Origin of the sequence: Flammeovirga aprica JL-4 (genome assembly GCF_012844305.1) — a bacterium.
GTDB classification, from domain to species: domain Bacteria; phylum Bacteroidota; class Bacteroidia; order Cytophagales; family Flammeovirgaceae; genus Flammeovirga; species Flammeovirga aprica.
Genome location: NZ_JABANE010000010.1, coordinates 1 through 115,343, shown reverse-complemented (window position 1 = coordinate 115,343; position 115,343 = coordinate 1). Strand labels below are relative to the sequence as shown.

Below are 115,343 nucleotides of genomic sequence, written 5' to 3'. Positions count from 1 at the left end.
AGCTAATTCATACCAAGGTTCATCATCATCTGCAATGCCATTGTGATTCAAGTCTTGACATACCATTACGATACCTGGCTCACTATTGTCTTCAAAAGGATTACCATAAATAGCAATGTCATCTCCTTCACCATTCATAATAGAGTGGTCGAATTTGAAAGTAACACTACCACCGTAAGTACCCAATGAGATAAATTGATAATTGTCGCCAATAATTAGTTCTTTTGATTCTTCAATACTTACATAATTAATAAATTGACCAGGTGCAGGAGAAAAATCTAATACCTCGGTGATGTATGGAGTAGCGTCTGGATTGATGATAGGAGAGTAGATGTCTTTCCAATCAGCAACAAGCGTAAACTCTTCGGTTACAGGCTCACCAAAATTGTAGGGTTCGTTATTTTTAAACCACCCCATAAACTCAGAATCTTCCAATGTTGGATCGGTTGGTTTAGTGACTGTATCTCCCGGGATAATAAATTGAGTTTCTACAGAAGAGCCTCCAAAGGAGTCAAATTTAACTTCATGTAAAACAATTTGATCTTCTTGGGTTTCACAAGCTGTGAATCCAATAATAAGAGATAAGAATAAAAGTTTGTTTAGTTTTGTAAGTTGTTTTCTCATTGTTTGAAAAGTTTTGTAATGTAGCTATCGCCCCAAAGGAGCAATAGCTAACAGAGCAAATATCCATTAATTAAATACTGTCAGAGAATTGCAAGTTTTCATCTCTTAATACAGAGATCACTTTGCCGTCAACTTCAATTGTTCTAACATATTTATTTTGTCCTAACATTGCTTCTACCTTAGCAACGTAGTCTTCTGTTACGTCATCATAAGTACCTTCTTCAGTACCTAAAGTCTTGATAGCTATAACAGTTTCACCTACTGTTACAGTCAACCCTTCTTCAGCAGTGAATGTAACTTCTCTTACATTACCTCTTACTACTTTATTAAAGTATTCGATGCCATAACGCATTGGTGCTAACCACTTTGCACCATTGTAAGCACCTGTACCTGTTTCATCAAATTCCTCATTTCTACCATATCCAAAACCTAATTGAGGAGAAGACATATATACATCTTTCACGACATCGAAAACAAAAGTCTGTCCTTCGATGTGAGCATCATCTTTTGTGAATTTTAAAGGGAACGAGAACATACCAAAATTGGAATGATCATAGAAATCTTTTGAAGAATTACCTTCAGGGTCAGTGATAAATGCTTCTGTTCCCCATGCCCATCCAAACATAAGGTAATTGATTTGAGCTTTAACAACCATGTGCTTATTAGACTCCATTGCAATGAAATCTTCATGAGAGATCATTTGGTATACTACTTCAGTTTTACCAACTTCATAAACACGCTTGTAAGTTGCTGTAAGTGTAAAACCTTCTGATACTGTTTGGTTGAAGTCATAAACGACATCATCTTTTGTCCAAGCGATAAATTCAGAACCTTCAAGAGTAGGATCGGCTGGTTTTAGTACAGTATCACCTTGAAGAACCAATTGAGATCCAACAGGAGTGCCTTCATTTGCATCAAAATGAACTTCGAATAAGGCTAATTCTTCTTCTGTTTTATCACAGCTCGTAAAACTGACTGCGAAGATTAATAAAATAAGGTTGATGTAGTTTGTAAGTCGTTTGTTCATTACGAATAAAAATTGTTTAGCAACAACTTACGGGGAGGAGATATACACCAAAAAGTGCATACGTGAGCATTAAGCAAAAAAGCAGTAAATACCTCCAACTTTATTCCCGAAGTTGTTTCGATTAGTAAATTAAAATTGGTAGGTCTCCTGACTTTCTCCTTTGTTACTCCTTCTCATTCAGATTAAATGAATAATGGTTTTCTGTAACAAAGTTTTGTTTGAGATTTACAGTTGCGGGTACAGTCCTAGAGTTTCACTAGGTTCCCTTTTATTCTTCTCAGAACCAATTATGACACAAAATTGCAGGGTTGTTTTAAGAGTTTTTATGATGTAAGTCAGTGTTAACATATGATTGATAATAATGTAATTAGTGAACGAATGTTAAGTGATTCGGTGATTTTATTTTAAAAAATAAATGAAAGCCCAATTTAAAAATCTTCAAAAAAAGCGGTATTTGACACTATTTTGTGTCTTTTTAAGATAAAAAAATTGCTAAGAAAATGATTTTTGTTCTGATTTTATAAACATTTATTAAATTTGCAACTTGAAAATTAAGAATGCTCTTGGAAAGAGTAGATTTAATTAAACAAAACAACAAATTTCGGCAGCATTCAGTGTGTTTCCCTATCACATAAGAAAAAAGACATGGCAAAAGCAAAAATTATTTACACCAAAACAGACGAAGCACCAGCATTAGCTACCTATTCGTTTTTACCAATCGTAAAAACTTTCGCAAGTGCAGCGGGCGTTGAAATCGAAACAAAAGATATCTCTCTAACAGGACGTATCATTGCTAACTTCCCTGAGAATTTGACAGAGGATCAAAAGATCGGAGATGCTTTGGCAGAACTAGGTGCTTTGGCAAAAACGCCAGAGGCAAACATCATCAAGTTACCAAACATTTCAGCTTCAATTCCTCAGTTACAAGCAGCAATCAATGAGCTTCAAGCTTTAGGATACAATATTCCTGATTATCCGGCTGAACCTGCTAACGCGGAGGAAGAGGAAATCAAGAGCAGATATGCAAAAGTTTTGGGTAGTGCTGTAAACCCTGTATTGAGAGAAGGAAACTCTGACCGTAGAGCTCCAAAAGCAGTGAAGAATTATGCAAAGAAACACCCTCACTCAATGGGTGCTTGGACAGCAGATTCTAAATCACACGTGGCAAGTATGCCTGCTGATGATTTCTATGGCAGTGAGAAATCTGTTACTGTAGACAAAGCAACTGATGTTAGCATTCAGTTTGTAGGTGCAGATGGTTCAACTTCTGTGTTGAAAGAAAAAGTAGCTCTTTTAGAGGGTGAAATTATAGATGCTTCAGTGATGAACGTAAAAGCTTTAAAAGCATTTATCGCTGAGCAAGTGGCTGACGCAAAAGCACAAGGTGTATTGTTCTCGTTACACATGAAAGCAACAATGATGAAGGTTTCTGACCCTATCATTTTTGGTGCGGCAGTAGAAGTATTCTACAAAGATGTATTTGAGAAGTATGCTGATTTATTCAACGAGTTAGGCGTAACTGCTACTAACGGTTTAGGTGATGTTTATGCGAAAATCGCAGGTCACGAAAAGCAAGCTGAAGTAGAAGCGGCTATCGAGGCAGTTTATGAAACTGCTCCTGATTTGGCAATGGTAGATTCTGACAAAGGAATCACTAACCTTCACGTTCCTTCAGATGTGATTATTGATGCTTCTATGCCAGCAATGATCCGTACTTCTGGTCAAATGTGGAACAAAGCAGGAAAGCAGCAAGATACAAAAGCGGTTATTCCAGACCGTTCTTATGCGGGTGTTTACCAAGCTACAATTGATTTCTGTAAGCAAAACGGTGCTTTAGACCCAACAACAATGGGTTCTGTATCGAACGTAGGTTTGATGGCACAAAAAGCAGAAGAGTACGGTTCTCATGACAAGACATTCCAAATGTCAGCAGCAGGTACTGTAAAAGTAGTTGATGCAGCAGGTACTGTATTGATCGAGCAACCTGTAGGTGAAGGTGATATCTTCAGAATGTGTCAGGTGAAAGATCTTCCAATCCAAGATTGGGTGAAATTAGCAGTGAAGAGAGCAAGAGCAACAGGTACTCCTGCTGTATTCTGGTTAGACGAAAACAGAGCGCATGATGCTCAATTGATCGCAAAAGTAAACAAATACTTAGCAGATCACGATACTGACGGTTTAGAGTTATTGATCAAAGCTCCAGTAGCAGCGACTCAATTCTCATTAGAGCGTATCGTAAAAGGTGAAGATACAATTTCAGTAACAGGTAACGTTTTAAGAGATTACTTGACTGACTTGTTCCCTATCTTAGAAGTAGGTACTTCAGCGAAGATGTTATCTATCGTTCCATTAATGAACGGTGGTGGATTATTTGAAACTGGTGCAGGTGGATCAGCGCCTAAGCACGTTCAGCAGTTCATCAAAGAAGGTTATTTAAGATGGGATTCATTAGGTGAATTCTTAGCCTTAGCGGTATCATTAGAGCACTTAGGTGAGACTTTCGACAATCCTAAAGCAAAAGTATTAGGTGAAGCGTTAGACGTAGCTACAGGTCGTTTCTTAGACAATGACAAGTCGCCAGCAAGAAAAGTAGGTGGAATTGACAACAGAGGTTCTCACTTCTACTTAGCTTTATACTGGGCACAAGAATTAGCGGCTCAAGACAAAGACGCTGAATTGAAAGCACAGTTCACTGAGCTAGCGAAGGAGTTGACAGACAATGAAGAGAAAATCAATGCTGAATTGATCGGTGCTCAAGGTAGCCCTCAAAGCATTGGTGGTTACTACCATCCTTCATTCGATCAAGCTTCTAAGGCAATGCGCCCAAGCTTTACATTAAATGATGCTTTAGCACAGCTAGTATAATTTAGTTGTAGCAATACATATTTCAAACCCTGTCTTGCAAAAGGCAGGGTTTTCTTTTTTTATCGGAACTGCTGTACTTTTTCTTGGATGATGTTTGGCTGTAATAGTACTTTTTTTGGAATTGTTCTTTTGAAATAAAAGAGCTGAGAATTCGTTATTTCAGTATATACTAAATATATGTAATTGAATATTAGATTCTTTCATGAACCTTTTGTTCTGTGTTGGTATCATGGAGTTTATTTGCATTATTTTTGTATATATTAAATAGCTGTATTTATTACAATTAAATTAGAACTCCTCATTTCAATATTATATTATGGTAGCGAAAGATAGTAACGCTTCATTCTATTCAAATATGCCGCTCAAAATATTTAAAGGTTTTGCCGAGAAAATAGGTTTAGCAAACGGTGAAGATGTTGATCAGATATATGAAGATATAAAAGATAGTGCTCTGCTTATCGAATTTGGTTCAGGATACGGGAGAGTGATCAAGGCTTTAAAAGCTAAGAATTTTAAAGGGAAAGTAGTTGGGATAGAAAGAGTACATGAATTAACTGAAGTTTTAAAAGAAAACGCCGGAGAGAATATCACAATCATTGAAGACGATTTGTGTTATTTGGATTGGCACAGAGAAAAGGCTGATACCATTCTTTGGATGTGGTCTGGAATTTTAGAATTGACGCCTGAAGATCAGGAAGAAGTCATTAAAAAAGCCTACAATATGCTAGTTGATGGCGGAAGATTGATTATAGAATGCCCGTTTAATGATTCTATTTCTAAAGTGGGAATGTTATCAAATGATAAAAAAATTGTCGTAAAAGAGTCTTGGGGTGTCTTAGATGCAACTCTTGTTGAAAGCAATGATATTGAAAATTACTCCTCTAAGGCAGGTTTTTCATCGCATTCTCTTCTGAAATATGAAACGACTACAAATTTGACAAGAGCCATTTATACATTGATAAAGTAAAATTTAATAAGCATATTTGACGAAATTTATGCTGAAAAATATATGAAGAACTTACTCCTTATTAGTCTGTTCTTTTTGATCAACGTTCCGTTAGCATCAGCGCAAAGGTTTGGCTACATTGATTCACAAGTAATCATAGAGTCACTGCCTGAGTATAATGAAGCTGAGGAAAAACTAAAAAAACTAACGGACAAATGGTTAAAAGAGCTAGATGAAATGAAAAAGGAGACGGAAGACCTCGAACGTGCTTACACACATGAAGAGATCTTGCTCACTCCTGAAATGAAAGCAGAAAAGCTTGAAGCCATTGCTAGTTTAAAACATGAAATGAGAGAATTTCAAACCAGTCATTTTGGGTACGAAGGACTTTTGTACTCTAAGAGAATGGAGTTTATGAAACCTCTTCAAGACAAAATAGCAAAGGCTTGTGAGGCTGTAGCTAGACAAAAAAAGTTAAATTTTTTATTTGACAAGGCTTCAGATATAACTTTAATCTACTCAGATCCACGTTATAACTATACTGATTTCGTTTTAGACGAACTTGGGGAGGGAGATCCTGAGGATTCTCCAAGATAATTTATATTTTTGCAAGGAAAACCGTACTAATCAGTTTAGTGTTTTTATAAATAAACAGAGAAATTAATTACGCAATGAAGAAAATCTTATTCGCGCTTTGGTCGTTGATGATGCTATCTTCAGTGGCAATGGCTCAACAAAAAGTAGCCTATATCAATGAGGATAGTGTGATTACTTCTATGGCAGAGTTTAAAACGCAGCAGAAGATTATCGAATCTTACGCTAAGCAGTTTAAGACTCAGATAGAAATGAAGCAACGTACTTTGCAGGAGAAATATCAACAGCTAATGCAAGGTCAGCAAACAATGGCACCTGCTGAGATTCAAGAAAAAGAAAAAGAGTTACAGGCTCTTCAACAAGAAGTTCAGGAATTACAACAAAGAGCTTCACAAGGTATTAATAAAAAACAGGCGGAAGCAATGGAGCCTCTAATGAAAAAATTAGAATCACAAGTTGCCGCAGTAGCCAAAGAAGGTGGATATTCTGTTGTTATAGCAAAAGGTGTTATGGCTAGAATTGGTGCTTTCCTTATTGACGCCAATGGAGAAGACATTACCGGAAAGGTAATTGCTAAAATGAACGGTCAATAGTCAAATTAGTTTTTTAGAACTCACAAACGAAAAACAATGAAATTAAAAGTAATATTCGCATCTTTATTTGCAGTGATGCTAATGAGCTTCTCAAATGAAAGTGCAGCTCAAACTAAAATTTTTGCTTACGCTAACCTTGATAGTGTAGTAAGATCAATTCCTGAATTTGAAGTTAAAATGAAGGAATTGGAAAGCTACCAAAACCAGTTGTATACTTCTATGCAACAGCAAGAGCAAGAATTTCAATCAAAATATGCTGATTTCCAACAAAACCAACAGAATTGGTTACCAGAAATCATTCAACAAAAAGCTCAAGAGTTAAAGTTGTTACAAAGTAACTTACAAGAGTTCCAACAAACAGCTCAACAGAACTTTGCTAAGCGTCAGGATGAAGCAATCACTCCTCTACGTTTAAAAGCAGAGGCTGCTTTAGCTGAGGTAGCAAAAGCACAAGGATATCAATATGTATTGCCTATCGAAATGTTATTATACAACGATGGTGCTGACGATATCACAGAATCTGTAATCCAGAAAGTAAAGTAATTTACTTTTCTATATATACAAAAAGGGCTGAATGTAAATTCAGCCCTTTTTGTTTTTATCATAGTTCGCAGGTTATTAATCAAAAATCTGCTCCATTGTAATACCGAATTCGTCTTCAATCTCATCCAGCTTACTCAATTCTCTTTTACTGACAATACACAAAGATACGCCAGTCTTTCCAGCTCTTGCCGTACGACCACTTCTGTGTGTAAAGTATTCAGTCTTATCCGGTAATTGATAATGCACCACATACGCAAGGTCTGCAATGTCAATACCTCTTGCCGCCAAGTCAGTAGCCACCAAAATCTGCAATTTATTGCCTTTAAAAGCACGCATCACTTTGTCTCTCTCTTTTTGATTAAGATCTCCATGAATAGACTCAGCTTTAAACTGCTTGCCATGCAATTGTTTTGCTACTTGCTGTGCTTCCGCTTTCGTCTTAGTGAAAACTACACCTCTTGCATCACCTTGCTGACGGATAAACCAGTTCAGTGTTTCCATCTTCTGCTTTTGCTCTGCTAAGATGTACTCAAACTTGATTTTTTTATTGATTACATTGAAAGGGTTCACCTCAATACGGTGAGCGTCCTTTGCCATATGTTTCTTAACGATCTCTTTAATTCCCTCAGGGAAAGTAGCAGAGAACAACCAAGTTGCTTTTTTGTGTGTAGTCAAGCGTAAAATCTTAGAAAGATCTTCTTTGAAACCCATGCTCAGCATCTCATCAGCTTCATCCATGACTACTGTCTTTACATATGACAGGTCAATAGCGTTTCTGTCTACCAAGTCCAATAAACGGCCTGGAGTAGCTACAACAATCTGTGTAGGGCGTTTAAGGTTGTTGATCTGCTGATCTAAAGATGCACCACCGTAAACCGCTTCACAGAAGATTTTGTGATAATACTTCGTAAAACGGAAAAGTTGTTTCTGTATTTGCTGTCCTAACTCTCTAGTAGGAGATAAAATCAATGCTTGTGGTTGAGGGCTTTTAGGATTGACCAATTGAAGCAGAGGTAACCCAAAAGCGGCTGTTTTACCTGTACCTGTTTGTGCCTGTCCAATAAAATCTGTGCCCTGATTTAATAAAAATGGGATTGATTTTTCCTGAATAGACGTCGGTTCTTCAATTCCATTTTCTTTGAGTGCTTTGATAATCGCACTCGAGATTCCTAATTCCTTGAATGTCATTATGATTGTTTTTAATGCTTTCGGGTGCAAAGGTAATCCGAATAATTGGGATTCCTTTAGAAATTAGATGGATATATACATTCTTTAAGAAGAAAGGAAAGAGAAATAATATATGCATAGATCATAAATGTATAAAATCAGGTATTAAAGTAGGGGAATTTAAATACTTCAATACCTGATTTCATTTTGGTCGTTGTATTGACCGTTTCTTTTTTAAATGCCTGATTGTTAAATCCTATAAACGTTCACCCACTCTATGTAGATGATCTTAGGGTTGTCTTCAAACATTTCCGCCGGAAGTTCAATTTCAACAAACTGACCATCCTTTGCCAATCTCTTTTTCTCAGCACCTTTGTAAGTGCCAATGTACTGATTGTTGCCTACGCCTGCTGCATGGAAGTGTTCGAACAAATGCTCTTTATCTAAATTGGTGTACGCCTTGAAACCTTCCAAACGGGGAAACGGAAGTTTTACTTTTATTTCTTTCGGCCATACATTTCCTTCAGGCAGTGTAATAGTGCCCTTGCCAATATCAGAGATTTCTTCAAAGACGACTACTCTTTGTAAATCATCCCCAACTATTTCCACTTTATGGAAACCTTTGGTTGCTTCGTAGCTTAGTGTAGTGTTGATCTCTTCAGAACTATTACATCCTGAAAAAATCAGAAGAATAGCGAATAGTGTAGATAATTTTCTCATTAAGTAATACAAGATATACTGAAAGACTTTACATGTCTCCTTAATATATAAAATTTCTAAGAATATTTTGTGGATTTTGAATAATATAACAAAAAAAGAGTGATACTTATCATAAGTTCACTCTTTTTTAATCAGTCTTAATAAGAAATTTCAAAATTCTTAATAACCTAATTTTATGATGTTTAGATTGTTGGCATACTCGCTGGCAATGGCCAATTCATTTGTTCTTTTGATATAGATCATTCCGCTAGGTCCGTCACTAGAAGATTGTATAATACGAGGTTCTCTAGAAAGTGCACTATTGATTTTAATAATCACATTTTCCTTATGGTCTGCCCCCCAAGCGGTCAAATAGTAGCTCATAGAACCATTAAAAGTAATATCTTCCAAGTAAGGGAAGTCCGTAACTTTCAGCTTCAGTTCTGCTTTCTTAGTTTTAGGAGAATAAGAATACACGCCACCTTCAGTTTCCAATGAACTTAGAATTAAGATATCCTTTGATTTTTTATCATAATAAACTCCAGTAGGTGAAGGAACATCAGCAGTGATTACCTCTACCTCTTCTGATTTTATATTCACGCTAAATACTTTAGAAACTTCTTTGTCTGAAATATAAAGAAGACTTCCGTTGCAAGTGATAGCATGTAAAGCTTTAGCTCCTTTGACTTCAACATTAAAAACCTCATCGTTATTTTTAATATTAAATCCTTTTACTCTATTGGAATCCGCTACATATAAAGTACTGCCTAAAATAGTGACACCCCTTGGGTGTGCCAAATCTTTAGTAACGAATACAGCCCCCCCTCTTCGGCCTCTTTTGATGATGCCATGATTTCCTGATGAACTGATAAAGAATAATCCAGATTTTTCATCAAAAGCAATATCATGTGGCGATTGAAGTTTTGCGTCTGGATCGGCTGAAAGTGATTTCTTATTTTTTTTATTTTTCTTTGCTTCTTTGTCTTGTCCCGAAACGGTACTAAAAAGAGATAAAGTAATTAATAAACTGAATAATAATTTATACATCTTGTTAGATATTAAGTCTATTTGTGGAGTCTTTCTTTCATGCAAATATAATAGAGAATTCAATGAAGCATAAATTTTCAATTGTGATTTAAAGTTAAATCAACCACTTTCACCCCCTCTATTATCGGATTCAATCCAATAGTAAAGCACTAGATCAAGTTTTGCTTGAACGCTTCTGTAGCAAGATGAATAATATTTTTCTTGTTATTTTTCTTAATCATATTCTTCCTATGCCTGTTTACTGTTTCAACAGAAATATCCAACGCTTTAGCCATATCCTTGGTGTTTAATCCTTGAATAACAAACTGTAAAATTTCAAGTTCCCGGTTGGATAAATGAAGCTGTGGAATTTTCCCTTCATGAAGTTTGTCTTTTAGTTCATAATGGTATTCTTCCTTGTCTTTCATATTGTAGAAAGAAATTCTATTATTCTGTTCAATCAAAGAATGTGAAATATCAGTTACTACAGAGAAAAACTGTCTGATTCTTCCATCTTCGATTTTTATGGGAATATTATGTTGCAGATAGGATGTGATTCTTTCGTTTTCTCTTTTCACCCTGAATACAAAACTTGAACGGAATAAGAAGGGGTCTTTCTCATTGAATAGGGCTAGGTGTTTTTTGAAAGTAACATCAATAGCATTCATGTAGACGATTCTATCTTCTTCAAGCAACACTTTATCAAGGTCCTGAAAAAGATAATCTAATGATGTAGGTTCTTCCGGCACTTCATATTTCACACCAGTGTTTTGTAATAACGTAAAAGTAAGATCATCAATATTGATCAGAAATTGTAATGACTTCCCAGGTAAAATATAGTCATCATCCGTTCTGAACGATTCATTAATGAAGTTTTTATTTTGTAAAGTTTTAATGTAGTAATCACGGTTCTCTTTGTATGTTTGTTGAATTTGTTCGATAAAATTGACTATCATTTCATCTAATTTTTGATTTTAAAAGATTTTTTGAAGTATAGCCTTCTGAATAGCCACCATTATATTTGAGGTGTTTGTTTTGGAGATAATATTTTTTTTGTGAGTGGAGATAGTATGAATACTAATGTTCAACATAGAGGATATTGAATTATTTGAATAACCTTCAGAGACAAGTTTCAGTATTTCAATTTCTCTTTTCGACAGATTACGAATAAGAATGCCTTGCTTTAAACTTTCTAAGCTATCCACTTGATAAAAAGAAGGAAGACTATGGTCATGAGAAATAAAGCTCATATTGAATGCCTTGTTTTTATCGTATTTTTTGTGAATAATCTGATTGTAAGCTAGAACATTTTTTGCACTGCCGTCTTCATTAAAATCCAGAATTCGTACCTGTACAAGACATGGATATACATTTCCGTTTTTATGAAGTAAAGGGTAGTAATAAAAAGTGGTGTATTGGTTAATATGCTCTCGATAGTTGATCACAAAATAAGTGAGCAATTCACCTAACGTCTTGACAATAGGTCCATAATCCTCTATTGGGGTAAGAGAAAAATTAGAATTGTATAAAGCTTCATCAATAGCGTATCCAGTCTCCTCTGTAAATGAAGGAGATAAGTATTCAAATCTTAACTTATTGCAATCAAAAATATAGTGAAAAGTATTGTTGCCAATACTTAAAAACTTTTTGTGATCTTCTATGATATTTTCAAAATCTACGGGCATGCTAAAATAGTAGGGGGTACCGTAACAAAGTATAGAAAATAAGAGTGATAATAACTAACCAATTGTAAAACGTAATATTAATGATAATAGTTTAATTATACCAAAAAAGCCGGCAATATTATAAAATATATTACCGGCTTTAATGTTTCTATTATACAATGTTATGAGATTGCAGAAATGTAGAGATTTATAGCTGAAAGAAGGCCAATCACCCACATCACTTTTGAGATTCTTCCCACTTGTCCTGTACAAATAGCAATGATCAAGTACGAAAGGAAACCAAAAGTTAAACCGTTACTGATACTGTAAGTCAAAGGCATAAGTATGATCGTTAAAAAGGCAGGAGCACCTTCCACCAGATCATCAAATTTAATTTCTTTGATATTTTTAAACATATAAATACCCACCATTACCAAAGCAGGAGCAGTGGCAAATGCTGGAACAATAGTCACTACAGGTGAAAATAATAATGCAATGGCAAATAACGCAGCGGTAAATACAGACGCTAATCCTGTTCTGGCACCTTGTGAAATACCTGAAGCTGATTCGATATACGTTGTTGTTGTTGAAGTACCTAAAAGTGAGCCAATTACTGTAGCCACTGAATCCGCTTCCAGAATTCTACCAATTTTAGGAATATTTCCTTTGCTGTCGACCATTTTTGCTTCATAAGAACAAGCCACGATTGTACCTACTGAATCAAATAAATCTACAAACATAAATGAGAAAATAGGAGCAATAAACGCCAAATCCAATGCCGACATGATGTCAAGCTTAAAGGCAATTGGAGTAATTGATGGAGGTACCGAAATGATAGATTCCGGCAAAGCAACTTCACCTGCAAACATTCCTACGATAGTCATAACAACAATACCTATAAGAATACCGCCTCTAACTTTCATTGTTTCTAAAACTACAATAAATACTAAACCTAATAACGCAATAATTGTAGGTGTGCCCAAGTGGCCCAAAGATACCAAAGTAGCAGGGTTAGATACCACAAGTCCCATTCCTTTGAACCCAATAAAAGTAATGAAAAGACCAATACCTGCAGAAGTAGCTAAACGCAATGAAAGCGGAATAGCATTGACAATTTTTTCTCTAACACCAAGTACAGTCAATAAAATAAAAGTGACACCAGAAACGAATACAATACCTAATGCAGTTTCCCATGGCAAACCTCTGCCTATTACTAAGGCATAAGTAAAGAATGCATTTAGTCCCATACCAGGAGCCATAGCGAAAGGAACTCTAGCCCAAAATGCGGCTAATAAAGTACCAATAAGTGCAGCAACACATGTAACAGTGAATAAAGCACCTTTGTCCATTCCTGCATCTCCCAGAATACTTGGGTTTACAAATAAGATGTACGCCATAGTAAGGAAGGTGGTGATACCGCCAATTGCTTCCGCACGTACCGTAGTATTGTGTTTTTTTAAGTTGAAGAAGTTTTCAAGAAAACCTCCTTTTTGATGACTTGCTTCCATTGTTGGATTAAATTTTTAATTGACAATAATTACCAAGTAAGACGAACGGCTGCTTGAGGAGCTGTAACAGAAACGAAATTGTTGTAGTGCATATACACATCTACACCCACTTCGAGTTTAGTGAATTTGTCTGGCATAAAGTGCTGACCCAAGTTATATAAAACTCTTGGCTGAGCAAGGAAATCTGTTCCCCAGTAGTAATTGCTATTAGGAATGAAATCAAAGAAACCCTGCAAACGGACACCTAGCTTTCTTGATAATGGAATATCATATACACCTGTAATCTGAGCGAGGTGATCAGTGTTACCACCAAAAGTAGAAGCTTTGTAATAAGCCATTAATTTCAAGAAAGTATCATAGTTTGATGTTTTGAAAGTCATACCTACACCACCTAAAAGTGCATAGAAACTAGAGTAAGAAACGTTCAACTGTCCTTCTATTGAGAAGTCTTTAAAGATCCAGAATCCAAGATCTTTACCAGTGATTTTGTTCAATGATAACCAAGGAGACCATTCAGTATATAATCGGATAGGCCCTTTGTGTGTTTCATTTCCATCAAAGTCAGTATCAGGGATCATGTTGTCTGCCGCCATGAAGTTGATAAAGGCATAGTTACCGCCATAACTCCACTCAGAAACGTGATCAAAAGTGATCAGCCACATGTTTCCATCTTCAGTGTTATTACCAAATTGGAAATCCTTATTGCCTGATCCATAGGCTACTTGCCCAAATGTAGAATTGTAATTCTGAGCATTAGCAACATTAAATGATAGTAAAGTAAGTGCGAAAAATACGAAAGATAATAAATGTTTCATATGGAGTTTAAAATAATGAAAGAACAAAAAAAGGATAGTCTTACCGAACACTGCTGCAGGGTTAGACTATCCTTTTCATAATATATAGAGGACGAGAAATGTAATATGAGATATTTTGAAAAAAATACCGATCACCTTCTCCTTTACTTCGTGAAGCATCAATAATTCTTCCTAAAAAGCTGGCAAACATTAAGGCAATTCTGTTTACTTTTTTAGCTTGAAGGGGAAGTTGTATTGAATTGAAATGTCTAGAGTGATTTGAAAAATGAGGGTATAATGGATCATTGTCAAAATAAGCAATATCACATACTTTTCTTGACAAAAATAAATAGGAAACACAGCTTCCTATGATGCCCAAAATTTCATTTTCTTTTTTCAAAATCACACTACTAATAACACTATGTGCAATATTATTAATTTCAATTAAAAGATGAGTAAAAAAATTAAATAATAAATATGAACGAAGTAAGTAATGATAGTATTATTTGGCATTTGTGAAGAATAGATACCAAGACGATAGTTATTTTAACGCGTAAGAGGTTTTATTTAAGTTACCTTAATCCAGTTTAATTATCTTATCACCCAATTCTATGAAATTTTCATTGCTCATTGTTTTCAGTCTGTTCATTTCTGTATTAGTACCCCAAAAGCTCATTCCAGTGGAGAAAAATGGGAAATGGGGGTATTGTGATCAAAATAAACAATTGGTAATCAATTATACCTATGAATCTGTGACTCCTTTTAATGATGAAGACGTTGCCATTGTTTCCAAGGGTGGGAAATACGGAGTAATTGGTAAAGACAATCAATGGAAAGTAAAAGCCAAATATGCAAAGATTAGATTTACACTTCACCCTAATGAGATGATTGTCAGTAACACCAAAGGGAAATATGGTATTCTTACAATTGATGGTGGTAAGCTGTTAGGTTTTGAGTATGATAGTATTAAATCTTTTGATCATAATCATTCTTATTTGGTTTATGAAAAGAATCTTTGCGGACTTTACAATACAAAATTAAAGAAGTGGGATTTGCCTTTGAAATATACCGCCCTCACTTTTAATGAATACGGTATGCTGGAAGCAGTGAATGAAAACATGATTGGTCTGATTGATGAAAATGATTATTCTTCTTTTACCTCATCAGGCATTGTGATGAACAAAACAAGAGGCAATGAGCAATTAAAATCGATAAATTTTGAACAATGGGAGGACTTAACTGTTGTTATTACAAATGATGGGTATAACATTATGAATAAAGAGGGGAAGGTACAGCTAACTGAACATACAGATAAAGTCATAAAAAAGATAGACAAGGAATATTATAACTCACACGGTTTTAAACTCCCTCATAATGCAAAATATATCGCTGGAGATGTAGTATATCTAGAAACAGCTACGCATCAGGTAGAACAGCGCATATTGGATGAATATAAAATTACAGTCCGTGATGATGATGATATTCTTATCAAACATGTTCCCAGCTCTAAAAAGTATGCATTGTACAGGGATGGTCAAAAAGTATCTTATGAGTACGACTCCATAACCACATTTAACAGTGATTTCGTACAGGGAATATCGTACTCCGGTGATGAAAGAGATGTCGTATTATTGCCGGTTACGGATCAAAGTACCTCTAAAATACTACCAGCAGTAGAGGATTTTGAGTCTATTGTCAATTACATTCCCAATGCCAAAGATTCTACAAAAGAATGGGTCATTTTAATGAATGAACAAAAACAGCAAGGTATTTTTGATTTGGCTTCCCAGAAGTATGTAGTACCATTAAAGTATGAACAGCTTTTTATTCCTTTTGTTGAAAGTTATGGATTGGCATTAGTAGGCCACACTGACGATAAATTTGCTTTCTATGATACACAGCTTCAAAAGCAGGTCACTGATATGAAATACGATGCAAATATTTCTATGGAATGCATAGATGAAGGTTATTTGTTCTTAGAAAGAATAGGGCAAGGGGAAGAGTCTATGAGAGTACTGGATATGTACTCGTTGAAGGACAGAAAGCTGATGGACAAAAAGATTGATGGTTACAATATTACAAAAAGAAAGGAGAAAGGAACCGTACACTTTAGTAATAATAACAGCGGATGGGAGACCAACATTGATTATGAATTAAGTGAGTTTGCACCTGATAACTTCGCATATTATTATCTTCAAGATCAAGGAGATGGACAAATTGCAATAGGATTCTTGGATCAGAAATTCAATGTTTTGATCCCACCAAAATATGCCACCGTTTCATTTCATGGTCTTGGCAATCCTTACTTGAGGGTGACAGATTTTGAATTTAACGAAGGAATCATCGATGTGAATGGAAAAGTAATTATTCCTTTAGGTAAATACAGTTCAGTTGGAGCGATGCAAGATGGAATTGCACCGGTGGAAGATATGGACGGAAATACGTTTTTTGTCAATAATAAAGATGAAAGGTACATCGTAAAACCTTGATATTTAACAATGTAATAGTTGTTAATGCGTTACTTACTTCGTATATTAAAATAGAAGAACTCAATATACTCGTATTGTATCCAATTAAAAACAGAAATAACGATACTTTATTTTAACCCATATACTATTTAGACTGTAATGTTTCTCAATTGTACAAAAATTAGAAACATCGTTACATAATGAAACCAAAAAGAACAACTATGAATGCCGCAAATGATCAAAATGAATTCAAAAAGCTTTTTGACTCATTCCGTAAAGAGAAAAGCAAAGCGGAAGAGAAAATCTCATTTTTGGATTATCTAGAGATTGTACAGAACAATAACGATTTGGCCGATCTCGCTCACAAAAGAATGTACAAAGCCATCACAAAAGATGGAGTGTCTCACCTTGACACGGATAAGGATGTACGTCTTCGGAGAATATTTGGTGCACATACCAAATTAAAAAGCTATAAGTTTTTCGAAGAGGAGTTTTTTGGAATAGAAAAAGTATTACAAAAGATTGTACGTTACTTCCACTCTGCTTCACTAAAAGGTGAAGAAAGTAGACAGGTCCTTTTCTTGGTAGGTCCCGTAGGTGCAGGGAAATCTTCTTTGATTGAAAAATTGAAATCTGGCTTAGAAAAACTCAGTCCGTTTTATTTCTTGGAAGGTTCACCAATGAATACCAACCCTTTGTGTGCCATACCGCCGGAACTGCGTCCAGAAATGGAAAGCCGTTTAGGTGTTGAAATTGAAGGGGAACTAGATCCTGTGACACAATTTAAATTGGATAATGAACTTAAAGGTGATTTTACCAAGTTTAATGTGATCAAAAGAGATTTCAGTATCAGAAAAAGACATGGAGTAGGTATGGTACCACCCGTTGACCCTAATAACCAAGATACTTCTGTATTGATTGGATCAGAAGATATTTCAAAGCTTGACCGTTACAGTGAAGATGATCCTAGAGTATTGACATTAAATGGTGCATTTAATGTTGGTAATAGAGGTTTGGTTGAATTTATTGAGGTATTTAAAAATGAAATCGAATACCTGCATGTGATGTTGACAGCAACACAGGAAAAAAGAATTCCAGCGCCTGGTAAACACGGTATGATTTATTTTGATGGAGTCATTTTAGCCCATTCAAATGAAGCAGAATGGAACAGATTCAAAGCTGATCATACTAACGAGGCCATCCTAGATAGAATTGTAAAAATTGAAGTGCCTTATGTATTGGAGATATCTGAAGAGATAAAAATTTATCAGAAAATCATCAATAAATCAGACTTTAATGCACACATCGCTCCTCACTCGTTAGAAATTGCATCCATGTTTGCTATTCTGACAAGATTGAAACCTACCAATAAATGTGACCTTCTCACCAAACTGAAATTATATAATGGTGATGAGGTGACTGAAAATGGTCAGTCGAAAAGAATCAACGTTTTAGAGTTGAAAGAAGAGCATGAGGATGAAGGAATGAGCGGTATTTCTACACGTTTTATAATGAAAGCGTTGGATAATGCTCTTTCTGATACGGAGACAAATACCATTCATCCGATTGCTGTTTTAGATGCCCTGCAGACGAAATTGAAAGAAGAACCGCTGGCAGGTGATGTGAAGAGTCATTATATGGATATTCTGAAAGACATTCTTTATAAAGAGTATCTGAAAATGTTGGAAAGCGATATTACAAAAGCCTTTGTTCATGCTTATGACGAGCAGGCAGAATCGTTATTCCAAAACTATTTAGATCATGTAGAAGCTTATGTGCTGAAAAGAAAAGTGCAAGGGCAAAACAATGAGGAGATGGAGCCTGATTTGAAGTTCTTAGGTTCTATTGAACAACAAATAGGTATTGCCGGAACTGCCGCTGATGGGTTCAGACAAGATGTAATGAGTTATGTAACGCATATTTTAAGACGAAACGGAGCATTACATTACACAAGTTATGAGCCATTGAAAGAGGCGATCGAGAAGAAATTGATGGCTTCGGTGAAAGATATCACAAGAATTATCCTCAAAGCGAAGACAAGGGATGATGGTCAAATGAAAAAATACAATGCCATGGTAGAACAGATGATCTCTATGGGCTACAATGAAGAAAGTGTAGAAGCTGTATTGTCATTTGCATCCAATAATCTTTGGAAAGACTAAGGATTCTAAGAAAAGAGCATGTTGAGAAGCATGCTCTTTAGTATTAGGATGAAGAAATAGAAGCGTGAAAATAGTCTGTAACGATGGTCTTATTTTCAAGCTTCTCTGCTCATCATTTTTTGAAATTTAGAATTAAACTTAGTGTATTATGGCTATTTTTAAAGAATTTAGTAAGCAGAAGAGAGACAGGTCTGTGACTGACCGTCAACGCCATAAAGAGTTAGTCAAAGACAAAATCAAAAAAGGAATCTCTGATGTAATAGCAAATGAATCCATTATTGGGCAATCAAAAGACAAAAAGATAAAAGTACCGATCAGGGGACTGAAAGAATATCGTTTTGTGTATGGTTCTAATAAAGGAAAAGGCGTTGCACAAGGTACTGGAAAAGAACAGAAAGGACAGGTCATTCAAGATCAGTCAGCTCCTCAAAAAGGCAAGGGGAAAGGAGAAGCAGGTGAAGATGCCGGAGAAGATATTTACGAAACAGAAATTTCTTTGGAAGAAGCTGTGGAACTGATGTTTGAGGATTTGGAATTGCCTGATATGGATCAGAAAAAGTATTTCCAATCTGAAACGGAGGTACTCCGAAAGCTGGTAGGTTATCAGAAGAAAGGGATCAGAGCACGCTTGTCTAAAAGGAAGACGATGATGAATCGTATTAAAAGGATGAAAGCGAAAGGGCTGGACAGTGCCGCCTTGAAAAAATCTGATGAAACTTTCCCATTCCATAATGATGATTTGGTGTACAGAAGATTGCAAATTGATGTAGAAGAACATTCTAATGCTGTAATTCTATGTCTTATGGATACATCAGGTTCAATGGATCAAACTAAAAAGTACTTGGCAAGAAGCTTCTATTTTATGCTGTATACTTTTTTACAGACCCGTTATGAAAACACAGAAATCGTCTTTATAGCTCATCACACAGAGGCTAAAGAGGTAACAGAAGATGAATTTTTCCATAAAGGAGAATCAGGCGGTACCAAGATATCTTCTGCTTATATAAAAGCATTGGATATTATAGAGGACAGATATAATCCTGCACTTTGGAATATCTACGCCTTTCACTGTTCTGACGGTGACAATTTTGCCTCTGATAATAAAGTAGCTATTGAGACTGCTGAGAAACTGACGCAGGTCTGCAACTTATTTGGATACGGAGAGATAAAACCTGACATGGGTTACTCTTGGTCAAGTATGCTGGATGAGTTCAAAAAAATTGAAGAAGAAAACTTTGTTTGCTTGAGAATGAGATCAAAGGAGTCTGTTTGGCCTGCCTTGAAAAAATTCCTGAACAAAGACAGAAGTAATACAATGATGGATTAATGAACTGACCACTGATCAATCATTAATTCTTAAAAACTAAAATAATATGGATTGGTCCCTAGATGATTTAGCCCGTTGGAATGATAAAATAGAAGAGATTGCACAGGAATGTGGACTAGATTACTATCCACAGGAATTTGAAGTGTGTGATTATCACGATATGATTGGTTATCAATCGTATGTGGGTATGCCATCAAGATATCCGCACTGGAGTTTTGGTAAATCATTCGAAAAACAAAACACGCTTTATAAAATGGGTGCCCAAGGATTGGCCTATGAAATGGTTATCAATTCAGATCCTTGTCTGGCTTACCTGATGATAGACAACCCTCTGTCTATGCAGATTTTGGTGATGGCCCATGTATACGGTCACAATGACTTTTTTAAGAACAATATCAATTTCTCTCACACAAAACCTGAGTTTGTTTTAGAGAATTTCAAATTGCACGCTGATAGAATTCGCTCTTATATAGAAACGCCAAGTATTGGTTATAAAGGTGTGGAAAGAATTTTAGATGCAGCGCATGCCATAAGTTTTCATGTGGATAGAAATCAAAGAATTGTTCGTTTATCAGAACATGAACAGAAAAGCCATTATTATGGAGCGTTGAATAAGGATAAGTCTTATTGGGACGAACTCAAAAAAGAGGAGAAAGAGGAAGAGTTCATTCCGTCTTTATCGGAAGACTTAATTTTATTCTTAATTGAAAACAGCCGCTTCCTGGAAGATTGGGAAAAAGATATTCTCAGTATTGTTAGAGAGGAGACCCTTTATTTCCTTCCTCAGATGGAAACCAAAATTATGAACGAAGGCTGGGCGAGTTTTTGGCATTACACCATCTTACATAAACTCAAACTCCCGCCAGCAATGCACGTGGATTTTATCCGTTCTCATAATCAGGTCATCCGTCCACATGTAGGCGGTTTGAATCCTTATCATATCGGATTTAATATCATGGCCCATTTGGCAGGGAAAAAAGACATGTTTGAGTATGAAATCAATCCTCAGATTTTTGACGTAAGAGAAGTAGATCGAGATGTATCTTTCCTAAGACGATTCCTGACAAGAGAGTTGATGGAAGAATTAGGTCTTTTTGAATACGAGAGAAATAATGGGAAAATATCAGTGAGCAACATTTCAGATGATATGAAAGGGTGGAAAGAAGTTCGCGACACCTTGATTGCTCAGACAGGTACAGGAAGTATTCCTATTATTAAAGTGAAAGGAATCGCTCCTATTAATAATACCTTGCAATTGGTACATGAATTTGATGGAAGAGAGTTAGAGTTGGGTTATGTACATAAAACAATGCAACATATAGCCACACTTTGGTCTGATTTTCCTGTGAAATTGGAAACCAACGTAGAGGGTAATAAAGTAATATGCGTTTATCAGAAAGGAGAATTTACTGTGGAAATGGATTCAGAATAAAAAAGAACATATTCTCTTCTCTGTAAAAGGAATCAATGGTTTAAATCACCGAAAAAGCTTCATATTTAAAAAATGGAGCTTTTTTAGTATTAATAAGTGATCATTTTGTATTTTATATGGTGATTTAAGTTACTTTTGCAGACGGTATTAAGTAAAAAATGTTTTGGGAATATTTAGAAACATGGCGCGTAAAGATTCTGGAGAGAAGAAAAAACAGCGTTTAGACAAGGGAAGTATAAAAAAACTGAGAGGTATCTTTCGTTTTATGATGCCTTACAAAGGTGTTTTTACATTAGGTTTAATCAGTCTTTTCTTTTCAAGCACAATATTATTAGCACTGCCTAAATTGATTGGTGTGTTGATGGATACAGCACAAGGGAAGGTAACAATTCCATGGTTGCCCGACTTGAAGTCTGTAGGTTTAGCTTTAATGGCTGTTTTATTGTTTCAAAGTATATTCTCATTCCTTAGAGTATACTTTTTTGCAAAAGTAAACGAAAACGCTATTGCTGACATCAGAAAGGCACTTTATCAAAAGTTTATGTCGCTTCCGATGTCATTTTATGATAAAAACCGTTCGGGTGAGCTATTCAGTAGAATCACTTCGGATGTTTCGGTTTTACAGGACACATTTTCAACAACTTTAGCGGAGTTATTCAGACAAATTGCTACACTTGTATTTGGTGTTTCAATCTTATTCTATGAAAATCCTAAGTTGTCATCCATCATGATCCTTAGCTTTCCTATATTAATTATTTTCGCAATAATTTTTGGAAAGTTCATCCGTAAGCTCTCAAAAAGCACACAAGACGAGTTAGCAAACGCTAATATTGTAGTAGAAGAAACAATCCAATCTATTGGTACAGTAAAAACGTTTGCCAACGAAGACTTTGAAATCAAAAGATATTCTAGCAACCTCTCAAAGGTGGTGGATATTGCATTGAAATCAGCTACATATAAAGGTACATTTATCTCTTTCATCATTTTTGTATTGATGGGCGGTATATTAGGTGTGCTTTGGTATGGAACTTATATGGTTTCAGTAGATGAAATTTCAATTGGTAGTTTAACTACTTTTGTCCTTTATACAATGTTTATTGGAGGATCGTTGGCCGGACTTGGAGACATTTACGGTACGCTCCAAAAAGCAGTGGGTGCTACAGATAGAGTAGAAGAAATTCTAGCAGCGAATTCTGAGCACGAAATAGACAAAGAGACAATTCCAAAGTTAGAAGGGAAGATCAGTTTCAATAATGTGAAGTTCTCTTACCCAACTCGTAAAGAGGTGGAAGTATTAAAAGGCGTAAATCTTGAAATTGAGAAAGGAGAGAAAGTAGCTTTAGTTGGTAAGTCAGGAGGCGGTAAATCAACGATTGCTCATTTACTGCAACGTTTCTATGATATTGATAGCGGTGAGTTGTTGATCGATGGAAAATCATCTCAGGATTATAACCTAATTGGTTTCAGAAAGCATGTGGGTGTTGTACCACAAGAAGTATTGTTATTTGGAGGTTCAATTCAAGAGAATATTGCTTACGGTAATCCTGAAGCTTCTGAAGCAGAAATTATAGAGGCGGCACGAAAAGCGAATGCACTTGATTTTATCAGATCTTTCCCTGAGGGAATGGAGACATTAGTAGGAGAAAGAGGTGTGAAGCTTTCAGGCGGTCAGCGTCAAAGAATTGCAATTGCAAGAGCAATACTGAAAGATCCTGCTATTCTTATTCTAGATGAAGCTACATCAGCTTTAGATATTGAGTCAGAGAAATTAGTACAAGATGCTTTAGAAAAGCTGATGGAAGGAAGAACAAGTTTAATTATTGCTCACCGTCTTTCTACAATCCGTAATGCTCATAAAATAGCAGTACTAGAAGAAGGAAAAATAGCTGAGATTGGAAATCACAATGACCTGATCAGCGAGACAGATGGAGCATACGCAAAACTGATACAGATGCAGGAGTATTAAAACCTTCGCATTTCAAAATAGATAAAGCTGGAAATAAGGAAAAAAACGCCTTGTTTCCAGCTTTTTTTTCTTGTGTTAAAAAGAAGTTTACTATAAGTTTGTTTAGAGAAATTAAATGAAGCCTATAACGATAGGACGGAAATTTAATTAATGGCCAAAATAAATTAAACACTAAACAAAAAACATATGTTTCAAGACAACTATGCTCCACAAAAGGGAACCTTTACTTTCACAATGATTAAGCCCGGTGAAGAAAACCAAGACTACGTTGGAGAGATCCTTACAATGATCCATGAAGCAGGCTTCAGAATTCAGGCCATGAAAATGGTTAGACTAAGAACAAAACAAGCAGAAATGTTTTACCGCCATTTATCTGACCAACCTTTTTACCAAGATGTTGTAAAATACATGACGTCAGGACCTGTGATAGCAGCTGTTCTTGAAAAAGAAAATGCAGTGGTAGATTACCGTAAACTGATCGGTGCTACTGACCCAACTAAAGCAGAAGAAGGGACAATCCGTAAAAGATTTGCAAAATCAACAGACAGAAACGTAGTACACGGCTCTGACTCTGATGATAATGCGGCTGAAGAGGCTTCATTCTTCTTCTCATTCAGCGAAAGATACAATAAAGACGGTCATTGTTTCTTTGGTTGGGGTAAATAATCCTGAAAGAAATTTTTGACAATTTTAAAGTCAACTATGAAGGTAGTGGTTAAATTCGTTAGCCATTACCTTTTTTTATGTGTGTGATTAGTTTATTTAAATGATATTTTCAATCTTTTTTCATTTCGACGTGAAAAGTTTCAAATTTGCTTAAGTGTCTAAAATACATGTATTTGAAAAGGAACTACCTACTACAGTAAAATAAATATTTAATGTAGTAATCGTGTTGAAGTTGTTAAGTGTCAGTATTTCAATTAGTTAATAGTTCTTGGTAGTAAAAATGTAGTATAAATATCGTAAAATTGAAATCCGTTTTATTTGATTACGCATCCAAAAAATCATTAACATTGCTATATGAAATTTTAACAGCTGTTATAAGCTATCTATTACATTATTTAAAAATTCAATAAGTATGAAATAACTGAATTGACCATTTTAAAAGCAACTAAAGAAATAGCAACTATTACTACACAATCTATTATTTTTTAAAAGTACTAGGACATCAAAGTCTGTTACTTTAACTACACATCTTTCTTTTTTTCTATAACTATTAGGTACAAAAAATAAGATTGAATATAGTATAGTATTCCTATGTATTTAGTTGACTAATTACAAAACCTTTCTTCATTTCCAATGAAAGGTAGGGCAGTGTATACAAAATAGAAATTACAAGCTCTCTCTTCTATTTATATCATGTCCTTTGAAATGAGAAACTATCGCTTATCAAAGAAAACAAACATGCAGTATTACAACTCAAAAGGAAACATTAAAGTATTAATGTTTCTAATATCCTTGCTGTGCTCTCTTCAGCTATACGCACAAGACAGGGTAATAACAGGGCAAGTGCTTGATGGTGGGGATCAATCCCCAATTCCAGGAGTAAACGTAGTAGTCAAAGGAACTACAATAGGTACAGTAACAGATTTTGACGGTAATTATAAGCTGTCATCAAGTGTTCCAATAACAGAATTGATTTTCACGTATGTAGGCTACAAAGATTTAGTGAAAGCTGTAGGTGCTACAGATGTTGTGAATGTAAGCTTAGAAGCTGATTTAGAGCAACTAGAAGAAGTAGTAGTTGTGGGATATGGTGTGGAGAAAAAGAAATTGAACACAGGTGCTACGTTGAATGTAAAAGGTGAAGACCTTCAGAAGTTGAATACAGCAACGGCTATGGATGCCCTTCAAGGGATTACACCTGGTGTGAATATCACAAAATCGAACGGTTCACCTGGTGCGGGTACAAAAGTCGTTATTCGTGGTTCGGGTACTATTGGTAATTCTAGTCCACTTTATATTGTTGATGGTGTTCAGGTAGGAGATATTGATTACCTTTCTCCATCAGACATAGAAACAATTGACGTACTGAAAGATGCCGCTTCTTCTGCTATCTATGGTTCACGTGCGGCGAATGGTGTTGTATTAGTGACTACAAAAAAAGGAACAAAAGGACCTAAACCATCTATCACATTTGATATGTTTTATGGTGTGCAGCAAATTGCGAATAAGCCTGAGTTATTAAATGCACAGCAGTATATCGAAATAATGAATGAGGCGAACTCAAACAGTGGTAGACCTCCTATAAACTGGACTGGATTAGTGCCAAATTTTGGTGATTATTATACAGGTGTTAATGCAGGAACTAATTGGTTAGATGAAACTTATAATCATAATGCACCTACTCAGAACTATTCTATAAACATGTCAGGAGGTAATGAAGGCTCGGTTTATTCATTAGGAGTAAGTTATTATCAGCAAGATGGAATTATTGGTAAACAAATCAATAATTCATTTAAAAGAGTAAATGCTCGATTAAATACGGAACATGTTCTAGCAAAAAATATAGATGGTAGAGCAATAGTGAAAATTGGTCAAACATTAAACTTTACAAATAGTAGAAAACCGAATTTAGCACAAGGTAATATCTATTATAATGATTTGCATGCCATGTTGGTAACAAGTCCATTATTACCAATGTATGCAACTGATGTAAATGATCCAGCTTATCCTTATCATTATGCCATTGATTTAAGTACAGGTGAAGAAAACCCAATTGCAACAATGGTTTATAATAGAGGGAATAATAATAATTATAATAATAATATTGTAGGGTCTGCTTATTTAAATATTTCGCCAATTAAAGATTTGAATATTCAATCAAAATTTGGTGTAAATAGCTGGAATGGAGCAGGAAGGAATTGGGTTCCTGCTTATAATTTGGGTAACCAAGATCAAAGAGCTCGTGATGCAGTTGACCAGAATATGTATACTGGTTTAACATGGACATTGACAAACACAGCGAGTTATTCTAAACAGGTAAATAAGCATAGTTTCACAGCTTTACTAGGTCAAGAAATGCAAAAAACATCTCAGAACCTGTCATTAGATGGGCATAATGAGAACTCAATCTTCCAAGATGCAAAATATGCTTATTTAGATAATGTTCCTGTTGTTGATGAAACTTATACATCACTAGGTGGTAGAGATGACTTTGGGTGGGGTATGATGTCTTATTTTGGTAGAGTATCTTATAACTTCAATGAGGCACTATTATTAACAGGTGTAATTAGAGCTGATGCTTCATCAAACTTCTTGCCTGAAAATAGATGGGGCGTTTTCCCTTCATTTTCTGCTGGTTATATTCTTACTACTCATGATTTTATGGAAAAAATACCAGCGATTTCATATTTTAAGATTAGAGGTGGTTGGGGACAAAATGGTAACCAAGATATTGGTGCATTCCAATACTCTTCAACAATTACATTTGATTATGCAGAATACTTCTTTGGGGGTCCAAAAAATGTAAAGCATTTAGGAGGTTACCCTGCTCGTTTACCTAACCCAAATGTACGCTGGGAAACATCTGAACAAGCCAACATTGGTTTTGATGCGAATTTCTTTGATGATAAACTACAAGTTACTGCTGATGTATACCACAAGGCAACAAAGGATTGGTTAGTAAGAGCTGATAATTTAAAATCTTATGGAACTGAACCTCCATTTATTAATGGTGGAGAGATTGTAAACAAAGGATATGAACTATCAATTCGTTGGAATCATAAGGTAAATGAGTTTAGTTATGGAGCTACATTCTCGTTAGGTTATAATCAAAATGAAGTAGTAGCCATTGATAATTCAGAAAAAATTATCCACGGCCAATCTAATGTACTATCACATGGTACTGGTGAAATGTATAGAGTACAAGTAGGAATGCCAATCGGGTACTTCTGGGGGTTAGAGACTGCTGGTGTGATGCAAACGCAAGAAGAAGCAAGTGCGTGGGTTGGTCCTGAAGGTAAGCCTTACTTCGCTGATCAGCAAGCAGGTGATATTCGTTTTGTAGATCAAAACAATGACGGTGTTATTGATGATGAAGATCGAAAAATGATTGGTAACCCAACACCTGATTATACTTTAGGTTTACAATTGAATGCAGAATATAAAGGTTTCTATACTCAATTAATATTCACGTCTCAATTAGGCCATCAAAATATCCGCTCATGGAGATCGTTTGCAGATCAGTCGAAGCAAAATTATACAACAGATGTATATGAAAGATGGCATGGACCGGGAACTTCAACTACTAAGCCAAGATTAACTGCGATTTATCATCAAAACCAATGGGTTTCAGACTTATATGTTGAAGATGCTGATTATGTAAGATTAAGTAATGTAACTGTTGGTTATGATTTTGGTAGATTAATTAGTAACAAGAAGATATTGAGTAATTTAAAAGTCTACTACACAGGTCTTAACCTCCTAACATTTACAGGGTATTCTGGAATGGACCCAGAAGTGGGATATGGTCCAGATTCATGGACATCAGGTATAGATTTAGGTTTATATCCTGCGTCAAAAACACATATGTTAGGTTTAAGTGTTAAATTTTAATCGAAGACTAAAATGAAATTCAATTATAAAAAAGGAATTATTAGTGCTTTCCTAATTTCATCGCTTTTTAGTTGTGGTGAGAAGTTTTTGGAGCATGATAATTTAACAGAACAGGCTACGACAAGTTACTATAGAAATGCCAAAGAAATTAATGAGGCATTAACTGCAGGTTATTCTTGTCTCACTGTAAACGGCGGACGTAATAATGCTACTTTGATTTCTACAATCATGTCAGATGATTGTTTTGGAGGAGGTGGTCCAGATGATTTAGATGTTCAAGCTATGGATAACTTCCAAAATAATGCTGAAGATAAATACTTAGAAATCTGGGAGGTAACCTATAAAGGCATTTTTAGAGTCAATACAATCTTAGATCGTTTTGAGGATGCTGAGTTTGAAAGTGTGGAAATTAAGAATCAATTAAAAGGAGAAGCACATTTTCTTAGAGCATTCTTTTACTTTAGAATGGCAAAACTATTTGGAGGAGTACCATTAGTAACATCTCCAGAGCCATTAAATTTACCAAAAGCCTCGTCTGAAGAATTATATGCTCAGATTGCTTCTGATATGAAGTTAGCGATAGAATTACTTCCTGCTCAAAGTTTTAATCAAATCTCTGTAAGCACAATTGGACATGCTACTAAATGGGCTGCTGAAGGTTTGATGGCTAGAATCTTCCTATTCTATACAGGTAAATATAATAAGTCGGCTCTTCCATTGATTGATGGTGGTGAAATCACAGAGACTCAAGTAAAAACATGGATTGATGACTGTGTCAAAAACAGTGGCCATGATTTGAATGATGATTTCAGAAATAACTGGCCATACGCATACGCTAAAGATGATTACACTTGGGCTAACAATAACGGTTTAAACTGGGTGGATGACGCGTTAGGAAACAAAGAAGTTGTCTTCTCTATTAAATACTCAGTATTTGGTGCAAATGATGGAACTGATGCCCTAAGCTACTCTAATCAGATGGTACTTTATATGGCAATGAGAGGCCAAGGTGATGCTTGTTTACCATTCGGTAATGGATGGGGCTGGGGAACTGTTAACCCTGAGTTAGTAGCTGTATATGAAGATGGAGATCCTCGTAAGGATGGTTCAATTATCCATGTAGATAATCCTGAAGAAGAAATCGCAGATGATTACACTTGGGGACAATGGGATTGTTATCATGAAACAGGTTATTGGAATAAGAAGTATACACCAATTATTGTCAATACTGTTTCAGAAGATGGTTCTAGTGCCATTAAAGGAATGTACTATGATATATATGGAAACCCTGATGACTTCCAAACTTGGAATATACAAGATGAAGTAGTTTTACGTTTTTCAGATGTCTTACTGATGGCTGCTGAATTAGGAGTAGATGCAAGTGCTAATCTAAATAGAGTGAGAAGCCGTGTAGGATTAGGTACTGTAGACCCTTCTTTAGAGAATATCAAATTAGAGCGAAGACGTGAGCTTGCTTTTGAAGGTGTTCGTTATTACGATTTATTACGTTGGGGTGATGCAGGACAAGCAATTAACTCAGCAAATGGCATGACCGTCAAGAATGCAACAGTTGATACTCCTTATGAGATCAGCTTTAGACCGGAAACAAACGGGTTTTTACCGATACCAGAATCTCAGATTCGACTTTCTGCAGGTGTATTAACACAAAATGAAGGTTGGTAATTACCAATCTATATTAGAGAGTGTTTTGATCTCTTTTAAATCGCTCTCTCCTTCTTTCTTTTTATAGTTCACCTAAGCAAACAACAAATTAACAGGTGAAATGAATTTAAACTATACAAATATCATGAAACAACAAAGTGAAAACAAAAGAACGTTTTGGCAAAAGTCAAGACTTATTGGAATCCTATTGTCTGCATCTTTAGTTGCTATCTGGGCGTGCTCTGATAAAGACGAACCGTCTGCAGGAGGCACAAGTAATCCTCCTTTGGTAGATTTTGATTATACCATTGATGCTGAAAATACTTTAATGGTAACTTTTGAAAATAAAACGATCGGTGGGGCAACCTATGCTTGGGATTTTGGTGATGGAAAAGGTACAAGCTCTGAAGAAAATGCAACATATACTTATGATGCAGCTGGAGATTATACAGTTAAATTGACATCAGAAAATGCAAATGGTGTAAGTGCAAAACTTGAAAAATCACTCACAGTAGTAGCTCCAGGAACAGAAACACTAATTGCGGGGACAGGAGAAAAGAAATGGAAATTATACAGAGAGTGTTATAGTATTTTAATTGGACCGGATGATACGGACAAAGGAGGTTACTTGAAATTGATAAATGATGGTAGTAGAGAGTGTTTATATGAACAAGAGTGGATTTTTAAAGCTAATGGAGAGGTAGAATTCAAAGATAATGATGGGTTCTGGGGAGAGTATGGTCCTTTTGGTACAAGTGCTGATGAACATGAGAATTTTGACAAATGTTTTATTCCTTCTCCTGCGACTATGAAAAATGCTGATGGTGAAGACGTGAGTGCTTGGGGTAGTGGAACTTACAATTATACATATGATGAGGCAACAGGTCAATTAGAATTAACAGGTCTTGGAGTATGGATGGTAATTCCAAAAGTAGTCGGTACTGTTGAAGAAGAAGGTGGTATGATTGAATCAAATGTACCAGTAGATAGAGTAACGCCAACATCTTGTGTTATTGAAGAGCATGATGGCTATGACCTAATGCGAGTTGTATTTGATGATGGTACTTATAACGAAGCATTATATGTAAGTTATGATAACTGGGATGATGAGCCAGCATTGAACATTGCAACAGAAGAGGGTACTGCTGATTGTACAATACAAGAAGTAACGAAAACACCTGAAGAAATCTGTGCTGAAAAAGAAGCAGGTGCTAAAGATGGAGAAGCAGGTGACTTAGAAGATAAAGTTTTGACAGAGTTCTATAACACTTTTGAAACAGAGTCAACAAATGCAGATCTTGTATACTCACCTACTTCAGCAACTATTACTTATGGTGAAACAGATCCAGCAGGTGGAGCTACAGGTGTTGGTAAGTATGTAAGAGGAACAGAAGATCAATATTCTGATGCTAAATTTAATACAGCTTTTGACTTTAGTTTAGAAAACTTCTCTAAAGTATCAATTGAGGTTTACGTTCCATCTTCAAATGTATTTGAGGAAGGCGGTTTGGTAAACGGTATTGAGATTTTCTTAGCTGATGGTAGTGAAGATTCACAATTCTGGACAACAAAAGAAGCTTATATTACAGAAATGACTGAAACAGATACTTGGGTAACCGTTTCATTTGATTTGACTGATTGTGCGAAGTCAAGAAAAGACTTTGATATGGTTGGTTTAGTATTTGGAGGCGGAGGTCACACTGTAGATGGTACATTCTACATTAGAAACTTCAAATTTGAATAAGAATTTTGTTTTCTTTTAATTCAGTATAGTCTTGAGGCTACTCATTTTTGGGTAGCCTCTTGTATTATGTTATAATATTTTTAATTGGTATTTCATTTGAGCAGCAAGGTCTAGTTTTCACAGCGTTTTTTTCAATGTTGTAAGTTTTATTGATTTGAACCTAAGAAAATTAAGGTGTGAGTTATTTTGTGAAGCTTCCTTGTTTGGTAAATTGTTATGATATTGATCGAGTGTGTTTGAATAAAAAAATATTAGTATTATCAGGTGGTTACTCATTTTGGGTAGCCTTTTTTTGTAGAATGAGTATAAATATCCCTTCTTTTTTAGTTGACTTTATGAAAACGGTTTTAAAAGACGATTTTGTTTTACTTAATTTGAGAAAACAATTATTCAATCTAGTATGAAATACAAAATATTACTCTTCTTATTATCGGCATTTTCAATCTCACATGTCACTTTTGCTCAGTTTAGTGAAACCATATCATCAGACAGGCCGGGACAGACTTACAGCGCTTCAACATTAGGTAAGCATGTATTCCAAATACAGACTGGTTTTAATTATACTGAAGGGAGAAATGGAGTAGAAAATAAGAATATAAAGAGTAATACATTTTTAAGATTTGCATTGAGTGAGCGGTTTGATATTGAAGCTTTGGTGAATTACAGCAAAGATGAAATAAGAACTCAAGGAGAGACAATTGTAGTAGGAGATGGCTTCAGTGATACTGAACTAGGCTTTAAGTACAGTGTATTAAGAAATGACGGTTGGATTCCAAGTATGGCATTTCAAGGAAGAGTCTTAACACGATTGGTAGATAAAGATTATGAGAGAACTTCTGCAGGTATGCTGATGAATATAGCGACACAAAACCAAATCAATGACTGGCTAGCGTATAATATGAACTTGGGCGTTACCTTTCCAAGACGCGGTACCTCAAAGTATATATTGCCTGCTACTTTCAATTTTTCAGCATCAATAAGTCCAAAATGGGGTGCTTTTATTGAGCTTTATGGTAATTTGAATGATTTTGAGCCTAGCGTTGATGGTGGTTTATCTTATCTAATTACAGATGATTTCATGCTTGATTTGTATGGAGGTATGGCTTCTGAATCTTGGTTTGTAGAAGGTGGATTGTCTTACAGGGTCAAGTGGAGAGCGGATTAAATTTGCAAAAAGGGTAACTTCTTGCTTTATTTACATATATACGTATACATTTCAATAGACAATAATTACTACAAGCAACACGTTATATATACATAGGCCATACTTACACACTCAGAACAATGAAGATACTCTTAGTAATACTCACCGTTATCGCCTTGCCTCTAAAAACTTTGGCTCAATTAACACCTGAAGAAATTTCAAAGGATTATATACATTATGCCTATGAATTATTGGAACAGGAAGAATTTGATAAGGCACTAATTAAAACTGATGAAATTATCGCATTATTGCCGAGGACTACTTCGGAGATTCAATATATAAGGTCGTTAGCTCATCATCATTTAAACCTTAATGATATTGCTAAGACGGAGGTTATGGAAATGTATAACTATCCTATGACTGAGGAACTTAGAATGCACGCCAATGAACTCTCTATGTTGTTGGATCATGAAATGAAAACAGCATCAGCAGAAGATACTGATACTATTTATGCCATGCCCGAAACTTCAGCTTCATATCCTGGTGGAATGGGAGAGTTTTACAGTTGGTTTCATGCCACTTTTGAAGTCAATAAACCCACTCAAAAAGGGAAGGTATTTGTAGAATTTATCGTCAATAAATATGGAAAGCTTGAAGAAATAAAAATTCTTAAAGGCATTGAAAGTAATGTTGACAATAAGGTTATCTCCGTATTAAAAAGTTCCCCAAAATGGATGATCGCACAACAAAGTGGCAGGCCTGTACAACAAAAAATGGTTTTACCTTTTACAGTAGAATATTGACAATTGCAGTTGCCTCTATTGTTTTGCTAGTTTTTGCACTTCCTTGTGTCGAAAACAATCTACAGTGTGGTCATTTACCATTCCTACGCCCTGCATGTACGCATAACATGTAATACTCCCCACAAATTTAAAACCTCTTTTCTTCAAGTCTTTACTCATTCTGTCACTGATTTCCGTTTTCGTAGGAACCTCTTCCATCGTTTTCCAGTTGTTTTGAATGACTTTATGGTCTGTAAACTGCCAAATATAATCTTTAAAAGTTCCGAACTCTTCCTTCACTTTTAAGTAAGCTTTGGCATTCGTGACAATCGCTTTAATTTTCAGCTTATTTCTGATGATTCCTTTCTCTTGCATTAAGGCTTCCAAATAGTCATCACTAAATTCAACGATGGCTTCAGCTTCAAAATTCTCAAACAGTTCTTGGTAGTTTTCCCTTTTGAGTAATATAATATGCCAACTCATACCGGATTGTTGTCCTTCAAGGCATAGCATTTCAAAAAGTTTACGATCATCATACACAGGAACTCCCCATTCTGTATCATGATAGTCTTGGTCTATCTGATGCTGTGTTGACCATTCGCATCTTGTTTTATTATCTGACATGTTTATTTTGAGTTAAGAGTTAAGAGTTAAGAGTTAAGAGTTAAGAGTTGTACTTCCTGCACCTCAGGAAGCTTTAGTGGCCTAAAGAATTAAACACCTTTTTTGGTTATCGTTATTTCCTCTGTAGGAGGTATTGTACTGAAACCTCCACCGAACCACTATAAAAACCATTTTTCTTCATTCATCATTCTTAATTCTTCATTAAAAAAACAGCTGTTTTTTTATCAGTCCTAGTACTTATGTGAAATTGGAAAATAAAAAAGGTCGACTAAATCAATAGCCGACCTTAAAAATAATATTTTTTCTGTATTATTTCGCGAAGTGTACTGAACGAGTTTCACGAATTACAGTTACTTTGATCTGTCCAGGGTATTGCATTTCTGTTTCGATCTTGTTGGCAATATCAAATGATAATTGTCCTGCATCTTGATCAGGAACTTTATCTGCATCTACCATCACACGTAACTCTCTACCTGCTTGGATTGCATAGCATTTGTGAACCCCTTTGAAGCTCATTGCTAAACCTTCCAATTCTTTCAGACGTTGGATGTACGATTCCATCATTTCACGTCTAGCACCAGGTCTAGAACCACTTACAGCGTCACATGCTTGAACGATAGGAGAAATAAGCGTAGTCATTTCGATCTCGTCGTGGTGAGCACCGATTGCGTTGCAAACCTCAGGGCTTTCACCATATTTCTTCGCTAGGTTCATACCTAAGATTGCGTGAGGTAGTTCTGGCTCTTCTGGCCAAACTTTACCAATATCGTGAAGAAGACCTGCACGTTTCGCTACTTTAGAGTTAAGACCAAGCTCAGAAGCCATTGTGCTTGCCAAGTTAGAAACTTCTCTAGAGTGCTGTAACAAGTTTTGACCATACGAAGAACGGAAGCGCATTCTACCAACCAACTTGATCAATTCAGGGTGTAAACCATGAATACCTAAGTCGATTACAGTACGCTCACCGATTTCTACGATCTCGTCTTCAATATTTTTCTTTGTTTTAGAAACAACTTCTTCGATACGGGCAGGGTGAATACGACCATCAGCCACTAATCGGTGAAGTGAAACTCTTGCAATCTCTCTTCTTACAGGATCGAAACCTGAGATAATGATTGCTTCAGGAGTGTCATCAACAATGATTTCCACACCAGTACTCGCTTCTAATGCACGGATATTTCTACCTTCTCTACCGATGATTTTACCTTTCAGCTCATCACTTTCTAGGTTGAAAATAGAAACACAGTTTTCAATAGCTTGTTCCGCAGCAGTTCTTTGGATCGCCGTGATTACTGTTTTACGAGCTTCTTTAGTTGCGGTCATCTTCGCTTCTTCCATGATATTCTTGATATGCATAGAAGCTTTAGTGCGTGCCTCATCTTGTAAAGCTTCCACAAGTTGCTCTCTTGCCTCTTCCGCTTTCAAGTTAGCCACTTTTTCAAGTTGCTCCACTTGCTTTAAGCGAAGTTGCTCAGCCTCTTCTTTTGCCTTAAAAGTAAGTTGTTTTTGATGTGCCAATTCCTCAAAGCGTTGCTCCATCTCCTGATCTTTCTTTTTGAAAGATTCGATCTGTTTTGCAATAACAGCTTCCTTCTGCTTGTGCTTAGCTTCTTGTTGTTTTAAACGATTTTCGAACTGTTTTAATTTGTTCTCGTTTACGTTGAGTTGATTCTTTCTCTTTGCTGTTTCAGAGTCAAAATCTTGTTTCATTTTAAGGAATTTCTCCTTTGATTCCACAAGTTTTGATCTTTTGATGCTCTCCGCTTCCTTCTTTGCATCTTTTACAATGTCTTGTGCTTTGTCTTTCGCGGCCGTTTCCATGCCCTTCAAGACTTTCACCAATAAAAATCTACCGATTGCTACTCCGATGAGTAGACTGACAACGGCAGCTAAAATTATTTGTTCCATGTTGTACGTACAGAGGTCTGTGCGTAGTTCGGTGACTACAGTTGAATAATATATATGTTCAGGAACTACAAGATCAAAAAAGAAGAAATATTAAGGTAAAATTTCGTCTAATTGTTTATTGATATCATTCACACGATTAGCGATATTCTGTAACTCATCTTGTTCTTTCAAGGCTTCCACTACAAAATCAAATGCAGTAATAACAAGTAGATCTTTCATATCTACACCAGAGAGGCTTTGACGCTTTTCATCCACGATCTGATTAAGACGCTCTGCCGCTTTCTTAAGCAGATGTTCCTCAGATTTGCTGGCTTTTACGTTATACGATTTGCCACAAATGTTCAGTTGTATGCTCTCTTTAGTGGATCTTAATCCCATGTTTAGTACTACAAGTTTTTTTGGTTATCACCCCTTTCGGGTCGTTATTGTAATCTATGTGAATATGAATATTAAACCGAAATTTTCTTCGATCTAAGTAAAATTCCCTTTTAAAAAATAAATGTACTTTAATTATTGGAATTTTATATCCTTTTCTATCAAAAAAGTAACCTACGCTTGAGAAAGTCTTTCGATTTCCTCATTCAGCAACTCAATTTCTGCTTTGTTCTCTTCTTGTTCCTTTAAAAGCTGTTGATTTTCTAATTGAAGTTTCTCTAGAGTTTCCTTTAATGGGTTAAGGTCTCTGATTTCCATTTTCAATTTTTGAATCTCCATGATTGATGCTCTCTTTTGTTCGTTGAAAACATCAATTGTTTCATTTTTTTCTTCTATCTCTTTTCTTAATTGATCAATATCCTGATTGAGAAATTGTATCACACTTTGTTGCCCTTCGGATAGTTGCTGTGCTTCATCTCTTTCTTGTTGCAAAGTGTTTTTCTCCTCCATTAACTGACCAATCTGTTCATCTCCCTTGTTGATCAATTCCTGTAAACGGTCACTGTGTTCTTGTATATCTATAGTTGCGTCTAACTGTTTTTCAGTTTTTATACGATCTTCATTTAATTGATGAATCGTAGTCTGTGCGTTTTTATAAAGTGTTTGCAGGGTGTTGATTTTTTCAACTAATAGTTTAAGTTCGTCGCTTAAATGAGGGATGACAGTTGACATAATTGATCGGAATTTAAAAAATGAAACCACTCCCTTCTGCATGATAAAAAGGGAGTGGTTTGATAAAACTACTTACGGATTACAGCACCAAGCTGATTTTCAAAAGCTTTGATCAATGCTGTCATACATTTATCAATAGTCTTATCATTTAAAGTTTTATTTTCATCTTGAAGGATGAAGCTTACAGAGTAAGATTTCAAACCTTGTGCAAGGTGCTTACCTTCGTAAACGTCAAATACATTGACACCCTTCAATAATTTTCTTTCTGTTTTCTTTGCAATTTCCTGAATTGAAGCAAATGTAGCTTTGTTGTTCAATACTAAAGATAAATCTCTACGTACTTCAGGGAATTTAGGCAGTTCTTTGAATTTGTAATCTGCACTATACATTTTCACTAATGCAGACCAGTCGATATCCGCAAAGAATACTTCCGTTTTTACACCTGCTAATTTGGCAGCTTTAGGATTGACCATGCCCACTGTAGCAATTACTTGCTTTCTAGCAGTGTAAGTTAAGCCATAAGAGAAAGTATCATTCTTCACATATTCCTTAGAAATACCTTGAATATTTAATCTTTCAAAGATTCTTTCTACGATAGAAGAGATTGTATGGAAATCAGCATTTACAGCTTTTCTGATCCAAGATTCATCAGAAGAAGTACCTGAAACAAATAATGTAAGGTGTTCTTTTTCTGTGTAACCTTCTTCTCCTTTATGGTATGTTTTACCAAATTCAAATGCTTTGATATTCTTCTGCTGACGTCTGATATTTCTATCGATTACTTCAAGCCCAGAGAATAACATTGACTGACGCATTACATCTAAATCTGCAGATAAGATGTTTAAGATTTTTACGTCTTTTGATTCGTCGATATCCGCTAAACTTGTTGAATACTTGCTAGTAGTCAAAGAATTGGTCATGATTTCGAAACAGCCGCTTCCTGCAAGCATTTCAGTCACTTTCGTCTGAAGGATTTGCTTGTCTTTCTTAGGGAAACTCGCCAAGAAATCAGTCGATAATGACTCATCTAATGCTACACTGTTGAAACCGTAAATTCTTAAGATCTCTTCAATGATATCTGCTTCTCTTTGTACGTCTACTCTATAAGGAGGAACTGAAACTTTGATTGTTTCTTCAGTACGCTCTAAAATAGAGATTTCTAAACCTTCAAGAATTGAGATAATTCTGTCTTGTGGAATATGCTGACCGATTAAACGATCTACATTTTTGAATTTTACATCAATAATGAAGTTCTCAATAGGAGTAGGGTAGATGTCTACAATCTCAGAAGAGATTTCACCACCAGCATACTCTTTGATCAACATTGCCGCATATTTCAATGCAGTGATACACATGTTCGGGTCACAACCTCTTTCAAAACGGAATGAAGAATCTGTTTTGATACTGTGTTGCTGAGATGTCTTACGAACAAAGTCAGGGTGGAAGTAAGCACTTTCTAGGAAGATGCTTGTAGTTCCTTCAGTAACACCAGAATCTAAACCACCGAATACACCTGCGATACACATATCTTCAGAAGCATTGGCAATCATCAAGTCGTTACCTTTTAATTCTCTTTCCGCTTCGTCTAAAGTAGTGAACTTAGCACCTTCAGTAGCGAACTTTACGTTCACCTCGTTGCCCGTTACTTTTGCTAGATCAAAAGCGTGAAGTGGTTGTCCTAATTCATGTAAAACGAAGTTGGTAATATCCACTACGTTGTTGATAGGAGCTAAACCAATAGAATTTAAACGTTGCTTAATCCATTTCGGAGATTCTTTGATTGTGATTCCAGAAATAGTTAAACCAGTATATCTTGGACAAGCCTCTTCTGCTTGAACATTTACTTTTACAGAAGTAGAAGTGTTATCTACTTTGAAGTTTTCGATTAATTCTGCTTTAGTAGCCTGCTTAATTTCGCGATCCAATAAAACTTTCAAATCACGAGCAGCACCATAATGCGAAGAACCATCTACACGGTTTGGAGTAAGACCGATTTCAAAAACCTGATCGTTTTCTAAACCAAAATATTTTGCAGCAGGAGTGCCGTTGGCCATATCAGTGTCTAAAACCATGATACCGTCATGAGAAGTACCCAATCCGATTTCATCTTCAGCACAGATCATACCTAGTGAAACCTCACCACGGATCTTACCTTTTTTAATTTTAAAACTTTCTGTTGGAGAAGGATAAAGCTCAGCGCCTACAGTAGCAACTACAACTTTTTGTCCTTTAGCGACATTAGGAGCACCACATACAATCTGTACAGGTTCTTTCCCACCGATATCAACTTTTGTAACTCTTAATTTATCTGCGTTTGAATGTTGCTCACATTCTAAAACCTCGCCAATAACTAAACCTTTCAGTCCACCCTTCACTTCTTCAACTTCACCGATTCCTTCTACCTCTAAACCAGAACTGGTTAAAAGCTCATCAATTTCCTGTGGCGTTTTGTCTTCTATATCAATTAGGCCTTTTAGCCAATTTAAGGAGATTTTCATATATCGCTATTTTTGCCGGAAGCGTTAAAAACGCCACCTTTTTATTTGTTTACTTTCACTAAAAATTATGGAATTGCAAAAATACAATTTTCCACGGCAAAAATAATAGGTTATTGCAAGTTCTTGCAATAACCTATGTTTTGTTTAGAATTTATATTAAAGTTGTCCCCTTAATTTTTGGATTTCTTCATTTTTTAGCTCGATTTCTCTTTCTAATGAAGCAATTTTATCCTCTTTTTCGGTGACCGCTGTATTAAGCTCTTCAATTTTGGTTTTATAATTCTCTTCAGTTGTGCTCATTTTTTCGAAAGCTTTCTTCAAAACCTCTTCATTATTTTTGGTTTTGATATTGGCAGCTTCCATTTCTTTTTGCTTTCTGTGCATCTCTTCTTGAGTAGCTTGAAGCTCTTCTACGTTCTGACGCATTTCCTCTTCCTGTGCCCTCATCTGCTCTGCCTGTACCTGAGAGTCTTCCAATAAGGTTTTCATTCTGTCAGAGTTTCTTGTTGCTGCAATAGTAGAAGCAATTGTTTCACCCAGCTTCAATACAAACTCTCTTTGGAATTCAGGCATCTCTTTCAGCGAAGCTAGCTCGATCACACCATAAACTTCCTCATTCATCAGCATTGGAGCAATAAATAAGTTGGTAGGTCTTGCTTGTCCTAGTCCACTTGAAATATTGACGTATTGCTCAGGGATTTCCTTCAAGAACATCGGACGTTTCTCAATGAAAACTTGTCCTACTAAGCCTTCTCTAGGTTTTACATTTCTGTTGATGTACTTTTTTCTTTCATAGGCGTAGGCAGAAATAAGCATCAACTCTTTTCTGTCATCAATATTATCATCTACAATAAACAAACCGCCTTGAGTTACACCCAAGTAAGAGACAAGGTTGTTGATGATTTGATCACAGAGTTCTTCCAGGTTACTTTGAGAAGTTCTAAGAATGTCAACAAATTTAGTAAGTCCCTCAGAAACCCAAGCTCTCTCCTCTTCAATCACTTTCAACGCTTTTCGCTGTAGTCTCAAAGCATTGATCGCTTCCATTAAAGGTTCCTCTTCTTTTTCATTGAAATCGTAATCTTCCTTTTCCTCAAGGAGGGCATTACAGTATTCCAAAGCATTATCAAGGTCTGCTTTCAACTTACTGTTTTCTTCCTTTAATCTGGCATATTGATCAAGCCAAAGAACTTTAATACCAATTTGTTTATTCATCTTTAGAAAATTTCTATACCTTTTTTGCTACTTTATTATACTAAAAAATAATTCATTGCCGCTTCGAGGCGGGATACTGTTGTAGCACCTTTCAAGTATTTTTATTTCAAACTTAGGTTCAAAAAGAGATAAATACTCCTCTTTACTTCCCCCAAAAGGTGGGCCATTTTTTGTCAACTCAAAATCAAAGAGCAACCCACTCAATTTACCACCTTTTTTCAGTAAACGATGCATTTGCGTTGCATATTGTTTTCTAAGGTCGGGATTCAAAGCACAAAAAAAGGTTTGTTCCAGTATTAAATCAAAATTATCAATTTCTAGTTGAAAAAAATCATTGCAGATCAATTGTTCATCGGGGAAATCAGGGCACCTTTGTTTTACATTTTGAAGTGGAGCTTCAGAGATATCTAAAGCAAAACAATTTTTGAAGCCTTTTTTCCATAAATACTCAATCTCATAGCCATTCCCAACCCCAGGAATAAGAATTTTCAAATCCTTATCATCCAGCTGATCAATATATTCTTTTAGTGGTGTGCTGATATAGCCTATATCCCAGCCTGTTTCGTTGTTTTTATATTTATCTGTCCAGAATTTTTTATCCATAACCATGCTTTAAATAAAAAACCTTTCAACAGTAAGTTTTTAATGACTACTGTTGAAAGGTTAGGATTTTATGATTTGTCAAGCAATTATTTTGAGATAGCTTCAACAAACTCAGCGTCTGTTGGCTTCACATTGCTGTTGAAAAAGTCTTTTAATTCACCTTTTCCATTGATGAAGTACTTACAGAAGTTCCATGAAGGAGCCTCGTCATTCCATCCGTTTTCTGCTGGATCTGAAAGCCATCTGTAAAGAGGACTTTGATCGTCTCCTTTTTTAACGTTCACTTTTTCCATCATTGTAAAAGTTACGCCATAATTCAACTTGCAGAAAGAAGCAATTTCCTCACTTGTGCCTGGTTCTTGTCCTCCAAATTGATTGCATGGAAAACCAAGAATTACTAAGTCATTGCCGTGTTCTTCATGCATTTTTTGCAATGCTTCATATTGAGGAGTAAAACCACACTTTGAAGCTGTATTAACGATAAGAATCTTTTTTCCTTTCAGCGTTTGAAAGTCTAAATATTCCCCGTTTAATTTTTTCATTTTAAAATTATAGAACTGAGATTCTCTTTTTCGATCGTCGAAAGAAGCAGACTCAGGACTAGTTTTATGAACTTTGGTACATGCCAAAAAAACTACACAACAAGTAAGTAGAGCTATTGTAAAAATATGTTTCATAGGTTTGATAGATTTAGTAGTGTTCAAATAATGTTTAGTACTATGTATTGATAATAATTGTAAATGTATATATAAAATATAACTAATCCAAGGAGTTTGTTAACCATTCGGTAGCATTTTGTTCATCGTCAAAGTATTGTAATATAAAAAGATCTATTTCACTGGTCGTTTTATCTAAAATTTTCTCAAAAGACATTTGCGAAAAAATATCAGAAGAAACTATAAAAGCCATTTTTTCTAATCCTATTTTTACATTAAGAGGTACACTTTGCTCATTTATCCAATCTTGAGTCTCAGGTTTAACATTATAATAGGCTCTGATAGCATCTACCAAAATTAACTTTGGAGCCACTTCTTCTGTAACCCTGAGGTATTGTATTATTTCATTTCTGTAAAGTTCTTCGGAGATATTAATAGGAGTATTCCAAGTTGATTTTAGAATTTTGGAAGATTCATCCCATTCTATTTTTTGAAAATCACTTTTGTACTTTTCTGAGTAATTCATGGTATTTTTTAAAGATTAAATTTGAGTTATTGCATAAAAAGTGCCTTTGATGACTTCGTTCATTCTTTCGAAATCCAAACTCTCAGGAGTATCATTTTTAGTATGGTAATTGGGATTTCGAAAAAAAGAAGTGTCTGTAATCATTACAGCATTCTGATTGAAGTGCCAATAATTTCTGTGGTCAGAATTGGCTAAGCCTCTAATATTTGAGGGAGCATTAATGGAATAAATAGGTGTTTTAGATGTTTTTTTCATAGCGTGTTTCAATCCTTTTACAACAAAATGATTGGAAAGGTTTCCAACAATTGCAATAAAATTCGCTTCCTTAGGATAGAGCTTGTCTAAAAATTTAATAGGATAGCTTTGACTGCCGGTTCGATCGTCAAAATAACCAATCATTTCTAAACAAACCATTAATTTAGTTTTCACATTGTTATTGATGTTTCTTTCAGCATGCACATAGCTTCCCATACTTTTTGTGGTGAAAAATGGTCTTTCTTCATTGGCGTAAGCCACTAATTCTATACAGAAGTCTAACTGTGGCTGATGCTGTTTGAGTAAGCGTGCTATTTCTATAACGCCTGCAATACCACTTGCATTGTCATCAGCACCGTGCTGATCACCAAAAGTATCATAATGAGCGCCAACAATTATTCTTTCTTGATTTGGGTCGCCGTAAAATGCAATTATATTTTTATATTCCTCATTCGCCGCCTCAAAAGTTTGGATGGATGGTTTGTAGCCAAAATGCTGCAGTTGATTGAAAATATAATCTACAGCTTCTTTTTGTGCCTCTTTATTTTTGTAGTTTCTATAGTCACTTGTGGAACAAAGAGCTCTTACATGTTTTTCTAATTCAGATGTACTTGATTGAATATTATCTGCGGTACTATTTGAATAAGAGGAATTAGTGGGCATATACAAAAAGTAGATACCGATTATTGGTAGCGACACAACGATAAATCCTAGAATATAGATGGTTGTAAGCATTTGGTGAATAAATTTTTGAGAAGTGAGTGGTTAATCTTTCTGTTTCATAAAAGTGGAATCCGCTAGAATGCTAAAATCTAATAGTCTACTCTTTTTAATGGAATGATTGATATTAATATCATTTCTTTCAATAATGGAATAACTAGTACCTTCACTTGTTCCTTTCTCTAGCTTCTTTACATTTAAAATAGTACCTTTTTCTGATAAAGGTATATCCAATGTAGAAGATTCTTGAATTATCATCCAAAAACCTTTCTTTAATCCATAATTATTAAATTTTGAGTCTTGTGTGAGTACAATTTCTATGTGTTTTTGTGAGTCAGTATATACATTAGGTGCAGTTTTAGTGAAATTATATTTAGATAGGGAACTTTTATTGGTATCAAAAAATGATAGTGGACCACTGATCGCATATTTACTCGTGTCTATTTTACAGAAAACAATCATCTGATCAAGGTCTGTGTCAAATACAATCATGTCATTGGCTTCTAAAGCTGATGTCATTGCGAAGTATTTTTTTGTTTTTGAAGTTAAAATATAGAATGTCTTACTTTCTGTGGGGGAATTTTGTTTTACCGTAAAGGAAAAATCAAAATGATATTGTTCTGGGTAGCTGGATTTGTCTGACTTTTCTTCTAAGAATTGTGCAAAGGAAGAAATCAGCTTCATAGATTCCTGTGCGGAACAATGATAAGTAATAATGAAGGAGAAGAGTGTTACAAAAGCGGTTCTAAAAGCAAGGTGCATAAAAAATCCATTACATTAGGTTTGAAATATTCCTAATGTAATGGATATCAATTGAACTACTAAATTATTTCTTATAAAGTTGATGTATTTTTTTGAATGTGCTCATCCACCAATTTCTCTAAAATCGATAATGGGAGAGGACCGTTGCAGAGCACAACTTCATGGAATGCCCTGATATCAAATTGATCTTCCATCTCTAATTTAGCTTTATCTTTAAGGTCTAGAATTTTCATCATACCAATTTTATAGGCTGTCGCTTGACCAGGCATAACAATATGTCGGTCCACCATTTTCTCGCATTGTCCATAGGCAGCAGGAGTATTATCAACATAATAAGCAATGCCCTCTTCTCTTGTCCACTTCTTGGCGTGGATTCCTGTGTCTACAACCAAACGGCAAGATCTCCATAATTCCATGGCTAAGCGACCGAAATCAGAGTAAGGATCGCTGTAAAAACCAAGTTCCTTCGGAATAAACTCTGCATACAATCCCCATCCTTCAATATAAGCAGTGTAGTGTGCCTCCTTTCTAAATTCAGGCAAACCTTTCAGTTCTTTAGTCAAGGCAATTTGCATGTGATGCCCAGGAATACCTTCATGATAAGCCAAGGCTTCCATTTCATATTTTGGCATTTGATTCATATCATAAAGGTTAGCATTATAGTAGCCAGGGCGTGAACCATCTACTGCAGGATCATTGTAAAACGCTTTTCCCGCTGTTTTTTCTCTGAAAGCTTCCACTTTTTTGACTTCAATAGGCGCTTTAGGTTTAGTAATGAACAGTTCATCTAGCTTTTTTCTCATATTATCAATGATAGCGGTAGCATCTGCCAAGTAGGCTTTTTTACCATCCTCCGTATTAGGATAATAGAACTGAGAGTCTTTTTTCATGAAAACGAAGAACTCTTGCAGGTCGCCTTTGAAACCTACTTGTTCTTTGATTTTTTTCATTTCGCCATGAATACGTGCCACTTCTCTTAAGCCCATCTGATGAATTTGTTCTGCTGTAAAGTTTGTAGAGGTGATTTTTTTCAAACGATAAGCATAGTATTCTTCACCATCTTTCAAACGCCAAACACCAGCATCATTATTGGCTCTTTGCTCTTGTTCTTTCAATACTTTTACCAACTTATTATAAGTAGGAGCAAACTGCTGTGTCATTGCCAAATCAAACTTTTTGATCAGTTCTTTTTTGTCTTTGTCGTTCATTTCAATCCCCTCTAGCTTTGTATAGAAATCATTGGCAATGGGATGTACTTTTTCTGATTTTGAAATTGGCTTTCCTTCCAGAAGGTTATTACAATCGCTCAAAACCTTTGCAAAAAGGAATTTTGGTAGCACAAATCCTTCTTTCTCGCTTTGCAAAGCATTCTGAATTTGTTGCTCCATCATCACTGGAATTTTCTCAACTCTGCTGATATAATCCTCTGCATCTTTCTGTGATTTAATCTGATGAAAACCGATTAAAAAAGAAGCCGGATTGCTTTGAGCGCCATACATCTGATTGAAAGTATAATCATAATGACGGAAACGCTCTCCTTCTAAGTCTAGATTGAGTTCATATTTGAAAAGTTCCAAACTCAACACTCTGTCTTTAGAGTAATCCGAAGCTTTGAGCGCATTGGCTTTTCGGAGTGCATTTTTCTTGTTTTCTAGATGCTTGAAGAAGCTTTTTTCAGAATAATCATTCCATTGATCATTAAAACGTTTGTCTCCTCTATAGGTGAGCGCTTCTGGGTTTTGTTCTAAATCAGCATTGAAAACACTATCAAAGAAGATGTCGAGATTGGTGTTTTGCTGTTGAGATTTGCTGATATGTGCCTCATTTGTTTTCTGACAGCTCGAAAAAATAGAGGTAAAAAGAGCTACTGTTAGTAATAGTTTGAAATAATTACACATGTTCTGTCGAAGTAAAGTTTAAATAATTATTTACAAAATCATATAATTTTCTACTTAATCCAATTGAAAGTGAAATAATTATCATCAATGAATCCTATTTTTAAGAACAAACTCTCACAAGGAGTAGTATAGTGCTATTAGATAATAATTTTTCTTGTATTTTTGAGGCGTAATTGTCTGAAGAAAACAGAGTAAGAACTTAGTGGTTTTCTTTGGAAGTTGAAAAATTGCATATCATGATCAAAGTAGGGATATTTTTTGGAGGCATTTCACGAGAGCGTGAAATCTCATTTGCAGGCGGTAGAACTGTTTATGATAACTTAAACAAACAACTTTTCGAACCTGTTCCAATATTTGTAGATAGTTTAGGCCATTTTATTCATTTAGACTGGTCATATGTATATAAAGGTACTGTTAGAGATTTTTATCTACCGGTAAGCAGTATACCAAGCGACTTGCAAGGGTTTCAAATGTATGTGGAATCATTGGGGAAACTTTCTGAAGAGCAAGCTAGTGAAATGGCTTCTAAAGTTGGAAAGAAAGTAAATCCTAACGAGTTCTCAGATTTATTTGATTTTGCATTTCTGGCATTGCACGGTCCTTATGGAGAGGATGGCAATTTGCAGGGATTGTTGGAGTGGTATAATATTCCTTACTCAGGTGCAGGCGTATTGTCGTCGGCAATTGGAATTGATAAAATCACTCAGAAAAAACTGTTTACAGACCTGAAATTGACCACGCCTTCTTTTGATGTGATCACTGAAGAGGACTTAACTGCAGATGCTATCAATACGACATTCCAATCTTTAAAAGATAAATTAGGAATGCCACTAGTAGTGAAAGCACCAAGACAAGGTTCTTCTTTGGGGGTGAGTATTGTGAAGGAAGATGATGTGGACGCTTTCCATAAAGCGGCAAAGAAATCACTCTTTATTGAAGAAGTGGAGCAGTCTTTCTGGAAAGAATTAGAGGACGATGCCAAAGTGCGTTACATTCATGATTTTACAGATGTACGTCTTGGAATCGGTTTGCCTGTTTATGTATTGGGAGATGATGATTTGGTGATTTATGATCCAAAATCATTATTAGAATATTTAAATGAGCAATTAATTTCTAATAATAAAGCAGTAGTAGCACTTCAGTCTTTGGATGCGGAAGAAGCATTATTGATTGAAGAACATATAAAAGGTAGAGAATTTTCATGTATCGTTATTGAAGACGAAAATGGAAATCCTTTGGCCTTGCCTCCAACAGAAATTGTAAGAGGAAATGAAGGTGTTTTTGATTACAGATCGAAATACCTGCCCGGTATGAGCCGTAAGGTGACGCCGATTGATTTGCCGATTGAAAAGGTAAGAGAAATTCAGGAAGATTGTGAAAACTTGTACAAGAAATTACAGTTTGATGTTTACGCTCGTATTGACGGTTTTGTGACGGAAGATGGAACGGTCTATTTGAATGACCCGAACACTACTTCTGGAATGATGCCTTCGTCTTTCTTCTTCCATCAGGCAGCAGAAATTGGCTTAAACCCATCACAATTCTTGACATTCATTATTCGTACGTCATTAGCTTGTAGAATCCGATCAGGAAAGAACACAAGAATAGCAAAACCAATGCTGAAAGAGCTTGATCATAAGATTGAAGCATTGAGTGTGGCGGAGAAGCAGACTAAGAAAGTAGGTGTGATTATGGGTGGTTACTCATCAGAGCGTCATATTTCTGTTGAAAGTGGAAGAAATATCTACGAGAAATTAGCGTCTTCTGATAAGTATGAGGCCATCCCGATTTTCTTGACAGGATCAGCTGATCATCATGAATTGTATGAATTGCCGATTAATATTATGTTGAAGGACAATGCTGATGATATCAAATTGAAGATTGATCAGGCATTGAAAGGTGAAAAACATGATGTATTAGTGGAAGCTATTCAGAAGGCAAAACCGATTACTCAAAAGTATGCAGCGGATGCTTGTTTTGATCCAAAGCCTTTGAATTATGATCTGTTGAAAGAAAGAGTGGATGCCGTGTTTATTGCATTACATGGTAGACCGGGTGAGGATGGAGCCGTTCAGAAACACTTAAATGTGAAAGGTATTCCTTATAATGGTTCTGATGTAGATAGCTCAGAAATCACTATTGATAAATACATGACTACAGAAATTCTTCGTAAAACAGGCGTTTTTGTAGCAGAACATATGTTACTGCAGAAGGAAGATTGGTTAGCCAATGCTGTGGATGCAATTGATCAGGTGGAAAAGGACTTCAAATATCCATTGATTGCAAAGCCTGCGGATGATGGATGTAGCTCTGCTGTGATGATGATCAAATCAAGAACGCAGTTAGAGAACTTTGCCGAAGCGATTTTCAGAGAAAGTGAAGAAGTGGAGGAAGGTTTAAGAATCAAACTTGATCTTGATAAAAACGAAGAGTTCCCAAGTAAGACCTGTATTTTAATAGAAGAATTGATCAGTCCTTTGGATTCAGATCATTTCCTTGAAATCACAGGCGGTATGCTTACGCAATGGCATGAAGATGGTACACGTACTTATGAGGTATTCGAACCGTCAGAAGCTTTGGCAAGTGGTGAAATCTTGTCTTTAGAAGAAAAATTCTTGGCTGGAGAAGGGCAGAATATTACGCCGCCTCGTTTCTCACCAAATGCTGAAGAGCAAAAGTGGATTTCTGAAGCCGTGAGAAAGGATTTAGAACATGTAGCCAAAGAACTGAACGTACAGGGTTATTGTAGAATAGATGCTTTTGTGAGAATCTGGAAAGAAGAGAAAAGAGTAGAGACGATTGTGATTGAAGTCAATTCTCTTCCTGGTATGACGCCAGCAACTTGTATTTTCCACCAAGCGGCAATTAATGGCTACAAGCCTTTTGATTTTATTGATAGTATTTTAGATTACGGAATAAAGAGAACTGAAGCTAAGTAGAAGGGTGATAACTCTATTACTTTAATCATAGCTAAATTAATTATGGATCAAGACAAACTGAAAAAGTTAATTTTTGGAGATACTCCCTCTGCATTATTTATTAATGTGGTATTAATGATTGTTGCCACTGTTTTACTGGCCATCATGTTTTTTTACTTATATCTCCCTGCAGCAACAAAACACGGGCAAACTGTTACTGTACCGGATATAGATAGTTTATCTATTGATGATGCTACTAAGAGGTTGGAATCGGCAGGACTACGTTATGAAGTCTTTGATTCTGCACCTGTCAATTATAATCCAGACCTTCCTTATCTTACAGTTTTATCACAGACTCCTTTGTCTGGTGAAAAAGTAAAAGATAACAGGAAAATCTATTTGACAGTAAACCCTTCGAAGCCTGCGGCGATTAAACTGCCAGATTTGATTGATGGTTCATTGAAAAATGCTGTAGTAAGAATTAAAAACTTAGGTTTGAAAATTGGTTCTATTGACAGAAAGCCAGATCAATTTGTAAATAACGTTTTGGAGGTGAAGTACAAAGGTAAATCTATCTCTAAAGATGTTCTGAAAAGTGGATTCAAGGTGCTGAAAGGAGATACAATCGATCTTGTTGTGGGTGATGGTATGGGTAATCCTCTTACAAAAGTACCAAACCTTATTGGTATGACTGAAGGTGATGCTGAGTTTACTTTGTACGGTTTAGGTTTAGGAGTAGGTTCTGTGAAATATGTTCAATACGATACTATTCCTGGTGTAGTTGTAAGACAATCTCCACACGCAAAGCCTAATGAAGAAACTGGAAGACATCCTAAAATTAGATTAGGTAGAACGGTCAACCTTTGGGTTTCTGAGTTTTCTGGAAATAAAAAATAAGCATACGATAATTAGCTCTATAAGCAGAGCAAAGATATATTATAGAAGCAGAAAAGGCTGTCTCAATCAAAGAGGCAGCCTTTTCTGTTTTTTATATGATGAGGTGGTGTAGAAGGGTGTAGAATGCTCTGTTTTATGGTGTTTGGAAGGAAGTTTTAATGTAACATTCCTAAGGGGAACATCATTAAATTATATTCTATCAAAAATTGAATGTAAGCCGTTATGTCTTGTGTTATAATGATCACTGAACGACCACATCAAAATCCATTTTATTCTTTATCCTTCATTAAGAAACTACCTTTTAGCCTAGTGCTTAATTGTAAAATATCCATACGATTTAGGTAAAGGAAATTGCTTCATTTTCAGGTTTTAAAAAGGAGATTTATAGAATAGTTATTTCTTTTCTTAGAATAGGTATATTAACATTTAATTAATATTTGTAGCATTTTTATTGATAATTAATTTTAGGTTCATCTAAAATTAAATTTTAAACTCTTAATGTTTTGTTAATATGTACTTAATGTTAATAAATTTAAATATACTGTAAATACTAAAAACGTAATATTAACAATTAAGTACTGATTTTGAGGACTTAATTGAAACATGTATAAGAGTTTATGAGGCGGTATTTTATGTTATATGAGAAATAAAGAAACATTTTGTACACATTTGATTCTCTAATATGTCTTTTAGGTGTATTGTGTATTAACTGTATGTTAATTGTTTAATTAGCTTAAAAAACTAAAATAAAATCGGTTTAACATTGCAATCGCAAACATATACGAACTTGATTTAATGGAACAGTTATTAAAACAATCGGTTAAAGGACTTATCACTTTGTGTCTTTTAATTTTCATATCGAACACATATTTATTAGCTCAAGACATCTCTGTTGAGGATGAAGTAAAAGTAGATACTTTGTTTAATCCAGAGCAGGATGGAGAGGGGCTTATTCAGAAGTCTTTACCTAGAGAATGGACGGATAGAATTAAAGTGAGTGGTTATATTCAGGCGAGATATAACGGACTTTTTGAAACAAACCCTGATTTATCTGTACCGCAGATGGACAAAAACTGGGGTGCGGACAAAGGTATTTCCTTGAGACGAGTTCGTTTAAAGGTTAGTGGTTGGTTATTAGACAATGTGTATGTCTATATGCAAGCTGACTTTGCGGGTTCGCCAACACTGAGAGATGCTTACATGGACTTATATTTTGATCATCACAAATCTACTTGGGTGAGAGTGGGTCAGAGTAAAGTGCCTTTCGGGTTTGAAAACATGCAGTCTTCTCAATTCCGTCTTCCTTTGGACCGTTCAGATCCTATTAACTCAGCACTGCCTAACGAACGTGATTTGATGGCTGTATTATATCATACACCACAGAAAGTGAGAAAGGTATATGAATATATGAAAGAAAATAACTTAAAGCACAGTGGTAATTATGGTACTTTTGCTTTAGGTGCTTTCAACGGACAAGGTATCAATCAGCCAGATAAAAACGCCAACTTGCATATGGTAGCAAGAGCATCATGGCCATTCCAATTTGCCAACAATCAAATTATGGAGCTTTCAGTTCATGGTTATGCTGGACAATATGTTTTACCAAATGCTTCTCAAGATTTAAACACAGAAGTGGATAATGGTAATGGTGAGATGACGCTAGTAAGTGCAACAGGTCATAATTTCAAAGATGCCAGAGTGGGTGGTACTTTTGTTTGGTATCCACAGCCTATTGGTTTTCAAGCGGAATATAACTACGGTGTTGGCCCAGAGTATGACCCGGCATCAGAGTTAGTAAAAGAGAAAAACTTACATGGTGGTTATGCGATGCTTTATGGTAAGATTCACTATAAAAACCATACGTTCTTTCCTTTCTCAAGATACCTGTATTACCATGGAGGTAAGAAATTTGAAGCGGATGCTAGAGCTTACAGGGTAAATGACTTGGAGATTGGTGTAGAATGGCAACCTAACCCTGCATATGAAATTGTAGCAATGTATGTGATTGCTGATCGTTCTACAGCAGATCATGGTACTCGTGAATTTGTAGATCAAGCGGGTAACTTATTAAGAATACAAATGCAGATTAACTTCTAAGAGTTGATCATGACAATAAATAGAAAGTCACCTTTGTGTATGCAGGGGTGACTTTTTTGTTTAAGACACTGGAAGTAATGGTAGTTTTATTTGATTTGAAATACTAAAAACGCTTTCCAATAGCAAAACCAAAAGTAATGGCATCATAAGATCCGTTTTCACCTCTAAATTTTAATTCATAGCTCAACATAGGAGTAACGTCCCATCCCCCTTTTCCAACAATAGGAAATTCTCTTTCAATAGAAGCCTTAATCACAGCAAAGTTTTTGTTGTGCTCTATTTCAATACCTGGTCCAATGCCAACTACCCATAGGTGAGCAAATTCAACAAAGGCCATTAATGCTCCAATGTATACATATTCTCTCTCGAATTCTTCTCCATGACTAGTTTCTATCACATAGTTTTGCAGTTCAAGGTCATTAGAAAGTCCTAATGCAAAATGATGAGAAAACCAATATTCATATTCTAGACCTATTGTAGGAACAATTAGCGTATTATTGGTACCACTAAACCCTTTTGGGACATAGCTGTGTCCCCACATAAGTGCAACCCTATGGTGTTTTAAACGGCCATGTGCTTCTTCTCTTTTATGAACTTTGTCATTTTGAGGGGAAGTTTCCTGTGCATAAGAAAATGTGGATAGAAGGGATAATAAAAGAAAGAATAAGAAATATTTCATTAGACTGAAGTAAAATGTATTGAAGCAATTGAGAACTATAATTAATAGTGGTTTAAAAATACTGAAAACATTTACTTTTTGAGGAAGAATGAATTTTTGATTTGTATTTATTGCAAGTATTTCTCCGTTTACTTCAATTGATGGAAGCAGTAGGAGAAAACAAGAGGGAGTGTTTTAATGTGGAATGATAAATAAAGAAAAAATGCTTATGTTGTGACTCATAAATAATACTTCATGAGCCATAACACAAGCAAATTTTTTAACTATTAAAACTTAATTCAAAAGGTGTTATAATTTTTTTGAATTGTCATTAATAACCCTTTCCACATATAACCTTTTAGGGTCAATAGCCGCTTTTACAGGCTTCTTATCCAATTTTATTTGAATAGTTTGTGATTCATTTTGAAGAAAAACTTTCTCAGTATAGAAGAGTTCTTTTTCATCATTGTCTTGATAAAAACCAATCTCCACCCATTCTTTCACAGGGACATTAACTTCATTTCCAATAGAATCAGCTTTGATTTTCTTCGCCTCAACTTGCAATGAAACCTCATAACTGTTGGAGTCAATTTCACTGAGAGAAGCTTCCTTGATTCTGTAATCATAAAGCGTAATATCTTCAAACCAATCCCCGATCAGATACTGTAATGAGTCAGGCACTTTGGGTTGCAGATGTCTTAAGAAATCATTTGATGTAGGATAAGGAGGTGCTTTGTATTTGAACTCTGTAAGGAAACTTTTCAAAGCCGCGTTCACACTGTCTTCTCCAATAAAATCTTGTAAAGCATACATGATGATACTGCCTTTACCATAGTGAAGGTACATTTGATCTTCTACTTCTTTCAGCGGCAACTCCTTTTCTCTTTCAGAACCTCTTCCTTTCAGGTAACGGTCGTAATCGTATTTCAAGAAGTTTCTCATTTTTATATCATCATTATTGGATGCTTTTTTCATGACCATCAATGATGAATACTCTGCCAGGCTTTCTGTCAGCAATGTACCACCTTGAACATTCGCTCCCACTTCCTGATGTGCCCACCATTGATGTGCCATTTCGTGAGCAATGATAGCATCAACAACATTGTTTTTTTCTTCATCTTCTAAGTTGGCTATAAATCCAAAAGACTCAGAGTAAGGCATTGTGCCAGGGAAGGCCTGTGCAAAATTTTCATACCTTGGAAACTCAATAATTCGAGCTTGTTTTAAATAATAAGGGCCGAAGTTTTCTGTATAATAGTCCAGGGAGTTTTCAATAGCCATCAGCATTTTTTCTACGTTTACACTATGCTTTTGGTCGTAATACACTTCCATACTTACATCTTTCCATTGCCTTTTTGCCACTTCATATTTTCCGGAGTTGAAGGATACAAAATTCTGAGATTTGTGGTCTACTTTATAAGTATAAAAATTTCTGTTGTCCTTTGTCCACTGTTTAGTTAAACTGCCGGGAGCAATTGCAATCTGATCTGAGGAAGTTGAGATTGTAGTTTCAATTGTTACCCAATCAGACTGACCGTTGGAAAGGTAGTTTTGCTCACATTCCGGACCGCAGTGATCGTGCAGTAAAGGCATACGGTTTCTTTTTGGAAGGTTATGCTCTTTTCTTTTAAAACGATCTCTTAATTCTAAAGAAGCATTGTAACCGAAGAATGGCAAGAAAACAAGGTTATTGAAGAAAGTGCCATTTTCTAGAATCATGTTGCTTTCTCCACCGTTTTTGAATCCTTTGGTGATATAATTGGCGTGTATAACAATTTCTAAAGAATCATTTTTTTGAAGAGGTCGCTGTAATACAAACTGCTTTACACCAAGTTCCTTATCATGCAGTACTTCCACTGCATTTTGAATTTCAAACTGAATCTCCCAATCGTCATTGTAGGAATACATTAAGGTGTCAATACTTTCTTCACTCTCATTGACTACTTTTAAATTTGACACAGTATAGATATTTCTCTCTTCAGGGAAAATATTCACATTGTATTCTACATCAACAATTTTAGGGGTGTTGATCCCTTCATATCGCTTGTATTTCTGTTCATATTTTACTTGAAGCAACTCATTTTCATCCGCTGTTTTGTAGGGGTTCAGTACTTGGGTATTGTAATAAATAAAGCTGGCAATACTTACCCAAACAATAAACAATGTTCCTGTAGCACCAATAAAATTGGTATCCATTTTTCTAGGAATGATTTGAATTCTTTTCAAAAGACTATGACTAGTACCTCGGTTGGATAATAAGCCTGTTATCAATAATACGATGATACCGAATAGCGTCCAGTAAAGGTTAAACCAAATGGAGGAGATAAAAGAAGGGCCATAACCGCTGATATCCGAAAACATAATACTTGGAGCACTCGCAATATTAAGCATCCTAGAAGAAATGTCTAACGCACTCAATGTAAACTCCAAGGCAAACATCATTATTATCGATAGACCAAAACCAATGAATTTATGATTGACTAATGTATGAATCAGTATGTTTACTGCTGTCCATGTGGCAATCATAGGCATTATATTAAGTGCATATGATAGTATATAAGCGTCAATATTGATATCTGTAAATCCTGATCCTAACTGATAGAGTATTCCTAAAAGGCTAAGACTGAAATAGATAATAAAAATACTAATATTGATAGCGAAGAATTTTGCGAACAAGGAAACATAACTACTGTGCGGACTTGCATCTATCACTTCGTTGAGATGATTGTCTCTGTCTTCCCAAAGCAGATCGCCGGAGTAATACACCATGATAATCATAAGGAAAATCATAGTACTGTTTTGTATATCCTCTACCACCATATAGGTTACAGGGTAGGACTGTAATCCCATGTATTCATAGCCTTCAAACAATATAGCAATCAGTTGTACAAAGCTGAATAACAATAATATTTTGAAGGTGTTGTTGCTTATAATATTTTTTAAGTGGATTCTTGTGAAGCTATAGCATTGGGCAAAATCAGTAAACTGAGAGAAGTGGCTATAGGTGGTTGGTTTATTAAAAAAAACCTCTTCTTTTTGACTGACTTCCTCTTTCTTCTTTTTGATTCTTCCCGTTTTCTTCTCAAAAGAGAAAAATCCATAGAATACCCTTAATAGAACAAAACTTACCAATAGCCATATCATTCTATTATAAGTGATAAAACTATTGAATGCAGGTGTGAGTGTATTTTTTTCTTGAGGAGTGAAATATTTACTGTCCAGTTTAAATGCTGATAAACCCAACGGGTCCAGCATAGCGGATAGTACTTCATTTTCAAGGTCTGAACTGAAAGATAATGCTACACTGTATCCTAAAAACAATAGCATGGTTCCAGAAAAAGAAATAGCGGTGGATCTGAAAATAGAAGCTACAGAAAATATAATAACACCTGCTATAAATATATTGGGGATAATGGCTAAAAAGTAATTGGCCATAAAGCCAGCCATAGATACAGGGCCCATTTTTTCAGGATCTACCCAACCCATTGCCGGAGCAATAAATGTGGCTAGAATAAAACCTATATATATACCTATAAAAGGCAAAATAGCTAATGTGAAAGCTCCCAGAAATCTACCCATAAAGTAATCCTTTTTCTTGATGGGCGTAGTAAACAGGATGTCATCAAAATTATTATTGAAATCTCTTAATGCCGCATTATTGAAAAACGCAGTGGCAATAAATAGACCCAGTAATGAGAAGACCAACCCCATTTTCATAATGATATGAGGGCTGTTCCTTTGTATATTCCCAATGGAACCACCAACAACAATGCTGTCATTAGATACCGCTCCAAAAGCTAATAATCCTAATAAAATAGTAAAAACGTAGATCATCGGCTGTTTTAAAGCAGCGCGGACTTCTCTACCATAAAATTCTTTAAACATGTTGAAAGTCGTTTTAGTCAGCAATAATTGATGCGGAAGTTTTAGCAAAGAAAACATCTTCCAAGTCAGGCTTTACATTGACAAAACCTTCCTCAGGCTGTTCATGATGCAGTACATGAATCACCGACTTTCCTGAGTTCATTTTATTAGAAATAACCTTATGTTGTGCTTGGTAAGTTTCAACAGTATTGCGTGCTACAGTTTTCTCCCAAACAAGGCCATCCAGTTCACTCAGTACATTTTGAGGAGTACCTTTATACATTATTTCTCCTTTGTTCATGATCGCCATATCAGAGCAAAGTTCTTTTACATCATCCACTATGTGCGTAGAAAGGATCACAATGACACTTTCAGCCACATCGGCCAGCAAGTTATGAAACCTGTTTCTTTCCCCAGGATCAAGCCCTGCAGTAGGTTCATCGACAATGATCAGCTTAGGATCTCCAATCAATGCCTGTGCAATGCCAATACGCTGTTTCATACCGCCAGAGAAGCTTTTTACCGCTTTTTTTCTTTTTTCGTACAGGTTTACTTTTTGTAGAAGATAGTCTACCAGCTCCTTTCTTTCTTTAGTTTTTGAAATACCTTTCAGAACAGCAATATGATCTAATAGTTCCTCAGCAGAGATTTTAGGATAAACGCCAAATTCTTGTGGTAGATATCCCAACACTCTTCTCAAAGCTTCAGGCTCATTTAGTGCGTCAATTCCATTTAAAGTAATGCTTCCCTGATCAGGAGTTTGTAAGGTGGCAATGGTCCTCATCAAAGATGATTTACCTGCACCGTTGGGTCCTAATAACCCAAACATTCCACTTTCAATTTCAAGGCTAATGTTATTTAGGGCTTTTACGCCATTATCGTAGGTTTTTGTGAGATTTGAAATGCTTAGTCTAGCCATTCTATTGAGTTGGATTAGATTAAAAATAAGAACAATGTAGAGTACGCACCGATTATTATTCGAAAGTAAAAGATGTTTGGTATAATTTGACACTTATGAGAGATTTAATGCTCCGGTTTGAAAAGTACCAGAACAGAAGAAAACGGATAGTTTATCTTATCTTTTTTATCCTACTCTTCGTTAGATTTTTATCGCGTAACTAAGGCTATGCTCTGCAAATCTGCCTCGATTAGAATAAAAAATCTTAACCTAAAATTATCCGTTTTCTTTTGTCTAGTACTTAATTTAGATCTTTTAATTTTGGTGAAGAATAATGTTAGTATAAGGTACTCAGGGTCCAAATCTAAGGCTTTTTCTTTAATAGTTTCTTTCAGTCTATTTATTTTTATTGAGATAAATTAAAAATAACCCTCCTGAAATTCAGCGTTAAGTGTGATCAATTATTTTAAATCTAAACACTTTTTTGTGTGAAAATGCCCGTATACAGTAACCATTCAAAGTTTTTAGAAGTGGATTTCAACAGTAACAGTTAGCACTTAATGAGTAACCTCAATTTTACCTTTCCATTAAGCTCTTTTTTATCAGGATATTCAGTTGTATATTCATAGAACAAAAACCTATTAAAAAACTATATTACGCATGAGCAAAACCTTTAAATTAAATAACGGAAAAGAAATTCCTGCCATTGGACTAGGCACTTGGAAATCCGAGCCAGGAGAAGTATTTAACGCTGTGAAAAAAGCGATTGAAATAGGTTATAAACACATTGACTGTGCGGCTATCTATGGCAATGAACCTGAAGTAGGAGATGCAATAAAAGAATGTATCGACAAAGGCATTGTGAAACGTGAAGACCTTTTTATTACTTCAAAATTATGGAATGACTCTCACCTGAAAGAGGATGTGCCAAAGGCAATTGACAAAACGTTGCAGGACCTGAAACTCGACTATCTGGATTTGTATTTGATTCACTGGCCAATTGCTTACAAGCCTGGAGTGAAATTTACTCAAAAAAGAGAGGAGTTTCTAACGGCTGAGGAAGCACCTGTTCTTGAAACTTGGAAAGCAATGGAGGAATTGGTAGCCGCTGGAAAGACACATTCCATTGGGGTTTCCAATTTTAGTATCGAGCACTTGGAAAATATCCTCACTAATGCTACAATAGCTCCGGTGGTAAACCAAATTGAGATGCACCCTCTAAACCAGCAAAGAAGAATGATGGAATACGCGGATGCCTATGATATTATTCTGACGGCTTACTCTCCGCTAGGCACAAAGGATAGTTTATCATTTGAAGATGGTGCTAACCCGCCTGTTTTATTAGAAAATGAGCTGTTGAAAGAAATTGCAGAAAAACATGATGCGAGTCCTGCGCAGATTATGCTGGCATGGGCCAACAGGAGAGAAACTGTAGCAATTCCAAAGTCAGTGCATGAAGACCGACTAAGACAGAATTTAGCTTCATCAGAAATAAAATTGACGCCTTGGGATCTAAGAGAAATTGCAGATCTCAATGAAAAATACAGGTTTGTCGATGGTTCTATTTTTACTTCTGGAGGAAGTCCTTATACTTTGGAATTTCTTTGGGGTAAAGGATAGTATTTGAATGTAGAATTAAGAATGTAGAATGAAGGGGTGGTAGTGATCTAAGGCGAAAACGCTATCATCAACCTTTTCATTCTACATTTTTTATTGGACAACCTATTGTTTGAGTTGTGTGCCATTTTTAATAGTAAAGTAAAAACAAACTATTATTTATGTTCAATTCAAAAACAATACTCTTCTTCCTTCTATTTTTCACCTCTATTGGTTGTAATCGAAAATTCGTCTCAGTCATCAATTCTGGACATACCCAAGAAAACTTTCGAACTGTGATTCCATTTGAGACCAAAATGGGATTGATTATTCTTCAAGCTAAAATCAAAGACGAATCTTACCGTTTTATTTTTGATACTGGAGCACCTGCATGTATCATTTCACCTGAAATAATGAAAGAAATAGGTGCGGATATTATTACTTCTCAGAAGATTTATGATGTAAATAATCATTACCAAATAAATGAATTTACAAAAGTGAGTAGTATTGAAATAGGTAATACAATATTTTCTGATATTGGGACAATGATTCTAGATTTAAAGTCAATACCAACTGTCAAGTGCCTTGATGCAGACGGGTTGTTAGGCAGTAATTTATTTCGACATGCTACTTGGTATATTGATTATGAGAGAAAAGAAATTGTCATAGCAAATGATTTGGCAAGTCTTGAGAAACCTTTAGAAGGATTCAGTTCTGTTAAGTTTTTTGAAGGTTTTGGAGGCGTACCCGCAATATTCACTTATTTAAATGGTAAAAAAATATTAGACACCACGATTGACTTTGGTTATGGAGGTACTGTTTGTCTTAGTGAAAAAGTCATGAAGCACGTACCTGATACTAAATTTTGGAAAGGATATGGCGTTGCTGGAATTGGTCTTTATGGTGATGAAATACCCTCAGAAACATATAAAGGAGATGTAGATTTATTTTCTTTAGGGAATGGTCTAGATTTCCAACAGGAGAAAGTACATTTTGATGGTGAACGAAATAATTTAGTAGGCAGTGGAATCTTCAAATACTATCATGTTATTCTAGATTGGAACAATAAGAAAATTCAACTGAAGAGAAATAACATTTCTAGAACTGCTGAAAATGATTTTGGATATTCTTATGGTTACAACAAGGAGGACGGGAATGTATACGTCAAAAATCTTTATGAACGCTCAGAGGCTTCAGAAAAAGGAATACAGCTAAAAGACAAAATTATTTCAGTAAATGGAGAAAACTTAGAAGCCATTAGTGAGGATGAATGGTGCAATTTCCGTTCGGATAAAGATCAAAGTGCAGTTCGAGTGTTAGTCATTGAAAGGGAAGGAGAGCGTAAAGAAGTGATTTTGGGAAAAAGTATATAAGTTGATTTTCTTCTGTTCTATAACGAATGAAAAGAGACAGAATTAATGAAGAATTAAGAATGTAGAATTAAGAAAAAATGAATCACAATACGATCCATTTTTTCTTAATTCTTCATTAAAAAAACATCTATTATTTTTTTCTGAATTTTTTCTTCAATCTACCTCTGTTCACGGGCTTTGTTTTCTTAGGGCCTCTATGCACTTTTTTAGTTTGGTTGGCAGGGTTGTTAATTCCCACTTTTTCATGGAAAGCACCGCCCCCTGAAGCATCATTTGTCTTTTTAGTGACAAAGTAATTTTTGGTAGAAAGTTTAGGTTTTTCTTCTTCCGTGAAGATATCTGAAATTTTCACCTCTTCCGGCATAGGTTCCAATGGAATTGGCTTTTTCATCAATTCCTCAATCATCATCTGGTATTCTTGTTCTACCTCATTGATGAATGTTATGGCCAAACCTTTTTCATCTGCTCTACCCGTTCTACCAATTCTGTGGATATATTCTTCAGGAATTTCAGGTGTATCAAAGTTGATGATATGCGTAATGCCTTTGATATCAAGACCTCTCGCAATAATATCTGTGGCTACAAGAATTTTCAATTTCCCTTCATCAAATTCATCAACCATTCTGAAACGGTAATTCTGAGATTTATTGGAATGAATCACACCCACTTTTTCAGGGAATAGCTTTTCAATCATCTCAAAAAGACGGTCTGCTAATTTCTTATTTCTAACAAAAATCAACACCTTTTCCATTTCAGGCTCATTACCCAAAAGATATTCCAGTAGGTTAACCTTCGTAAAGAAGTTAGGTACATGATAAGCACGTTGTGTGACTTTATCAGCAGGAGTACCCGTTTTTGCAATTTCTACTTTAATAGGTTGTCTGAAGAACGTCTTAATAATTTCTTCCACTTCATCAGTGATGGTGGCCGAAAGCATTACATTCTGACGTCGTGGAGGTAATAAATCCATCAAGCGAGTAAGCTGAGGTCTGAAACCTAAATCCAGCATTTCATCCACCTCATCAATCACAAATTTTTGAATTGCTTTGAGTTTCAAAACACCTGACAACGCTAAATCGTATACTCGACCTGGAGTACCTACCAGAATATCCACACCTTCATTCACGTATTGTTTTTGCGTATTGATATTGGCCCCGCCATACACTCCCAATATTCTCAATGACTGATATTTAGAGAGTGTTTTTGCTTCCTCCACAACTTGTGCTACAAGTTCCCTAGTAGGCACAATAATCAGTACTCTCGGCTCATATTGCTTAGAGAAATTTAAATTTTGAAGAATAGGCAGAAGATAGGCAAGCGTTTTACCCGTACCTGTCTGAGCAATACCAATCATATCTTTCCCCGCTCCAATCACCGGAAAGGCTTGCTCCTGAATTGGAGTTACGTTGATAAATTCTAAATCATTAATCGCATTTAGAATAAACTTATTTAGCTTTAATTCGTCAAATGTCACTTTTTCAAAATTTATGTTTCCACAAAGGTACATTCTACAGTGAATAAAGTATGAAAATAAAGAAGATTTATAACACTCATTGACACGCATGCTCTAAAAATGTATCTTGTGTTGATAAACATTTACACATTGATAGAAGTTATCATTACTTTCGAGTTGATTCTTTTTATCTCTTACAACATGTAATTTACGTAGTACATTTTTTGAATCCGTTTTAATTTTTAAGTAAAATGAATTTAGAAATGTTTGATGAAAGCTATTGATAATCAATATCATAATTTTTATATCGGGAATCTCAAGCAAACCATTACCAATGATCAAACAAAAATTATTATTTTTAATTGGGGTGTTTTTTGCACACCCTCTTATCGCGCAACGAGTTAATTTTTTTGAAGGCCAATGGGAAGAACTGTTAGAAGAAGCAAGGCAAAAAGACTTGAAAGTATATGTTGGTGTATTTACACCCTACTGTGAACCTTGTGAGGAGATGGATCAGCACGTGTACAACGACAAAGAAGTAGCCGTTTTTTATAATGAGCATTTTGTGAGTTATAAGGTGGATATTCATTCTGAGTTTGGACGTTTTATTGCGTCAAATTATAATGTGAGGTCTTTTCCTTCACATCTGTATTTTTCAACATCTGGTAAAATTCTACATCAGGCGAAAGGGAAATTGTCACCTAATGTATTTCTTGACAAAGGAGAAGAGGCACTTTCACCAAGCTTTCAGCTTTATACTTTAAGAGGTAAAGTGGAAAAAGGGGAGGAGTTGAGTTTTGAAGAATATTTAAATTATTCCTTGGCTTCTTATGATATAGGAGTGATGGATCATGCTACAAATGACAAGCTGTTTACATTACTCCAACCTAAAAATTTGGAAGACAAGAGGGTGAAATCAGCGGTAAGCCAGATTTTATTTAATTCAGATGTGGATTCAGAAGCTTTCCGCTTTTTTGTAAGGTATAAGCCTTTGTTTGCGGATATCTATTCACCGCAGAAAATGAATAATATATACAAAGGTCTTGCAAAAAATACACTTTCATCTTCTTTAAAAGAGAAAGATGTGGTGTCTTTTGAAGAGAAGATGGATCAGTTGAAAAAAGTGATGCCCAATACGATAGCACTTCGAATAGCATTCAGTTATGAACCTCGTTTTTTTCTTTCGATTGGCAATGAAGAAAAAGCTTTTGAATCCATCCGAAAAAACTTCAGGTACATTCAATCAAAACCTAATGCGTCTGAATTGAAAAAATGCAATGATTGGGCTTGGTATTACTATCAGCACTCAGATAAAACAGAACAGCTGGAAGAAGCATTGAAATGGGTTACTTTTAGTATTTCCCAGAAAAATTCATTCAATTATCTCGACACACAAGCACACTTATATTATAAATTGGGGAGGTATCAGGATTCTGAAAATGTAGCACGATTAGTGCAAAAACATTATGAGGAAACTGGCCGAGATACCAAAGCCATATCACAACTTCTAACAAATATAAAAATTCACTGATCTTATGAACAACTCCCAGATTACACTTGAAACACTTCGATTTCCTTTTGGAAAATTTGAGGTTCCTACTTACATCCAAGAGAACCAAATTACACTTTGGATACATGAAATAAAGGTATTTCCCATTCGACTCAAAGAGCTGGTCGAAAATTTATCAACAGAAGAGTTGAGCCTCATTTACAGGCCTGGAGGATGGAATATTAAACAAGTAGTACATCATTGTGCAGATAGTCATATGAACAGTTATATCCGTTTCAAGTTGGCTTTGACAGAAGATAACCCTTCCATCAGACCTTATTTTGAAGACCGATGGGCTGAGTTGGTGGATAGTCAAGAGGAAGATTTGACAGATACTTTACAGTTGATTGCCTTTCTTCATAAAAAATGGACATATTTGTTAGAGAGACTGACCAAGGAAGAATTAGACAGAACTTTTTTCCACCCAGAATCTGAAGAACAGACGCGTTTAAAGGAAAATATTGGCATTTATGCTTGGCATTGCAACCATCATTTAGGCCATATTAAACAAGCTTTAAACTACCGTAATGTTTTTCCTGAAATAGTTGAAAACCTAGAATTAAAATGAAACTATGATAACTCTTATCAAAACAGATGCTAAACACCGAGATTTTTTACATTTGGTAAAACTGCTGAATGAAGATCTAGCCGTAAGAAATGGCGATGACAATGATTTTTATATGCAATACAATGGGTTGGAAGAAATTGACCATGTAATATTAGCATACAGTGAAGGAAAAGTAGTAGGCTGTGGTGCCATGAAAGAGTTTGAAAAAAGAGTTTTTGAAGTGAAGAGAATGTATGTTCTTCAAGATCAGAGAGGGAAAGGAATCGCTACAAAAGTGTTACAGGAATTAGAAGAGTGGGGAGTAGCCATGAACCTTAAAGCACTTGTGCTGGAAACAGGATTGATGTTGCCTGAGGCGATAGGTTTGTATGAGAAATATGGATTTGATAAAACACCTAATTACGGTCAGTATATTGGTAATGATGATAGTGTTTGTTTTAGAAAAGAATTAAAATTTCCTTCATATGAAAGTTAGAAAAGCGAATTTTACCGATTTTGAGCAGTTGGCTGAATTGTTTGATGCCTATAGAGTTTTCTATAAACAAGAAAGCGACATTGAGGGTGCAAAGCAATTTTTACAAGACAGAACGGAAAGAGGAGAAAGCAGTATTTTTGTAGTAGAAGATGAGGGGCATTTAATTGGATTTGTTCAGCTCTATCCTATTTTTTCATCAACACGTATGAAAAGACTTTGGCTTCTAAACGATCTTTTTGTTTCACCTGCTCACAGAGGAAAAGGGGCTTCAAAACTTTTGATGGGAGAGGCCAAAAACCTGGCAAAAATCTCTGATGCTGCTGGATTGATTTTAGAAACGGAGAAAACAAATGCTGTAGGAAATCAGCTTTACCCTGCAGTAGGTTTTAAATTAGATACAGAACATAATTTTTACTATTGGGACGTAGAGTAATAGCATTAAAACCGCTTTCGAAAGAAAATGTAACTTCCTTTTATCAATGGCTCAATGACCCTGAAGTGATCCGTTATTCCCTTTCTCTTTTTCAGAAATTGAATACAGAAGCGGATATTGATTTTTGGTATAAAGGTGTTTTGAGAGACACGAAAACCCTTTCATTGGGCATATATGTTGATGAAGAATTTGTAGGGTATGCTGGAATTTCAAGCCTTTCGAGCGTCAATAAATCAGGAGAGTATTATATTTTTATTGGCAATAAAGACTTTTGGAGTAAAGGAGTAGGCACGGAGGTAACAAGGCAAATTATTGAAATTGCTTTCGTAGAAAAAGAGTTAGAACGCCTTATGCTAACCGTTTCTGTACCTAATCAAGGAGGAGTAAAAGCCTATAAAAAAGCGGGCTTTAAGGAAGAAGGAAGGTTGAGAAATGCGGCGCTAAGAGATGGTGAATTTCATGATAAAATCATCATGTCGATATTGAAATCAGAATATAAATTGAGTTAAGAGTTAAGAGTTAAGAGTTAAGAGGTGTGATATCTCAAACGTCAATTTTTTATATCTGACACTTTTGGTTTAACTCAAAAGGCTTGTCATGTAAAGTAATCTGACAATCAAAACCACCTTAACTTTTAACTCTTCATTCTTAACTCATAACTCATAACTCATTAGGCTTTCAAGATGATCAGAGTAACATCGTCTCTCTGCAGAGAGTACTCTTCTAAAAGCTGTTCAAAAGCAAACTTCTGTCTGTCCAACTCTTTATCGCCGATAGAAGCAATCAATTCATACATCTGTTTTGAACCGACTTTCTTTTTCTCTTGATTGGCTTGATCTACAATACCATCCGTGTAGAGATAGATAAGATCTCCCTCTTGAATATTTGTAGTGTATAAATTAAATTCCTTTTTAGTAGAGCGGTGATTACCTCCAATTCTTGCTTTATCAGTTGGTAATACTTCCACCTCACCTTTCTCTTTTCTCCAGACTACAAGCGGTATTTTAGCTCCAGCAAACAAAATACTTTCTTTATTTTCCAGCGATCTTGCCATTAGAATAATATCCATTCCATCACTGTTATTAGAAACTTCTTGGCGTAATGAAGTGTAAATTTCTTTACGTAGAATTTCCAGCATTTCAGCAGGATTGGAATCTTGAACTTGGTTGATTGCCTTGTTTAGAATAGAGTATCCTAACATAGACATAAATGCCCCGGGAACGCCATGACCTGTACAATCTACCACGGCTCTGTATTGGTAGCCATTATGGTTAAATGCCCAGTAATAATCGCCAGATACTACATCTTTCGGCCTGAAGATCACTTCCACATCACTGCCTATGGTCAGCTCCTCTTTAGAAGGAAGGATGGCTGATTGAATGTTTTCAGCATAGCGAATACTATCCTGTATGGTTTGCATCTGATGATTGATCGTAGAATTTGCAGTTTGAAGCTCTTCATTTCTTTCTGTCAGGAATTTTCTCTGTTTAGAAATCTCCTCTGCTTGAATTAATAACTCTTCATGTTTTGCTTGTAAATCCTGTTGCTGAATCTGCAGTGTCTGATTGGATTCTGCCAGCTCATTCGTTCTACTTTTTACTTCAGCTTCGAGTATATTTTTCTGAATTTCTAATTGTTTTGTTCTGTAATTGATGATCAAAACAACCACCAAAACGAGGATAATGGCAACTAAAAGCCTGAAGATCCATGTTTGCCAGAAAGGAGGAGTGATGATGATATCTAAAGAAACAGGCTCTTCATTCCAAATACCATCATTATTACTTCCTATTACTTTGAAAGTGTATTTTCCAGGCGATAAATTAGAAAACTGAGCGACATTAGAGTTGCCATTATCCACCCATTCATCATTCAGTCCCTCCAGCTGATATTTGTATTGATTAAAACCAGAATAAGTATAATTCAAGGCCACAAACCTTATCTTGATATTGTTTTGATTATAATGCAGATTAATTCTATTGGTAAACAGAATGCTTTTTTCAAGCAGTGAATTCTCATTGCTAGGCTTTAACTCTTTGTTGTTGATCAATAAGCTTTGTATCGCCAATTTCGGCTTGTATTGATTGCTGATAATATCTTCAGGGTAAAAAGCACTGAAACCATTTACTCCTCCAAAAAGCATTAACCCGTCATTGGTTTTATAAGACGATCCATAGGCAAACTGATCATCTTGTAAACCGTCAATCACCCCAAATACTTTACTTTCATAAGTATCAACATCCATTTTAATCAAACCATTAGAAGAACTGATCCAGAAATCTCCTTGACTGTCTTCTTCTATTTTAAAGATGCTGTTAGATGGTATTTGAGGTTTGCTGATGCTTTTGATGAATTCTTTTGAAGTAGGGTTATATACAAAAACACCCTCATTTAAAGTGCCTATCCATAAATTACCATTTTTGTCCATTGAAGTAGTAGCAATTTTCTGGTCTTTACCTGGGATTTTGATATGCTCAAAATACTTCAGATTCTTATCACTGCTTATGTTCACACCTCTGAAAGTTGCAGCATAATGGTTGCCCTTTTTGTCATGTTTTACTTCTAGAACTGCATCATTTCTTAATGAAGTTTTCAGCTTGCTGTCATTGACGTAAACATGTAGTTTTCTAGTTTCTGGATTGATCAGAATGATACCTCCTTTTGTTGCTCCCCATAAGTGTCCATTCAAATCAAAAGAAAGGTGTCTTACTTCATCAGACAGCATTTTTCCATTTGTAGTATGCCTGTTAAAAGGTTTTACGAATTTATTTTTCTCTAAATCAAAAACCTGAATACCCATCGTGTAAGTGGCGATATATACTAATGGTTTAGTTGGGTGTTCAGCCATGCTTAAAATGACACTGTTTTCCAGCGGATCATTTTTTAGCAACGGATCAAAATACAGGTTGGCATCTTTATCATTTTTAAGCACATTGATTGATCCGCCATCCGTTCCAATCCAGAAATTACCATTTCTTAGTTCAAGGAAAGAAAGAATCACATTAGAGGATAACGATTTTTCATCTCCTTCAATCTTACGAAAAGTTTCAAATCTATTTTCTGCCGTTTCGTATTTTAAGAGCTCATTGAAAACAGTTCCAATCCAAAGTGTTCCGGCATTATCAACAAAGAGATCATAGATTCTATACTTTTTTTGAACACCATTTGTGTAAGAATGAATATTCTCAATGCGGTTTCCTGATATTTTGATAAGTCCTTTTTGACCGCCAGCCCATATCACGCCAGACTTAACGTCACTGTGTAAGGTCCAGATCACATCTTCTTTGATCTCTTCAGATAACTTCAGCTTTATTTTTTTCTTGTTGTAAGCATTTATAGCGTGCAGTCCTTGGAATGAGCCAACATAAATATCTTTTTTATCTATAGAAAGGGCTAACGAAAGTATATTAACGTTCTCAAAAGAGTTGACTTTCTTTACCAGTCCTTTTTTGTCAATATAGAATAACCCTTTGGAAGACCCGAACCAAACGGTATTGTATTCATCTTCTATGATAGAAGTAACCTCAGCTATTTCTATATCCGATTGTATCTTTTCGAAACCAGCACTATCTTTTTTCTTGACATACACCCCGTCTGAAGAAGCCATCCAAAGGTTTTTCTTTTTGTCTTCCAGAAAATCTGAAATTAAAATATCATTAAAATTGAGATCCTTTTGTTGATAGGTGTTGAATTTTTCTTTGACAGGATTGTATATACAAAGGCCTCCATAAGTGCCAATCCAAATATCACCATTGCTTAGTTGAATCAAAGAGGCGATGTCATTATTGGGAATAGCATGATTAGTATTTTCTCTTGTATAACTATCAAACTTTTCGCCATTAAATTTTAGAAGACCTTCTTGAGTGCCTATCCAAAGGAAATCTTTCTGATCTTGTAACATGGCTTTGACCTTAGAAATTTTGATATCCTTATAGGCAATACTTTTATCCAAAGTCACAAAATGTACTCTTTTCGGTATAGGATTTTTTGCATACAGGTGAAAAGATACAAATAATGTAAGGAGTAGTAGGTTCAGCTGTTTCATTAAAAAAAGTGTAGTAGTAGATTTGTTAATGTAAAAAAATATTCGATGAACTAAAGAATTGTTTTTTTGATAGTACTAAGCTAAATAATGAAACATAGAAAAACAATTAAATCTTCATATATTCATAATATCAAAAACTTCTTTCTTTATTAAATATTACAAAATGAAGCATATAAGTTTATTAAGAGGAATAAATGTAGGAGGGCGGAGGAAAATCTTAATGGCAGATTTGAAAGAGCTTTATGCTCAATATGGAGTGGAACAGCTACAGACATATATTCAATCAGGTAACGTTTTATTTGTAAGTCAATCTATTTTGAAGCTCAATGAGTTCAACCAAAAAATTAAAACTGATATTCAAGAGAAATACGGTTTTGAGGTACCAGTGATTACGTTTGATTTACAAACATTAAAAAATGTTGTAAAACTCAACCCCTATTTTGAGGAAAACGTATTAATAGATAGTCTACACCTTACGGTGCTCTCTGCAATTCCTGAAAAAGATAAATTAGAGCAAATTGTTTACCCTGTAAATGGAGATGAATTTTTTATTCATGAGAACTTCGTCTTTATACGCTGTCAAGGAAAATACAGTCAATCCAAGTTATCCAATCAGTATTTTGAAAAGAAATTAGGTGTAGAAGCAACCACTAGAAACTGGAAAACAGTTGAAAAGTTGATTGCTTTACATGATGATTAACATAACACAAAGCGTCAAATGAAAAAAACTATCACTTATGCTTCAATATCAGTTATCCTATTATTTTTATTGTATTACCTTTTCCTCCCAACTGTAAGGTTAGATTTTACGGGATGGATTATCGCTATTCTAGCAGTAGCGGGAGCCATTTTGTCTATTGAATCTATTGTTGAACAGAAAAAGAAATTTACAACCACAAAAACAGTTACTCTAGCTATTCTTGTCGTAGGTCTTCTCTATGTGACCATTGTTCCGGCTGTATCATCTTGGGCCTTGTTCAGAAGCAAGGATTATAGAGATATGATAGGGGACGTAAAAGCTGGAGAAAACTTTACAGATCACGTAGCACCTATTTCCACTGACGAAATCCGAATTGTGGATAACGCTATGGCTCATCGTTTAGGTGATAAAGTATTGGGATCAATTCCTTCATTGGGTAGTCAGGCGGAATTGGGAGAGTTCAGCATTCAGAAAGTCAATGGGAAATTGTATTGGGTAGCTCCTTTATTGCACTCCGGTATTTTCAAGTGGAATAACAACCGTGAAGGTACGCCGGGTTATGTGATGGTTTCGGCTACAAATGAAAGAGATGTAGAACTGGTGCAAACAGTAGGAGGCAAAGATGTGCAGATCAAATATCAGCCTGGAGCTTATTTTTCAACAGATCTTCACCGCCATATCTATTTTAATGGTTATATGACCAAAGGAATTACGGATTTCTCATTTGAAATTGATGATGATGGAAAGCCGTATTGGATTGTGACTTTATACGATAAAAAAGTAGGTTTCTCGGGACAAGATGCCTCAGGTGTTTTAACTGTTGATGTTACTTCAGGAGAAATTAAAGAATATGAGATTGATAAGGCTCCAATTTGGATTGATAGAATTCAGCCTGAAGGCTTTATTGTAAAACAGCTGGATGATTGGGGGGAGTATGTATTAGGTTATTTTAATTTCTCTAATGAAAGAAAACTGACAACTACCAAAGGTATTTCTTTAGTATATGGAGCCAACAATAGAGCGTATTGGTATACAGGTTTAACTTCTGTGGGAAGCGATGAAGGAACGGTAGGTTTTGTGTTGGTGGATACAAGAACTAAGGAAACAATCTGGTACCGTCAGATAGGGGCAACGGAGCAAGCGGCAAGACAATCTGCGATGGGTAAAGTGCAGGAGAAAGGGTATGTTGCTTCTTTCCCGATTACATATAACATCAACGGAATGCCAACTTATGTGATGTCTTTAAAAGATAGAGCAGGCCTGATCAAAATGATTGCGATGGTTTCGGTTGAGGATTATACGATTGTTGGAGTAGGGAATACCATCAAAGAAGCGTTGAGATCTTATAAAAACAGCTTGAACAGTAAAGGTAATTCAGTCTCACCAAGCACTTATGCCAATACTTATGAAATCACTTCCATTGTGACAAGGATTAGTAAAGACATTAGAAATGGAAACACCAACTATTATTTAATGGTGAAGGATAAGCAGGAAAAACTCTTTATTGGTTCATCCATGATTTCTAGTGAACTGCCAATTACAGCTGTAGGAGACAGTATTATGGTAAGATATGATGATGGTAATTCTGAAATAGTGGACATTGTTGACTTTGAGAATTTAACCATTGATCTGAAATAAAATAAAACATACAAAATAGTATGCCCGATAGGATTCCTGTCGGGCTTTTTTGTATATTGACTTGGCAAACAAAAAACTAAATGAAATAAATTATGAAAACTACAATCACTCTTCTCTTGCTTTTGTTTTTCCAAAGCTTTGTAATGGGGCAATCCTTTCAGGAAAGGAAGATGAAAAGCAGTATTAAATCAGCTAGAGTTTTTCTTAAAGGAGCAGAATTGTCAAGGAAAGGCTTCATTAAGGTTTCCAAAGGAAAGTATAAGTTGACCATGAACAAACTCTCTACTTCTATTGATGGAAATAGCGTGCAAGTAAAAGGAAAAGGAAATTTTATTATTCTGTCTTCTAAGTTCAACATCAATGTGACTGAGAAACCAAGTTCTACGCTGTCATCAGATAGTTTACTCAAAGAAATCAAAAAAGTAGACCTTCAGCTGAAACAAATCACTTATCGGGAAACAGTTTTAAGTCAGAAGGAAGATTTAATTGCTAAAAATATTGCTTTGGGTAGTGAACAGAAAGGAGTTTCTTCAACAGAATTGACGCAAATGCTGAATTTATATGAGGTGCAACTCACAAAAATCAATAATGAGTATTTGAAGTTGGAGAGTAAGAAGGAAGCATTGAAGGAAGAAAAAATCAATTTAGAATATCATTTCAAACAATCGGGAGGAGTTGAAATAACAAAAACGGGTGAGATTGTAGTGGAGATAGAATCGAAGGTTGCTCAGACGATTACATTGGAAGCTTCTTATTATATAAATGATGCAGGCTGGCTACCGAAATATGATATAAGAGCAGTGGACATCAGCAAACCTTTGAAAGTAGAGTACAAGGCAGATGTATATCAAAATACAGGTGTAGAATGGAAGAATGTAGCTTTAACGTTATCAAATGGAGAGCCGAATCAGTCAGGTGTAATGCCCCAAATGAGAAAGTGGGAACTGAATTATCCAAGGTATACAAGGTCAGTGAGTCAAAAGTATGATGCTTATGCAAGTAGTAAAATTACAGGTACTATTTATGATGATACTGGAATTCCTTTACCAGGTGTTAATATCGTTTTTGAAGGAACTACTATTGGTACCGTTACAGATTTTGATGGTAACTTTTCACTGACAAAACCTACCAATGCTACTCATTTTAATGTAAGTTATATTGGGTATGTCTCTAAAAGAATGGCTATTAATAAATCGAATTACTATATACAGTTAGAGCCCGATGCAGAACAGTTAGAAGAAGTTGTAGTAATTGGGTATGGAAGTGTAAAAAAAGGTGCTAGAAAAAACAGAACAATGGCCGCTCCTGCTCCAAAACCTCAAAAAGAAGCGATTAAGATGACTTCAGAAATGGAGGAAAATACCACTACGGTTGACTTTAAAATTGAAAAGAAATATACCATTAAGTCTGGGACTGGGACAATTTCTGTAAATATGAAAGAATACCAAATACCGGTAGAATATCAGTATTTCTCTATTCCAAAGCTTGATAAATCAGCGTTCTTGATTGCTAAAATTCCATCATGGGACCAATACAATTTGTTGAGTGGAGAAGCCAATTTGTTCTTAGAAGGCGGTTATGTGGGGACTACATTAGTGGAAGCCAATACTATGGCAGACACATTAGATATATCATTAGGCAGGGATAAATCTATTGTCGTTAATAGAAATAAGGTAGATGAATTGGCGAAGAAGAAATCTTTAGGATCAAGTAAGACAGACAGTAGAGCATTTGAATTGAAAATCAGAAATAAAAAGTCATCCCCTATCAAAATAGAGTTCTATGATCAGGTGCCAGTATCTGTAAATAGTGAAATTACTGTAGAAGTGGAGAAATTGTCGGGAGGAAAGCTAAATGACAGTGATGGTTTTATAGTTTGGAAAGAAGAGATAGCGCCAGGAAAGAGTTTAAGTAAATCATTTAAGTATTCAGTGAAATACCCTAAGAAAGAAAAAGTGATTCTTGAATAAAAAGAAGATTTATAATTTGAAGCCAGTTTTAAATTAGCTTATAATTAGACTTAATATAGATAGAGGGTACGCATAAACTTAATGAAAGTAATGCGTACTTTTTTTTGTTGTAACAAACAGGAGATGTGAATCTTTGAAGAATCAAGTAAGTGAATGAATATTTACTTATAAAGGGATGTTTAAGGATGAATATTAATTTACATGGCTAAAAATGAGATTAATTTTTTGTGAAATACATCGTCGTTTACCTTGTTATTTATTCATCATAACATTGAAATTATGTAAATCTAACTTAACTAAATCCAATATTACCTTCTCTAATTTTGCGGTGATAACAAAACAAATCATTCATCCAATTATCACTACAAATGAAAAAACTTATTATCTCTTTGTTCTATTTAGGAACGCTGCTTTCTTTCTTGGCGTCTTGTGAAAATAAAGACGAAACTACAGATCCTCAAGAAATCATTGGAACAGGTAAAGTAGTAGATTATACAGTATCTGATGACGGTACTGAAGTGACTGTAGAGTTTGAGAACGGTCAAAGATCAACAATCTCTTTCGATGAGCCTTTATTAGGAGAGCAAGGCGTAGGAATTAAAACAATCACTTTTGATGAGGCAAAAGGGACTTTAACGTTCACTTTAACAGATGGAACAGTTTCTACTTTCCCTATCGTACCATCAACTCCAGTAGTTGAATTGAAAAACCATTCTGTGACTCCTCACTTATTAAAACGTCATTCAGGTTTTGAAGACCTTGAAATCTATTCTATTCTTTCTTCAGAAGATGAATTAGAGCAAAGCCCAGACTTTTTCTATGGTTCTATGGCAGACGGCGCTGGTTTACTTCGTAATGATGACGGTACTTTCACTTTGATCAACAACATCGAAGCACACTATTCTGTAGCTCGTATCACATTAGACGAAACGTTTAAGCCTGTAAAAGGTGAAATCATTTTGAACGCTGAAGCTACGGCGAGTACAGCACAATGTTCAGGTACTTTGATCACGCCAGAAGAGCACGGTTTCGGTCCATTGTACCTAAGCGGTGGAGAATGGGGTGGTTCTGCAAGATATGTTTATGCTACAGATCCATTTAGAGATGCATCAGAAGCAGGAACGGCTAGAACTTTAACAGCAATGGGGCAGTGGACTGTAGAAAATGCAGTGCCATTAAATAAAAATGCTTTCCCTGAGAAAACGGTAGTCTTGATCGGTGATGATTCACACGGTGATGCAGGTGGACAATTAGTGATGTATGTATCAGAAACAGTTGGTGACCTGGACAATGGTAAATTATATGGCTTGAAAGTAGGCGATGGTACAGTGGTAGACAATGACCTAGTTGCTGAAGGTGCTGGTGAATTTGATGTTACTTTCATAGAGTTGGAAGAGAAAACGTATGATGCTTTGAATGCAGAAGCAATGGACAAAAAAGTGATGGCTTTTAACCGTGTAGAAGACATTGATTACAGAAGAGGTTCTGCTGAAGCGAATCGCGAAATCTACTTTACAGCTACAGGTCGTAGCCAATACAATGACACTAGAACAAAATACGGTAGAATTTACAAATTAGTGTTAGATGCTAATGACCCATTGAAAGGTAAATTATCTGTGGTATTGAACGGAGATGACCTTGAAGGAAAAGCAAAAAGATTACATAGCCCTGACAATATCTTAGCTACATCAAACTTCTTATACATTCAAGAAGATCCAAACGGATATGATGACACTGCTGAGAAATCACATGACGCTTACTTATACCAATACAATTTAAATACAGGTATCCTAAAAGTAGTATTGGAATCAGATCATAGAGGTTCAACTGCATTGGACAATGGTTACGCTTCTGCTAGCGACCGTTGGGGTAAATGGGAGTTGACAGGTATGATTGATGTTTCTGATGAACTTGGCATGGAAGGAACTTTCATCTTAATACAACAAGCACACTCTTGGTATGATGAATCGTTTAAAAACCCTACAGGTCATGGTAGTGCTATGGAAGGTAGTATTATGACAGTAGTAAAAGGTTTGGAACGTTAATCGACGATTTACACTCTCTTTATTCGGAGCCGTTACCTTTTCTTCTTTATTAAAAAAGAGTTGGTGACTGCTCCGTTTTTCTAACTCCTTATTAAGCAATCTGATGAAAATAATAATAGTACTAGCACTTATCACAATCTCTATTTGTAGCTGTAAATCTTCTATCGATAACGAACAGGTTATCCAACAACAGAAAGAACAACTTATTCATTATTATCAAGAAAACTTAAACAATTGCCTTACTTCATTAAAGACGCTAAGGAAGCAGGATCAGACAGAACAGCTGAAAAAAGAATTTGATCAGGCAAGAATTTCTTTCAAAAGCATAGAACCTATTATGGCTTTTTATGCTTCCAACAGTTATAAATCCCTTAATCAGCCTAACCTCCCTCAAGTAGAAGAATTTGATAATGCGGATAAGGTCATTCAAGCAACAGGTTTTCAAGTGATAGAGGAACTATTGTATGCTTCGGACTCCATTGAAATTGATGAAATTCATAGACAAACAGATTTGATGATCAACACTTTGAATCTGGAATTGAACAATAATAAAATACTAGCACTAAAACCTCATCATCTGTTATGGATGGTAAGAAATGAATTGGTTAGAATTACTGCATTAGGAATCAGTGGTTTCGATTCTCCAGTGTACTTGAATAGCATAGCGGAAAACAAATATGCTTATAATGGTATCGCATTTCTACTTTCTATCAGCAAGGATTATTTTAAAGACCAACAATTACTGGAAGAATGGAATAAGAGTATAGTCTATGCTCAAAATAAACTTTCATCAGCAGAGAGTTTTGACCAATTTGACCGCTTTACATTTATCAAAGAATCAGTGCACCCTATGTTGGAATTATGGGTCAGAACTGCGAAGGACTGGGAGGTTGAATTTCCATTTGAACAAAAAATCAATTATAACGCCGTTTCCCTTTTTGATCAAAATACCTTCAATATCAATAAATTTTCATCAAGGTACAGTTTGGATTATAATGAAGAAGTGGTGGCATTAGGAAAGCAACTTTTTCATGATGAGCAACTTTCTCATAATGGAATAATGAGTTGTGCTACTTGTCATGATCCTCAAAAAGCATTTACAGACGGATTGCCAAAGTCAATTACAAATACAGGAACATCGAACAAAAGAAATGCACCTACACTAATGTATGCTGGCTTGCAGGCCGCTCAGTTTTATGACTCCCGAAAATCGTTGCTTGAAAACCAGATCATGGCAGTAGTGAAAAATAAAGATGAATTTCACTCTGATATGGAGAAAGTGGTGAGTGTTGTAGAAGAGAACAAGGAATACACTCAGCAATTAGAAAAGCATTATAAAAAGACGGACTCTCAAAGCATCAGAAATGCAATTGCCATGTATGTAAGAAGCCTAAGCCCATTCAATTCAAAGTTTGACCAAGGCATAACTTCAGATCAGGTGACATTGAGTGTATCTGAAATCAATGGTTTTAATTTATTTATGGGTAAAGCCAAATGCGGTACATGTCACTTTGCTCCAATTTTTAATGGAACGGTTCCACCTTTATTCAATCACAGTGAATTGGAAGTGCTGGGCGTTCCTTCTAAAAAAGTATGGGAAAATGCCGAAGTAGATGAAGATAAAGGGCGTTATGAAGTTTCTAAAGCACCGCTGAAAATGTTTGCTTTTAAAACACCAACCATCAGAAATATAAGTAAAACAGCCCCATACATGCACAATGGTGTTTTTGAAACTTTGGATGAAGTCTTAAAATTCTACAATCAAGGTGGAGGGGAAGGCATAGGTATTCATCTTGAAAATCAAACATTACCTACAGATCAATTGAACTTAACAGAGAATGAACTAAGCGATTTAGTGGCCTTTATGGAAAGCTTGACGGATGAAGTCAGCTATTAAAATTATACATCAGATATAAGAGCATGTTTTAAACATGCTATAAGGAGTGCAAAAGCTTATTTCATATTGGAGTAAGCTTTTTTTGATTAAAATTCTTTTGCTTTTGTTTTTCCTTTCAAAAAAGTACTATATTTGAGTGTATTACGATTTATTTATTATTTAGCTTAAACTGACTTATTATTCTCAAAGCGAATCTATTTTTAGTGCAAGCAAAAACTATTGAAACACTCAAATGATAAAAACTAACGATGAAATCCTGTATGAGCAGGTAAAGCAGAATGATAGGTTTTCTATCCTTAACAAGGTTGATTATTTAAAATTTTTTGAAGTATAATCAATGAAACTATACGAAATAGTACGAAAGCATAGTTGCAGAATTTGGGATATGATGTACATGAAATATTCTGAAAGGAAACTAAAATTAAAGCTAGAAAATCATATTACCTATGATTCATTTTGGGAAAATCCTACTACTATTCCTATGGAACTTAGAGGGTCAGATGAAGCCGAAGAAAATAATGAAGTTCCTAAGATATGTGATTTTTTTGATTGGCATTATAATTATTCATTCGGTACAACAGATCCACCAAGTGCATATTATTATATCGTTTCAGAGAAAATGAAGAATATATTTGAGCGGTTTACTTTACCCCCTCATAAATATTACGAAATAGAAGTTACAAATGTGGAAGTTGAACAAAAGTATTTTGTTTTACACGCATTATCACATAAACACTACGTAGACTACAAAAAGAGTTCTTTTGTTATGAAAGATCCTTATACAGGTGAAATATTAGAAAATATTGAAATAAATATTCAATCAAAAAGTGATTATTTTAGTACTCTAAGAAATAAAGATGAAGGTTTTAGATTAAGTTTTAAAACTGAGTATTATGATAAGAAATATGATTGCCTTCCAAATTCTTTTAATTCAAACTATCCTATTATAAATGAATCCTTAAAAAGGGAATTAGAAAAAGCTAATTTAATAGGCATTGATTTTTATGAATACAATCAGGATGGATTTGATATACCTATACTTTTCCCAGAATAAATTACAAACAAGAATATCTTTAGAAGTAGAAGGGTCGAAGGTGTTTGTTTTTTGACTCAAAAGAGTATTGATGGAACTAACGACAAGATAAACAATGAAACTATTTAAAATACATAGAGAGTATAACTCTATAATATGGAACATGATGTATATGAAATATTCTGAAAAAGAATTGAATTTACAGCTTAATGAACACCTTACATATTATTCATTCTGGGAAACACCTAAAACTATACCTATGGAATTAAGAGGTTCAATTGATGCTGAAATAGCTGAAGAACCTCCTATTATACAGGATTACTATCACTGGGGTAGTGATTTTACATACGGCTCACTAGAGCCTCCTAATGTTGATATAATTATAGTCTCTAAAAAATTCAAAGAAATCTTGGATCAATTTCTTCTACCATTTCATAAATTCTATGAAATTGAAGTTTTAAATGTTGAAATGAAAGATAAATATTTCATGTTGCATTTTTTAGATAAAGACTTTTACATCGACTTTAAAAAAAGTAAGTTTAAATTTATTAAAAAAAATGATAATACTACATTAAAAATATTTGATCAAATCATAACCTCCCAAGATGAATTTTATGAGATAAAAAGAAATCATGCGGATATAAAAAATAGAACTATTGATTTAGTTTTTGTTGATAACTTTTTTTTGGAAAAATATGATTTTCTTTTTAAAGCTCCAGGTTCTAATTATCCAATAGTAAGTGAAGAACTAAAACAAGCTATTATTAATTCAAATATTACTGGTGTTGAATTTTCTAACTTTAATACTGATGAAGAAACTATACCAATTCGATTTCCAGAATAAATAATATTGCTCACAAACAAGAACACCTTTTGAAGTAAAAAGTCAGAAGGTGTTTTTGTATTATAGAAATTCTTGAAGTAAGCTTTTTTCGCTACTCCACTAAAAAATAATTAGAAAATATTTGCAATTGATAAAAAAGCTATTTACTATTGTATGTACATTAATCGTTTAAACAAATAAATGCATTCAAAAAAATATTTTAAAGCAATTCATCAGATCATTGTAACAGGGCATTGGATTACCGATCAAGTGGGGAAAGACCTGAAAGAATACGGTATTACTGAACCTCAATTCAATGTCTTGAGAATTTTGAAAGGGCAGAAAGGTGCGCCGATTACTGTTCAGGAAATACAAGAGAGAATGGTACAGCGTTCTAGTAACGTTACTCGAATTGTAGACAAACTTTTGGATAAAAAATTGGTCAACCGTCAGGAATGCCCTACCAATAGACGTAAAATGGATATTACCATTACAGATAAAGGATTGGAAGAGTTGGAGAAGTTAGATGCCAAAGTGGGCGATTTCCATCAGCAATTCCAAGGCAATTTATCTGAAGAAGAATTAGAAACATTAGCAACATTAATTAAAAAACTTAAAGGAGAATAATTATGAAAAACATCGTAGTATTTGGTGCTTCAAACAGCAAAAATTCAATCAATGAGCAGTTAGCAAAATGGGCTGGAGCACAATTAGAAGGATCGGAAGTAAAGGTTTTAGACCTTAATGATTATGAAATGCCGATTTATGGTATTGATAAAGAATTAGCTACTGGTATTCCTTCAGAGGCCACACAATTTTTAAGTGCTATTGAAGAAGCAGATGCATTAGTAATCAGTTTCGCAGAGCATAATGGTAACTACTCTGCAGCTTATAAAAATATCTTTGACTGGGCTTCAAGAGCGGATCGTTCAGTTTACAAGAACAAACCAACTTTCGTGATGTCTACTTCGCCAGGTCCTGGAGGTGCAGGAAGTGTGATCGCTATTGCTAAAGGATCTTTACCTTATGCTGGTGCGGATGTAAAAGGCAGTTTCTCTTTACCATCATTCGGACAGAATTTCTCTTCTAAAGAAGGAATAGCAGAAGGAGAGTTGAAAGCAAAATTTGATGAAGAGTTCTCAAACTTTAAAACAGCAGTTTATGAAACGTCAGTTGAAGCGTAAGCAACCGGGAAGAAATGGTTTTCAGTTTATTCTTGATCCTAGTACAAGAAGAGAATTACAACCATTTGTATTTTTCGATGCCGGAAAAAGTAAAAGAAGAGATGAGGGCATGTTCTTTGGAATGCACCCTCACTCTGGCATCGGTATCATCACTTATTTTGAAGGAGGTGATTTGGTACATAAAGATTCAGGAGCCAATGATGATATTATCAAAAGTGGCGGTGTACAGTGGATCAATGCCGGAGGTGGAATTTTCCATGCTGAAGGGTATCAGAAACCTGCTGAGGAGAAAAATGAAGAGTGGAGTTTAGCCATTCATCAGCTTTGGTTACAATTGCCCGAACATCTTGAAGAAGGTGAAAACAGCTATCAAAATGTACAGCCTGAAGCAATGAAGGTAATCGATAATGTGAAAATCATAGCAGGGGAGTACAAGGAACAGAAAGCAACTTTAGAGGTGCCTTATGATATCACTTATCTTGATATTACGCTAAAATCGGGCGAGGAAATCACTATTCCAACTCCTAAGGGGCAGTCAAGAGGTTTTGTTTTCCCAAGGGAAGGAAAAGTAAATTTACATGAGGAAGAAATTTCATTGGGTTACCTTAGTATTTTAGAAGAAAACGAAGGAGAGCTTTATTTCAAAGCTGAAAAAGATGCTCAGTTTGTGGTTGGCTTAACAGTGCCTTCAGAGCAACATATCGTTGTAGGTGGTGGGTCTATTCATTCTTCCTTTGATGCATTGAAAAATTCCCAAAAGCGTATTCAGAAAATCGCAATGGAACTAGCTTAACCTTTTTTATCTAAACTCTTGTAGGTACAATAATTGTATGTTAAATAAAGAAATTAAATCAATCCAGGGATATGCCAATATAGATGGTTTGATCCCTGGAGTTCGAGGACAGAGGGCATTCCCTACCAATGCCATGAGAACCATTGATCCTTTTTTAATGTTGGATCACATTGGTCCAGAAAAAGTAGGGAAAGATTTTAGTTTAAATGGAGAAGGTCATGATCACCCACACAGAGGCTTTGAGACCATTACTTTTATGTTTGAAGGTAAAATGAATCACAGAGATTCATTAGGAAACAGAGCAGAATTGAAGTCTGGAGGAGTGCAGTTAATGAATGCAGGGGCTGGAATTATACATGGTGGAGATATGTTTAGTGATCCTGATACCGAAAGATTTCATGAAGTACAACTTTGGATCAATAACCCAAAAGAAGAGAAACTTTCTGCTCCAGGTATTCAAAATCTAGCCGTAGAAAATATCCCTGTGGTAGTTGCCGAAAATAGTACTTTGAGGGTAATATCAGGGCAGATGAATGATTTGGAAGGAGAGATTAAGACCAAAGCTTCAACACAAATAGGGCATTGGATAGGGAGCACAAAAAGTAAAATCACGGGCTTGAAGGAAGAGTTTCATTTTATGGTCTATGTATTGGAAGGAGAAGTGCGTATCAATAATGATGTTTTATACGAATTTCAAACTGCCACTTTATCTGATACAGGAAATCAATTCGAAATTTCAACTGAAGAAGGTGCTCAAGTTTTAATCCTTGGCGGTTTGCCTTTGCAAGAGCCTGTAGTTTATGGCGGTCCATTTGTGATGAGTTCACAAGAAGAAATCACACAGGCCAATATAGATTATCAAAAAGGATTATTCGGGGAAATTAAATAAAGTGTTAAGAACAAAACGAGGAGAGTATGAAAATTACTAGAGCGGTTGCATCAATCTTCCCTCTTTATTCTAACCTCTTCCCTCACAAAGAACCTCTCTCATCTCTTTTAAACAAATTCAACTACTTTTTACACATGGCAGATATATTAAAAGACAAGACCAGTCAAGTATTACTCAAAATGAGTTTTCCCATCAGTATAGGGATGCTCTCTACTTTCTTATTTCAAGTGATTGATACCTATTTTGTAGGTAAATTAGGAGGAGAAGCTTTAGCCGCATTAAGCTTTTCATCAGTACTTTATTTTATCATTGTTGGGTTGTTTATGGGCTTAGCAGTCGGTGTTTCCACTTTAGTTGGGAAAGCCGTAGGAGAGCAAAATGATATTGCCAAAGAACAATATGCATTGATTGGATTGTTGATGTGTTTTGTCTTAACAGTGGCCGTTGCCGGAGTGGTGTATTATTTTTCTAATCCCATTTTCTTATTGTTAGGAGCACCTCAGGAAATATTACCTTTGATAGATCAATACATGTTACCCTTACTTACAGGGATTGCTTTCCTTACAACGGGAATAATGGCCGGGAGTATTCTTAGGTCTACAGGAAATGTTGTGATGCCCGAAGTGATTATGGCATTGGCAGGAGTAGTGAATTTGTTTTTTGATTACGCTTTGATTTTTGGAGAATTTGGTTTCCCAGAATACGGTATCAAAGGAGCCTCATATGCTACAGTAATGTCTTGGTTTTTTATGATTATTGGTATGACTATTTTGTCTTTGAGTGATCGAATCCTAAAGTTTGCTTACCCCGTTAAAACTTTACCTGTTGTAAAAATTGTACAGCAAATTACAAAAGTAGGATTGCCTACCACAGTGACTCAAATGATTGCACCCATCACTCAAATGTACCTCACATTTATTCTAGCTTCACATTCAGCAATGGCAGTTGGTGCATTTGGTGTCAGTAGTAGAATAGAGATGTTGATGTTGATAGGAATTTTGGGAGTGGGAACAGCATTAACGCCCTTTATTGCACAAAACCTTGGTGCAAATCAGAAGAAAAGAATTGATGAAGCGATTGTATTCGGTGGAAAAACTTCAACTTACTTAGGTATTGCTTTAGCGATTATTTTGTTTGTATTGATTGAACCTTTAGCCTCTATTTTCAGTGAAGATGCTTCGATTATAGAGTATACCGTTTCTTATTTTAGATTGGTGGGTGTTTCCTATGTATTCTATGGCTTTTTTATCATGACCTCTTCAGCTTTCAATGGTTTACAAATGACAAAAGATTCTATGAAAATTATGCTGATTAAATCATTCGCAATGACAGTGCCTCTAACACTTATTGGGTCTGCGGTTTATGGCATTGATGGTATTTTTATTGGATTGAGTTTAAGCAATATATTAGGAGGAATCTATGCAAGTGTTTTTATGAAAAAGAAATACAAAGAAATGGATTCAGACCTGCAACATGCTGAAATATGGAAAGATTATAAAAGCGATCTTCAAAGTATTTCATTTTGGAGAGGATAGTTCTTTTCTAATTCTACTCAGGCTTTCGGTGGTGATGCCTAAATAAGAAGCTAAATGATAATTTTTAATGGACATCTCTATATCAGGATACTTCTCAATAAAACCTAGATACCTTTCGGTGGCGGTTTGAGACAATATAGAGATGATCCTTTTTTGATAACCAACAATCGAACCTTCTACCTTATCTCTGTAAAGTCTATTAAAAACTGGAATTTTGATGCAGAGCTTCTCAAGGCTGTTTTTTTGTATTTCAAAAACAGTTGCATCCATAATGCATTCAATATTTAGTAATGCTTTTGTTTCAGAAAAATAGGCCATCATATCACTGATCCACCAATCATAAACAGCAAATTGCAGTGTATGTTCTTTTCCTTTATCATCAATAAAATAGGTCCTCAAACAACCGTCTAGTACAAACAAAATACTGTTTACATCTTCACCATTTAATAGTAAGTGTTCTCCTTTTTTGATACTCTTTTCTGTAAAACAGGAACGGATAATTTCTCTTTCACTGAATGTCAGACTTAAGTTTTTGAAGACATCAATAGTGTAAATATCTGTACTCATACATTGTTATTAATGAAATTTTTGGATTATTTTTGTATACGCTAAGGCGTTGATTATATACCTCTTCTTTGCTATTTTTAATTTAGTTATCTTTTACATCTTTAAAAAAAACGCTCCCAAATAATAACCTAAGAGTACTATAATTTAAGGTTAGAGTACTTTATTTCAGATTGTTAAGTAATGATTTTTATAAAACTTTTTTCCCGATTACCATTTTTTTTCATTCATTCTTTGTCGTATAGTATTGCATTTTTTATGGGTAGTATTATCCGGTACAGAAGGTCTAAGATTGCAGAAAACATAAAAATTGCCTTTCCTGAAAAATCACCTCTAGAAAGGAAAAAATTACTTTTTCAGTTTTACCTTAATCTTACGGATGTAGGTTTTGAAGCCCTCAAATCTTACAGTATGACAAGGGAACAGATGCAGAAAAGGTTTAAAGTATTGAATCCAGAAAAAATGGAAGAGCATATCCAAAAAAATGAACCTTTCTTGTTGTTGGCAGGACATGTAACAAACTGGGAGTGGCAACTTTCAGGATATGCCAGCCAATTGAATTTTAATTTTGGAGGTGTTTACAAACCGCTATCAAGTAAATTTACTGATAAACTGATGCTTGACATCAGAGCCAATTTTGGAGGTTATCCAATACCCATGGCCAAAACAATGAGAGAAATTTTGGTAAGAATGAAACGAAAGGAAATGTTTTCTTTTGGTCTTGTTGCTGATCAATCACCTCCGAACTATGATAAAAAAAGAGAATGGGTACAGTTTTTCAATAGAGAAACCGCTTTTTTCTCAGGACCTGAAATCATTACTCAAATGGCAAAAATGCCTGTCTATTACGCTCATATCACAAGAACAAAAAGAGGACATTACGAAGGACGTATTATTCCAATTTTTCAAGAAGGGGATGAATATGTGAAAGGAAGCAGTCAAATCACAAAAAAATATGCTGAACTTCTAGAAGCAAATATCAGGGAATCACCTGCAGATTGGCTTTGGTCTCATAATAGATGGAAGTACACAAGGGAAGAAATTGAAGTAGAAGTAAAGTAGTAAAATGGGAATAGGTAGAAGGAACTTATTCCCATTTTTTATTATTTTTAGTTTGCAGAACTATTACTTTAAATAATCTGTTCTTGAACTTAAATTCAGATCTTAAATATTTAGCAAACTACACTATCATGAAAAAACACATTTTTCTCATCATCGTATTTACTTTTATAGCTTTCTTCAGTCATGCTCAAGAAATCACGGATTATAAATTGGGAATGAAGCTAGAAGGAGGAGATATGGTCCACATGACCATAGGAAGAGTGAAAGGAGTGGTATTTTTGTATCCAAATAAAAGCGGTTACATCTATGCTTTAGGTTTTGTGCCTTCAAATGACGGTAAAAACCCTGCAAAAATTTCTAGCGGCGATTTTGATAGTTTTATTGATGAAATCAAAAGGTACTATAACACCGATTTTGAATCAGAAATAGATCACGCACAAAATAAGATTCATTATTATGGTAAACATGAAGGGAATCAAATTGTTATAACCTGTGATTATGAAGTCGAATTTCCTCCTTATCACAAGTCGATGTCTATGATGCTTAATAAATTATGAATGAAACGCTCAAAATAATTACACTTCTCACAAGTCTATTTTTCTTTTCACTTTATTCCAGTGCTCAGGAGTTTGAAGATTACAGAATTGGTGATAAACTGGAAGGAAAAGACATGGTAAATATGGATATAGCGGGAGTGCCCGGTACTTTATTTATCTATACCAATAAGAAAAAATTGATCAGTTCTATGGGTTTTGTACCATCAAGAGATGGAGGAAATAACCCTGCTCAAGTTCATAAAGGTGAATTTATTCGTTTCAAAACTTTTATGGAGCAGTATTATCAAGGAGGGTTTGAAAGGACAATTGACAATGCTCAGCAAAAACAGCATTACAAATTGAAATACAATGGCTGTAATGTAGTGATCACAATAGGGGAGTTTGAAGATGATTTCTCTACCTCAAGTTTGGTTTTTATGATTAATAAAATTTAAATGTTGCAATAGACGGGTTTTTTCGCCCAAAACTTTAAAATACCCACAAATGGGGATTTTTTGGTGTGATAAAATTTCTGAAATTAGCATCAGCAAGTAGTATTAAAATAGGCAATTAATCATTACCTTAAAAGGTAAGAAATTGATCTTTACCCAACTAATAGGTAAGCATTCAGGCGAAGATGTTTACCTATTTTTCTTTTTAAATACTTTTGTCTTAGTATGAATGCATTTTTATTGATCTGTTTTTCCCTCCAAATCAGTGCTTAATTCACAATAAATCTTTCTTATCGAACAAAATCGTAACTCAACAGATTAATTCTTAGTACCTTTACAAAAAAAATATAAAATGAAAGCAACAAAAGATAAAGTTGTCACTTTAGTATACAGCTTAAGTGAGGAAACTGCAGAAGGAACTCTTTTACAAAAAGTAGAAAAAGACGATCCATTTGAATTCTTATTTGGTCACATGGATGTGTTGCCAGAATTCGAGACTGAATTAGAAGGAAAAGAAGCAGGATATACGTTTTCTTTTAGTATCTCTAAGGAGAATGCTTATGGTGAGAGACAAGACGCTGCGGTAGTAAAAGTTCCTAAGGAAGTTTTTAATATCGAAGACGAAATAGATCAAAACGAAATTTTGAAAGTTGGTAATGTATTGCCAATGGTTGGTCCTGACGAAATGCCAATGGAAGGTGAAGTAACAGAAGTACATGATGATCATGTAGTGATGGATTTCAACCACCCGCTTGCAGGTACTAACTTATATTTCACAGGTGAGATTATTGACGTAAGAGACGCAACAAAAGAAGAACTAGAAGAAGCCGTTCAAGTAGATAACATGGAAGGTTTAGAAGGTTTGGAAGGTCTTCAATAGAAGTGGTATAACACAAATAATGCAAAGCTTTCTTCCGAGGGATTTATTCGAAAGAAAGCTTTGTTTTGTATTAGGATTAAGAATATAAAAAGTCTAATGGGAGAATTAAGTATTTCAGAAGGATTAGTAGTAGCACTGACTTATAAATTATATAGAGATAGTGCTGAAGGTAATTTTATAGAAGAAGCACCGAAAGACGATCCGTTCTTATTTTATGTAGGAGCTGGTGGTGTACTTCCAAAATTTGAAAATGCTCTTTTAGGTAAAAAACAAGGAGATAAATTTCAAATTTCGCTAAAAGCAGAAGATGCTTACGGTAATGTAATCAAAGAATACAGCGAAGTAAAAGTGGCGAAAAACGCTTTCGGTTTTGCAGATGAAGAGGAAGAGGAAGCAATGCTTCAAGTAGGGCACATCCTTTCTGTTGCTGATCAGGACGGTGATGTTTATGATGGAAAAATCACAAAGATCAATAAGAAAGATGTGATCATGGATTTGAATCATGAGCTGGCAGGAATGGATTTATTCTTTGACGGAGAGATTGTAGAAGTAAGAAAACCAACAAAAGAAGAGTCTGATTTTGATGGAGAGGGGGTTGAAATTATGCCTTCAAAATAAAACGCTTTTATGGACGACGGAAGAAAAAGAAGCAACATCAAGATTGGAGGTCATGTAAATATTGTTCTCAAGGCAGATCAGAGAACAGGTGAATTGACTGAAGGTTGGGTTGAAAAAATATTGACAAAATCTTCTTTTCACCCTCACGGTATTAAAGTGAGATTGGAAACGGGTGAGGTAGGAAGAGTAAAAGAAATCCTTGAAGACGGAGAGTTTTAATAACCACTCCAAAGTACATTCATAATGAAGTTTGAAAAATACAGTATTTCCTCGAGCTTAAAGAGAAGCTTAGAAGAAAAAGGTTTTAAGAAACCAACAGATATTCAGTTTAAATCTATCCCTCCTATCTTAAGAGGAGAGGATGTGCTGGCTATTGCCCAAACCGGTACTGGTAAAACGGCAGCGTTTGCTATTCCTGTAATGGAACGCCTGTTGAACAAACCAAACAAAGGAAATAGAAAGAAGAGTATTCGTACTTTGGTGATGGCTCCTACAAGGGAACTCGCTCAGCAAATCACAGAGGTATTCGAAACGATTGGTAAGTACACTAAACTAGATATTTTATGTATCTATGGTGGTGTAGAGCAAGTCAAGCAGATTGAAAAATTAGAATCTGGTGTTGATATCCTGATTGCCACTCCAGGCCGTATGTTTGATTTACAGCATCAAGGTTATGTGGATTTAAGCAGAACGGAGATTTTGGTATTGGATGAAGCCGATCACATGTTGGAGAAAGGTTTTATCAAGGATATCAAAGATGTCATTCGCTTTTTACCAAAGCACAGACAAACACTTTTCTTCTCAGCGACTATTGATGAGCAAATTAAGAAATTAGCGTATTCATTAGTGAAGAATGCCATTAGAATCCAGATCTCACCGAAAGATCCTGTTTCTAAAAATGTACGTCATGCATTGAGCTATGTGAAAATGGATGACAAGCGTTTCTTCTTAGAAAACATCATCCGTGAACATCCAGAGAAGAAAATTCTTGTTTTTGTAAGAACAAAAGTAAGAGCAGAAAGAGTACACAAAGCCATGGAAAGAGTAGGGTTGGAAACGGTGACAATTCACGGTGACAAAGATCAAAAAGCGCGTACGCATGCCATGAAAACTTTTAAAGAAGGAAAGGTAAAAGTACTGATTGCTACTGATGTTTCTGCTCGTGGTATCGATATTCCAAACGTTCAGATTGTAGTGAACTACGACATGCCTGACGTTCCTGAAAACTATGTTCACCGTGTAGGTCGTACAGGTAGAGGGATGGAAAAGGGTGATGCTATCTCATTCTGTGATGAACAAGAGAAAGAACTGAAGGAAGAGATTGAAGACTTCATGGGCAAAGAAATCGCCGTTCATAGATTGGAAAGAGGTGATTATGCCAATATTGTTGGTTTCTCTGCTGAACAATCTACTGATTGGAAATCTGTGATGAAAGAAATTGCTCAAGACAAAACAGATTACAAGGAAATCAAAAAGAGATCCAACAGAAAGAAAGAGAAAAAGAAATTAGCAAAGAGAAATAAAAAGTAACTTTTGGTTTCTTTTGAAGATAGATAGAGTCCCATGATTGTAAAATTGTGGGATTTTTTTGCTTGAAATTTCTATTGAAAAGATAACCGCACGGTAGAGTCACAATGCCTTGTGGCTCACGAACCATTTTTCTTCATTCATCATTCTTAATTCTTCATCAAAAAACATCCGGTTACTTTTATCTTAGTCCTTATACAAATATGGATGTGTTAGTTGTTTAAAGTGATTAACAAAAATATATTTGTATGTACAACTAATTATTTTACATTTATATCATCAAAAAAGAAATAATCATGAGTGATCAACAAAAATCGTTTCAAGAATGCTGTTTATATTTTACAGCCAATTCACTTTCCCGCTTTATTGGGAACTTGGCAAATGATGCTTTTAGAGTGACGGGCTTGCAGACCTCTTATGCACATTTGTTGTTACAGATTATTGAAGAACCTGGTTTAAGCCAAGGGGAGATTAGTCATAAGATGAATCTAAAACCTTCAACAATCACTCGATTTATTGATAAACTGATTGCAATGGGATATGTACAACGTACTCAAGAAGGAAGAACGGTATATGTTCACCCAACGGAAGAAGGTATTAAAATGAAACCAAAATTAGATCAGGCATTGGCAGATCTATTTGATAAATATTGTGAGGTTTTAGGAAAAGAAACGGCTGTGAAATTGACCGCTGATATTCATAAAGCCAACATCGCTTTAGGAAATAATGAATAGGGAATTTATTTCTCTATTTTTTTAATAAAACATTTGTATGTACAACTAAAAATATAAAAGACATGAAAACTTTAATGATTGTAGCACATCCAGAATTAGAAAAATCAATTGCTAACAAATACATTTCAACTACTATTAAAGAGAAAGTTGAGGATATAGAGGTAAGGGATATTTTCAAATTATATCCAGATTATAAAATCGATATTGAAGCGGAGCATGAAGCATTATTAAAAGCAGATACGATTATCTTCCAATACCCATTTTACTGGTACAATATGCCTGCAATTCTAAAAGCATGGTTTGATGCCGTTTTCTCTTTCAACTTTGCTTACGGCCCAGAAGGGGATAAGCTAAAAGGAAAAAACTTCTTATTAAGCTTTACTGTAGGCGGTCCAAGTGATGCTTATTCTCCATTAGGGTACAATCATTTTAGAATTGAAGATTTTTTAAAGCCTATGGAACAATCTGCTTACTTGGCTAAAATGAACTATTTAGATCCTATTTATGAGCATGGTATGGTGTTTATTCCAGGTGTTTATAACACACAGGAAATTGTGGAACAGAGAGCTGAAAAGCAACTAGATCGTATTATTACTACTTTGAAAAGTTTGTCAGAGGCTGATCCTGAACAAAAAATTAAAGACTTTATCAAAGATTGGTTTGCTCAGTTTGATGTGTTAGGAGATGAAGGGTATTTTACAAATCACCTTTTAAAAGAAACGGTTTTAAAATTCCCTGAAGGAGAATTCAGAGGACATGAAGGTTTTAAAGAATGGTACGATGGAATCAGAAAAACGATAAAACCGGATAACAAGCATACAATCAAATCAATCGTTGTGACAGAAAGCAATGGACTTTACAATGTAGATTTAAACGTAAGTTTAGAGGCTGAAACAGTAAGTGGGGAGGCTTTAAATCTTAATGTAAAAGAAGATTGGAAAGTTGAAATTACACGTGATGATAGAATGAAGATTCACGAATATATTGTTCAGCCACTATAAGTTAGCGTGTGAACAGTATTATAAGCATGCTAGAATATGATGATTTATTTGCTCTCCTGTAGCCACGTAGCCTGCTACGTGAAGTCTGAGGTAGAAGTAGAGTGTGTATTTCATAATACTATTTCAAAAAAGGATTACGGTTACTTTTTGGGTAACTGACCATGTTTTTACAGCCATTAAAAAAGGCTTTCAGATAATTCAATACCTGAAAGCCTTTTCCATTTATAATGTGGAAGTCAAATCAATCGAAATAGATTAAGCTTTATCTTTTAAAACTAAAATCTCAGGAATGTTTCTTCCGAAGTGATCATAATCCAATCCATAACCTACAACAAAACGAGGGTCGATTTCAAAACCAACATAATCAATTGTGATAGGAATTTTTAGTGCCTCAGGCTTGTAAAGTAAAGCACAAACTTTTACAGAAGCAGGCTTCATTTCTTCAAGATCTTTTAATAAAGCTTTCATTGTACGTCCAGTATCCACAATATCTTCTACGATGATTACGTGTTTACCTCTTACATCTGCTTCATTGAAACCGATCAATTGTTTTACTTTACCAGTACTTTCTGTACCTTGGTACGAAGAGTATTTTACAAATGAAATGTCAATCTCAAGATCAATTTCCTTTGCAAGATCCGAAGTGAACATGAATGAGCCATTCAAAACGCTGACCATCAATACATCTTTACCTTCGTAATCTTTAGTGATTTGTTGTCCGATCTCTTGATTACGCTTCGCAATTTCCTCTTTACTGATAAAAGGAACGAATTCTTTATCTAATACTTTTGTGACTTTAGCCATGAGTGTTCTCTAAAAGACTATTTTGATTACACTTTCTTTTGAAAATTAGGGAGTTGTGAAATTTAATTTTTCGATGGAATTCCTTCAACAACCAAAGAAAGTAAAAGACAAATATAGTATAGTGCGGTCAATAATAATTGTGAGTATTTCCTAAATGATTACTTTATCTTAAATTTTTGGAAAATTCATCCAATTGATTCAAATTTATATAAGCATTTTTATAATCAAATTTTACTTACTCTATGTCAGATCAAGAAAATGTAGGGTTCTTCCAGAACTTTGTCAACAATATTGAAGATTATATCAACAACTTAGTAACCCTCGATATAAAAACTATTGTAGGAGAATTCCATGTAGATGGAGAGAAAGATGAGATCATTAAGAAAGAAGGGACAGATTTTAAAGTCATGAACAGTAAGATCCATCTTTTGAAAGGAGATGTAACTTCTTATGTGAGTAATGATCTGGTACAAGACAGATACGCTTGGGTGCGTGATTTCCATGCACAGAAAGAACAGCACGGACATGCTATCATCAATGATAACATCAAAGCCGTTTACAGCCTGTTTGAATTGTATGCCAAAACAAAAGGAGTGGACGTGCCTCCTGCAGACTCTTTCTACAGCAGTGCAGCCGCCGCACCACAGCAATCATTTCCTACAGCGACAGCGCAACCAGCATTAGCATATAATCCTGAGGAAACTGCCTTTGACCCTTCTCAGACTGCAGCAGCAGCTCCTGATTATGAAGCAGCGGCTTTTGATCCAGCATCTACGGCAGTGGCAGAGGAAACACCTATTGCAGAGACACCGGCATTAGATACGCCTCCAATAGATTATGATGCTCCTGCAGCCACTTCTTCTGAAGAAGACACAACTGTAGAAGATGGAAATGAGGATGATTCTAAAAAAGAGGAAGAATAGAATACAATGGAGAAATCCCTAAAGTCTATCGCCAATGAGCTATTAACGCTAGAAGTTAATACCATTTTAAAAGAGAATACTACAGGTGCTAAAATGCCCGTCAATAAGCGTTTGGCATTGAGAGATATCATAGAAAGGTACAGAAAAACACTGATTGAATTTGGTATTTGTGAAAAAGCCAAAGGTGTTCCTGCAACTGTCGATGCATCAGGTAAAGAAAAATTTCTGTTGCGTTGTGAAGGAGCGGGGGAGTACTCTTATTATGAGGTGAAAAGAGCAGCGCAGGAAGGTAAAAAGTATTACGAGACTTTGTTGCCTAGAATGCAGACAGAAGAACAATCTGAGAGTCTGAAAGAAAGAATTCAGATGCTTTACAGGATTGAAAGACAAAGTGCCAACTTCATTGGAATGTTCAAAATGCAGCGCAGCAAACTTGCCATTGAAACCAAACAAGGGACAAGAGGCTATGATGCTAAATTTAATGATGGCGGAGTAGGACAGTTTGATAAATATCCTTCTCAGATGGGTTCTCATAAGTGGAACAATGATATTTTGCTTCGCGAAATGAATGAAGTAGAGGAGTTGGATTTGGGAACGGAGCAGATCACACAGATCCGTAAAGCATGGGAATTGGGCACACAGCAGGTATTATTGCAAACTGTCGTGCAGATTGATGGTGATGTGACTTCTTACCTCACACCCAAGTTTGTGAAGTTGCCGCCTGAACTGAGGACAATGGTGATGAATTTTCATCAGCATTCCACTAATGAAGCTACAGGTCACTGGTCGTCTTTCTTCAAAGTACTGACAGATTTGACAGGAAAGGCCTTTTCATCCATTTTCGGAAATAATAAAACGACAGAATCATAGATATGGTGAATTGGAAGGTATTTAATGAAAAACTCCAGCAGCTTAAAGCGTCAAAAGATGCGGCAGAGATGCTGGTGGAAACTTTCCAGAACGGAGGGGTAGAGATCAATACCCCTCTGCTTTTAAAAACAGGGGGACAATATAGTTTTTTGACGGTAATCCAGTTAGATGCTGATATTTTCAATTACATTCCCAAAATGACAGATACGGAAATTCAGCTGAATTCAAGTCAGATCAAAAGAACATTGAGAAGGCATTGGTATGAAGTGGAGTTTACTTTTTTTAAACTCAAAACCAATCAAGAATTCTGGGATGCACTGTCTTACTTTTTATTGACATTGGCCAATTCAATATCAATACTTTATGCGATTGATTTTCATAATTTGGTTCAGTTTATAGTTAGCACAGTCATCGCTTCGCTTTCGTTTTATTTCAGAAAAAAAATCAAAGAATATATCAGTCCGTATTTGATCCGGGGAGGGTTTAAAGTGTATAAGTTTTTCCAGCCTGTATTGAAAAAGTACTTTAAAAAATTAGCTTTATAAAGAGTCTGCTACCGCAAAAGCCTCTGTATCATGTACCCCTTCCAAAGAAAAATAACCAAACGAACGGTCACCGGCTGTACTGACAAAATTACTTCTTGGATTGTCAGCAGAAGTATTGGTGCCTGAAACGTCAATCAAATTATTCAATGCCCTGTAATAGTCATAGGCATCTCTGGTCAATGACTTGAAATGTACCTGCACGGTATCAGATTCTGAAAAATTAGAACCCGCAAATTCAACAAAAACCGATTTTCCATCAATGCCCTGATCCGTATAAAGCGGTATTTTATTATTAGGCAACACAACATATTCTCCATTGATTTTCTGAGAAACTCTCCAGCTGTAAAAGTTTCGTTCTCCTTCGGGATCAGTAAAGAAAATCCTCAAAACGTATTGATCTGATTCATCAGCAACAGCTCTAAAACGGATGCCTTCTACAGGAACTTTCGTAGGCATTTTCATAGTAGCTTGATATAGTGTGTCAGGGTCTTCAATACTGCCTGGAAGATATACGGAGAAAAAATACAGATCATCAGAAATAAGAGTGACCTCACTTTGTGCTTCGTAAACTGCACCTACACTGAGTGTGTTGACGTAGTTAAATGAAAAGGAAGTTTCGCTTCTACCGTGGGCCAATACCACACTGGCATTTTCAATAGGAGGAAAATTGATGGTATCATTAAACCCTAATGACTTTGATAAAACTACCCTCGAAACCACGTTGCTTTCTGAAATATTGGCATCAATAATAGTACTTGGCTCACCACTTGGCAAGTCTAGAATAATAGGTTCTTCACATCCCATCATCATACATAACAGTAATATAATCAGGCCTAAATACTTCATCGTCGGTTTAGAATTTAAAATTGTAACTGAAGGAAGGAATAATACTAAATAGATAGACCTTCACTGTTTCCAATTGCTCAGGGTTGTTTCTTTTACTTCTGAAAATATAAGAATAAGTATTTTTACGAGCATATACATTGTAGATAGAAAAATTGAAACTACTTTCATTTTTCTTCTGCTCATTCATTTTTCTATAAAAAGTCAAAGAAATGTCTAAGTGGTGTGTACTTGGAAGTCTTGCCTTATTTCGATCACCGTAAATAGGGACCACATAGCCTTCTTTGTAATATTTTCCTACAGGAGCGGTGTAAGGACGCCCTGATGCATAATTCCAAACCGCAGAGAATTGTATCTGCTTAGAGATTTGGAAAGAAGCTAGAATATTAAAAACATGCCGCTGATCTTGATCTGTAGGATACCAGTTCCCGTTGTTGATTTGAGGAATTTTTATAAATGAAAAACTATAGGTGTAAGATACCGATCCCGTCAGTTTTCCTTTTCTTTTCCTGAAGATAGATTCAACGCCATAACTCTGCCCAATACCAGACGTGACATCCGTTTCCACATGATCAGTGACAACATACCTACCATTGGGTTTGAATTCAAGTATATCATCAGACGTTTTATAATAAGCATCCAAAGAAAAATCATACATATTATCCTTAGACTTGAGCAAATAGCCGATGGAATACTGATTGTTGATCAGGGGTTTGATGTATTTATTGGATGGAATCCATACGCCTGAGTTACTCGGAAGGGTTGTCAATGCCAATTCCTGAGCGTATTGTGTCATCCTGTCGTAAGCAATGCGGACCGACTGCTGAGGGGTGAGTGCAACGCTTATTGAAACTCTTGGGTCAATATTGTGGTAAGAGTGATCGAAGCTGATGCCGGAATTTCGAACGGTATCGACAATATTATTATCTGAAATACTGTCGGCTCGAAGCTGAAAAGGCTCAATATCATAGATATACTCTCTTTCATTTCTAACATTATCGAATCTCGAATAACGCAGTCCCAGCCCCACTTTGACTTTCTCATTTATATTCCATTCAAAATCAGTGAATACACCAGACTCCACAGCTCTGATATCCTGAGGATCATTGGGAGTGACAATTGACTCTTCGTCAAAAGGCGTAATACTACCTTGATTATAAGTATGAAGCATACTTTCAACACCCGCTTTCAATGTCATATCAGGTGTAAAATACTGCTCCACTTTGTATTTCAACCCATAATCATCCAAGGCATAAGTGGTACGGTAACTTGTTTCTGGTATAGTGTTGACAATGTTGGCCACATCATAGTTTGTATACCATAAAGTAAGGTTGCTGTATGTTTTGGGTGACAGCAAAGCAGACCATGTGACATTGGCTGTTTTATTGCCCCACTCACTTGATGAAATATTTTGAAAAGCCAGTTTATCTCTACTGAAATAACTTGAAACTGAAAGTGCGTTTTTCTTGTTGAGCTGGAATTTCAGTTTTGCACTTACATCATAAAAAACCACGGTGTTGATGTCTCCTCTTGTTGTACTGGAAAGCAAATCAGTGTAAGGTCTTCTACCTGAAATAATAAAGGAAGATTTGTCTTTTACAATCGGTCCCTCAAGCGTAGCATTGGCCGACATAGTACCAATACCGCCCGAAACTTTGAACTTTTGGTTGTTACCTTCTTTCAGATGTACATCAATTACTGAAGAGCCTCGGCCACCGTACTGAGCCGGAATGCCACTTTTGTAAGTTTGTACATTTTTAAGTGAATTGGTATTGAAAATTGAGTAAAAACCTAAACTGTGTGTGGCATTGTAAATCGGTACATCGTCTATTAGAAATAGGTTCTGATCGGTTCTTCCTCCACGTACAGATATCTCAGAACTTCCTTCATTGGCACTTTTAAAGCCAGGCATCAACTGCAATGATTTCATTACATCGCCCTCACCCAAAATCAAAGGGAGTTCATTTGTAGCTTCAGGCGTGACTGTCGTGATATTACTCAACTGCAAAATACCATCGTATACTTCGGAGTTACTGGAAAGCACTACAATCTCTCTCAGTTTCGTTTCCTTTACTTTGAGGTTAAGGTTCAATTCCATCTGCCCTTTGACATCAATAATTGTATCAATATTGACATAGCCCAATGATTTAATGGAGACAAGATATTGCCCTTCAGGAACTGAAATGGAATAAAAACCATTGACGTTGGTAACTGTACCGATAGAAATATCTTCAAAAAAGATAGTAGCACCAATAACTGTTTCTCTTGAGTATTGATCTCTGATAATTCCATTGACAGGATAACGGGTAAGTCTTCTTCCTTCTTTTGAATCAAGTGGAATTCGAATCACCTTCACAATCACATCACTGCCATCAATTCTGTATCCTAAAAATTTCCCATTGAAAAGTGCCGTCAACACTTCGTCGAGTGTAGCCTTTTTCTTTTTGAAGGAGAAGCGGTTGACAACAGGAAGGTTATCATCGCTGTAAATAAAATTAAGGTTATGTTCTTCAGAAAGGGTAGTAATCGCCTCAGCCCAGCTTACTTCATCAAAATCAAAGTCATACTTCTCCAAGCCTCTATTCTGTGCAAAGAGGAGAGGTACATTCATAAATATGAAAAGTACAAAAAAGAAGATATGTTTCGTATGTAAAGTCACTGAAATATTTGACGACAAAAAATATAAGTAATAGAGTGATCTATTTATCAAAGAGAATCAGTATTAAGACATAAAAACAACACGTCAAAACACTTTAATTTTGAAATCTTTCTAAAGTCAGAATTCAAAAAATGATCTTAAGCAAAAAGCGAAGAAAAATTAAAGAATTGAATAATTCCATGATTCCCTTCGCTTTCTCTATATATAATTAGCAGTTAAATTGCTATCAAAACCTTAACAGTAGAATTATTCCTGGACTAAGATACAACAGGTTTTCCTAAAATTGCTTCTAAAGCGGCAATTCTTTCTTTTTCTTGCTGTTCTTTTTTCAATACAATTGAATCAGAAGCCCTCACTTGACAGTCCACAGACGGACAACGCTCACAGGTTTCGTTGACAAATTCCATCCTTACTTTTTCAGATTGCCATAATTTGGACTTTTCTTTGAAATTGTCATTAATCAAGAAACCAATTGTAATACTTGTGTCAATTGTTTCGTCTACGAGTGGCAATGCCCTTGCTACACTGATACAGAAGTACTCTTTTCCAGAAGTAATATACCTCGATGTTTGTGCATCACAGATATACTCATCTTCTTTTCCTTCCGCTCTTGCTTGCTCCAGGTCTTCAAAGATTTTCAATGACACCCATCTTCTACAATAGTGCTCACTCAATACCGTACCGTGTGGACTGTGTAATCCATCCAAGTGCAGTTCTTTTGTGAGTGAATATCGGTTGGAGCCAGGAATATGATCCAGACGAAGGAAGAAGATTTTGCTTAAGCCGAAGTGTTTCGGAAGAATACTTGTCAGACGGTGCAGGAAAGTCTCCGGCGATGTATTATGCTTTTTAATCAAGTTGAGCATTTTCTCATTTGAGAAACTGTTGCTGTGCACAATGTCCTGTAAATCTTCCACTAGCTTTTCTTCAGGAACAAGGAATGCTCCTGCAAAATAAGTGGCCATATAATCATTGAAAAGCATATCAAATGACTTGACCTGCATCCATGAATACGTCATTGATCTTTCTGTCAAGTTCAATACTTGGAAAGCGGCCTCACGAGCATAAATAAAAGTACGTCTGCGGGCGTTCAGCTTTTTATTGATCATCAACACATTCGTGCCATCATCTTCCACCTTAATGACCGTTCTTAAAGTATCTAACGGCTCATGTTCAGAAAGACTTTCCTCGTCAATTCTATAATTGCAGAAAGTTGTTAAATACTGACGGAGCTGTATTTCCAGTGGTCTCTCATCGTCAATAATTTTTCTTCTGAACTCTTTAGCGGCGATTTCTACCTCCTCAAAATAATTATCATGGATTTCTTGATAAGAACGTAACACCGAAAAGTAAAAATTTTCTACAGTAAGGTTGTAATTTCTTGAAATCTCAACAATAGTATTGATAAAAGCAGAAAGTTTGGATGGGGCGTCAGACATCAGCTCCAGAAGGTTTCTTGGTTCCAGACCAAAAACATCAAGAGGTAATTCCTGAAGAATATTGGAGTTCAATAACTTTGAAATAGCCCCTAATTTCTTAGAGATTTTCAAAGAAACCAACTCATCATAAGATACTTTTAAAGCAGCCGCAAGCGATGTTATTTTATTCCTTTTAGGGTATTTCTTTCCCTTCTCAATTTCGTTGATATAGGAAACGGACATTTCAGCCTTTTTTGCTAATTCCGATAATGATAATTTTTGTTCTTGCCTGTGCATTCGGACTTTCAAACCGAAAATAAGGCGTATATTTTCTTCTAATATCACAGGATGTATATTGACTAACTTGGTTTCTAATTTGATTTTTAAATACTTTCAGCACCAATACAAATGATCCACAACACTCGAAAAACATTTGCACAGCACCCTTTTATCTGTTCAATAGCAACAAGATACTATCTGAAAACGATCAAAAATACTTTATGGTGGCTAATAAATGTAAAAATAGCACAGATTTAATGAAAAAACGGATTTTTTGCGAATTTTCGCTTTCATTTAGTATTTCGTTTTCTTAAGTTTGTAATATCAAATAACAAAACACTGATTTGTTACTGTAAGAATTTCTACTCAGTAAGATATTTTACGCTGATAATCAGATATATAATTTTTAGTTTTCAAAAAAAGGCTACCTTTTCAGAAGGTAGCCTTTTTCGATTCCACGATTTTAAGCAGTTAGACAGTTAAAATTGGGAAAAGTTAGATTATTATTTTTTTGACTAATCAAGGCAAAATTGAAGAGCATAGCATAGCTATGTGATGAAACTATTCTAACGCTGAGTAGTCAAAAAAAGAAGATCTAAGACTTCCGATTTTGATTGTATAACTGCTTATGAAGCGAAGAATACAAACAAGCCACTGACAAAGACCAGCAAGCCCGCGGCGGCAATTGTTGCAGTGCCATAAGCGACAAGGTCTTTAGCTAAACTGGCTTTACTCTGTGAAACCACAGCCTTGGAATGTCTTGTTGCAAAAGCGATGCGTATTCTGTTCTTTTTCTCTATTGGCCAAGAAACCATATCTGTACTCATCTCCACCACCAAATCAAAATCTTCCCTCAGTTCATGGTCAATCGTCAGCCTCCTCAAAAGTGTTTGACTTTCTACAGAGGTGAGTTTACCGTTGAGATACTCATCTATGAGCTCGAAGTTCTGAAATGATATAGATTCTAAGGTTTTCATGTGTTTCTTGGGTAGTATGTTGTTTCTGTTCTATTAATTTAAACAAAATCAAGCATACTTAATAATTTACTTGTGACGTTCTTCCAAAATTTTCGTCACATCCTCTAAACTGTAACCTTTAGCACGCAATAGTACAATATAATGGTACATTAAATCGGCCGCCTCATTTAGGAATAATTCTTCATTATCATCCTTTGCTTCGATGACTAATTCTACCGCTTCTTCACCTACTTTTTGAGCAACCTTATTGATCCCTTTTGCAAAAAGACTACTTGTATAAGAAGTGTCTGAAGGATTATCATGTCTGTCTTTGATGGTCTGCTCTAAAGCTTCAAGAAATTTTATTGACATAGTAACGTGTAATTGTTTTGTTAACTTAGTGTAATCTGTCTAATACACTCTTTCTTAAGCGCAAAGGTACAGATTTTATTTTTCAGAATTTCAAATTCTCCTATGAATCAATGGAAAAATAATATGGCAGAGAGGAATTACATGTTTTATTCATAAACGCCACCTACTTTGGCTCCATTGATCTCCTAAAAAAAGAGAACAAAATGTTCCTTTTGAAATAAACTATGAAAGGGGCTTTTTGGTTTCGATCAATTTTACAACCTTTGCAAAAATAAATTTATTATAACATTCAAGTGGATTCACTAACAAGAATACACTTCCAATAATAACGATTGAAGATATGGCACTGAATACACGCGTTTTTGTTTCTGATGTAGATAATTTAGGAGATGGAAGATACTGTGCAGGAATGGGAGTAGAGCTGATTGGCTTTCCCATTGAGGCATCACACAAACGTTATGTGTCTCCTGATAAGTTTAAAGAAATTGCAAGCTGGTTAGCAGGTATTAAATTTGCCGGCGAACTGTACGAATCTGCTGAAGTGAATTTGGAAGAATACGAAGCTATTGATGTTTTAGTGACAGACAACCCTGCTTTAGTCAATGATTTATCGAAATTAGGAAAGCCTTTAATTTTCAGAATTAAAGTAGAAAATAACCTTTCAGAAATCGAACAGCAAATGTCAATGCTGGAACAGCAAGTGGAAATGTTCCAATTGGAGTTTGAAGAAACGTTGTCTGAGGAAACATTAAAGCAATTAAAAACATTTACGGAGGAATATAAAATCTTAATCGCAGGTGGTTTTGATGAAAATTCTATCAACGATGTATTAGAAACTGTAAATCCAGAAGGTATTGCCTTAAAAGGTGGTTCTGAAGTTTCAGTGGGTGTAAATACTTTCGATGGATTGGTAGAAGTGATTGAGGCAATCGAAGCGGATGAGTGGGATTAAGCAGTAGTACAATTAAAATCGGAAGTTTTGGATTTTCTTTTTTAGCCTACTCTGCGTTAGAATGTCATCACGTAACTATGGTTATGCTCTTCTATTCTGTCTTGATTAGACTAAAAAATAATGATCCAATTTCTCCCAATTTTAAATGTTCAACTACTTTATTTCTGACTTTTAGATATTAAAAAAGCGATCTCTTTTTTGAGAAGGAGATTGCTTTTTTTAGTTTGCCTTTGATGATAAGATAGAAGATTGTTTGAATTAAGAAAATGATCCGTAAAGAGGGATTTATAGTGGTTCGGTGGACGTTGCAATGCAAGAACCATTTTTATATCTCTTAGTTCTTACCTAAAATTGTTTCAATATCTATTAGATAAGAACAATTTGATAAAGAAGATTTCTTTTCTTGAAAAGAAACATTTAGATTACAAATAGCAACTATTTCTACCCTAAAATGAAATCTCAGAATAAAGCCATATCACCTGAAATCGAAACAACATTATTCCAAATCATTAAAAATGAGTTGGAAATATATATGGCATCTGAAAAAAAGCGGAAAAGAGAAGAACTATTGTCTCTTCAAAGAAAAAAGAGTCATGATCTCAAAAGTATAATCCACTCGCAGGAAACATTCAGTTGGTCTGATCAACGGACCAAAGCTTTAGAAACAAATAAATTAAAATTAATAGCCCAACTCAGCGAAATTGAATTAGAACTAGATCTTTTGGAGAAAAGGCAACCTCACCTGACGATTGTTCATCGAAAATACCTTCAAATATTATTGGATGCAGGCATTTCTAAAACTAAGATTGCAGAAGCATTGAACGTACATATTTCAACTATCTATAGAGAGATAAAGAGAAATGCAAAGCACCAAAAATATCAAGCCATAAAAGCCCATCAATTTGCTAAAACCCGAAAGAAAGTTGTGGGAAGCATGTCGAAAACAAAACCCCGTAAAACCTCTTTTACTTTCCGTACCAAATATTTTTTATATGCTGAACGCCGTGAAATTTTTTGGCGTTCCGATAGTTCAAGAGAGAGAAGAAAATACAAATTTGTTTTCCAAAAGAAAGGGTTTAAGTATCACATTTATGCTCTTCGATTATCTCTGCCAAAGCTTTACCACTTTAAAAATGATTGGCAGTACTTTCAGCTTTTAATAGAATACCCTGAAGTTATTTTTCAACCTGTCAAAAAAAATCAGAAGAATATAAAAACACTGGTGTCGGAGAACGTAATATTACCTGTAATCCTGAGAGAAGTGTATTCAATCGTCGCTTAAAAGGGAACAACTATTTCATTTTACTCTTTTTCAAGAGAGTTCCCAATCAATTTTTCACGCTATTAGAGAGAATGTATTGATATCCCAATAAAAAAGGAGGGAATGATTATGATTTTGGAGTAACATTTTATGTTTTTTGGAATGTGAGAGTAAGTTTCGCATTTACTCACGAATTATAAATTAAAAAAGAAAGGATACTTTTCTACGATTAAAAAAACTTAATGAATTAGCATTCTTGACAATGATTTGCTAATTGTATAACATTGTAAAAAAGTAATTAACCTAGCAAACCAATTTAATGACAACATGCCTGCCCCTAAGAAGCAACTTTATCGAATTATAGAAATTATACGGCTTTTAGAAACAATTGGTATTTCTTCAGAGGATTATTGTAAAAAGTTCGGAAAACACAGAAATCAATTTAAAAATGATAGGGATCTAATAGAAGATATGTATTACCCGTTGACAATAGTGTCAAGGAATGAAGTTTCAAGAGTGAAGACATACTATTTTTCTAAGGATCAAAAATTTAGACAGCCTCTTTTGTCTTCTACTGATAAAGAATTATTGTTTGACCAACTTCGGTTATTAAAAGAAATAGACTATGAAGCGTTTAAAAGAATTAATAATAGCGTAAGTATATTAATTAATGACTCTATTCTGATTCCTGATAATCGTTTTCTGTTGTACGAAAAACTATCTTTTGCAATTCAAAACCAAAAGAAGGTTCGACTTTATAATTATATATCAAGAGGTGAGGTGAAAGATTACAAGATTGAACCGATAGAACTAACATCCAATAAGGAACAATTATATGCTTATGATTGTGAGTCAAAAACTTGTAAAACTTTCAAGCTTTCTAGAATTAATGGAGTTGAGGTATCAAAAGAGCAATCTACTCATCAACAACATTATATAATCAAATTTCATGACTCATTTGGATTCTCTAGTCCATTAGAAGAAGTACTTCCTGTGAGTTTTAAAATGACTAAAAAAGCCAATAATATATTTTGTGAAGAGTTTCCTTGTTCTTCCAATGAAGTGAAGAAGCTATCAGACAATCAATATGAATTCAATAGTAAAGTGGGGAAGTATACTGGAGTGGGCCGTTTTGTGTTGGGAATGTTAGATCAAATATCAGATGTTCAGCCTCAAGAGTTTAGAGATCATCTAATAAAAATCATGAGAAATTTTTAAAGCACAGTAGGATAGTGCATGTGGGAAATATATTTGAATTATTATAAAATTAAAATACAATGCGATTTCTATTTAAAATTAAGTGGCTCAATACAGGTGTATTGTTTAATAATTATAAGTCATTACTTCAAGGTTTTTTTTATAAAGTATTAAGTCAAAATAACCCTGACTTCGCCAAGTTTATTCATGATGAAGGATATAAATTAGAAGGGGAAAAAACTTTTAAACATACTGTTATCTCAGATCTATTTTACGAACGAAAAATGGGATTTAGAGGTAAAAGTGATTTTGAAATAAAAGAGGGGGATACTGCATATTTACATATATCTTTTTCAGTGAACGAAATTGGAGAGAATTTTATTAAAGGGCTTTTTCAAAGTAAAGAAGATCGATTAGGGAAAATGTTTTTCATGATTGAAAACATTCAAAGTATATCTCAACCTGTTTTTCAAAAGACAATGCAATATGAATTGCTAAGTCCAGTTTTTTTGAAAAGAGGTAGACAAGAAATTGTAGATGGTAAGAAAAACGATTTTATACATCCTTGTTCTAGAAATAGAAAATTTCAGAAAAACTTTTACGAAGAGTATGAATACTATCTAATAGAAAATATTAAATCAAAAATTAAGTCTTTGGTACTGCATGATAAAATTGAAAATACAGAAGGATTTTTAGAGAATGAGATTAATTTTCAATTGAATAAATATTATGGCTCACGAAATGAAAGAGCAAAATTTATGGAAAAAGAATCTACAATAATCACACATTACTACGACTTTACAGTCACTGCCCCGATCGAAGTTCATGAGGTACTTTATAAATCTGGACTTGGAATGCTGAATACTTTAGGGTTAGGTATGGTTGAAGTTAAAAATATTTAGAAAATGGTAGATATAAAATTACTTTTTGAAGCTCCTGAAAAAGTCATTTCAGGAAAATTACATATTCGTCCTTTAGCTCCATTATCGTTGGTAACTTCAATGCCTGGAGCGTATTATCGAAGTCAATCAGCACCTTCTAACTATATGATATATGGAATGTTAGAGAACCTGTTTGGTTGGCATTTTCATTCTGATATTCGTTCCAACCTCTTAAAAAAGATAAAAAAGGAACTGAAGAAAAAGTATAAGTATGACAGTATTGCTGGAACTTCTGCTGTAGGTTTTCAAACACTTTTACAAGATCATCTAGAAGTGCTGAATCCAATCGTTTCACCTCCTATTTTGGTACGTTATGATGATTATTGGACACAATCAATGAAACGTACAGACGAACAGGTTGTTCATGCTAACGGTACTCCTAATCTTGATTGGAAATTAATAGACAGGAAATATAGATTGCCAAAAGATGAAAAAAGGAAGATCAAAGAAGGTGATTATAAAGCATTTTTTAAAAAAAATATTAAACAATTTCCAACCTACTATACAACAATAGTGAATCGGGAATATATAGAATTAGGTGAAGATCCATTTACAAAAGGATGTTATCAGGTAGCGATAAATACTACTGAATCAGTTTGGCAAGCTATAGAACAAATTTCACATACACCTTTAGCTCCTTCATATCTTGGTAATAGTGAAGGTTGGGTACAATTAGAAGAAATAACGATATGAATTTTGATCATTTTTATAGTCGATACGGGCTTGCAGCTTTAGTTTACAATAATCAGCAGTTACTTGAAAAGTCACAAGGTTTTCCATTAGAAACGAATCTAATTGAACTTGATTTATTAAAGAGAGAGTTAGAAAGAGCACTTGGAGCATTTCGTATTTATACGGATAATGATCCTTTGCAAGATAATATTTTGAATTATTCTTATTACTCATATCAAGAGATTAAAGATAAAAATATTAAAGGGAATCCTGACAAAGGGGTATACTTAGCTCCTAATGTGATAAGTACCAATAAAGAAGCCCGACATGCTTTGGGAGCTGTCGAAAATTTATTGAAGGATATTGCTAATGAACAAAAAAAGATTTCTAAAAAAGGGAAAATGGTGAAACTTTCTAAAGGGGTTTGTGCAGTATCTGGACAGTTTAATAATGGAAAAAGAAGTCAGTCGCCACCAAGTGTATCACTTTTAGAAGGAGTTTGTTCTGCTATTACAACATTAACACTTTTGAAGCCATACTTAACTACTGATTTAGAGGGGACTGCTATTATCCCTGATTTAAAAGGGATTGAAGATATGTTCAACTTCATTGGTGTTTTTAATAATATGAATCGTTCCCAAACAGCTAAACTTAAGCAATCAGTTATTGTTAGGGAAGGTAATTCGAATCGAAACAAAGTTGAAGTTTCTAATAAAAAGGACAAAACGAAACCCAAATACAAAAGACCCGCCATGTTTAATGGCAATTTTCCTAATGCACCTAAAACGTCAAGTATGGGAGCGGTAGCCCTGTTAGGAGCTATTGGTGAATGGGCAAAAACTGCTGAAGGAGAGCGTACTGAAGTATTGGATTTATTAGAGAAGTTAAAAGGTACACCTTTCTATATTATTCGATATTCAAGTACACATACTGTAACTTTTTCACATCATATTATTGATCTAGCAAAAGCAGGTAAGTTAAGTAGTATAGTGGATGCCCTTTATTATTCTCAAATTCCAGAAAAAAATCGTATTGAATATTATAAAAGTAAAGAAGTAAAATCAGCATACGATCATTTAGATCGAGTTACTGCCAACTTTTTACAACTTTTTAGTGCTCCTTATTTCAAGGATTTCCTTGCTGTGAGAGCGACCTACTCATTTGAAGTTAAAACATTATTCCACACTTATTTTAGTAAGATGAAAAATATCCCTAAAGAAATTATATCCTCAGCGGAGGTATTAGGATCATGGTTAAACAGTGTAGCTTTTTTTGCTGCTAAGGAAGAAGCAAACAAACACAATGAACTGGATAAGGTTTATAAACTAAAGAGTAAATACCTAACACAAATTGAAAGTGCAATCTATTCAGCAAAAGAACCTTCTGATCTTGTCGCTCATGTTTTAACGAGAGCAAGTCGTCTGACAAACTCTGAAGTAGGAGAGAGTGCAAAGCCTTTTATTGGAGCGGTGTTATCAGGCGATATTGATATAAGTGATGCGAAAAATATTATGGTAGCTTATGCTCGTATTAGAGGGGGGAAATCAGACAAAGAGGGTATAGTAAGTTTAAATAATACTCAAGATACAACAACATCTGTAGCAGATTTATAATAAGATCATCAGTAGATAAATTAAAATTTTTAACATAATACAAAAATGGAAATACAAGGAATTTTTATTTCAACTCTTGTTCCTATGGATAATCACATGGCGAATGGAGGAGAGAAGTTATTAGGCAATGCTTCTTCTGTAAAACAAAGACCAGATGGGAAAGTATATATTTCGGGTCAAATGCAACGTCATGTATTGTTTAGTGCAATAGATCGTTTAAATGAAGCAGAGAAGAAAAGTAATAGTGGACCTATTTGTGGTGAGGTAGATGTAAAAGATACTCATGTTTCAAATGGAGACGGAATCAGCGATCAAATTGAAAAAGATCTTAGAGCTGATATGGGTGGTTTTATGCATCCTAGTCGTGGTGACTATTCTGGAAGAAGAACATCTCCAATCTCAGTAACACCAGCAGTCGCAATAAAGGAAAGCGAAATTGGAAGAGATTTATTGGTAAGGCTTAAACAAAGTACAGAGGAAGCAAGTAGAGATCAAGCATTAGCCACTAAGGAGTTTAGTCAAGGTGATATGATGCTTATGAATTTTTATTTGGATTTAGGAGCTTTAAGTATAACTAAGAGATTCAGTTATGATAATGAATATCATGTTGGTACAGATTACATGAAACATGTAAAAGAGGCTGAAAGAAAAAGAAGAGTAAAATTATTTATTGAGGCTACTCGATCTTTAAACGAATATGCAAACCAAGCTCGTAATTCGGTATCTGGTGAACCTGAACAAGTTTTGATTGTTTTTGATACAAAACATAGTAGAAAAGCTAGTCGTTATTTTCAAGGAAATGAAACCTTAAAGAAGAACATTATTGATGAAATACAAAAAAGAGATGCTTTTGTTGTTGTAGGGAATGATAGTGAAGGAGAAAAAAGTGTTTTTCAAGCTTATGAAGATGCTTTAAGTACATTAAATGATGCAGTCCTTTTTGATCCAAGTGGTATCTCTGATGATCAAGTTGTTCCTTTTGCTCGTGTATTTGAAACAGAGTAATAATTTTTGGAAGTTATTTTAATATAGAGTTAGAGTCGGAATAATTTTTTGTTCCGACTTACAATTAAAACCTTAATGACTAATTGAATACTCTTGATTAAAGGTATATTATGGAGGAAGAATATTGGGCAAAAACAACAGGCTTACTTTTAGATGAACATGTAAGAAATGTAAGAAAGCAAGCAGAGAAATTTGTAAAAGAACATCCATTTAGTATCCAGAAATACAAGGTTTATACTGGAAAGAATTTAGCAAAATTGCTTTATACCGCAGTTCAATGGCATGATGAAGGAAAGAAAAGTAAGTCATGGCAAAAAAACTGTAAAGAGGATACTCTTTTTCGTACTCCATATAGACATGAGTTACTTTCAGTTTTTATGTGTGAGGAGAAAGGGATTCAATTAGAAGAAGAGGAAAAAATAGCGATACTTGCTCACCACTCAAAGCTATCTCATAGGTTTAAATCTAGATGGATAGAAATTGTATTAGGGTCAAGAAAGATTGGAGAAGATTTATGGAATCAAATACTAAGAAATGGAAACAACATAGTTAACTCAACTTTATTGACAAATACTAATATTGAATCAGCAATAAAGAATAATTATGCTTTTTCTGCTACAAGAAGCCTCTTGCAGATTGCAGATAGAAGAGCAAGTGCAAAAGAAGATGGAAAAGATTTGCCGATGTTTACTCCTTTTTCTTATCAATTTCCTGATAATTGGGAAAAAAGAGCAGTACAAGAATTAGCATTTAATAATTGGAAAGATCCTCTACTGCTATTAAGAGCAGCAACAGGGGCAGGTAAGACAGACGCATGTCTTTTGTGGGCACAACAACAAATAGTTAATAATAGGGCTGAACGTCTTGTTATAGCAATGCCTACCCGATTTACTTCAAATGCATTAGCGATTAATGTTACTGAGAATTTATCTCAAACTGGACTTTATCATTCAAGTGCATGGAATGTTAAATATGGAAAGAATACGGAGAAACTTGATCTTAAAAGAGCTGAACATGATTTTGCAAGACTTTTAGCAAACCCAGTAACGGTTTGTACAATTGATCATTTATTAATGGCATTAACTCATACAAGAGAAGATCATCATACCATAACTTTTAATTTAGCAAATAGTTGTTTAGTAATAGATGAGGCTGATTTTTATGATGAGTTCACACAAGCGAATATTATTGAGTTACTCAAGTATCTGAGAGTACTTAATGTTCCAGTAATGTTGATGAGTGCATCTCTACCCCAATCTGCTTTAGAACTTTATAAAACCACTGGTTACCCAATCAATGAAATCAAGGAAGACACTTCTGATAAAATTGAACAAGAACGTGCTAGATGTGATTTAAAAGGTATAAACGAATATACTTCAATTGAGGACATAGAATATCTTTTTGAACCTATTCTTAATGGAAAGCCAACTATCATTTTTGCGAATACGGTTGACAGAGCAATTGAATTTTATGAATGGTTTAAGATAAGAAATATAGAACCAATACTATATCATTCTCGTTTTTTAGAAACTGATAAAATTAAAAAGGAGAAAGACTTAATAGAAGCTTTAGGGGAAAAAGCTTGGGAAAATAAAAATGCAAAAGGTGTTGCTATACTCACTCAAATAGGAGAGATGAGTATTAATATCACTGCTGAATATATGATTTCAGAACTTTGTCCAATAGATAGACTTGTACAACGTATTGGAAGACTTTGTAGATTTTTTAAAAAAGGCTTTCACGGGGATGTAATTGGACATTTAGAAGTAATAGTTCCCTATAAAAAAGAGGTACTTTATCCTGCACCTTATGGACGAATGGTTAAGTTTGAATGGGAGCCATCAGGTTCATTATTAAAAACGAGAAACCTTCTAGCGTTAAAGAAATACACTGCTCCTCAATTTGTAGAGATGATTAATCAGGTGTATAACGAACTTAAACCTAATAGTCCAAGAACGGAACAGAATATTCAGGCTTATAAGGAAGAAATTTTACATAATTGGTTGGTTTTACCTCAGGCGAAACAAGAAGAAGATGAGACAATAACAGAGGGGTGGAAGAGTAGGGATATTCCTGATCAGATTGATCTTTTCATAATTCATCCAACTGAATATAAAGACAAAAACCCAACATTATTTTTAACGCATAATACAGAGACAATCTTTAATTCAAAAGATGCTTTTAATACATACAAGTTAGAGTGTTCCATTTCAATTCCTTTATATCAAAGAAGCAAAGGGATGAAAAATGAATTCATTTATTCAAAGAAATATAGAATAGGTAAAAAGAGAGAGCAAGAGCAGGAAGAAGTTAAAATATTTTTAGCTAATGATTGTGCTTATGATTTGAAAAGAGGGTTAATTCTTGAAAGACGACAGACGAAAACAATAAATAATGAAGAAAAATTTCTTTAAACAAAAAGAAAATGGATATCACCCCAACCCTCATCGCCTACCTCCATCTCTGTCACCGTAAAATATGGTTACATGCTAAACATTTGAGAATGGAAAGTTCATCAGACTTAGTAGCAGAAGGAAGATTGATAGGAGAAATTACTTATCCCCAACGTGCTGGAAAATGGCAAGAAATTGATTTGGGAATAGGAAAAATCGATTTTTTTGATGCGAAAACAAATACTGTTCATGAAGTCAAGAAGTCTAATAAAAAAGAGCAGTCACATATTGCTCAGGTGAAATACTATCTGTATTTGTTGGAGAAAATAGGGGTAGAAAACCCAAGAGCAGTAATTGAATATCCTAAACTCCGAATTGTTGAGAATGTAGAATGGGATAGTGAGACAGATAGTATAGAGGTAGAACAATGGTTGAGTACTGCTACAAATATTTTGCAAGGAACTTGCCCCCCGAAAATGTCTAAAAGTAAATGTAAAAAGTGCTCCTATTTTGATTTTTGCTGGAGCGGAGAAGAAGATTAGAAATGAAAAAATCTTATTATTTATTTAACCCCGGAAGATTAAGTCGAAAAGACAATACTTTGAAGTTTGTACCTGTAGATGAAGATGGGAATGAAGGACAGGCAAGGTATTTACCCGTTGAACAAGTGGGGAATTTGTATGTTTTGGGAAGTTTGGATGCGAATTCTGCTTTGTATAATTTTTTAGGCAAAAATGGTATTGGAGTTCATTTCTTTGATTACTATGAGCATTATACGGGTTCATTTTATCCTAAAGAATATTTACAGGCAGGGCAACTGAATGTACAACAGAGTTTACATTATGCTGATGTGAAGAAACGTATTCAAATTGCTCAAGCATTTATTGACTCGGCGTCTTTCAATATGCTTAAGACTGTAAAGTATTATCAAAATAGAGGGAAGGACCTTAGTGCTGTAATTATGGCTATTGAGCAATACAGAGAAAGTATATCTTCTACGACTCAAATTGATGAATTAATGGGTTTAGAAGGAAATATCAGACAAGCCTATTATGGAGCTTTTTCTATTATCAGTCCTACTTTTCCATTATTCAGCAGAGAAAAAAGACCTCCGACAGATCCAATGAATGCGTTGATCAGTTTCTCAAATATGTTGTGTTATACAGCTTGTTTAGATATGATTTATCATACTCAACTTGACCCTACTATAAGTTTTTTACATGAACCTGGTGTACGTCGCTTTTCTTTAGCCTTAGATCTTGCAGAAGTTTTTAAACCAATTTTAGTAGATAGAATGATTTTCTCTTTGGTGAATAAAGGAACTATCCAAGCGAGGGATTTTAATGCTGAAATTAATGCTTGTTTATTGAAAGAAAGTGGAAGGAAAAAGGTATTGCAGGCTTGGGATAAAAAGCTAACTGAAACAATCAAACACAGAAAACTAGGTAGAAATGTGAGTTATAAACATTTGATCAAGTTGGAGTGCTATAAGATCAGTAAACACTTAATGGAAATAGAACCTTATGTTGGTTTTAAAAGTTGGTGGTAAAAATTAGATGCTATGTATGTAATATTAGTGTATGATATGAATACAAAGCGAGTAGGAAAGATGCTCAAACTTTGTAGAAAATATCTGAATTGGATTCAAAATTCTGTTTTTGAGGGAGAGTTAACAAAGGTGCAACTTGAAAACCTTAAAGCAGAAGCAAAGGAAATTATGAAGGAAGGGGACTCTTTAATTCTCTTTAAAAATAGAGAACAGTACTGGCTTCAGAAAGAAGTGATCGGTGAAGAGAAATCATCTATTGATAATTTCCTTTAGTCGTCGACCTCAAAGTTTTTTCATTTCGTTCTTTGACATTTTGTAATAATTATGGATAATCACCCAAAAACAGTCTAAAAAAGGGGTTGTCGATGGAAGGGGTAAATCGTATGACCATAGGTCGACGATATTTTTTGATGGAAATGAGTTATTAAACCCTTTTTTTATGTATGTTTGGTATATATTCTGTCGTCGTTGCGATGGATTCAACAGCAACCAATGTGGTATTGAAACTTGGTCAACACTAGCAAGCAGAAAAGGGTAATGAAATTCAACAGCAACCAATGTGGTATTGAAACTTGTAAGAAAGCGACATCATTGTAATATCATTTGAATTCAACAGCAACCAATGTGGTATTGAAACAGATATAGAGCCAGGACCTTTTGTTGCATAAGTAGCATTCAACAGCAACCAATGTGGTATTGAAACTTTGTCGCAATAAGACTCTACTATCTAATTGTACAAATTCAACAGCAACCAATGTGGTATTGAAACAGGTTATTAGAGCTATTACTTTGGGTTAGAGTTACCATTCAACAGCAACCAATGTGGTATTGAAACTTATGATAAGCTAACATTAATACTTTTTCAAATAATATTCAACAGCAACCAATGTGGTATTGAAACGTATCTATCCCATACACACGACAACTTTTAGGTAGGATTCAACAGCAACCAATGTGGTATTGAAACTTGATTGTATGCTTTTCTGTAAGGGATATAAATCAATTCAACAGCAACCAATGTGGTATTGAAACTAAAATAATGCAAAAGGAACGGGATAATTTTCAGATTCAACAGCAACCAATGTGGTATTGAAACATTAAAAAAGAAGCAAGTAAACGATAATTAAAAGATTCAACAGCAACCAATGTGGTATTGAAACTTGATTGTATGCTTTTCTGTAAGGGATGTAAATCAAATTCAACAGCAACCAATGTGGTATTGAAACGTAAATCACAAAGATCTAGTGTTATTTGAAAGGGAGATTCAACAGCAACCAATGTGGTATTGAAACTCTAATAAATTTGTATAATCAAACTCAGAACTTTCAATTCAACAGCAACCAATGTGGTATTGAAACTTAACCTGTATTTTGCACCTAAAATTGGAGTACCTTATTCAACAGCAACCAATGTGGTATTGAAACAAAAACGGTTAATGAGCGTATCGCATCATCTGAAAATTCAACAGCAACCAATGTGGTATTGAAACAATACATTTGCTAATGAATCAAAAATACCTGCCAAATTCAACAGCAACCAATGTGGTATTGAAACTGAAAAGCAGTAAGTTTGAATTAATACGTGCTAAAATTCAACAGCAACCAATGTGGTATTGAAACATGCTGTAGATAAACACTTCAAACAAAATGAAGCTGATTCAACAGCAACCAATGTGGTATTGAAACAAGACAAGAAGAAAGACACTGTAAAGGAAAGCTCTAATTCAACAGCAACCAATGTGGTATTGAAACAAAAAAAATTGATCAAATTATCGAGGACTTTTTATTATTCAACAGCAACCAATGTGGTATTGAAACTTGTCAGTAGCATGTGAAGGTATTTCGGAAGTGGGATTCAACAGCAACCAATGTGGTATTGAAACATAGTAAGAACTAAACTCCAAATCATCCAACTTAGGATTCAACAGCAACCAATGTGGTATTGAAACAGCAGAGCAAAAAAAGTTTATTGGCAATGCGGTTGATTCAACAGCAACCAATGTGGTATTGAAACTTTATGTAGATATGGAACTTATAAAGGTAACAGAAATTCAACAGCAACCAATGTGGTATTGAAACATGAAACTCCCTAACTACTGATATAATCATACTTTTATTCAACAGCAACCAATGTGGTATTGAAACTCTCATATATTTTATTCATGATCGGTTCGCACTTTCATTCAACAGCAACCAATGTGGTATTGAAACAGTATTGACAATGAATTATATATAGCTCTTCTAATATTCAACAGCAACCAATGTGGTATTGAAACATGAGTATCATTTTCAACATATACTAAACTTTCTGAATTCAACAGCAACCAATGTGGTATTGAAACTGAATTTGATCTGTACTGCTACATCAAGTACATCTAATTCAACAGCAACCAATGTGGTATTGAAACTAAGGGAAAGGTTCTGTTGCCAAGTCTTCACTCCGAGATTCAACAGCAACCAATGTGGTATTGAAACATAAGTTTGCCTAATCTCAATTGAGATATTACTTCTATTCAACAGCAACCAATGTGGTATTGAAACGATAATTCCTTTGTCTGTCACCTTCCTTTCCTCTCCATTCAACAGCAACCAATGTGGTATTGAAACTTCATTACGATTTCCCCGGCTTGAAAAGCTTTGATGATTCAACAGCAACCAATGTGGTATTGAAACAGGATGCTAATTCATTTTCAAAAATGGAAAATCAGATTCAACAGCAACCAATGTGGTATTGAAACTTAGTCTACTTCTTTTAAAGGTTGAGCACTTGAAGTCTACAATGTTAGTAATCAATTGATTTTCAAGACGGCTGATGCAGTAGATAAAAACTATACTCTTATAATGAATTGTGGTCAAGTATTTAAAATCATGAAATACTAACCATAAATTGTATTGGTTATTTTAGGCCTTTACAAATCATAATAATAGAACGCTTTTTTTATTTCTCTCGAATTAACTGCATTGTAAACTAAATTATCGTAAATCATAGTATTTAGAAATCAGGAGATTTCTAATGATCTGTAGGACACGAATGAAGCTAACGCTTAACATTCGTGCCAGTGGGCTTTCTACTCTATTTATTGGGTAGTGCTTCCCCGGCCTTGAAGGGAAAAGTGTTAAGAATTTCATGTATTGAGCTGTTAAAAATGATTTTCCTGTTTGAGCTTTAGCGAGTTTAAAATCATTTAGACGAGAGGAATGGAATTTAGCTTTTGACTTCAAAGCCTTGAATTTTTTACTTCGTTTTTGTTTCAAGACAAAACCTTAGATTTATAGTGTTGTATTTATCTAAGATGGTAAATTGCTTTTTAAAACTAGGGTAAA

Annotated in this window: 93 protein-coding genes, 1 pseudogene, 1 CRISPR repeat array and 1 riboswitch (1 of these 96 running past the window's edge); of the genes and pseudogenes, 61 read left to right on the top strand and 33 right to left on the bottom strand. The window is 35.1% G+C overall.

Going from position 1 to position 115,343, the window contains the following annotated elements; all coding sequences use genetic code 11:
- Together HHU12_RS05655 and HHU12_RS05650 are read right to left on the bottom strand one after the other, a co-directional pair.
- Nucleotides 1-624 carry the 5' portion of an InlB B-repeat-containing protein gene (locus HHU12_RS05655; RefSeq protein WP_169655780.1) on the bottom strand. It extends 516 nt beyond the left edge of the window, so only the first 624 of its 1,140 coding nucleotides appear in the window; the start codon lies at nucleotides 622-624; its stop codon lies beyond the left edge, outside the window.
- A 70-nt stretch (nucleotides 625-694) separates the two neighbouring features.
- Entirely contained in the window at nucleotides 695-1,651 is a 957-nt protein-coding gene (locus tag HHU12_RS05650; protein ID WP_169655779.1) for an InlB B-repeat-containing protein, read from the bottom strand.
- 120 nt (nucleotides 1,652-1,771) lie between these two features.
- A riboswitch (cobalamin riboswitch) is annotated at nucleotides 1,772-1,954 on the bottom strand.
- A gap of 342 nt (nucleotides 1,955-2,296) precedes the next feature.
- Here HHU12_RS05650 and HHU12_RS05645 point away from each other — a divergent pair.
- From HHU12_RS05645 to HHU12_RS05625, 5 genes are all read left to right on the top strand, one after another.
- Entirely contained in the window at nucleotides 2,297-4,516 is a 2,220-nt protein-coding gene (locus HHU12_RS05645; RefSeq protein WP_169655778.1) for an NADP-dependent isocitrate dehydrogenase, read from the top strand.
- A gap of 355 nt (nucleotides 4,517-4,871) precedes the next feature.
- Nucleotides 4,872-5,483 (top strand): class I SAM-dependent methyltransferase, encoded by a 612-nt coding sequence (locus HHU12_RS05640; RefSeq protein ID WP_169655777.1) that lies wholly within the window; start codon nucleotides 4,872-4,874, stop codon nucleotides 5,481-5,483.
- A 42-nt stretch (nucleotides 5,484-5,525) separates the two neighbouring features.
- A complete protein-coding gene (locus HHU12_RS05635; protein WP_169655776.1) occupies nucleotides 5,526-6,059 on the top strand; it encodes an OmpH family outer membrane protein in 534 nt (177 codons plus the stop codon).
- Nucleotides 6,060-6,133: 74 nt separating this feature from the next.
- Nucleotides 6,134-6,649 (top strand): OmpH family outer membrane protein, encoded by a 516-nt coding sequence (locus HHU12_RS05630; protein ID WP_169655775.1) that lies wholly within the window; start codon nucleotides 6,134-6,136, stop codon nucleotides 6,647-6,649.
- 36 nt (nucleotides 6,650-6,685) lie between these two features.
- Nucleotides 6,686-7,192 carry an OmpH family outer membrane protein gene (locus tag HHU12_RS05625; RefSeq protein ID WP_169655774.1) on the top strand — a complete coding sequence of 169 codons (507 nt, stop codon included), beginning with the start codon at nucleotides 6,686-6,688 and terminating at the stop codon, nucleotides 7,190-7,192.
- Nucleotides 7,193-7,267: 75 nt separating this feature from the next.
- On the opposite strand, the gene HHU12_RS05620 is transcribed toward HHU12_RS05625, so the two are convergent.
- The 7 genes from HHU12_RS05620 to HHU12_RS05590 form a co-directional block, all read right to left on the bottom strand.
- Nucleotides 7,268-8,380, bottom strand: coding sequence for a DEAD/DEAH box helicase (locus HHU12_RS05620; RefSeq protein ID WP_169655773.1), 1,113 nt, complete (start codon nucleotides 8,378-8,380; stop codon nucleotides 7,268-7,270).
- Between the two features lie 228 nt (nucleotides 8,381-8,608).
- Nucleotides 8,609-9,079, bottom strand: a complete 471-nt coding sequence (locus HHU12_RS05615) for a hypothetical protein (RefSeq protein WP_169655772.1) — start codon at nucleotides 9,077-9,079, stop codon at nucleotides 8,609-8,611.
- A 159-nt stretch (nucleotides 9,080-9,238) separates the two neighbouring features.
- Nucleotides 9,239-10,105, bottom strand: coding sequence for an NHL repeat-containing protein (locus tag HHU12_RS05610; protein ID WP_169655771.1), 867 nt, complete (start codon nucleotides 10,103-10,105; stop codon nucleotides 9,239-9,241).
- A 149-nt stretch (nucleotides 10,106-10,254) separates the two neighbouring features.
- Entirely contained in the window at nucleotides 10,255-11,040 is a 786-nt protein-coding gene (locus HHU12_RS05605; RefSeq protein ID WP_169655770.1) for a helix-turn-helix domain-containing protein, read from the bottom strand.
- A gap of 18 nt (nucleotides 11,041-11,058) precedes the next feature.
- Nucleotides 11,059-11,769 (bottom strand): LuxR C-terminal-related transcriptional regulator, encoded by a 711-nt coding sequence (locus HHU12_RS05600; protein ID WP_169655769.1) that lies wholly within the window; start codon nucleotides 11,767-11,769, stop codon nucleotides 11,059-11,061.
- 161 nt (nucleotides 11,770-11,930) lie between these two features.
- The gene (locus HHU12_RS05595; RefSeq protein WP_169655768.1) at nucleotides 11,931-13,256 is read right to left on the bottom strand and encodes an NCS2 family permease; all 1,326 of its coding nucleotides are present in this window, start codon (nucleotides 13,254-13,256) and stop codon (nucleotides 11,931-11,933) included.
- A gap of 29 nt (nucleotides 13,257-13,285) precedes the next feature.
- Nucleotides 13,286-14,071, bottom strand: a complete 786-nt coding sequence (locus tag HHU12_RS05590) for a hypothetical protein (RefSeq protein ID WP_169655767.1) — start codon at nucleotides 14,069-14,071, stop codon at nucleotides 13,286-13,288.
- Between the two features lie 590 nt (nucleotides 14,072-14,661).
- Between HHU12_RS05590 and HHU12_RS05585 the strand changes: the two genes are divergently transcribed.
- The 11 genes from HHU12_RS05585 (at nucleotide 14,662) to HHU12_RS05535 (ending at nucleotide 33,315) form a co-directional block, all read left to right on the top strand.
- Nucleotides 14,662-16,539: a WG repeat-containing protein gene (locus HHU12_RS05585; protein ID WP_169655766.1), complete on the top strand. Its 1,878-nt coding sequence runs from the start codon at nucleotides 14,662-14,664 to the stop codon at nucleotides 16,537-16,539.
- A 179-nt stretch (nucleotides 16,540-16,718) separates the two neighbouring features.
- Nucleotides 16,719-18,680, top strand: coding sequence for a hypothetical protein (locus HHU12_RS05580; RefSeq protein WP_205959789.1), 1,962 nt, complete (start codon nucleotides 16,719-16,721; stop codon nucleotides 18,678-18,680).
- A gap of 148 nt (nucleotides 18,681-18,828) precedes the next feature.
- Nucleotides 18,829-20,007 carry a YeaH/YhbH family protein gene (locus tag HHU12_RS05575; protein WP_169655765.1) on the top strand — a complete coding sequence of 393 codons (1,179 nt, stop codon included), beginning with the start codon at nucleotides 18,829-18,831 and terminating at the stop codon, nucleotides 20,005-20,007.
- A 46-nt stretch (nucleotides 20,008-20,053) separates the two neighbouring features.
- Complete coding sequence (locus tag HHU12_RS05570) at nucleotides 20,054-21,439, top strand: SpoVR family protein (RefSeq protein ID WP_169655764.1); 1,386 nt, start codon at nucleotides 20,054-20,056, stop codon at nucleotides 21,437-21,439.
- Between the two features lie 181 nt (nucleotides 21,440-21,620).
- Nucleotides 21,621-23,405: an ABC transporter ATP-binding protein gene (locus tag HHU12_RS05565; RefSeq protein ID WP_169655763.1), complete on the top strand. Its 1,785-nt coding sequence runs from the start codon at nucleotides 21,621-21,623 to the stop codon at nucleotides 23,403-23,405.
- A gap of 186 nt (nucleotides 23,406-23,591) precedes the next feature.
- A complete protein-coding gene (gene ndk / locus HHU12_RS05560) occupies nucleotides 23,592-24,071 on the top strand; it encodes a nucleoside-diphosphate kinase (RefSeq protein WP_169655762.1) in 480 nt (159 codons plus the stop codon).
- A 705-nt stretch (nucleotides 24,072-24,776) separates the two neighbouring features.
- The gene (locus HHU12_RS05555) at nucleotides 24,777-27,962 is read left to right on the top strand and encodes a SusC/RagA family TonB-linked outer membrane protein (protein WP_205959788.1); all 3,186 of its coding nucleotides are present in this window, start codon (nucleotides 24,777-24,779) and stop codon (nucleotides 27,960-27,962) included.
- A gap of 12 nt (nucleotides 27,963-27,974) precedes the next feature.
- Nucleotides 27,975-29,645 (top strand): RagB/SusD family nutrient uptake outer membrane protein, encoded by a 1,671-nt coding sequence (locus HHU12_RS05550; RefSeq protein WP_169655761.1) that lies wholly within the window; start codon nucleotides 27,975-27,977, stop codon nucleotides 29,643-29,645.
- Nucleotides 29,646-29,769: 124 nt separating this feature from the next.
- Nucleotides 29,770-31,368, top strand: coding sequence for a PKD domain-containing protein (locus HHU12_RS05545; RefSeq protein ID WP_169655760.1), 1,599 nt, complete (start codon nucleotides 29,770-29,772; stop codon nucleotides 31,366-31,368).
- A gap of 400 nt (nucleotides 31,369-31,768) precedes the next feature.
- Nucleotides 31,769-32,533 carry a transporter gene (locus tag HHU12_RS05540; protein ID WP_169655759.1) on the top strand — a complete coding sequence of 255 codons (765 nt, stop codon included), beginning with the start codon at nucleotides 31,769-31,771 and terminating at the stop codon, nucleotides 32,531-32,533.
- Between the two features lie 119 nt (nucleotides 32,534-32,652).
- Nucleotides 32,653-33,315, top strand: a complete 663-nt coding sequence (locus tag HHU12_RS05535) for an energy transducer TonB (protein WP_169655758.1) — start codon at nucleotides 32,653-32,655, stop codon at nucleotides 33,313-33,315.
- A gap of 15 nt (nucleotides 33,316-33,330) precedes the next feature.
- On the opposite strand, the gene HHU12_RS05530 is transcribed toward HHU12_RS05535, so the two are convergent.
- The 12 genes from HHU12_RS05530 to HHU12_RS05475 form a co-directional block, all read right to left on the bottom strand.
- A complete protein-coding gene (locus HHU12_RS05530; RefSeq protein WP_169655757.1) occupies nucleotides 33,331-33,918 on the bottom strand; it encodes a DNA-3-methyladenine glycosylase I in 588 nt (195 codons plus the stop codon).
- A gap of 309 nt (nucleotides 33,919-34,227) precedes the next feature.
- Entirely contained in the window at nucleotides 34,228-35,826 is a 1,599-nt protein-coding gene (gene rny, locus HHU12_RS05525) for a ribonuclease Y (protein ID WP_169655756.1), read from the bottom strand.
- A 90-nt stretch (nucleotides 35,827-35,916) separates the two neighbouring features.
- Nucleotides 35,917-36,204: a cell division protein ZapA gene (locus HHU12_RS05520; protein ID WP_169655755.1), complete on the bottom strand. Its 288-nt coding sequence runs from the start codon at nucleotides 36,202-36,204 to the stop codon at nucleotides 35,917-35,919.
- A gap of 171 nt (nucleotides 36,205-36,375) precedes the next feature.
- Nucleotides 36,376-36,933, bottom strand: a complete 558-nt coding sequence (locus HHU12_RS05515; protein WP_169655754.1) for a hypothetical protein — start codon at nucleotides 36,931-36,933, stop codon at nucleotides 36,376-36,378.
- A 68-nt stretch (nucleotides 36,934-37,001) separates the two neighbouring features.
- Nucleotides 37,002-39,431, bottom strand: a complete 2,430-nt coding sequence (pheT, locus tag HHU12_RS05510; protein WP_169655753.1) for a phenylalanine--tRNA ligase subunit beta — start codon at nucleotides 39,429-39,431, stop codon at nucleotides 37,002-37,004.
- Between the two features lie 156 nt (nucleotides 39,432-39,587).
- On the bottom strand, nucleotides 39,588-40,646 hold the full coding sequence (locus HHU12_RS05505) for a GAF domain-containing protein (protein WP_169655752.1): 1,059 nt from the start codon (nucleotides 40,644-40,646) through the stop codon (nucleotides 39,588-39,590).
- Between the two features lie 27 nt (nucleotides 40,647-40,673).
- Nucleotides 40,674-41,249, bottom strand: coding sequence for a methyltransferase domain-containing protein (locus tag HHU12_RS05500; RefSeq protein WP_317170450.1), 576 nt, complete (start codon nucleotides 41,247-41,249; stop codon nucleotides 40,674-40,676).
- 86 nt (nucleotides 41,250-41,335) lie between these two features.
- A complete protein-coding gene (locus HHU12_RS05495) occupies nucleotides 41,336-41,926 on the bottom strand; it encodes a glutathione peroxidase (protein ID WP_169655748.1) in 591 nt (196 codons plus the stop codon).
- 82 nt (nucleotides 41,927-42,008) lie between these two features.
- A complete protein-coding gene (locus HHU12_RS05490; RefSeq protein ID WP_169655746.1) occupies nucleotides 42,009-42,431 on the bottom strand; it encodes a hypothetical protein in 423 nt (140 codons plus the stop codon).
- A gap of 15 nt (nucleotides 42,432-42,446) precedes the next feature.
- A complete protein-coding gene (locus HHU12_RS05485; protein ID WP_169655744.1) occupies nucleotides 42,447-43,421 on the bottom strand; it encodes a M28 family peptidase in 975 nt (324 codons plus the stop codon).
- Between the two features lie 30 nt (nucleotides 43,422-43,451).
- The gene (locus HHU12_RS05480) at nucleotides 43,452-44,168 is read right to left on the bottom strand and encodes a hypothetical protein (protein ID WP_169655742.1); all 717 of its coding nucleotides are present in this window, start codon (nucleotides 44,166-44,168) and stop codon (nucleotides 43,452-43,454) included.
- Between the two features lie 71 nt (nucleotides 44,169-44,239).
- Nucleotides 44,240-46,066: a DUF885 domain-containing protein gene (locus tag HHU12_RS05475; protein WP_169655740.1), complete on the bottom strand. Its 1,827-nt coding sequence runs from the start codon at nucleotides 46,064-46,066 to the stop codon at nucleotides 44,240-44,242.
- A gap of 236 nt (nucleotides 46,067-46,302) precedes the next feature.
- On the opposite strand from HHU12_RS05475, the gene HHU12_RS05470 reads away from it, so the two are divergent.
- From HHU12_RS05470 to HHU12_RS05460, 3 genes are all read left to right on the top strand, one after another.
- The gene (locus HHU12_RS05470; protein WP_169655737.1) at nucleotides 46,303-49,005 is read left to right on the top strand and encodes a D-alanine--D-alanine ligase family protein; all 2,703 of its coding nucleotides are present in this window, start codon (nucleotides 46,303-46,305) and stop codon (nucleotides 49,003-49,005) included.
- 42 nt (nucleotides 49,006-49,047) lie between these two features.
- Nucleotides 49,048-49,881: a PASTA domain-containing protein gene (locus HHU12_RS05465; protein ID WP_169655735.1), complete on the top strand. Its 834-nt coding sequence runs from the start codon at nucleotides 49,048-49,050 to the stop codon at nucleotides 49,879-49,881.
- A gap of 795 nt (nucleotides 49,882-50,676) precedes the next feature.
- Nucleotides 50,677-51,978 (top strand): porin, encoded by a 1,302-nt coding sequence (locus tag HHU12_RS05460; protein ID WP_169655734.1) that lies wholly within the window; start codon nucleotides 50,677-50,679, stop codon nucleotides 51,976-51,978.
- A gap of 103 nt (nucleotides 51,979-52,081) precedes the next feature.
- Here the strand turns inward: HHU12_RS05460 and HHU12_RS05455 are convergent, their stop codons facing one another.
- From HHU12_RS05455 to HHU12_RS05445, 3 genes are all read right to left on the bottom strand, one after another.
- Complete coding sequence (locus HHU12_RS05455) at nucleotides 52,082-52,657, bottom strand: hypothetical protein (RefSeq protein WP_169655732.1); 576 nt, start codon at nucleotides 52,655-52,657, stop codon at nucleotides 52,082-52,084.
- Nucleotides 52,658-52,945: 288 nt separating this feature from the next.
- Nucleotides 52,946-56,521, bottom strand: a complete 3,576-nt coding sequence (locus HHU12_RS05450; protein WP_169655730.1) for an ABC transporter permease/M1 family aminopeptidase — start codon at nucleotides 56,519-56,521, stop codon at nucleotides 52,946-52,948.
- A 13-nt stretch (nucleotides 56,522-56,534) separates the two neighbouring features.
- Nucleotides 56,535-57,419 (bottom strand): ABC transporter ATP-binding protein, encoded by an 885-nt coding sequence (locus HHU12_RS05445; RefSeq protein WP_169655728.1) that lies wholly within the window; start codon nucleotides 57,417-57,419, stop codon nucleotides 56,535-56,537.
- A 639-nt stretch (nucleotides 57,420-58,058) separates the two neighbouring features.
- On the opposite strand from HHU12_RS05445, the gene HHU12_RS05440 reads away from it, so the two are divergent.
- Both HHU12_RS05440 and HHU12_RS05435 read left to right on the top strand, forming a co-directional pair.
- Nucleotides 58,059-59,018 carry an aldo/keto reductase gene (locus tag HHU12_RS05440; RefSeq protein WP_169655726.1) on the top strand — a complete coding sequence of 320 codons (960 nt, stop codon included), beginning with the start codon at nucleotides 58,059-58,061 and terminating at the stop codon, nucleotides 59,016-59,018.
- Between the two features lie 158 nt (nucleotides 59,019-59,176).
- Nucleotides 59,177-60,367, top strand: a complete 1,191-nt coding sequence (locus tag HHU12_RS05435; protein WP_169655724.1) for an aspartyl protease family protein — start codon at nucleotides 59,177-59,179, stop codon at nucleotides 60,365-60,367.
- Nucleotides 60,368-60,497: 130 nt separating this feature from the next.
- Here HHU12_RS05435 and HHU12_RS05430 read toward each other — a convergent pair whose 3' ends face one another.
- The gene (locus HHU12_RS05430; RefSeq protein WP_169655722.1) at nucleotides 60,498-61,841 is read right to left on the bottom strand and encodes a DEAD/DEAH box helicase; all 1,344 of its coding nucleotides are present in this window, start codon (nucleotides 61,839-61,841) and stop codon (nucleotides 60,498-60,500) included.
- 313 nt (nucleotides 61,842-62,154) lie between these two features.
- Between HHU12_RS05430 and HHU12_RS05425 the strand changes: the two genes are divergently transcribed.
- Genes HHU12_RS05425 through HHU12_RS05405 form a run of 5 tightly spaced genes read left to right on the top strand, consistent with a single transcriptional unit; the run spans nucleotide 62,155 to nucleotide 65,354 of the window.
- Nucleotides 62,155-63,351 (top strand): thioredoxin family protein, encoded by a 1,197-nt coding sequence (locus HHU12_RS05425; RefSeq protein ID WP_169655720.1) that lies wholly within the window; start codon nucleotides 62,155-62,157, stop codon nucleotides 63,349-63,351.
- Between the two features lie 4 nt (nucleotides 63,352-63,355).
- Nucleotides 63,356-63,937, top strand: coding sequence for a YfiT family bacillithiol transferase (locus tag HHU12_RS05420; RefSeq protein WP_169655718.1), 582 nt, complete (start codon nucleotides 63,356-63,358; stop codon nucleotides 63,935-63,937).
- Between the two features lie 4 nt (nucleotides 63,938-63,941).
- Entirely contained in the window at nucleotides 63,942-64,412 is a 471-nt protein-coding gene (locus HHU12_RS05415; RefSeq protein WP_169655716.1) for a GNAT family N-acetyltransferase, read from the top strand.
- On the top strand, nucleotides 64,402-64,845 hold the full coding sequence (locus HHU12_RS05410) for a GNAT family N-acetyltransferase (RefSeq protein WP_169655714.1): 444 nt from the start codon (nucleotides 64,402-64,404) through the stop codon (nucleotides 64,843-64,845). The genes HHU12_RS05415 and HHU12_RS05410 overlap by 11 nt, the downstream gene beginning before the upstream one ends.
- Nucleotides 64,830-65,354, top strand: coding sequence for a GNAT family N-acetyltransferase (locus HHU12_RS05405; protein WP_169655712.1), 525 nt, complete (start codon nucleotides 64,830-64,832; stop codon nucleotides 65,352-65,354). Before HHU12_RS05410 ends, HHU12_RS05405 begins: the two co-directional genes overlap by 16 nt.
- Before the next feature lie 161 nt (nucleotides 65,355-65,515).
- Here HHU12_RS05405 and HHU12_RS05400 read toward each other — a convergent pair whose 3' ends face one another.
- Nucleotides 65,516-68,887 (bottom strand): two-component regulator propeller domain-containing protein, encoded by a 3,372-nt coding sequence (locus tag HHU12_RS05400; protein WP_169655710.1) that lies wholly within the window; start codon nucleotides 68,885-68,887, stop codon nucleotides 65,516-65,518.
- Nucleotides 68,888-69,050: 163 nt separating this feature from the next.
- On the opposite strand from HHU12_RS05400, the gene HHU12_RS05395 reads away from it, so the two are divergent.
- The 12 genes from HHU12_RS05395 (at nucleotide 69,051) to HHU12_RS05340 (ending at nucleotide 83,394) form a co-directional block, all read left to right on the top strand.
- Entirely contained in the window at nucleotides 69,051-69,587 is a 537-nt protein-coding gene (locus HHU12_RS05395; RefSeq protein WP_169655708.1) for a DUF1697 domain-containing protein, read from the top strand.
- 18 nt (nucleotides 69,588-69,605) lie between these two features.
- Nucleotides 69,606-71,225, top strand: a complete 1,620-nt coding sequence (locus HHU12_RS05390; protein WP_169655706.1) for a hypothetical protein — start codon at nucleotides 69,606-69,608, stop codon at nucleotides 71,223-71,225.
- A gap of 92 nt (nucleotides 71,226-71,317) precedes the next feature.
- Entirely contained in the window at nucleotides 71,318-73,195 is a 1,878-nt protein-coding gene (locus tag HHU12_RS05385) for a mucoidy inhibitor MuiA family protein (protein ID WP_169655704.1), read from the top strand.
- 368 nt (nucleotides 73,196-73,563) lie between these two features.
- Nucleotides 73,564-75,240: a PhoX family protein gene (locus HHU12_RS05380; protein WP_240970856.1), complete on the top strand. Its 1,677-nt coding sequence runs from the start codon at nucleotides 73,564-73,566 to the stop codon at nucleotides 75,238-75,240.
- Nucleotides 75,241-75,343: 103 nt separating this feature from the next.
- The gene (locus tag HHU12_RS05375) at nucleotides 75,344-77,137 is read left to right on the top strand and encodes a cytochrome-c peroxidase (protein WP_169655703.1); all 1,794 of its coding nucleotides are present in this window, start codon (nucleotides 75,344-75,346) and stop codon (nucleotides 77,135-77,137) included.
- A 394-nt stretch (nucleotides 77,138-77,531) separates the two neighbouring features.
- Complete coding sequence (locus HHU12_RS05370; protein WP_169655701.1) at nucleotides 77,532-78,191, top strand: hypothetical protein; 660 nt, start codon at nucleotides 77,532-77,534, stop codon at nucleotides 78,189-78,191.
- Nucleotides 78,192-78,342: 151 nt separating this feature from the next.
- Complete coding sequence (locus HHU12_RS05365) at nucleotides 78,343-79,014, top strand: hypothetical protein (RefSeq protein WP_169655699.1); 672 nt, start codon at nucleotides 78,343-78,345, stop codon at nucleotides 79,012-79,014.
- Nucleotides 79,015-79,194: 180 nt separating this feature from the next.
- Nucleotides 79,195-79,620 (top strand): MarR family winged helix-turn-helix transcriptional regulator, encoded by a 426-nt coding sequence (locus tag HHU12_RS05360; RefSeq protein ID WP_169655697.1) that lies wholly within the window; start codon nucleotides 79,195-79,197, stop codon nucleotides 79,618-79,620.
- A gap of 2 nt (nucleotides 79,621-79,622) precedes the next feature.
- On the top strand, nucleotides 79,623-80,177 hold the full coding sequence (locus HHU12_RS05355; protein ID WP_169655695.1) for an NADPH-dependent FMN reductase: 555 nt from the start codon (nucleotides 79,623-79,625) through the stop codon (nucleotides 80,175-80,177).
- Nucleotides 80,122-80,970 (top strand): pirin family protein, encoded by an 849-nt coding sequence (locus tag HHU12_RS05350; protein ID WP_169655693.1) that lies wholly within the window; start codon nucleotides 80,122-80,124, stop codon nucleotides 80,968-80,970. Before HHU12_RS05355 ends, HHU12_RS05350 begins: the two co-directional genes overlap by 56 nt.
- Before the next feature lie 37 nt (nucleotides 80,971-81,007).
- A complete protein-coding gene (locus tag HHU12_RS05345; RefSeq protein ID WP_169655691.1) occupies nucleotides 81,008-81,859 on the top strand; it encodes a pirin family protein in 852 nt (283 codons plus the stop codon).
- 26 nt (nucleotides 81,860-81,885) lie between these two features.
- Complete coding sequence (locus HHU12_RS05340; RefSeq protein WP_169655689.1) at nucleotides 81,886-83,394, top strand: MATE family efflux transporter; 1,509 nt, start codon at nucleotides 81,886-81,888, stop codon at nucleotides 83,392-83,394.
- Here the strand turns inward: HHU12_RS05340 and HHU12_RS05335 are convergent.
- Nucleotides 83,377-83,961 carry a Crp/Fnr family transcriptional regulator gene (locus tag HHU12_RS05335; RefSeq protein WP_169655687.1) on the bottom strand — a complete coding sequence of 195 codons (585 nt, stop codon included), beginning with the start codon at nucleotides 83,959-83,961 and terminating at the stop codon, nucleotides 83,377-83,379. The two genes, HHU12_RS05340 and HHU12_RS05335, sit on opposite strands and share 18 nt — an antisense overlap.
- A 180-nt stretch (nucleotides 83,962-84,141) precedes the next feature.
- Here HHU12_RS05335 and HHU12_RS05330 point away from each other — a divergent pair, with 180 nt between their 5' ends.
- The 9 genes from HHU12_RS05330 to HHU12_RS05290 all read left to right on the top strand — a co-directional run bounded on the left by HHU12_RS05330 (nucleotide 84,142) and on the right by HHU12_RS05290 (nucleotide 90,768).
- The gene (locus tag HHU12_RS05330) at nucleotides 84,142-85,020 is read left to right on the top strand and encodes a lysophospholipid acyltransferase family protein (protein ID WP_169655685.1); all 879 of its coding nucleotides are present in this window, start codon (nucleotides 84,142-84,144) and stop codon (nucleotides 85,018-85,020) included.
- A gap of 128 nt (nucleotides 85,021-85,148) precedes the next feature.
- Nucleotides 85,149-85,577, top strand: coding sequence for a hypothetical protein (locus HHU12_RS05325; protein ID WP_169655683.1), 429 nt, complete (start codon nucleotides 85,149-85,151; stop codon nucleotides 85,575-85,577).
- Nucleotides 85,574-86,011: a hypothetical protein gene (locus HHU12_RS05320; protein ID WP_169655681.1), complete on the top strand. Its 438-nt coding sequence runs from the start codon at nucleotides 85,574-85,576 to the stop codon at nucleotides 86,009-86,011. Before HHU12_RS05325 ends, HHU12_RS05320 begins: the two co-directional genes overlap by 4 nt.
- Before the next feature lie 349 nt (nucleotides 86,012-86,360).
- The gene (locus HHU12_RS05315; protein ID WP_169655679.1) at nucleotides 86,361-86,888 is read left to right on the top strand and encodes an FKBP-type peptidyl-prolyl cis-trans isomerase; all 528 of its coding nucleotides are present in this window, start codon (nucleotides 86,361-86,363) and stop codon (nucleotides 86,886-86,888) included.
- Nucleotides 86,889-86,984: 96 nt separating this feature from the next.
- Nucleotides 86,985-87,506, top strand: a complete 522-nt coding sequence (locus HHU12_RS05310; protein ID WP_169655677.1) for an FKBP-type peptidyl-prolyl cis-trans isomerase — start codon at nucleotides 86,985-86,987, stop codon at nucleotides 87,504-87,506.
- A gap of 9 nt (nucleotides 87,507-87,515) precedes the next feature.
- Nucleotides 87,516-87,725: a YwbE family protein gene (locus HHU12_RS05305; RefSeq protein ID WP_044207316.1), complete on the top strand. Its 210-nt coding sequence runs from the start codon at nucleotides 87,516-87,518 to the stop codon at nucleotides 87,723-87,725.
- Between the two features lie 24 nt (nucleotides 87,726-87,749).
- Complete coding sequence (locus HHU12_RS05300) at nucleotides 87,750-89,036, top strand: DEAD/DEAH box helicase (protein ID WP_169655675.1); 1,287 nt, start codon at nucleotides 87,750-87,752, stop codon at nucleotides 89,034-89,036.
- A gap of 293 nt (nucleotides 89,037-89,329) precedes the next feature.
- On the top strand, nucleotides 89,330-89,767 hold the full coding sequence (locus HHU12_RS05295) for a MarR family winged helix-turn-helix transcriptional regulator (RefSeq protein WP_169655673.1): 438 nt from the start codon (nucleotides 89,330-89,332) through the stop codon (nucleotides 89,765-89,767).
- A 62-nt stretch (nucleotides 89,768-89,829) separates the two neighbouring features.
- Nucleotides 89,830-90,768, top strand: coding sequence for an NAD(P)H-dependent oxidoreductase (locus tag HHU12_RS05290; RefSeq protein WP_169655671.1), 939 nt, complete (start codon nucleotides 89,830-89,832; stop codon nucleotides 90,766-90,768).
- A 255-nt stretch (nucleotides 90,769-91,023) separates the two neighbouring features.
- On the opposite strand, the gene hpt is transcribed toward HHU12_RS05290, so the two are convergent.
- Entirely contained in the window at nucleotides 91,024-91,572 is a 549-nt protein-coding gene (gene hpt / locus HHU12_RS05285) for a hypoxanthine phosphoribosyltransferase (protein WP_169655670.1), read from the bottom strand.
- A 242-nt stretch (nucleotides 91,573-91,814) separates the two neighbouring features.
- On the opposite strand from hpt, the gene HHU12_RS34985 reads away from it, so the two are divergent.
- The 3 genes from HHU12_RS34985 to HHU12_RS05270 are packed head-to-tail and all read left to right on the top strand — an operon-like array spanning nucleotide 91,815 to nucleotide 93,910.
- Nucleotides 91,815-92,495: a hypothetical protein gene (locus tag HHU12_RS34985; protein WP_205959787.1), complete on the top strand. Its 681-nt coding sequence runs from the start codon at nucleotides 91,815-91,817 to the stop codon at nucleotides 92,493-92,495.
- A 6-nt stretch (nucleotides 92,496-92,501) separates the two neighbouring features.
- The gene (locus HHU12_RS05275) at nucleotides 92,502-93,365 is read left to right on the top strand and encodes a hypothetical protein (protein WP_169655668.1); all 864 of its coding nucleotides are present in this window, start codon (nucleotides 92,502-92,504) and stop codon (nucleotides 93,363-93,365) included.
- Nucleotides 93,366-93,367: 2 nt separating this feature from the next.
- Nucleotides 93,368-93,910 (top strand): hypothetical protein, encoded by a 543-nt coding sequence (locus tag HHU12_RS05270; protein WP_169655666.1) that lies wholly within the window; start codon nucleotides 93,368-93,370, stop codon nucleotides 93,908-93,910.
- On the opposite strand, the gene HHU12_RS05265 is transcribed toward HHU12_RS05270, so the two are convergent.
- The 5 genes and pseudogenes from HHU12_RS05265 to hisE all read right to left on the bottom strand — a co-directional run.
- Nucleotides 93,905-94,756, bottom strand: a complete 852-nt coding sequence (locus tag HHU12_RS05265) for a DUF4249 family protein (RefSeq protein WP_169655664.1) — start codon at nucleotides 94,754-94,756, stop codon at nucleotides 93,905-93,907. The two genes, HHU12_RS05270 and HHU12_RS05265, sit on opposite strands and share 6 nt — an antisense overlap.
- 7 nt (nucleotides 94,757-94,763) lie before the next feature.
- Nucleotides 94,764-97,364 carry a TonB-dependent receptor domain-containing protein gene (locus HHU12_RS05260; RefSeq protein ID WP_169655662.1) on the bottom strand — a complete coding sequence of 867 codons (2,601 nt, stop codon included), beginning with the start codon at nucleotides 97,362-97,364 and terminating at the stop codon, nucleotides 94,764-94,766.
- Between the two features lie 305 nt (nucleotides 97,365-97,669).
- Nucleotides 97,670-99,175: a helix-turn-helix domain-containing protein gene (locus HHU12_RS05255; RefSeq protein ID WP_317170449.1), complete on the bottom strand. Its 1,506-nt coding sequence runs from the start codon at nucleotides 99,173-99,175 to the stop codon at nucleotides 97,670-97,672.
- A 560-nt stretch (nucleotides 99,176-99,735) separates the two neighbouring features.
- Nucleotides 99,736-100,086 carry a hypothetical protein gene (locus HHU12_RS05250; protein ID WP_169655660.1) on the bottom strand — a complete coding sequence of 117 codons (351 nt, stop codon included), beginning with the start codon at nucleotides 100,084-100,086 and terminating at the stop codon, nucleotides 99,736-99,738.
- Between the two features lie 66 nt (nucleotides 100,087-100,152).
- Nucleotides 100,153-100,425: pseudogene (gene hisE / locus HHU12_RS05245) on the bottom strand (phosphoribosyl-ATP diphosphatase); the annotation flags it as partial.
- 352 nt (nucleotides 100,426-100,777) lie between these two features.
- Between hisE and HHU12_RS05240 the strand changes: the two are divergent.
- The 11 genes from HHU12_RS05240 (at nucleotide 100,778) to cas2 (ending at nucleotide 112,293) form a co-directional block, all read left to right on the top strand.
- The gene (locus HHU12_RS05240; RefSeq protein ID WP_169655657.1) at nucleotides 100,778-101,389 is read left to right on the top strand and encodes a hypothetical protein; all 612 of its coding nucleotides are present in this window, start codon (nucleotides 100,778-100,780) and stop codon (nucleotides 101,387-101,389) included.
- Between the two features lie 451 nt (nucleotides 101,390-101,840).
- Nucleotides 101,841-102,671, top strand: a complete 831-nt coding sequence (locus HHU12_RS05235) for a helix-turn-helix domain-containing protein (RefSeq protein WP_169655655.1) — start codon at nucleotides 101,841-101,843, stop codon at nucleotides 102,669-102,671.
- Between the two features lie 306 nt (nucleotides 102,672-102,977).
- Nucleotides 102,978-103,868: a helix-turn-helix transcriptional regulator gene (locus HHU12_RS05230; protein ID WP_169655653.1), complete on the top strand. Its 891-nt coding sequence runs from the start codon at nucleotides 102,978-102,980 to the stop codon at nucleotides 103,866-103,868.
- 101 nt (nucleotides 103,869-103,969) lie between these two features.
- Nucleotides 103,970-104,749 (top strand): CRISPR-associated endoribonuclease Cas6, encoded by a 780-nt coding sequence (cas6, locus tag HHU12_RS05225; protein WP_169655651.1) that lies wholly within the window; start codon nucleotides 103,970-103,972, stop codon nucleotides 104,747-104,749.
- Between the two features lie 3 nt (nucleotides 104,750-104,752).
- Nucleotides 104,753-105,481 (top strand): type I-PGING CRISPR-associated protein Cas5p, encoded by a 729-nt coding sequence (gene cas5p, locus HHU12_RS05220; protein ID WP_169655649.1) that lies wholly within the window; start codon nucleotides 104,753-104,755, stop codon nucleotides 105,479-105,481.
- Nucleotides 105,478-107,073 (top strand): hypothetical protein, encoded by a 1,596-nt coding sequence (locus HHU12_RS05215; RefSeq protein WP_169655647.1) that lies wholly within the window; start codon nucleotides 105,478-105,480, stop codon nucleotides 107,071-107,073. The genes cas5p and HHU12_RS05215 overlap by 4 nt, the downstream gene beginning before the upstream one ends.
- A 45-nt stretch (nucleotides 107,074-107,118) precedes the next feature.
- Entirely contained in the window at nucleotides 107,119-108,078 is a 960-nt protein-coding gene (cas7p, locus tag HHU12_RS05210; protein WP_169655646.1) for a type I-PGING CRISPR-associated protein Cas7/Csp1, read from the top strand.
- Nucleotides 108,079-108,188: 110 nt separating this feature from the next.
- Nucleotides 108,189-110,492 carry a CRISPR-associated helicase Cas3' gene (gene cas3, locus HHU12_RS05205; protein ID WP_169655644.1) on the top strand — a complete coding sequence of 768 codons (2,304 nt, stop codon included), beginning with the start codon at nucleotides 108,189-108,191 and terminating at the stop codon, nucleotides 110,490-110,492.
- 11 nt (nucleotides 110,493-110,503) lie between these two features.
- Complete coding sequence (gene cas4, locus HHU12_RS05200) at nucleotides 110,504-111,013, top strand: CRISPR-associated protein Cas4 (RefSeq protein WP_169655642.1); 510 nt, start codon at nucleotides 110,504-110,506, stop codon at nucleotides 111,011-111,013.
- Between the two features lie 2 nt (nucleotides 111,014-111,015).
- Nucleotides 111,016-112,020 carry a type I-B CRISPR-associated endonuclease Cas1b gene (gene cas1b, locus HHU12_RS05195; protein WP_169655640.1) on the top strand — a complete coding sequence of 335 codons (1,005 nt, stop codon included), beginning with the start codon at nucleotides 111,016-111,018 and terminating at the stop codon, nucleotides 112,018-112,020.
- 12 nt (nucleotides 112,021-112,032) lie between these two features.
- Nucleotides 112,033-112,293, top strand: a complete 261-nt coding sequence (gene cas2, locus HHU12_RS05190) for a CRISPR-associated endonuclease Cas2 (RefSeq protein WP_169655638.1) — start codon at nucleotides 112,033-112,035, stop codon at nucleotides 112,291-112,293.
- A 204-nt stretch (nucleotides 112,294-112,497) separates the two neighbouring features.
- Nucleotides 112,498-114,757: direct repeats of the CRISPR family, unit length 30 nt; unit sequence ATTCAACAGCAACCAATGTGGTATTGAAAC.
- Between the last annotated feature and the right edge of the window lie 586 nt (nucleotides 114,758-115,343).

Coding starts and splice junctions, on each gene's coding strand:
- HHU12_RS05650 (WP_169655779.1), bottom strand. CDS start 1,651: ATGAACAAACGACTTACAAACTACATCAACCTTATTTTATTAATCTTC.
- HHU12_RS05645 (WP_169655778.1), top strand. CDS start 2,297: ATGGCAAAAGCAAAAATTATTTACACCAAAACAGACGAAGCACCAGCA.
- HHU12_RS05640 (WP_169655777.1), top strand. CDS start 4,872: ATGCCGCTCAAAATATTTAAAGGTTTTGCCGAGAAAATAGGTTTAGCA.
- HHU12_RS05635 (WP_169655776.1), top strand. CDS start 5,526: ATGAAGAACTTACTCCTTATTAGTCTGTTCTTTTTGATCAACGTTCCG.
- HHU12_RS05630 (WP_169655775.1), top strand. CDS start 6,134: ATGAAGAAAATCTTATTCGCGCTTTGGTCGTTGATGATGCTATCTTCA.
- HHU12_RS05625 (WP_169655774.1), top strand. CDS start 6,686: ATGAAATTAAAAGTAATATTCGCATCTTTATTTGCAGTGATGCTAATG.
- HHU12_RS05620 (WP_169655773.1), bottom strand. CDS start 8,380: ATGACATTCAAGGAATTAGGAATCTCGAGTGCGATTATCAAAGCACTC.
- HHU12_RS05615 (WP_169655772.1), bottom strand. CDS start 9,079: ATGAGAAAATTATCTACACTATTCGCTATTCTTCTGATTTTTTCAGGA.
- HHU12_RS05610 (WP_169655771.1), bottom strand. CDS start 10,105: ATGTATAAATTATTATTCAGTTTATTAATTACTTTATCTCTTTTTAGT.
- HHU12_RS05605 (WP_169655770.1), bottom strand. CDS start 11,040: ATGATAGTCAATTTTATCGAACAAATTCAACAAACATACAAAGAGAAC.
- HHU12_RS05600 (WP_169655769.1), bottom strand. CDS start 11,769: ATGCCCGTAGATTTTGAAAATATCATAGAAGATCACAAAAAGTTTTTA.
- HHU12_RS05595 (WP_169655768.1), bottom strand. CDS start 13,256: ATGGAAGCAAGTCATCAAAAAGGAGGTTTTCTTGAAAACTTCTTCAAC.
- HHU12_RS05590 (WP_169655767.1), bottom strand. CDS start 14,071: ATGAAACATTTATTATCTTTCGTATTTTTCGCACTTACTTTACTATCA.
- HHU12_RS05585 (WP_169655766.1), top strand. CDS start 14,662: ATGAAATTTTCATTGCTCATTGTTTTCAGTCTGTTCATTTCTGTATTA.
- HHU12_RS05580 (WP_205959789.1), top strand. CDS start 16,719: ATGAAACCAAAAAGAACAACTATGAATGCCGCAAATGATCAAAATGAA.
- HHU12_RS05575 (WP_169655765.1), top strand. CDS start 18,829: ATGGCTATTTTTAAAGAATTTAGTAAGCAGAAGAGAGACAGGTCTGTG.
- HHU12_RS05570 (WP_169655764.1), top strand. CDS start 20,054: ATGGATTGGTCCCTAGATGATTTAGCCCGTTGGAATGATAAAATAGAA.
- HHU12_RS05565 (WP_169655763.1), top strand. CDS start 21,621: ATGGCGCGTAAAGATTCTGGAGAGAAGAAAAAACAGCGTTTAGACAAG.
- ndk (WP_169655762.1), top strand. CDS start 23,592: ATGTTTCAAGACAACTATGCTCCACAAAAGGGAACCTTTACTTTCACA.
- HHU12_RS05555 (WP_205959788.1), top strand. CDS start 24,777: ATGAGAAACTATCGCTTATCAAAGAAAACAAACATGCAGTATTACAAC.
- HHU12_RS05550 (WP_169655761.1), top strand. CDS start 27,975: ATGAAATTCAATTATAAAAAAGGAATTATTAGTGCTTTCCTAATTTCA.
- HHU12_RS05545 (WP_169655760.1), top strand. CDS start 29,770: ATGAAACAACAAAGTGAAAACAAAAGAACGTTTTGGCAAAAGTCAAGA.
- HHU12_RS05540 (WP_169655759.1), top strand. CDS start 31,769: ATGAAATACAAAATATTACTCTTCTTATTATCGGCATTTTCAATCTCA.
- HHU12_RS05535 (WP_169655758.1), top strand. CDS start 32,653: ATGAAGATACTCTTAGTAATACTCACCGTTATCGCCTTGCCTCTAAAA.
- HHU12_RS05530 (WP_169655757.1), bottom strand. CDS start 33,918: ATGTCAGATAATAAAACAAGATGCGAATGGTCAACACAGCATCAGATA.
- rny (WP_169655756.1), bottom strand. CDS start 35,826: ATGGAACAAATAATTTTAGCTGCCGTTGTCAGTCTACTCATCGGAGTA.
- HHU12_RS05520 (WP_169655755.1), bottom strand. CDS start 36,204: ATGGGATTAAGATCCACTAAAGAGAGCATACAACTGAACATTTGTGGC.
- HHU12_RS05515 (WP_169655754.1), bottom strand. CDS start 36,933: ATGTCAACTGTCATCCCTCATTTAAGCGACGAACTTAAACTATTAGTT.
- pheT (WP_169655753.1), bottom strand. CDS start 39,431: ATGAAAATCTCCTTAAATTGGCTAAAAGGCCTAATTGATATAGAAGAC.
- HHU12_RS05505 (WP_169655752.1), bottom strand. CDS start 40,646: ATGAATAAACAAATTGGTATTAAAGTTCTTTGGCTTGATCAATATGCC.
- HHU12_RS05500 (WP_317170450.1), bottom strand. CDS start 41,249: ATGGATAAAAAATTCTGGACAGATAAATATAAAAACAACGAAACAGGC.
- HHU12_RS05495 (WP_169655748.1), bottom strand. CDS start 41,926: ATGAAACATATTTTTACAATAGCTCTACTTACTTGTTGTGTAGTTTTT.
- HHU12_RS05490 (WP_169655746.1), bottom strand. CDS start 42,431: ATGAATTACTCAGAAAAGTACAAAAGTGATTTTCAAAAAATAGAATGG.
- HHU12_RS05485 (WP_169655744.1), bottom strand. CDS start 43,421: ATGCTTACAACCATCTATATTCTAGGATTTATCGTTGTGTCGCTACCA.
- HHU12_RS05480 (WP_169655742.1), bottom strand. CDS start 44,168: ATGCACCTTGCTTTTAGAACCGCTTTTGTAACACTCTTCTCCTTCATT.
- HHU12_RS05475 (WP_169655740.1), bottom strand. CDS start 46,066: ATGTGTAATTATTTCAAACTATTACTAACAGTAGCTCTTTTTACCTCT.
- HHU12_RS05470 (WP_169655737.1), top strand. CDS start 46,303: ATGATCAAAGTAGGGATATTTTTTGGAGGCATTTCACGAGAGCGTGAA.
- HHU12_RS05465 (WP_169655735.1), top strand. CDS start 49,048: ATGGATCAAGACAAACTGAAAAAGTTAATTTTTGGAGATACTCCCTCT.
- HHU12_RS05460 (WP_169655734.1), top strand. CDS start 50,677: ATGGAACAGTTATTAAAACAATCGGTTAAAGGACTTATCACTTTGTGT.
- HHU12_RS05455 (WP_169655732.1), bottom strand. CDS start 52,657: ATGAAATATTTCTTATTCTTTCTTTTATTATCCCTTCTATCCACATTT.
- HHU12_RS05450 (WP_169655730.1), bottom strand. CDS start 56,521: ATGTTTAAAGAATTTTATGGTAGAGAAGTCCGCGCTGCTTTAAAACAG.
- HHU12_RS05445 (WP_169655728.1), bottom strand. CDS start 57,419: ATGGCTAGACTAAGCATTTCAAATCTCACAAAAACCTACGATAATGGC.
- HHU12_RS05440 (WP_169655726.1), top strand. CDS start 58,059: ATGAGCAAAACCTTTAAATTAAATAACGGAAAAGAAATTCCTGCCATT.
- HHU12_RS05435 (WP_169655724.1), top strand. CDS start 59,177: ATGTTCAATTCAAAAACAATACTCTTCTTCCTTCTATTTTTCACCTCT.
- HHU12_RS05425 (WP_169655720.1), top strand. CDS start 62,155: ATGATCAAACAAAAATTATTATTTTTAATTGGGGTGTTTTTTGCACAC.
- HHU12_RS05420 (WP_169655718.1), top strand. CDS start 63,356: ATGAACAACTCCCAGATTACACTTGAAACACTTCGATTTCCTTTTGGA.
- HHU12_RS05415 (WP_169655716.1), top strand. CDS start 63,942: ATGATAACTCTTATCAAAACAGATGCTAAACACCGAGATTTTTTACAT.
- HHU12_RS05410 (WP_169655714.1), top strand. CDS start 64,402: ATGAAAGTTAGAAAAGCGAATTTTACCGATTTTGAGCAGTTGGCTGAA.
- HHU12_RS05400 (WP_169655710.1), bottom strand. CDS start 68,887: ATGAAACAGCTGAACCTACTACTCCTTACATTATTTGTATCTTTTCAC.
- HHU12_RS05395 (WP_169655708.1), top strand. CDS start 69,051: ATGAAGCATATAAGTTTATTAAGAGGAATAAATGTAGGAGGGCGGAGG.
- HHU12_RS05390 (WP_169655706.1), top strand. CDS start 69,606: ATGAAAAAAACTATCACTTATGCTTCAATATCAGTTATCCTATTATTT.
- HHU12_RS05385 (WP_169655704.1), top strand. CDS start 71,318: ATGAAAACTACAATCACTCTTCTCTTGCTTTTGTTTTTCCAAAGCTTT.
- HHU12_RS05380 (WP_240970856.1), top strand. CDS start 73,564: ATGAAAAAACTTATTATCTCTTTGTTCTATTTAGGAACGCTGCTTTCT.
- HHU12_RS05375 (WP_169655703.1), top strand. CDS start 75,344: ATGAAAATAATAATAGTACTAGCACTTATCACAATCTCTATTTGTAGC.
- HHU12_RS05370 (WP_169655701.1), top strand. CDS start 77,532: ATGAAATATTCTGAAAGGAAACTAAAATTAAAGCTAGAAAATCATATT.
- HHU12_RS05365 (WP_169655699.1), top strand. CDS start 78,343: ATGAAATATTCTGAAAAAGAATTGAATTTACAGCTTAATGAACACCTT.
- HHU12_RS05360 (WP_169655697.1), top strand. CDS start 79,195: ATGCATTCAAAAAAATATTTTAAAGCAATTCATCAGATCATTGTAACA.
- HHU12_RS05355 (WP_169655695.1), top strand. CDS start 79,623: ATGAAAAACATCGTAGTATTTGGTGCTTCAAACAGCAAAAATTCAATC.
- HHU12_RS05350 (WP_169655693.1), top strand. CDS start 80,122: ATGAAGAGTTCTCAAACTTTAAAACAGCAGTTTATGAAACGTCAGTTG.
- HHU12_RS05345 (WP_169655691.1), top strand. CDS start 81,008: ATGTTAAATAAAGAAATTAAATCAATCCAGGGATATGCCAATATAGAT.
- HHU12_RS05340 (WP_169655689.1), top strand. CDS start 81,886: ATGAAAATTACTAGAGCGGTTGCATCAATCTTCCCTCTTTATTCTAAC.
- HHU12_RS05335 (WP_169655687.1), bottom strand. CDS start 83,961: ATGAGTACAGATATTTACACTATTGATGTCTTCAAAAACTTAAGTCTG.
- HHU12_RS05330 (WP_169655685.1), top strand. CDS start 84,142: ATGATTTTTATAAAACTTTTTTCCCGATTACCATTTTTTTTCATTCAT.
- HHU12_RS05325 (WP_169655683.1), top strand. CDS start 85,149: ATGAAAAAACACATTTTTCTCATCATCGTATTTACTTTTATAGCTTTC.
- HHU12_RS05320 (WP_169655681.1), top strand. CDS start 85,574: ATGAATGAAACGCTCAAAATAATTACACTTCTCACAAGTCTATTTTTC.
- HHU12_RS05315 (WP_169655679.1), top strand. CDS start 86,361: ATGAAAGCAACAAAAGATAAAGTTGTCACTTTAGTATACAGCTTAAGT.
- HHU12_RS05310 (WP_169655677.1), top strand. CDS start 86,985: ATGGGAGAATTAAGTATTTCAGAAGGATTAGTAGTAGCACTGACTTAT.
- HHU12_RS05305 (WP_044207316.1), top strand. CDS start 87,516: ATGGACGACGGAAGAAAAAGAAGCAACATCAAGATTGGAGGTCATGTA.
- HHU12_RS05300 (WP_169655675.1), top strand. CDS start 87,750: ATGAAGTTTGAAAAATACAGTATTTCCTCGAGCTTAAAGAGAAGCTTA.
- HHU12_RS05295 (WP_169655673.1), top strand. CDS start 89,330: ATGAGTGATCAACAAAAATCGTTTCAAGAATGCTGTTTATATTTTACA.
- HHU12_RS05290 (WP_169655671.1), top strand. CDS start 89,830: ATGAAAACTTTAATGATTGTAGCACATCCAGAATTAGAAAAATCAATT.
- hpt (WP_169655670.1), bottom strand. CDS start 91,572: ATGGCTAAAGTCACAAAAGTATTAGATAAAGAATTCGTTCCTTTTATC.
- HHU12_RS34985 (WP_205959787.1), top strand. CDS start 91,815: ATGTCAGATCAAGAAAATGTAGGGTTCTTCCAGAACTTTGTCAACAAT.
- HHU12_RS05275 (WP_169655668.1), top strand. CDS start 92,502: ATGGAGAAATCCCTAAAGTCTATCGCCAATGAGCTATTAACGCTAGAA.
- HHU12_RS05270 (WP_169655666.1), top strand. CDS start 93,368: ATGGTGAATTGGAAGGTATTTAATGAAAAACTCCAGCAGCTTAAAGCG.
- HHU12_RS05265 (WP_169655664.1), bottom strand. CDS start 94,756: ATGAAGTATTTAGGCCTGATTATATTACTGTTATGTATGATGATGGGA.
- HHU12_RS05260 (WP_169655662.1), bottom strand. CDS start 97,364: ATGAATGTACCTCTCCTCTTTGCACAGAATAGAGGCTTGGAGAAGTAT.
- HHU12_RS05250 (WP_169655660.1), bottom strand. CDS start 100,086: ATGAAAACCTTAGAATCTATATCATTTCAGAACTTCGAGCTCATAGAT.
- HHU12_RS05240 (WP_169655657.1), top strand. CDS start 100,778: ATGGCACTGAATACACGCGTTTTTGTTTCTGATGTAGATAATTTAGGA.
- HHU12_RS05235 (WP_169655655.1), top strand. CDS start 101,841: ATGAAATCTCAGAATAAAGCCATATCACCTGAAATCGAAACAACATTA.
- HHU12_RS05230 (WP_169655653.1), top strand. CDS start 102,978: ATGCCTGCCCCTAAGAAGCAACTTTATCGAATTATAGAAATTATACGG.
- cas5p (WP_169655649.1), top strand. CDS start 104,753: ATGGTAGATATAAAATTACTTTTTGAAGCTCCTGAAAAAGTCATTTCA.
- HHU12_RS05215 (WP_169655647.1), top strand. CDS start 105,478: ATGAATTTTGATCATTTTTATAGTCGATACGGGCTTGCAGCTTTAGTT.
- cas7p (WP_169655646.1), top strand. CDS start 107,119: ATGGAAATACAAGGAATTTTTATTTCAACTCTTGTTCCTATGGATAAT.
- cas3 (WP_169655644.1), top strand. CDS start 108,189: ATGGAGGAAGAATATTGGGCAAAAACAACAGGCTTACTTTTAGATGAA.
- cas4 (WP_169655642.1), top strand. CDS start 110,504: ATGGATATCACCCCAACCCTCATCGCCTACCTCCATCTCTGTCACCGT.
- cas1b (WP_169655640.1), top strand. CDS start 111,016: ATGAAAAAATCTTATTATTTATTTAACCCCGGAAGATTAAGTCGAAAA.
- cas2 (WP_169655638.1), top strand. CDS start 112,033: ATGTATGTAATATTAGTGTATGATATGAATACAAAGCGAGTAGGAAAG.